Annotated in this window: 107 protein-coding genes and 1 pseudogene; 37 read left to right on the forward strand and 71 right to left on the reverse strand. The window is 61.2% G+C overall.

Features of this window, described 5'->3' with window-relative positions; all coding sequences use genetic code 11:
- Positions 1-96 precede the first annotated feature (96 nt).
- The 3 genes from ACQZ6J_RS18700 to ACQZ6J_RS18710 form a co-directional block, all read right to left on the reverse strand.
- Positions 97-945 (reverse strand): MOSC domain-containing protein, encoded by an 849-nt coding sequence (locus ACQZ6J_RS18700; RefSeq protein WP_449085185.1) that lies wholly within the window; start codon positions 943-945, stop codon positions 97-99.
- Positions 946-954: 9 nt separating this feature from the next.
- Positions 955-1,608: an HD domain-containing protein gene (locus ACQZ6J_RS18705; protein ID WP_449085186.1), complete on the reverse strand. Its 654-nt coding sequence runs from the start codon at positions 1,606-1,608 to the stop codon at positions 955-957.
- A 69-nt stretch (positions 1,609-1,677) separates the two neighbouring features.
- The gene (locus tag ACQZ6J_RS18710) at positions 1,678-4,440 is read right to left on the reverse strand and encodes a DUF2339 domain-containing protein (protein ID WP_449085187.1); all 2,763 of its coding nucleotides are present in this window, start codon (positions 4,438-4,440) and stop codon (positions 1,678-1,680) included.
- Between the two features lie 291 nt (positions 4,441-4,731).
- On the opposite strand from ACQZ6J_RS18710, the gene ACQZ6J_RS18715 reads away from it, so the two are divergent.
- From ACQZ6J_RS18715 to ACQZ6J_RS18725, 3 genes are all read left to right on the forward strand, one after another.
- Entirely contained in the window at positions 4,732-5,073 is a 342-nt protein-coding gene (locus ACQZ6J_RS18715) for a hypothetical protein (protein ID WP_163986293.1), read from the forward strand.
- A gap of 150 nt (positions 5,074-5,223) precedes the next feature.
- A complete protein-coding gene (locus ACQZ6J_RS18720) occupies positions 5,224-5,730 on the forward strand; it encodes a superoxide dismutase family protein (protein WP_449085188.1) in 507 nt (168 codons plus the stop codon).
- A gap of 259 nt (positions 5,731-5,989) precedes the next feature.
- Positions 5,990-6,625 (forward strand): EF-hand domain-containing protein, encoded by a 636-nt coding sequence (locus ACQZ6J_RS18725; RefSeq protein WP_449085189.1) that lies wholly within the window; start codon positions 5,990-5,992, stop codon positions 6,623-6,625.
- Positions 6,626-6,693: 68 nt separating this feature from the next.
- Here the strand turns inward: ACQZ6J_RS18725 and ACQZ6J_RS18730 are convergent, their stop codons facing one another.
- The 7 genes from ACQZ6J_RS18730 to ACQZ6J_RS18760 all read right to left on the reverse strand — a co-directional run bounded on the left by ACQZ6J_RS18730 (position 6,694) and on the right by ACQZ6J_RS18760 (position 10,821).
- Positions 6,694-7,212 carry a tyrosine phosphatase family protein gene (locus ACQZ6J_RS18730; protein WP_449085190.1) on the reverse strand — a complete coding sequence of 173 codons (519 nt, stop codon included), beginning with the start codon at positions 7,210-7,212 and terminating at the stop codon, positions 6,694-6,696.
- Positions 7,209-7,826 (reverse strand): YfbR-like 5'-deoxynucleotidase, encoded by a 618-nt coding sequence (locus ACQZ6J_RS18735; protein ID WP_163986289.1) that lies wholly within the window; start codon positions 7,824-7,826, stop codon positions 7,209-7,211. Before ACQZ6J_RS18735 ends, ACQZ6J_RS18730 begins: the two co-directional genes overlap by 4 nt.
- Positions 7,823-8,662 (reverse strand): CAF17-like 4Fe-4S cluster assembly/insertion protein YgfZ, encoded by an 840-nt coding sequence (ygfZ, locus tag ACQZ6J_RS18740; RefSeq protein ID WP_449085191.1) that lies wholly within the window; start codon positions 8,660-8,662, stop codon positions 7,823-7,825. Before ygfZ ends, ACQZ6J_RS18735 begins: the two co-directional genes overlap by 4 nt.
- Before the next feature lie 73 nt (positions 8,663-8,735).
- Entirely contained in the window at positions 8,736-9,494 is a 759-nt protein-coding gene (locus ACQZ6J_RS18745; RefSeq protein ID WP_449085192.1) for a hypothetical protein, read from the reverse strand.
- 15 nt (positions 9,495-9,509) lie between these two features.
- On the reverse strand, positions 9,510-9,767 hold the full coding sequence (locus tag ACQZ6J_RS18750; RefSeq protein ID WP_034507811.1) for a hypothetical protein: 258 nt from the start codon (positions 9,765-9,767) through the stop codon (positions 9,510-9,512).
- A 104-nt stretch (positions 9,768-9,871) separates the two neighbouring features.
- Positions 9,872-10,306 (reverse strand): TIGR02301 family protein, encoded by a 435-nt coding sequence (locus tag ACQZ6J_RS18755; RefSeq protein ID WP_163986286.1) that lies wholly within the window; start codon positions 10,304-10,306, stop codon positions 9,872-9,874.
- A gap of 95 nt (positions 10,307-10,401) precedes the next feature.
- Positions 10,402-10,821, reverse strand: a complete 420-nt coding sequence (locus tag ACQZ6J_RS18760; protein ID WP_163986285.1) for an NUDIX hydrolase — start codon at positions 10,819-10,821, stop codon at positions 10,402-10,404.
- Between the two features lie 157 nt (positions 10,822-10,978).
- Here ACQZ6J_RS18760 and ACQZ6J_RS18765 point away from each other — a divergent pair, with 157 nt between their 5' ends.
- Positions 10,979-11,299: a YnfA family protein gene (locus ACQZ6J_RS18765; RefSeq protein WP_163986284.1), complete on the forward strand. Its 321-nt coding sequence runs from the start codon at positions 10,979-10,981 to the stop codon at positions 11,297-11,299.
- A 37-nt stretch (positions 11,300-11,336) separates the two neighbouring features.
- Positions 11,337-12,101, forward strand: coding sequence for an SOS response-associated peptidase (locus ACQZ6J_RS18770; protein ID WP_449085193.1), 765 nt, complete (start codon positions 11,337-11,339; stop codon positions 12,099-12,101).
- Positions 12,102-12,176: 75 nt separating this feature from the next.
- Here ACQZ6J_RS18770 and ACQZ6J_RS18775 read toward each other — a convergent pair whose 3' ends face one another.
- The 6 genes from ACQZ6J_RS18775 to ACQZ6J_RS18800 all read right to left on the reverse strand — a co-directional run bounded on the left by ACQZ6J_RS18775 (position 12,177) and on the right by ACQZ6J_RS18800 (position 19,498).
- Complete coding sequence (locus ACQZ6J_RS18775; protein ID WP_204326330.1) at positions 12,177-12,317, reverse strand: hypothetical protein; 141 nt, start codon at positions 12,315-12,317, stop codon at positions 12,177-12,179.
- A gap of 311 nt (positions 12,318-12,628) precedes the next feature.
- Positions 12,629-13,489 carry a CDP-diacylglycerol--serine O-phosphatidyltransferase gene (pssA, locus tag ACQZ6J_RS18780; RefSeq protein ID WP_163986282.1) on the reverse strand — a complete coding sequence of 287 codons (861 nt, stop codon included), beginning with the start codon at positions 13,487-13,489 and terminating at the stop codon, positions 12,629-12,631.
- A 20-nt stretch (positions 13,490-13,509) separates the two neighbouring features.
- On the reverse strand, positions 13,510-14,208 hold the full coding sequence (locus ACQZ6J_RS18785; RefSeq protein ID WP_163986281.1) for a phosphatidylserine decarboxylase: 699 nt from the start codon (positions 14,206-14,208) through the stop codon (positions 13,510-13,512).
- A 299-nt stretch (positions 14,209-14,507) separates the two neighbouring features.
- Positions 14,508-15,206 (reverse strand): acid phosphatase, encoded by a 699-nt coding sequence (locus ACQZ6J_RS18790; RefSeq protein ID WP_449085194.1) that lies wholly within the window; start codon positions 15,204-15,206, stop codon positions 14,508-14,510.
- A gap of 132 nt (positions 15,207-15,338) precedes the next feature.
- Positions 15,339-17,225 (reverse strand): ABCB family ABC transporter ATP-binding protein/permease, encoded by a 1,887-nt coding sequence (locus ACQZ6J_RS18795; RefSeq protein WP_163986279.1) that lies wholly within the window; start codon positions 17,223-17,225, stop codon positions 15,339-15,341.
- A 209-nt stretch (positions 17,226-17,434) separates the two neighbouring features.
- Positions 17,435-19,498, reverse strand: a complete 2,064-nt coding sequence (locus tag ACQZ6J_RS18800; protein ID WP_449085195.1) for a LysM peptidoglycan-binding domain-containing protein — start codon at positions 19,496-19,498, stop codon at positions 17,435-17,437.
- Positions 19,499-19,652: 154 nt separating this feature from the next.
- Between ACQZ6J_RS18800 and ACQZ6J_RS18805 the strand changes: the two genes are divergently transcribed.
- Positions 19,653-20,276 (forward strand): LOG family protein, encoded by a 624-nt coding sequence (locus ACQZ6J_RS18805; protein WP_163986278.1) that lies wholly within the window; start codon positions 19,653-19,655, stop codon positions 20,274-20,276.
- 28 nt (positions 20,277-20,304) lie between these two features.
- Here the strand turns inward: ACQZ6J_RS18805 and rarD are convergent, their stop codons facing one another.
- From rarD to radA, 11 genes are all read right to left on the reverse strand, one after another.
- A complete protein-coding gene (rarD, locus tag ACQZ6J_RS18810; protein WP_449085196.1) occupies positions 20,305-21,216 on the reverse strand; it encodes an EamA family transporter RarD in 912 nt (303 codons plus the stop codon).
- A 108-nt stretch (positions 21,217-21,324) separates the two neighbouring features.
- Positions 21,325-22,941 carry a citramalate synthase gene (gene cimA / locus ACQZ6J_RS18815; RefSeq protein WP_449085197.1) on the reverse strand — a complete coding sequence of 539 codons (1,617 nt, stop codon included), beginning with the start codon at positions 22,939-22,941 and terminating at the stop codon, positions 21,325-21,327.
- A gap of 182 nt (positions 22,942-23,123) precedes the next feature.
- Entirely contained in the window at positions 23,124-24,083 is a 960-nt protein-coding gene (gene pip, locus ACQZ6J_RS18820) for a prolyl aminopeptidase (RefSeq protein WP_449085198.1), read from the reverse strand.
- The gene (locus ACQZ6J_RS18825; RefSeq protein ID WP_163986274.1) at positions 24,080-24,556 is read right to left on the reverse strand and encodes a GFA family protein; all 477 of its coding nucleotides are present in this window, start codon (positions 24,554-24,556) and stop codon (positions 24,080-24,082) included. Before ACQZ6J_RS18825 ends, pip begins: the two co-directional genes overlap by 4 nt.
- Complete coding sequence (locus tag ACQZ6J_RS18830; RefSeq protein ID WP_449085199.1) at positions 24,549-25,034, reverse strand: GFA family protein; 486 nt, start codon at positions 25,032-25,034, stop codon at positions 24,549-24,551. The genes ACQZ6J_RS18825 and ACQZ6J_RS18830 overlap by 8 nt, the downstream gene beginning before the upstream one ends.
- Positions 25,031-25,399 carry an endonuclease domain-containing protein gene (locus ACQZ6J_RS18835; RefSeq protein WP_163986272.1) on the reverse strand — a complete coding sequence of 123 codons (369 nt, stop codon included), beginning with the start codon at positions 25,397-25,399 and terminating at the stop codon, positions 25,031-25,033. The genes ACQZ6J_RS18830 and ACQZ6J_RS18835 overlap by 4 nt, the downstream gene beginning before the upstream one ends.
- Positions 25,400-25,599: 200 nt before the next feature.
- On the reverse strand, positions 25,600-26,991 hold the full coding sequence (gene cysS / locus ACQZ6J_RS18840; RefSeq protein ID WP_449085200.1) for a cysteine--tRNA ligase: 1,392 nt from the start codon (positions 26,989-26,991) through the stop codon (positions 25,600-25,602).
- 224 nt (positions 26,992-27,215) lie between these two features.
- Complete coding sequence (locus ACQZ6J_RS18845) at positions 27,216-27,956, reverse strand: SDR family NAD(P)-dependent oxidoreductase (protein WP_449085201.1); 741 nt, start codon at positions 27,954-27,956, stop codon at positions 27,216-27,218.
- A gap of 72 nt (positions 27,957-28,028) precedes the next feature.
- A complete protein-coding gene (gene purF, locus ACQZ6J_RS18850; protein ID WP_449085202.1) occupies positions 28,029-29,513 on the reverse strand; it encodes an amidophosphoribosyltransferase in 1,485 nt (494 codons plus the stop codon).
- 164 nt (positions 29,514-29,677) lie between these two features.
- Positions 29,678-30,301: a CvpA family protein gene (locus ACQZ6J_RS18855; protein WP_163986268.1), complete on the reverse strand. Its 624-nt coding sequence runs from the start codon at positions 30,299-30,301 to the stop codon at positions 29,678-29,680.
- 91 nt (positions 30,302-30,392) lie between these two features.
- On the reverse strand, positions 30,393-31,796 hold the full coding sequence (gene radA / locus ACQZ6J_RS18860; protein ID WP_163986267.1) for a DNA repair protein RadA: 1,404 nt from the start codon (positions 31,794-31,796) through the stop codon (positions 30,393-30,395).
- Between the two features lie 153 nt (positions 31,797-31,949).
- Here radA and ACQZ6J_RS18865 point away from each other — a divergent pair.
- Positions 31,950-32,582 (forward strand): annotated as a pseudogene (locus tag ACQZ6J_RS18865) (LysE family translocator); the annotation flags it as partial.
- Between the two features lie 27 nt (positions 32,583-32,609).
- Here the strand turns inward: ACQZ6J_RS18865 and alr are convergent.
- Together alr and ACQZ6J_RS18875 are read right to left on the reverse strand one after the other, a co-directional pair.
- Positions 32,610-33,773, reverse strand: a complete 1,164-nt coding sequence (gene alr / locus ACQZ6J_RS18870; RefSeq protein WP_163986265.1) for an alanine racemase — start codon at positions 33,771-33,773, stop codon at positions 32,610-32,612.
- A gap of 113 nt (positions 33,774-33,886) precedes the next feature.
- Positions 33,887-35,383 carry a replicative DNA helicase gene (locus ACQZ6J_RS18875; protein ID WP_163986264.1) on the reverse strand — a complete coding sequence of 499 codons (1,497 nt, stop codon included), beginning with the start codon at positions 35,381-35,383 and terminating at the stop codon, positions 33,887-33,889.
- Positions 35,384-35,731: 348 nt separating this feature from the next.
- Between ACQZ6J_RS18875 and ACQZ6J_RS18880 the strand changes: the two genes are divergently transcribed.
- The 3 genes from ACQZ6J_RS18880 to ACQZ6J_RS18890 are packed head-to-tail and all read left to right on the forward strand — an operon-like array spanning position 35,732 to position 38,906.
- Positions 35,732-36,175: a MarR family winged helix-turn-helix transcriptional regulator gene (locus tag ACQZ6J_RS18880; RefSeq protein WP_163986263.1), complete on the forward strand. Its 444-nt coding sequence runs from the start codon at positions 35,732-35,734 to the stop codon at positions 36,173-36,175.
- Between the two features lie 8 nt (positions 36,176-36,183).
- On the forward strand, positions 36,184-37,821 hold the full coding sequence (locus ACQZ6J_RS18885; protein WP_163986262.1) for an MFS transporter: 1,638 nt from the start codon (positions 36,184-36,186) through the stop codon (positions 37,819-37,821).
- Between the two features lie 17 nt (positions 37,822-37,838).
- On the forward strand, positions 37,839-38,906 hold the full coding sequence (locus ACQZ6J_RS18890; protein ID WP_163986261.1) for an HlyD family secretion protein: 1,068 nt from the start codon (positions 37,839-37,841) through the stop codon (positions 38,904-38,906).
- Between the two features lie 99 nt (positions 38,907-39,005).
- Here ACQZ6J_RS18890 and rplI read toward each other — a convergent pair whose 3' ends face one another.
- The 4 genes from rplI to rpsF all read right to left on the reverse strand — a co-directional run bounded on the left by rplI (position 39,006) and on the right by rpsF (position 41,458).
- Positions 39,006-39,584, reverse strand: a complete 579-nt coding sequence (gene rplI, locus ACQZ6J_RS18895; RefSeq protein WP_163986260.1) for a 50S ribosomal protein L9 — start codon at positions 39,582-39,584, stop codon at positions 39,006-39,008.
- Positions 39,585-39,603: 19 nt separating this feature from the next.
- Positions 39,604-40,584, reverse strand: a complete 981-nt coding sequence (locus tag ACQZ6J_RS18900) for a DUF2232 domain-containing protein (RefSeq protein WP_449085203.1) — start codon at positions 40,582-40,584, stop codon at positions 39,604-39,606.
- Between the two features lie 164 nt (positions 40,585-40,748).
- Entirely contained in the window at positions 40,749-40,997 is a 249-nt protein-coding gene (gene rpsR, locus ACQZ6J_RS18905) for a 30S ribosomal protein S18 (protein ID WP_004122103.1), read from the reverse strand.
- Between the two features lie 14 nt (positions 40,998-41,011).
- Positions 41,012-41,458 carry a 30S ribosomal protein S6 gene (rpsF, locus tag ACQZ6J_RS18910; RefSeq protein WP_028753379.1) on the reverse strand — a complete coding sequence of 149 codons (447 nt, stop codon included), beginning with the start codon at positions 41,456-41,458 and terminating at the stop codon, positions 41,012-41,014.
- A 389-nt stretch (positions 41,459-41,847) separates the two neighbouring features.
- Between rpsF and ACQZ6J_RS18915 the strand changes: the two genes are divergently transcribed.
- Together ACQZ6J_RS18915 and ACQZ6J_RS18920 are read left to right on the forward strand one after the other, a co-directional pair.
- On the forward strand, positions 41,848-42,594 hold the full coding sequence (locus tag ACQZ6J_RS18915) for a histidine phosphatase family protein (RefSeq protein ID WP_449085204.1): 747 nt from the start codon (positions 41,848-41,850) through the stop codon (positions 42,592-42,594).
- 135 nt (positions 42,595-42,729) lie between these two features.
- Positions 42,730-43,944 (forward strand): hypothetical protein, encoded by a 1,215-nt coding sequence (locus tag ACQZ6J_RS18920; protein ID WP_449085205.1) that lies wholly within the window; start codon positions 42,730-42,732, stop codon positions 43,942-43,944.
- A 48-nt stretch (positions 43,945-43,992) separates the two neighbouring features.
- On the opposite strand, the gene ACQZ6J_RS18925 is transcribed toward ACQZ6J_RS18920, so the two are convergent.
- Positions 43,993-45,036 (reverse strand): aldo/keto reductase, encoded by a 1,044-nt coding sequence (locus tag ACQZ6J_RS18925; RefSeq protein ID WP_449085206.1) that lies wholly within the window; start codon positions 45,034-45,036, stop codon positions 43,993-43,995.
- 194 nt (positions 45,037-45,230) lie between these two features.
- On the opposite strand from ACQZ6J_RS18925, the gene fabD reads away from it, so the two are divergent.
- From fabD to gmk, 7 genes are all read left to right on the forward strand, one after another.
- A complete protein-coding gene (gene fabD / locus ACQZ6J_RS18930; protein WP_449085207.1) occupies positions 45,231-46,175 on the forward strand; it encodes an ACP S-malonyltransferase in 945 nt (314 codons plus the stop codon).
- 25 nt (positions 46,176-46,200) lie between these two features.
- Positions 46,201-46,938 carry a 3-oxoacyl-[acyl-carrier-protein] reductase gene (gene fabG / locus ACQZ6J_RS18935; RefSeq protein WP_015339359.1) on the forward strand — a complete coding sequence of 246 codons (738 nt, stop codon included), beginning with the start codon at positions 46,201-46,203 and terminating at the stop codon, positions 46,936-46,938.
- 287 nt (positions 46,939-47,225) lie between these two features.
- Positions 47,226-47,462: an acyl carrier protein gene (locus tag ACQZ6J_RS18940; RefSeq protein WP_004122114.1), complete on the forward strand. Its 237-nt coding sequence runs from the start codon at positions 47,226-47,228 to the stop codon at positions 47,460-47,462.
- Positions 47,463-47,576: 114 nt separating this feature from the next.
- Complete coding sequence (gene fabF / locus ACQZ6J_RS18945; RefSeq protein WP_449085208.1) at positions 47,577-48,839, forward strand: beta-ketoacyl-ACP synthase II; 1,263 nt, start codon at positions 47,577-47,579, stop codon at positions 48,837-48,839.
- Positions 48,840-49,051: 212 nt separating this feature from the next.
- Positions 49,052-50,266, forward strand: a complete 1,215-nt coding sequence (gene mltG, locus ACQZ6J_RS18950; RefSeq protein ID WP_449085209.1) for an endolytic transglycosylase MltG — start codon at positions 49,052-49,054, stop codon at positions 50,264-50,266.
- A 110-nt stretch (positions 50,267-50,376) separates the two neighbouring features.
- Positions 50,377-51,264, forward strand: coding sequence for a YicC/YloC family endoribonuclease (locus ACQZ6J_RS18955; RefSeq protein ID WP_449085210.1), 888 nt, complete (start codon positions 50,377-50,379; stop codon positions 51,262-51,264).
- Positions 51,265-51,267: 3 nt separating this feature from the next.
- Positions 51,268-51,930, forward strand: a complete 663-nt coding sequence (gene gmk / locus ACQZ6J_RS18960; protein WP_449085211.1) for a guanylate kinase — start codon at positions 51,268-51,270, stop codon at positions 51,928-51,930.
- Positions 51,931-51,995: 65 nt separating this feature from the next.
- Here the strand turns inward: gmk and rsmA are convergent, their stop codons facing one another.
- The 7 genes from rsmA to ACQZ6J_RS18995 all read right to left on the reverse strand — a co-directional run bounded on the left by rsmA (position 51,996) and on the right by ACQZ6J_RS18995 (position 60,555).
- Entirely contained in the window at positions 51,996-52,823 is an 828-nt protein-coding gene (rsmA, locus tag ACQZ6J_RS18965) for a 16S rRNA (adenine(1518)-N(6)/adenine(1519)-N(6))-dimethyltransferase RsmA (protein ID WP_449085212.1), read from the reverse strand.
- Positions 52,823-53,848: a 4-hydroxythreonine-4-phosphate dehydrogenase PdxA gene (pdxA, locus tag ACQZ6J_RS18970; RefSeq protein WP_449085213.1), complete on the reverse strand. Its 1,026-nt coding sequence runs from the start codon at positions 53,846-53,848 to the stop codon at positions 52,823-52,825. The genes rsmA and pdxA overlap by 1 nt, the downstream gene beginning before the upstream one ends.
- 6 nt (positions 53,849-53,854) lie before the next feature.
- Positions 53,855-54,799 (reverse strand): SurA N-terminal domain-containing protein, encoded by a 945-nt coding sequence (locus tag ACQZ6J_RS18975; RefSeq protein ID WP_163986249.1) that lies wholly within the window; start codon positions 54,797-54,799, stop codon positions 53,855-53,857.
- Positions 54,800-55,006: 207 nt separating this feature from the next.
- Positions 55,007-57,409 carry an LPS-assembly protein LptD gene (locus ACQZ6J_RS18980; protein ID WP_449085214.1) on the reverse strand — a complete coding sequence of 801 codons (2,403 nt, stop codon included), beginning with the start codon at positions 57,407-57,409 and terminating at the stop codon, positions 55,007-55,009.
- Complete coding sequence (gene lptG / locus ACQZ6J_RS18985; RefSeq protein WP_449085215.1) at positions 57,410-58,495, reverse strand: LPS export ABC transporter permease LptG; 1,086 nt, start codon at positions 58,493-58,495, stop codon at positions 57,410-57,412.
- A complete protein-coding gene (locus ACQZ6J_RS18990) occupies positions 58,492-59,670 on the reverse strand; it encodes an LptF/LptG family permease (RefSeq protein ID WP_163986246.1) in 1,179 nt (392 codons plus the stop codon). The genes lptG and ACQZ6J_RS18990 overlap by 4 nt, the downstream gene beginning before the upstream one ends.
- A gap of 102 nt (positions 59,671-59,772) precedes the next feature.
- The gene (locus ACQZ6J_RS18995) at positions 59,773-60,555 is read right to left on the reverse strand and encodes a phosphatase PAP2 family protein (RefSeq protein WP_163986245.1); all 783 of its coding nucleotides are present in this window, start codon (positions 60,553-60,555) and stop codon (positions 59,773-59,775) included.
- A 206-nt stretch (positions 60,556-60,761) separates the two neighbouring features.
- Between ACQZ6J_RS18995 and ACQZ6J_RS19000 the strand changes: the two genes are divergently transcribed.
- The gene (locus ACQZ6J_RS19000; RefSeq protein ID WP_449085216.1) at positions 60,762-62,258 is read left to right on the forward strand and encodes a leucyl aminopeptidase; all 1,497 of its coding nucleotides are present in this window, start codon (positions 60,762-60,764) and stop codon (positions 62,256-62,258) included.
- Positions 62,259-62,290: 32 nt separating this feature from the next.
- Positions 62,291-62,740 (forward strand): DNA polymerase III subunit chi, encoded by a 450-nt coding sequence (locus tag ACQZ6J_RS19005; RefSeq protein ID WP_449085217.1) that lies wholly within the window; start codon positions 62,291-62,293, stop codon positions 62,738-62,740.
- Between the two features lie 29 nt (positions 62,741-62,769).
- Here ACQZ6J_RS19005 and ACQZ6J_RS19010 read toward each other — a convergent pair whose 3' ends face one another.
- From ACQZ6J_RS19010 to ACQZ6J_RS19040, 7 genes are all read right to left on the reverse strand, one after another.
- Complete coding sequence (locus tag ACQZ6J_RS19010; RefSeq protein ID WP_163986242.1) at positions 62,770-63,315, reverse strand: GrpB family protein; 546 nt, start codon at positions 63,313-63,315, stop codon at positions 62,770-62,772.
- Positions 63,316-63,390: 75 nt separating this feature from the next.
- Entirely contained in the window at positions 63,391-64,314 is a 924-nt protein-coding gene (locus ACQZ6J_RS19015; protein ID WP_449085218.1) for a Gfo/Idh/MocA family protein, read from the reverse strand.
- A 186-nt stretch (positions 64,315-64,500) separates the two neighbouring features.
- Positions 64,501-66,555, reverse strand: a complete 2,055-nt coding sequence (locus tag ACQZ6J_RS19020; protein WP_449085219.1) for a prolyl oligopeptidase family serine peptidase — start codon at positions 66,553-66,555, stop codon at positions 64,501-64,503.
- A gap of 118 nt (positions 66,556-66,673) precedes the next feature.
- Positions 66,674-67,564, reverse strand: a complete 891-nt coding sequence (locus ACQZ6J_RS19025) for a polysaccharide deacetylase family protein (RefSeq protein ID WP_163986239.1) — start codon at positions 67,562-67,564, stop codon at positions 66,674-66,676.
- A gap of 107 nt (positions 67,565-67,671) precedes the next feature.
- On the reverse strand, positions 67,672-69,561 hold the full coding sequence (locus ACQZ6J_RS19030; RefSeq protein ID WP_449085220.1) for an ABC-F family ATP-binding cassette domain-containing protein: 1,890 nt from the start codon (positions 69,559-69,561) through the stop codon (positions 67,672-67,674).
- Positions 69,562-69,610: 49 nt separating this feature from the next.
- The gene (locus ACQZ6J_RS19035) at positions 69,611-70,108 is read right to left on the reverse strand and encodes a hypothetical protein (protein ID WP_449085221.1); all 498 of its coding nucleotides are present in this window, start codon (positions 70,106-70,108) and stop codon (positions 69,611-69,613) included.
- 156 nt (positions 70,109-70,264) lie between these two features.
- Positions 70,265-70,774, reverse strand: coding sequence for a DinB family protein (locus ACQZ6J_RS19040; RefSeq protein WP_449085222.1), 510 nt, complete (start codon positions 70,772-70,774; stop codon positions 70,265-70,267).
- 189 nt (positions 70,775-70,963) lie between these two features.
- Between ACQZ6J_RS19040 and ndk the strand changes: the two genes are divergently transcribed.
- The gene (ndk, locus tag ACQZ6J_RS19045) at positions 70,964-71,386 is read left to right on the forward strand and encodes a nucleoside-diphosphate kinase (RefSeq protein WP_113347435.1); all 423 of its coding nucleotides are present in this window, start codon (positions 70,964-70,966) and stop codon (positions 71,384-71,386) included.
- Between the two features lie 73 nt (positions 71,387-71,459).
- Here the strand turns inward: ndk and ACQZ6J_RS19050 are convergent, their stop codons facing one another.
- Together ACQZ6J_RS19050 and ACQZ6J_RS19055 are read right to left on the reverse strand one after the other, a co-directional pair.
- Positions 71,460-71,969, reverse strand: a complete 510-nt coding sequence (locus ACQZ6J_RS19050; RefSeq protein ID WP_449085223.1) for a hypothetical protein — start codon at positions 71,967-71,969, stop codon at positions 71,460-71,462.
- Positions 71,966-72,514 carry a CGNR zinc finger domain-containing protein gene (locus ACQZ6J_RS19055; protein ID WP_449085224.1) on the reverse strand — a complete coding sequence of 183 codons (549 nt, stop codon included), beginning with the start codon at positions 72,512-72,514 and terminating at the stop codon, positions 71,966-71,968. The genes ACQZ6J_RS19050 and ACQZ6J_RS19055 overlap by 4 nt, the downstream gene beginning before the upstream one ends.
- A 66-nt stretch (positions 72,515-72,580) precedes the next feature.
- Here ACQZ6J_RS19055 and ACQZ6J_RS19060 point away from each other — a divergent pair, with 66 nt between their 5' ends.
- Entirely contained in the window at positions 72,581-73,477 is an 897-nt protein-coding gene (locus tag ACQZ6J_RS19060) for a branched-chain amino acid ABC transporter permease (protein WP_449085225.1), read from the forward strand.
- A 3-nt stretch (positions 73,478-73,480) separates the two neighbouring features.
- Here the strand turns inward: ACQZ6J_RS19060 and ACQZ6J_RS19065 are convergent, their stop codons facing one another.
- From ACQZ6J_RS19065 to ACQZ6J_RS19085, 5 genes are all read right to left on the reverse strand, one after another.
- Positions 73,481-73,948 carry a molybdenum cofactor biosynthesis protein MoaE gene (locus ACQZ6J_RS19065; RefSeq protein ID WP_449085226.1) on the reverse strand — a complete coding sequence of 156 codons (468 nt, stop codon included), beginning with the start codon at positions 73,946-73,948 and terminating at the stop codon, positions 73,481-73,483.
- A 136-nt stretch (positions 73,949-74,084) separates the two neighbouring features.
- On the reverse strand, positions 74,085-74,339 hold the full coding sequence (gene moaD / locus ACQZ6J_RS19070; protein ID WP_449085227.1) for a molybdopterin converting factor subunit 1: 255 nt from the start codon (positions 74,337-74,339) through the stop codon (positions 74,085-74,087).
- A complete protein-coding gene (gene pgsA / locus ACQZ6J_RS19075) occupies positions 74,340-74,927 on the reverse strand; it encodes a CDP-diacylglycerol--glycerol-3-phosphate 3-phosphatidyltransferase (protein WP_163986230.1) in 588 nt (195 codons plus the stop codon).
- Between the two features lie 210 nt (positions 74,928-75,137).
- A complete protein-coding gene (uvrC, locus tag ACQZ6J_RS19080) occupies positions 75,138-77,177 on the reverse strand; it encodes an excinuclease ABC subunit UvrC (RefSeq protein WP_449085228.1) in 2,040 nt (679 codons plus the stop codon).
- Positions 77,174-77,941 (reverse strand): SDR family oxidoreductase, encoded by a 768-nt coding sequence (locus ACQZ6J_RS19085; protein WP_449085229.1) that lies wholly within the window; start codon positions 77,939-77,941, stop codon positions 77,174-77,176. The genes uvrC and ACQZ6J_RS19085 overlap by 4 nt, the downstream gene beginning before the upstream one ends.
- A gap of 363 nt (positions 77,942-78,304) precedes the next feature.
- Here ACQZ6J_RS19085 and ACQZ6J_RS19090 point away from each other — a divergent pair, with 363 nt between their 5' ends.
- A complete protein-coding gene (locus tag ACQZ6J_RS19090; RefSeq protein WP_163986227.1) occupies positions 78,305-78,937 on the forward strand; it encodes an outer membrane protein in 633 nt (210 codons plus the stop codon).
- A 108-nt stretch (positions 78,938-79,045) separates the two neighbouring features.
- Here the strand turns inward: ACQZ6J_RS19090 and ACQZ6J_RS19095 are convergent, their stop codons facing one another.
- Entirely contained in the window at positions 79,046-79,639 is a 594-nt protein-coding gene (locus ACQZ6J_RS19095) for a glutathione S-transferase (RefSeq protein ID WP_449085230.1), read from the reverse strand.
- Positions 79,640-79,672: 33 nt separating this feature from the next.
- Positions 79,673-80,524, reverse strand: coding sequence for a 23S rRNA (adenine(2030)-N(6))-methyltransferase RlmJ (locus tag ACQZ6J_RS19100; protein WP_449085231.1), 852 nt, complete (start codon positions 80,522-80,524; stop codon positions 79,673-79,675).
- An 81-nt stretch (positions 80,525-80,605) separates the two neighbouring features.
- Between ACQZ6J_RS19100 and ACQZ6J_RS19105 the strand changes: the two genes are divergently transcribed.
- From ACQZ6J_RS19105 to ACQZ6J_RS19115, 3 genes are all read left to right on the forward strand, one after another.
- Positions 80,606-82,729 carry a molybdopterin-containing oxidoreductase family protein gene (locus tag ACQZ6J_RS19105; RefSeq protein WP_449085328.1) on the forward strand — a complete coding sequence of 708 codons (2,124 nt, stop codon included), beginning with the start codon at positions 80,606-80,608 and terminating at the stop codon, positions 82,727-82,729.
- Positions 82,726-83,319: an NUDIX domain-containing protein gene (locus ACQZ6J_RS19110; RefSeq protein ID WP_449085232.1), complete on the forward strand. Its 594-nt coding sequence runs from the start codon at positions 82,726-82,728 to the stop codon at positions 83,317-83,319. Before ACQZ6J_RS19105 ends, ACQZ6J_RS19110 begins: the two co-directional genes overlap by 4 nt.
- A 150-nt stretch (positions 83,320-83,469) precedes the next feature.
- Entirely contained in the window at positions 83,470-84,639 is a 1,170-nt protein-coding gene (locus tag ACQZ6J_RS19115) for an alpha-D-ribose 1-methylphosphonate 5-triphosphate diphosphatase (protein WP_449085233.1), read from the forward strand.
- A 66-nt stretch (positions 84,640-84,705) separates the two neighbouring features.
- Here the strand turns inward: ACQZ6J_RS19115 and purN are convergent, their stop codons facing one another.
- On the reverse strand, positions 84,706-85,377 hold the full coding sequence (purN, locus tag ACQZ6J_RS19120; RefSeq protein ID WP_449085234.1) for a phosphoribosylglycinamide formyltransferase: 672 nt from the start codon (positions 85,375-85,377) through the stop codon (positions 84,706-84,708).
- Positions 85,374-86,447, reverse strand: a complete 1,074-nt coding sequence (gene purM, locus ACQZ6J_RS19125) for a phosphoribosylformylglycinamidine cyclo-ligase (protein ID WP_449085235.1) — start codon at positions 86,445-86,447, stop codon at positions 85,374-85,376. Before purM ends, purN begins: the two co-directional genes overlap by 4 nt.
- 222 nt (positions 86,448-86,669) lie before the next feature.
- Between purM and ACQZ6J_RS19130 the strand changes: the two genes are divergently transcribed.
- The 4 genes from ACQZ6J_RS19130 to ppx all read left to right on the forward strand — a co-directional run bounded on the left by ACQZ6J_RS19130 (position 86,670) and on the right by ppx (position 92,325).
- On the forward strand, positions 86,670-87,806 hold the full coding sequence (locus tag ACQZ6J_RS19130) for an AI-2E family transporter (RefSeq protein WP_163986219.1): 1,137 nt from the start codon (positions 86,670-86,672) through the stop codon (positions 87,804-87,806).
- The gene (hdaA, locus tag ACQZ6J_RS19135; protein ID WP_449085236.1) at positions 87,803-88,516 is read left to right on the forward strand and encodes a DnaA regulatory inactivator HdaA; all 714 of its coding nucleotides are present in this window, start codon (positions 87,803-87,805) and stop codon (positions 88,514-88,516) included. Before ACQZ6J_RS19130 ends, hdaA begins: the two co-directional genes overlap by 4 nt.
- A gap of 75 nt (positions 88,517-88,591) precedes the next feature.
- Positions 88,592-90,793: an RNA degradosome polyphosphate kinase gene (locus ACQZ6J_RS19140; RefSeq protein ID WP_163986217.1), complete on the forward strand. Its 2,202-nt coding sequence runs from the start codon at positions 88,592-88,594 to the stop codon at positions 90,791-90,793.
- Between the two features lie 11 nt (positions 90,794-90,804).
- The gene (gene ppx / locus ACQZ6J_RS19145; protein ID WP_163986216.1) at positions 90,805-92,325 is read left to right on the forward strand and encodes an exopolyphosphatase; all 1,521 of its coding nucleotides are present in this window, start codon (positions 90,805-90,807) and stop codon (positions 92,323-92,325) included.
- A 67-nt stretch (positions 92,326-92,392) separates the two neighbouring features.
- On the opposite strand, the gene ACQZ6J_RS19150 is transcribed toward ppx, so the two are convergent.
- The 4 genes from ACQZ6J_RS19150 to ACQZ6J_RS19165 all read right to left on the reverse strand — a co-directional run bounded on the left by ACQZ6J_RS19150 (position 92,393) and on the right by ACQZ6J_RS19165 (position 97,863).
- The gene (locus ACQZ6J_RS19150) at positions 92,393-93,751 is read right to left on the reverse strand and encodes an esterase-like activity of phytase family protein (RefSeq protein ID WP_449085237.1); all 1,359 of its coding nucleotides are present in this window, start codon (positions 93,749-93,751) and stop codon (positions 92,393-92,395) included.
- Positions 93,752-93,914: 163 nt separating this feature from the next.
- On the reverse strand, positions 93,915-94,967 hold the full coding sequence (locus ACQZ6J_RS19155) for an adenylate/guanylate cyclase domain-containing protein (RefSeq protein WP_163986215.1): 1,053 nt from the start codon (positions 94,965-94,967) through the stop codon (positions 93,915-93,917).
- A 192-nt stretch (positions 94,968-95,159) separates the two neighbouring features.
- Positions 95,160-96,305, reverse strand: coding sequence for a ribonuclease D (rnd, locus tag ACQZ6J_RS19160; RefSeq protein WP_449085238.1), 1,146 nt, complete (start codon positions 96,303-96,305; stop codon positions 95,160-95,162).
- A 166-nt stretch (positions 96,306-96,471) separates the two neighbouring features.
- Positions 96,472-97,863, reverse strand: coding sequence for a multicopper oxidase family protein (locus tag ACQZ6J_RS19165; RefSeq protein WP_449085239.1), 1,392 nt, complete (start codon positions 97,861-97,863; stop codon positions 96,472-96,474).
- Between the two features lie 193 nt (positions 97,864-98,056).
- On the opposite strand from ACQZ6J_RS19165, the gene ACQZ6J_RS19170 reads away from it, so the two are divergent.
- The gene (locus ACQZ6J_RS19170; RefSeq protein WP_449085240.1) at positions 98,057-98,413 is read left to right on the forward strand and encodes an endonuclease domain-containing protein; all 357 of its coding nucleotides are present in this window, start codon (positions 98,057-98,059) and stop codon (positions 98,411-98,413) included.
- A gap of 409 nt (positions 98,414-98,822) precedes the next feature.
- On the forward strand, positions 98,823-100,613 hold the full coding sequence (gene aspS, locus ACQZ6J_RS19175) for an aspartate--tRNA ligase (RefSeq protein WP_449085241.1): 1,791 nt from the start codon (positions 98,823-98,825) through the stop codon (positions 100,611-100,613).
- 75 nt (positions 100,614-100,688) lie between these two features.
- On the opposite strand, the gene ACQZ6J_RS19180 is transcribed toward aspS, so the two are convergent.
- The gene (locus tag ACQZ6J_RS19180) at positions 100,689-101,858 is read right to left on the reverse strand and encodes a serine hydrolase domain-containing protein (RefSeq protein ID WP_449085242.1); all 1,170 of its coding nucleotides are present in this window, start codon (positions 101,856-101,858) and stop codon (positions 100,689-100,691) included.
- A 66-nt stretch (positions 101,859-101,924) separates the two neighbouring features.
- On the opposite strand from ACQZ6J_RS19180, the gene ACQZ6J_RS19185 reads away from it, so the two are divergent.
- The gene (locus ACQZ6J_RS19185) at positions 101,925-102,581 is read left to right on the forward strand and encodes a TetR/AcrR family transcriptional regulator (RefSeq protein WP_449085243.1); all 657 of its coding nucleotides are present in this window, start codon (positions 101,925-101,927) and stop codon (positions 102,579-102,581) included.
- A 66-nt stretch (positions 102,582-102,647) separates the two neighbouring features.
- Here the strand turns inward: ACQZ6J_RS19185 and ACQZ6J_RS19190 are convergent, their stop codons facing one another.
- A complete protein-coding gene (locus ACQZ6J_RS19190) occupies positions 102,648-103,835 on the reverse strand; it encodes a hypothetical protein (RefSeq protein WP_163986209.1) in 1,188 nt (395 codons plus the stop codon).
- Positions 103,836-104,065: 230 nt separating this feature from the next.
- Here ACQZ6J_RS19190 and parC point away from each other — a divergent pair, with 230 nt between their 5' ends.
- Complete coding sequence (gene parC / locus ACQZ6J_RS19195) at positions 104,066-106,324, forward strand: DNA topoisomerase IV subunit A (protein ID WP_449085244.1); 2,259 nt, start codon at positions 104,066-104,068, stop codon at positions 106,322-106,324.
- 105 nt (positions 106,325-106,429) lie between these two features.
- Here the strand turns inward: parC and ACQZ6J_RS19200 are convergent, their stop codons facing one another.
- The 6 genes from ACQZ6J_RS19200 to hemB form a co-directional block, all read right to left on the reverse strand.
- Positions 106,430-106,822 carry a type II toxin-antitoxin system death-on-curing family toxin gene (locus ACQZ6J_RS19200; RefSeq protein ID WP_163986207.1) on the reverse strand — a complete coding sequence of 131 codons (393 nt, stop codon included), beginning with the start codon at positions 106,820-106,822 and terminating at the stop codon, positions 106,430-106,432.
- Positions 106,819-107,040 (reverse strand): AbrB/MazE/SpoVT family DNA-binding domain-containing protein, encoded by a 222-nt coding sequence (locus ACQZ6J_RS19205; RefSeq protein WP_163986206.1) that lies wholly within the window; start codon positions 107,038-107,040, stop codon positions 106,819-106,821. Before ACQZ6J_RS19205 ends, ACQZ6J_RS19200 begins: the two co-directional genes overlap by 4 nt.
- 65 nt (positions 107,041-107,105) lie before the next feature.
- Positions 107,106-107,987 (reverse strand): DMT family transporter, encoded by an 882-nt coding sequence (locus ACQZ6J_RS19210; RefSeq protein WP_449085245.1) that lies wholly within the window; start codon positions 107,985-107,987, stop codon positions 107,106-107,108.
- The gene (locus ACQZ6J_RS19215) at positions 107,988-108,767 is read right to left on the reverse strand and encodes an arginyltransferase (RefSeq protein ID WP_163986204.1); all 780 of its coding nucleotides are present in this window, start codon (positions 108,765-108,767) and stop codon (positions 107,988-107,990) included.
- Between the two features lie 181 nt (positions 108,768-108,948).
- The gene (locus tag ACQZ6J_RS19220; RefSeq protein WP_449085246.1) at positions 108,949-109,407 is read right to left on the reverse strand and encodes an RDD family protein; all 459 of its coding nucleotides are present in this window, start codon (positions 109,405-109,407) and stop codon (positions 108,949-108,951) included.
- 174 nt (positions 109,408-109,581) lie between these two features.
- Positions 109,582-110,595: a porphobilinogen synthase gene (gene hemB, locus ACQZ6J_RS19225; protein ID WP_163986202.1), complete on the reverse strand. Its 1,014-nt coding sequence runs from the start codon at positions 110,593-110,595 to the stop codon at positions 109,582-109,584.
- Between the two features lie 144 nt (positions 110,596-110,739).
- Between hemB and ACQZ6J_RS19230 the strand changes: the two genes are divergently transcribed.
- Positions 110,740-111,180: a DUF6163 family protein gene (locus ACQZ6J_RS19230; RefSeq protein ID WP_112797217.1), complete on the forward strand. Its 441-nt coding sequence runs from the start codon at positions 110,740-110,742 to the stop codon at positions 111,178-111,180.
- Between the two features lie 133 nt (positions 111,181-111,313).
- Positions 111,314-111,829, forward strand: a complete 516-nt coding sequence (ldtR, locus tag ACQZ6J_RS19235; RefSeq protein ID WP_069616333.1) for a transcriptional regulator LdtR — start codon at positions 111,314-111,316, stop codon at positions 111,827-111,829.
- The last annotated feature ends 452 nt before the right edge of the window (positions 111,830-112,281 follow it).

The raw sequence follows: 112,281 nt of genomic DNA on the forward strand, positions 1-112,281 counted from the left end.
GTGTCATCCGATGCTGGCCTCCACCTGGACAGCATTTTGAATCACAAAACCGACCGGACGGGAATCCCCTCAGATTCAGTTAAGCAATGAAGCGCTCTAGCGCCGCTTGAACGCCCAGCCTTCCGGCCGCTCTTCGAGCACCGTCACCGCATCGCCGATCTTCACCATGCCTTCGCCGCGCGGCACCGCGTTCCAGCCGAAGAGCGGGCCGGGAACGCGCCGGTCGGCCGACATGCGGATGCGGCCCATTGCGGGCATGGGGTTCGGCACGTCGCGCGAGCCGGTCTGCTGATCCTGCGTCGTCATGATGCAGCGCGCGCAGGGTTTGACGAGATCGAGACGAATGCCGCCGATTTCGATCGCCGCCCAGCGGTCCTCCGGCCATTCCTCGTCGATATCGATGACGATGTTGGGGCGGAAGCGCTCCATGCCGACGGCGCCTTCGCCGTGGCTGGCAAGATCGGCGTTGAGCGCCTTCAGCGACCCGGTCGTGGTGACGAGAATCTGGTATCCGTCGGCAAAGGTGACGGGCGTGTCATCGCCGGCCCATTCCGGGCTGGCGATGCGCTTGGCAAGCCGGTCGAAGAAGACCATCCTGACCTCGCGCCCCAGCCAGCTCGACAGGGCCTTGTTGGTTTCATCGTCGGCGACGGAAGCGTTGACCGCCGACTTCCAGACGACGACATCCATGCGGTTTTCCGGATGTGGCGGCGGGACGATGATGTCAGCCTTACCTTCCATCTTCAGCCGCAGATAGGAGGGGGCCGGCTGGATATCGATCCGGGCCAGGTCCTGCAACTCGCGCTGCGTGAAGAAATGACCGGAAGGATCGACCAGCATGGCACGACGATCGCCGGCAAGGCCGAAAGCGTCGATAGCGGCTGACGGGATGGCGATGCCGCGTGCGCTCTTGAGGGGATAGATGAAGAGATCGCTGACGCGCATGGATGACCCTCAGATTTCGTCGATGAACATTGCCAGCACGGTTTTCAGCCGGTCGTGCCGCGCTTCGGCGCATTTGCGTCCGGTCTCGGTCTGGAATCCGTCCGCGAGTTTGAACAGCTTTGTCTCGAAATGGTCAATGGCGAAACGCTTGTCGTCGAGCGGCCGCTCCGTCGCCAGTGGATCGAACGGGTCGTACAGGCCGGAGCCGAGACGCCCGGCGATGTAAAAGCAGCGCGCAGCTCCGACCATGCCGATGGCATCCAGCCTGTCCGCATCCTGCAGGATTTTCGCCTCCAGCGTCGCGGGCGGCAGGTTGGCGGAGAAGCTATGCGTTGTGATCGCATGTGCCGCAGCCGCGATATCCTCATCCGCCCATCCGAGTTGCCGCAGGATGCCGGAAGCCTTTTCGGCGGCAAGCCGAGAAGCTTGCGCGCGGTGGGGAGAATTCTTCTCCACGGCAACGCAATCATGCAGCAGCACGGCGGCTGCCAGAATGCGTGCGTTGCCGCCTTCCTCGGCCTGAATGGCCATGGCGTTGCGAAAGACGCGCAGGATATGGGCAATGTCGTGCGAGCCATCATCGCCATCGGCGGCATGGGGGATAAGATCCGCGGCCAGTGCTTCGAACGGGGCAAAGGCCCGCGCCATCTTTTCGGTATCCATTGTCGGACTCGCTCCGGATTGATCGGTCGGCAGTTCCTTCGTCCTACCGGGCCAGGGGATTCGCTGCAATCATTCCGTCGCTTTCTTGCCCGTCAGGATCTTCTGGTAGAACAGGCCGATGCCGATCAGCACGGCGCCGAGCCCGATGAAGGAAAGGGCGCGCAGGAAGCCTTCGAGGTTCGCCATGTCGATCAGGAAAGCCTTGACGACGGCAATGGAGACCAGCGCCGCCGAGGCGATGCGCAGGCTCCGCGCCTCGAAGCGGGCGCCGAGCCCGAGAAGAGCGATGCCGATCAGCAGCCAGACGACGGAGTAGGAATAGAGCTCGCCCTGGATGAAGCCGTTCCAGAAGGGAATATATTCGCCCTGCCAGAAACGGCGCACCGACAAGGTCGCCCAAGCGAAAGCCATCACGGCCGCCGCCAAGGCGAGCATGGCGACATAGGGCGGGGGGCGCCGATTGCGCGCATAGAGCGCCAGCCCGCCATAGGCAATGGCCGGCAGGAGATAGGCGAGCAGCAGCAGGTTGAAGAGCGGAATCCGTCCCGTGCTCTCGCCCGTCACGAACGGGTTCAATCCGAGCAGATGCAGGGTAAGGATCATGACGACGGAGGCCGCTCCAAGCGCCATGCCGCCATAGCGGAAGACCGGGCTTGCCGCGCTCAGATCGAGCGCCATCAGCGTTGCGGAGGCGCCGATTGCCAGCAGCGTGTAGATCGATTGCTCGCCGAGTGTTGGAACAGCGTCATTCAGGACGCCGCTGTTCATGGCGTGACGCACGAGGATGGCGATGGTCAGCAGCGTGAGGAAGCAGGCGAGCGCCTGCAACGTGTTGCGCAGCCGCAGGCTCGGCGACTGGCGAGTGATGAACGCCGCGCAAGCGGCGAGGGCAGCCGGTATGCCGTAGCCGGCAAGCAGCATGTTGAAGACCGGTGTCGTGCCGAGATCCGCCGGATCGACGATCGTCGGCTGCCAGGCGATGCGCCCCATGGTGATAATCAGCGCGGCAACCATGGCCCATGGCAGAACGGGCCAGCTGCGCAGACGTCCCGCCAGCAGGTAAGCGATACCCAGAACTGGCAGCAGGATCGTGGCGGCGGCATGGTGTGCAAGCGTGTGGAGCGCGAAGACCGCGGCGGCAAAGGAGCCGGCGGCGAGAATGTTCGTCGGCAGGCTTTCGGCCTCGCCTTCGAGGCGATATTGCCATTCGGCAAGCCCGATCAGCACGATCGCCAACCCTATGCCGTAAAGGCCATGCAGCCAGTCGAGCGTCCAGTTGCCGAAATTGACGAAGCTGATCGTTGCGATCGCTAGCGGCGTGGCCGCCATGACCAGGCTCCAGAGCGCGGCATAAGGCTTCTCTTCCCTGGCGAAGTGCCTGAGGAAGAAGAAGCCGATCAGCACGAAGATCGCGCCGAGACCAAGCACTTCATAGAGCACGGTGCTCTGCAGACTGATGGTGCCATCCGCAGCGCTGGGTCCGACCCCCGCGATCCAGTTCGTCAGGACGCCGGAGGCACCGATGACGGCAATGGCTGCCGACAGGATCGTTGCCCAGGCCGCGTGAAGACGGCCGGCACCGAAGGCTGCGACTGCCGCGACGATGGCCGCGAACATGAATGTCGCGTCAGCGATGGGATATCCGTAATCAAGAGCATAGGTGAGCAGGCAGAGCGACACCGTGAGCGCGCCGACCGATGCCGTCAGCGTCATGCCGAGTGGCGCTCTGGCAAGAAACGCCGCCCATTGACCGACGGCATGCTGTGGCTGGGCGATGTCGTCGACCGGTCCCGCTTCCCTGTTCTCCCTTGCGGGTTCCTGGATCGGGTAGCGTCCCGGCCAGAGGAAAATCGTGCCGCCGATCATCGCAAGCATGGAAAGCGTGACCGGCGTCAGGTCAACGGCCGGGCTGAAGGTGATGTAAAGCAGCGGCCAGAGGCTGAGCAGCCCGTTTGCAAGGGACGGTGCAATCAGCCAGCGGCGCAGGCGCGACGCCAACAGGGTCGCAAGCCAGGTCAGGGTGAGATAGCCGAAGAGAATCCAGGGCTTCGGCGAGGTCGAGGCGATGAGGGCGGGCGTTGCCATCGACGCCAGCAGGCCGAGGCCGGCAAGAGCCTGCCCGTGCCGCAGCGACAGCCCGAGCGTAGCGAGCGAGATCAAGGCCAGCAGCACGAAGGCAGTGGCGGGTCCGATGAAGCCGTAGACGCCATGCGCCGCATAGGTGGAGCCGAACAGGGCGACGACGCCGGCAGCCGTGAGCACGCCGGGGATCATCGCGTTCTGGAAGGCGTTGCCGAGAACCGGCGCGGCGCGGCGGCGGATCACCTCGCCCGCGGCTATCAGCGCAAGACCGAAGAGCGCGGCAAGGATGAGCCGGACGCCAGGGCTGAGGAGGCCGCTCTCGATCGAATATTTGACCATGAAGATGCCGCCGAACGCCAGCGCGATGCCGCCGACCCAGACGGCCCAGCGCGCGCCAATCGTGCTTTCCAGGCTTTCCTTCGCCTGTGACGGTGTCCGGCCCACAGCAGGCGCGCCATCCTCTTCGAATGTCTCCGCGGCATTGCGTGCGGCGGCGGCGGGTTCGTCGATATCGGCAGCTGAACTATCTTCGATCTCAGCTTCCGGCTGATCTTCGATGGGCTGGGCGGTGGCATGAGCCATCGAATCCAGTGCGGGAATCGATTCGCCGGTATCCGCTGTCAGCACCTTGTTGGCGAGCGCGTTCTGCAGCTCCTGAACGCGTGCTTCAAGCTGTTTAATCCTCAGATTGTAGCCTCGTAGTACCAGAATACCAACGATCAGGATGACGAGCGGTAATAATTCCATCATGTCCTCTCCACGGGCGATGCGCCGCACCATATACGAAACGGTTCGCCCGGTAAGGATAGATAGTCAGATTCGCCTATGATTCCAGGGGATTATGCCAAACACCCTGATGAAGTCGCGCAAGGCGAACGTTAGGAAACTCGAATTTACCGCTTGGCAACTATGGTTAATACCCATTAACAATTTGTCTTTACCGGCAGCGCGAAGCAGCTTAATAGGGCTTCGTAGTTTAACTCTGAATGTATTGCGTACAAACGACGTCGCATGAGGCGGCTCCTACCACAGGAGGTTTGTATGTCCCATGTTTCTTCCATATCCGCCAGCTCCTACCCCTATCGCGGCACGCTATCGCGCCTCGATTCGAATGGTGATGGCGTTCTGAGCCGTGAAGAGCGCGAAGCGGACGAGCGCCCCGGCATTCTCGATGCCAATGATGCCGAAGGCAGTGCTGCCGACGGCTCGAACAGCGTATTGGGCAGCCTGATGGCCAAGCTCATGCAGCTGCCGAACGCCGATGCGGCCTCCAGCGCCAAATCGCCGGAAAACAACGTCGCTTTCGACGTGGACCTGCTGTCGCCGATGGATGCCTATAACAGCACCTACGGCCAATATGACGTTGAAAACGTGGCGGCCTGAAAAGCACCGTTGCGTGACGATATTGGCGGCTTGCCGGAACACCGGCAGGCCGCCCTATCATTTTGATGCAGGCCCATTTTCCCCGTTCGCCGGAACACTCCCTCCCGTCATGCGTTGGACATTTGCCACGCAGAAGAGGGAGGGCGTTCCATGAAACGGATGCTGATCGCTACGATTCTCACGCTTGCCGCAGCCATGCCCGTTGCAGCGCAGAGCCAGAGCACCGCCACCGCCGATTTTGTCGGCCTCGACGGCAAGCAGGCAGGGCGTGCGACATTGACCGAGGGCAAGAAGGGCGTGCTGATCGAGATGGAAGTCTCCGGCATGCCCGCCAATCGCTGGGTCGCCTTTCACATTCACGAAAACAGCAGTTGCGACCATACGCACGGGTTCGAGTCGGCCGGCGGCCATTTCAATCCGACCAAGGCAGAGCATGGTTTCCTTGCCGCCAAAGGACCGCATGCCGGTGACATGCCCAACCAATATGTCGATCAGGACGGCAAACTGCGTGCCCAGGTCTTCAACGGCATGGTGTCGCTGAACGGCAAGAACGGCATTCGCGGCCGCACGCTGATGATCCATGCCGAGTCCGATGACTACCGCAGCCAGCCCGTCGGAGGCGCTGGCAAGCGCCTGGCATGCGCGATCATTCAATAAAAACGCGCGGCGGGTGATTCGCACCGTCGCAGCCAGCAGCGCCAAGCTGCGGTTGTCCTGGGCACATGAGCGCCCACCGGCAATATGATTCGATGCCTGTCAATTATGGTTAATGGTGAATTAACAACGATCTTCAATTGGCAGGTCAAACCGGTCTATCCTGCTCGCAGATGACTAAGCGTGCCGGGGTCGATTGAACACGCGATGGCATTTGCCGTAGGAGATTCGGATGAGCGGGGTTTCTTCAATTGGAAGCAGCATGACGGCTGCCTCGTACAGTCCCCTGGATAAAAATCAGGATGGTGTCGTGGATGCTCAGGAACTGCAGGAGGCCGCGCAGTCCGGCCTTCTGTCAGCGAGCATTCTCAGCGACGAGGATAGTGGCAGCAGCAGCGACCCCAGCGCGACGGATGTCTTTTCCGGCAATCTGGCGTCGATGCTTTTGCAGATGCAGCAGGACAGCCAGTCGGGCAGTTCCACGTCCACCGACGGCTCGTCCGACGAGTCGCCCATGGACCAGCTGTTTGCCAGCCTCGACACCGATCAGGATGGCAAGATCACACAGGCCGAGTTCGTCGCCGGGCGTCCGACGGACATGAGCGAAAGCGATGCCGAGGACCTGTTCAAGAGCCTGGATACGCAGAATGCCGGCTCCCTGACCAAGGATCAGTTCGCCGAAGGTCTCGATGTCCTCAAGTCGTCGGATGCTTCGGCAGCCGACATGCTGTCCCTGGAGCCGAGTTCGAGCGACAGCAACCCGGCGGATGCTGCGACGATAGCGCAGGATCAGGCAATGGACGTGTTCTTGAGCGGTATGCAGCAGAACCCGTCTTCGCTCTATCAGAACACCTATGGCCAGTATGATCCTGACCAGACGGATGGTGTCGCGGCCTGATCGCGGCAAGCGATTGTTATAAGAACGGAGATTGCGAAACGTGATCTCCGTTCTTATGCGTTATTGTCTTAGCCGGCCAATGCCAGCGTGAAAGGGGCGTTGCCGTCCGCATCCGCGCCGCGGCCGATTTCCTTGACTGCGGCAACCAGTCGCCCGTGGCGTCCGAGCATGTCGTCACCGATGGCGACCAGCCGTGCATTCGGCGTGGCAAAGGGCGAGCTCGTGCGCAGGCGGCGCACCAGCGTCAGGTCCTCCTCCTCGGGGCGAACGGCCAGGGCCGCGATCAGCGCTGCCGCCGGCGAGCGCGAGACGCCCATCCAGCAATGGATGAGCAAAGGCGCGCTGCGGTCCCAGCCGGTGGCGAAATCGATGATGGCGCGAACATGCGCCTCCTGCGGGGCGATCAGATCGCCGGTTCCGGCAAAGCTGATATCGTTCATGTTGAGCAGCAGGTGCCGCTCTGCCTTGATGACCGCAGGCCGATGAAAGCTCTGCTCCTTGGCCATGAGGCTGATCATCTCACGCGCGCCATGGCGAACGGCCATTTCGGCGATGCGCGCCAGCGGCGATACCACGATTGCGGTCACGCTCCGATCCCCACCGTGGCGCGCTCGGCCTCGATCGCCTCGAAGCGTTTGAGGAACAGCCGCTGCGCCTCGATCGCCGGCATGGGCTCTATCGGCAGCATCTCGCGCGTGACGTCGCGCGGCTGGCCGAAGAATTTGCGCGCCTCTTCCGGCGTGAAGCCCGCAAGCAGCGTCGCCTCGAAATAGGCCGAGATCGTATCGGCCTTCTTGATCTTGTCCTTGAGCTGTGGCGCGCAATGCGGGGGCAGGGCGAAGCGCCGGTAGATTGCCGCCTCTAGCCGCTTCTCCACGACCTTGTAATCGCCGCCGACGACGGACTTGAACGGCGAGATCATGTCGCCGATCACATATTCCGGTGCATCGTGCAGCAACGCCGCAAGCTGCTCGTCAGGCGTCGCCGGATTGAGGTGGCGAAAGATCGCTTCCACGACAAGGCTGTGTTGCGCAACCGAAAAGGCGTGGTCACCGGAAGTCTGTCCGTTCCAGCGCGCGACGCGGGCAAGTCCATGTGCGATGTCGCTGATCTCGACGTCGAGCGGCGAGGGGTCGAGCAGATCGAGCCGCCGCCCGGATAGCATGCGCTGCCAGGCGCGCGCGGTCTTGGCCGATGTCATGCCGACGCCTCGTCGGCGCTCGCCGGGAAGGAGAGGCCGGACCATGAGGGCAGCGACACGGAGACCTCCACATTGTCGGCCTGTATCGCAGTTCCCTCGGTAATGGCTTCGCCCGCCCGGTCGATACGGACGATGGCAAGGCCAATGTCGCCTTCGGTCGAGCCGAGCGTGCCGATCGGCTTGCTGCCGACGGTCAATTCCGTACCGGAAGCGGGCAGCTGGGCGTTGCCCCTCACAATGACGACGCGCCTGCGCGCCGTGCCGCGATGGTGCATGCGGGAAACCACTTCCTGGCCGATGTAGCATCCCTTGCGGAAGCCGAGGCCGCCGTTCAGATCCATCAGCACATCGTGCGGGAAGGCATCCTGCAACGCGAAATCGCGACCGGAGACGGCAATGCCGTTGACGATCCGAAGCTCGTCATAGAGCGCCTCGGGCTCGCTGCCATGCTCGCCGGGCGTGCGCGTCAACGCAACTCCCGCCTTGGCGAAGCAGCTGTCCCTGGGGCCGTCCGTTGCGGCATCTCCCCAAGCGACCGTGACGCCTTCGACACCTTCCACGCCGAAATCGACCTTGGCACGCAGCCGATACATGGTGAGCCGCTTGAGCAGGCTCTCACGCTGCGCCGTATCCGTCTCGATCAGAAAGCCGGGGCCGTCGCGCCAGATCATGAAGTCGAACAGGATCTTGCCCTGCGGCGTCAGCAATGCGCCCGGGCGGGCTTCATCGGCGCCAAGCGAAGCAAGATCGGTGGTGATGAGATTGTGCAGGAACGATTCCGCTTCCGCACCGGCGACACGGATGAAGGAGTGTTCTTTCAGGAAAACGGCTGGCATGATGGATCCGCTGGTTTGGCCTATCACGCAGAGGTAGGGCCTTCGGTGGGGAACCGCAAGTTCCCCCGCCGGATCATTCGCCCGAGGTGAAGAATTTCCAGCGGCCGTCCGGCGTAATGCCGACGCGATAGAAATTGTAGCCGCCGAATTCGAGCATGTCGGCGTAGTCGCCCGCCGTCACGATGCGCATCATGTCGACCTTCTCCGGCGTGGAGAGCGTCTTGATGTCCTTTTCGGCAAAATAGGGCCAGACATAGACCTCGTCAGGGGTTCCCTGGCCGATATGGGCAAAGCCGGTCGACATGATGTCGAGCAGGATGGACAGGATCTCGATGCCGTCGGGATCGCCCGAAAGGTCATGCAGGGTCTTGATCGGATCCTCACCGGGATCGTCGGCAGTGACCTGCGTCTGCTTGAGGCCGGCGCCGATGTTCATCAGCGGGCGCAGGCGCTCGAGATCGCCGGAGGCAGCAGCCTCCACGATCGCCGCGCGGAGCTTCCGCACCGGCTCCGGTGCTTTGTCGATGTCGAAAAGGAATTCGACCGATTTATTCGCATTGGAAGCATCGCCGCCGCTCTGGTCGGCTTGCTTGTTGATCAGCGGATCGGGCATCGGCAGCGTGTTGTTGGAAGGAGCTTCCAGCGCCTGTTCGACCGGCTTGTCATTCTTTTGCTGTGTGGTTTGCGCTGCGTCCTTTGCCTGCGGAGCCGGCGGATTGAGCTGGGAAAAGGCAAGAGCCGGAAGCGGCAGGGCGGTGCCGCCCAAAAGCAGGGTTACGGCGGCAAGCGAGGCAATGGAACAGGAAAGCGCATTGCCTGGAAACATACGCATGGCAATCTCTGATTGTTATTGCAGGGTTCGGTTCGGAGAGAATTCACCCGCGAGCATGCGTTCGCGCAGCGATTCGAGCAAGGCTTCCGCGCCCTGTTCACCCTGAATACGGATCGTCTCGCGAATCGCATGGGCAATGGCGGCGTCCGCGATGATTTCCGGCTCGATACCGTCAGCCATCCCATCGGCCCAAGCTTCGTTCTGGTATTCCAGCGCTGCCTGCATCTTTTCATGGACGATCATGTCGTCGATTTCGTTCAGGCTGGTTTCCATTGTTTCTTTCCTCGAGACGTTCATGTCCTTACCACTTGCTTAACAACTTTATCAGCCTTTTCTCAAAACGACACGGCTCGCTACGAAAAGGGGTTAATAAATCGTCAATTTCCAAAGCGGGCGGTGATTTCTGTCGCCAGTGTTGCACCTTCGTTACGGTATCGCTCTTCCGCGACGAGAGCCTGCGGCGTGCAGTTCGTGTAAACCGATGCGAAGGACCGATACCCACGGTTGAATGCGGCGGTCAGCTTTTCCTTGCGTTCCGGCTCGCTCTTGGTTTCCGTATCGAGCAACTGCTGCATGTCGCCCCGCCATCCGTCTTCCGGCGTCGGGCTGCAAAGATTGCGCAGGTAGTCGATGGAGCCCAGAATTTCGGCAAGCCGGGAAAGCTGGTCGTCGTAGGGAGTGGGCTGTCCCGCATTCCCGCCATCGGGCGCCTGAGCCGGCGGCACGCTTGCTGCCGGCTGCGCCGCAGCGGGAAAGGCTGCGGCAAGCACGATGCAGATCAGAAGCGGTCGGCCAAGGCGGTTATGAATCATGTAACCATGTTGAGCGAACAAGCATGACGGGAACAAGGCGCGTCGGGTGGTTTCCACGCGGATATTGCTCAGCATCGTTAATATCGCGGCCGGAGCTAGGGTCTCGCCGCTGCAAGCCGTTCCACGCATTCGAGAACGCTTGCCGGAACGGGCAGGGTGCGCACCTCTTCCAGCGTGTACCAGCCGATTGCGGCGGCATCGTCGGCCGCTTCGGCGACGGCATCCTCGTCGGCATCCACGAGGAAGACCGAGAGCAGGAAGTGGCTTGTCAGCGTCCCGTCCGCTGCGTGGGAGCGCAGGTCATAGGTCTCGAACAGGCGGGGATTGCGGGCGGTTATTCCGGTCTCTTCCCTGAATTCGCGCAGCGCCGCATCGGCCGGCGTTTCTCCCGCCTCGGCTCGACCGCCCGGAAAGGCATACATATCGGCGGATGGCGGATTGCTGCGCAATACCAGCAGGAAGCGGCCGTTGCGTTCGAGAATGGCGGAAGAGGCAGGGCGGGGAACGGAGGTCATGGATCGCTTTGCATCGGGAAGAGGAGATTTGTGGGCGATGACGCGGCATCACCCGGCCCACCTCTACAGGAAACGACCCTTGCTGTCTTTCATGAAAGACCCTTAACTCGCAGTCGGCGCGTGTCGATTCTGCGCGCGGGATATGGGGCGGAAACGCATGATCTACGGGCTGTATGCTCTGGCCGCCTTGGCTGAAATTGCCGGCTGCTTCGCCTTCTGGGCATGGCTGCGCCTGTCAAAGCCGGTCTGGTGGCTGGCGCCCGGACTTGTCTCGCTCGCGCTCTTTGCCTGGCTGCTTGCCTTGGTGCCGAGCGAAGCCGCAGGGCGTACCTTTGCCGCCTATGGCGGCGTCTATATCGTTGCCTCCATCCTCTGGCTCTGGCTGGTCGAGGGGCGGCTGCCGGACCGATGGGATGTTTCCGGCGCAGCCGTCTGCCTCGCCGGGGCCGCGATCATTCTCCTCGGTCCACGCGGCTGAGCTTGACCCGCCGCTCTCTGGGTGCAAAACAAGTCCCATGTGCGGACGCTTTGCTTTGACATCGACGGCAGACCAGGTTGGGGAAGCACTCGGCGTCCTGCTGAATGAAGGTTTCCCAGCACGCTACAATATCGCGCCGACGCAGCCTATCCTGGTCGTCATTGCCGGTGACAGGCAGTTGCCGGGCAGCAATCTGCCGGATCGCCGCGCGCTGCTGGTGCGCTGGGGCTTTACGCCCGCCTGGGTAAAGGACCCCAAGGAATTTCCCCTGCTGATCAACGCGCGCGCCGAAACGGCAATCGGCAAGGCGTCCTTCCGCGCAGCCATGCGCCATCGCCGCATCCTCGTCCCGGCATCCGGCTTCTACGAATGGCACCGACCTTCGAAGGAAAGCGGCGAGAAGCCGCAGGCCTACTGGATCCGGCCACGCAGCGGCGGCGTCATCGCCTTTGCCGGGCTGATGGAAACCTGGGCGTCGGCCGATGGTTCGGAAGTCGATACCGGCGCGATCCTGACGACGGCGGCAAATAGCGCCATCCGCTCCATCCATGACCGCATGCCTGTCGTCATCAAGCCGGAGGATTTCGCCCGCTGGCTCGATTGCAAGACGCAGGAGCCGCGCGATGTCCTCGATCTGATGAGGCCGGCCCAGGAGGATTTTTTCGAGGCTGTCCCGGTTTCGGATCGCGTCAACAAGGTCGCGAACATGGGGCCGGACGTGCAGACGCCCATAGCGCTCGATCCGGTGAGGAAGCCGCCGAAGAAGCAGGATCCCGAGGATGGCCAGTTGAGCCTTCTCTAAGCGGCCACCCTTCGGCGGCTAGCGACCGGAAACGCCGTCTGCCGACGCCATCTGGCGATCGGCCGGACGATAGTCTTAGGCAATCTTCTTCTTGAGAGGCTTGGTCTTCAGCATCATGTGAGCTGCGAGAACTGCCTTCAGGCCCAGCGGACGATAATGCTTGCTAGGATCGATCTTTGCTTGCGGTTGTGCCGCTTCGTCTTTCTTCTGCGTCATGTTTCACTCCTCACCATGCTCCCCCGGAGCATTTCGCGATTCACTGTCGAGTAGTGCTTTTTGTCGTAAATCATGACAAATCGAAGGCGTTTTCCAATCAGCTTTTATAAACAACGACCATATTTCGAGAGATTAGCGCCGAATCCTCGTGTAGATTCCGCACTGCCGCAATGTTTGAAATCGCTGAAATGCAAGGTCAACGCGGCTCGCGGCTCAGCTCGCGGCCGACCGCAGCGCCCCCGATGGACAAGGGAGGCTTGAAGACTTGTGGTTGCAGTGCGGGAACGCCGCGGAAGACCTATGTGCGGTCGCTAGATATGCCGGCCGATGTCGTCGTTGGAATCGTCGACATTGGGATCGCCAGGTCCATTGATCGTGTAGGTGCCGTATTTCTTGGCCCAGGAGCGCGCGCCCAAGGGCAGCGACAGCAGATAGACAGCAACGGTCACGACCATGACATGCCATGTGTAGCTCATCAGCAGCGCGACATAGACGACGATGCCTAGCATGATCGGAAGGACCAGATCGCGCCTGATGCCGCTGCCTTCCGACTTGCCGGACCAGACCGGCAGGCGGCTGACCAGCAGAAAGCCGATGAGGACAGTGTAGGCGGAACCCCAATAGGCGAAGGCCCGGTCCGGCGTCAGCCCCAGAAAGCCGAGGTAAACGGGCAGGAGCACCAGCATGGCGCCCGCCGGTGCCGGTACGCCGACGAAATATTCGGACTGCCAGGAGGCCTTGTGCTCGCGTTCGGCCATGACGTTGAAGCGGGCGAGCCGAAGGCCGGCGGCGATCGTATAGATCAGCGCGGCAATCCAGCCGAGCGAACGGGCCTGGTCGAGCAGGAAGACATAGACCACGAGCGCCGGCGCAACCCCGAAATTGACGATATCGGCGAGCGAATCCATCTGTGCGCCGAATTTCGAGGTGGCCTTCATCAACCGCGCCACGCGCCCGTCGATGCCGTCGAGGAAGGCCGCGACCAGCACGGCGACGACGGCAAGCTCGTAGCGGCCTTCGAAAGCGAGGCGAATGCCCGTCAGGCCCGCACAGATCGCCAGCACGGTGATCATGTTCGGCACGATCAGCCGAAGCGGGATCTCCCGCAGGCGCGGCCCACGCGCTTCATCGTTGGGCCCATGCGGCTCGAAAGGCGGAAAAGGCGTTTTCATCTCGCTCGTGTTCCTAGGGTTCAGCTGCGGCGGCTAACGGTCGGGCCTTTTGCCGAGCCGAATTCGGCAATGACGGTTTCGCCGGCGATCGCCCGCTGGCCGATGGCGACCCGCGACGAAGCGCCTTCGGGCAGGAAGATATCGAGACGCGAGCCAAAGCGGATCAGCCCGATGCGCTCGCCGGCATCGAGCGGCTCGTTCGGATTGACGAAGCAAAGGATGCGGCGGGCGACGAGGCCGGCGATCTGCACCACGCCGATCTCGCCGTGCTTGGTTTCGATGACGAGGCCGTTGCGCTCGTTCTGTTCGCTGGCCTTGTCGAGTTCCGCATTGAGGAAGCTGCCCTGGCGGTAGGCGATGTTGGTGATGCGGCCGCGCATCGGCGAACGATTCACATGGCAGTCGAACACGTTCATGAAGATCGAGATGCGCAGCATGGGCAGGCTGCCGAGATTGAGCTCCGCCGGCGGCGTCACCATCTGCACGCCGGACACCCGGCCGTCGGCAGGCGACACCGCCAGATCGTCGTCCTGCGGCGTCATGCGCTCGGGGTCGCGGAAGAAATAGGCGCACCACAGCGTCAGGATCAGGCCGATCCAGAACAGCGGCTTGAAGATCCAGCCCAGCACCAGCGACGCGACGAAGAAACCTGCAACGAAGGGATAGCCTTCCTTGTGCACCGGAACGATGACGTTGCGTACGCTGTTCAACAAGCTCATCTATGGCCTACTCCGTTAGGGCGCCTCATCCAAAAACCGTGTTGCGGTCGCCGGGCGAGATCACGCCAGTCAAAAGAATGAGAACAAGATAAGCGGTCTTGCTCTGATTACCAGTCGAGCGTGACTACAGGCAAACTCGGTCATGGGCAATGGTTTCGCACGCTCGCCCCCAGCGCAATCCGCGTCGGGCCAGGATGCCGACGATCCCCCGCGTTGAAAAGTGTTGCCTGCGGGAGATAACGAAAAGGCCGCCGATGGAATTCGGCGGCCTTGCATGTCCTGTGACGATCGAACGAAAATCAGAGGCCGAGAGCGGCGCGCAGCTCGGCCTTGGCGCCTTCATATTCGCTCTTGTAGTCGTCATGCGTCATGATGGTCTCCGCGATGACGGTGCCGGCGATGCGGCCGGCTTCGATGTCGGTCGCGTAATGAATGCCGCCGACGACGCGGTTGTGACCGTATTCCCAGGCGCGAGCCATGATGACGGCGCGCTTTTCCGGCACCATGTTCGACAGCACGATGCCCATCAGCGTGCCGAGCGTGGTGTGGCCGGACGGATAGGAACCGGACTTGGAGAGCGGCACGATCGGCTTCACCAGATCGCTGTAGAGATGCGGACGCGGGCGCTTCCAGACATCCTTGGCCGGATCGACGACAGCGCCTTCGGTCTCGACGATGCGATCGAAGAAGGCCGAGAACTTCGGCAGGTTTTCCTTGGTGAACTTCGGATTGTCGATGACGTCGGAGAAGCGCCAGACGTTCTCTTCCGCATCGGCCACGGCGCGAGCCGCCATCTCCGGCGTGCGGGTTACCTGGATCGTCAGGATTTCGCCGAGTTCGGCCTTCATCTGCGCCGAATCATTGGCAGGCGGCGGCGGCAGCAGATCGAGAAGGTTGACTTCCTTGGCGTCGGTAAACGGCTTGGCATCATCGGCAAAAACCGGCGAGGCGAGGCCGACCACGAGCAGCAGTGTTAAGGCTTTGGCAAAAGTACGCATTTCGGGGCTCCCTTGAAGTTGAGCCCCGTACCTAGCAAGCTGTCATCTCAGGCGCGTGACAACTGCCGGTGCATAACCGGTACGCGCAGAGGCTTTCGAAAGGCTGCAGGACGCGGCGCTTCGCATGGTTACTCAGCTTGCCGGCGCCAGCCGGTTGACCACGCCCAGGTCGTCGTTCTCGCGCACCTGCTTCAGATGCTCCTCGGCCTGCGTTGCCTCGCGCTGGCGGCTCCACATGGAGGCGTAGAGCCCGTTCTGCGCCAGCAGGGCGGCATGCGTGCCGCGCTCGGCGATGACGCCGCTTTTCAGCACGATGATTTCGTCCGCGCCGATCACGGTCGAGAGGCGATGGGCGATGACCAGCGTCGTGCGGTTTTTGGAAACGACGTCGAGGGCGGCCTGTATCTCGCGCTCGGTCGTCGTATCCAGCGCGGAGGTCGCTTCATCGAGGATCAGAACCGGCGGCGACTTGAGAACGGTGCGGGCGATGGCGACGCGCTGCTTCTCGCCGCCCGACAATTTGAGGCCGCGTTCGCCGACCTTGGTGTCGAAGCCTTCGGGCAGATGGCGGATGAATTCGCCGATCTGGGCGATTTCGGCCGCCGTCGTCACCTCGGCCTCGCTCGCGCCCGGCCGGCCGTAGCGAATGTTGTACGCGATGGTGTCGTTGAAGAGCACGGTGTCCTGCGGCACCATGCCGATGACCTTGCGCAGGCTTTTCTGCGTCACGGTGCGCAGGTCCTGGTCGTCGATGGTGATCGTTCCGCTTTGCACGTCGTAGAAGCGGTAGAGGAGGCGCGACAGCGTCGACTTTCCGGCACCCGAGGGGCCGACCACGGCAACCGTCTTGCCCGCGGGCACCTCGAAGGAAATGCCTTTCAGGATCGGCCGCGCCGGGTCATAGGCGAAATGCACGTCCTTGAAGGAAATCGCACCATTGCCGATGACCAGCTCCCTGGCGTCGGGCGCGTCGAGCACCTCGGGCTTGACCTCCAGCAGATCGAACATCTCCTCGATATCGGTCAGGCCCTGGCGTATCTCGCGATAGACGAAGCCGATGAAGTTCAGCGGCACCGAGAGCTGCAGCAGCATGGCGTTGACGAAGACGAAATCGCCGACCGTCTGGTGGCCGTTGAGAACGGACCAGCCGGAAATGACCATCATGACGGTCGTGCCGAGGCCGAAGATCACGCCCTGGCCGAAGTTCAGCCAACCGAGCGACGTCCAGACGCTGGTGGCGGCCTTCTCGTAGCGCGCCATCGATTGGTCGAAGCGCTTGGCCTCCATCTCCTCGTTGCCGAAATATTTGACGGTTTCGAAGTTCAGGAGCGAATCGATCGCCTTGGTATTGGCGTCGGTATCGCTGTCGTTCATCGTCCGGCGGATGGAAATGCGCCAGTCGCTCGCCCTGACGGTGAACCAGATATAGAGCCAGACGGTGACTGCCGTGACGGCGAGATAGGAGAAGCCGTAGCCGCGCCAGAAGATGATGGCGGTCAGCAGGAACTCGATGAAGGTCGGAAACGTGTTGAGAATGGTGAAGCGGACAATGGTCTCGATGCCCTTGGTGCCGCGTTCGATGATGCGCGAGAGGCCGCCGGTCTTTCGCTCCAGATGGAAGCGCAGCGACAGTTCGTGCATGTGCACGAACGTCCTGTAGGCCAGCTGGCGCACCGCATACTGGCCGACGCTGGCAAACAGCGCGTCGCGCAGCTGGTTGAGACCGAGCTGGATGAGGCGCGTCAGGTTCGTGGCGACGATCAACGCGATGGCGCCCACCATGAAGGCCGGCAGGATGCCCTGCATGTCGAGCTTGCCGTTCAGCGCGTCGACCGACCATTTGAAGAAATAGGGGACCAGCAGCAGGACGAATTTCGAGACCAGCAGGAAGACGGTCGCCCAGATCACGCGCATCTTCAGATCCATGCGCCCGGCGGGCCACATATACGGCCAGAGATTGACGAGGGTATTCAATGGATTGCTGGAATCCGCCGATATGGTCTTCTTGCGGTCTGCCATGTCCGTCTCCGGCGAATATCTGAAGCAGCCGGGCGCTGATTGTCATTGCGCGGCCGGCTGAGAAGCCTTCGCTGGCAAGGGCGTGGCCGTTGAGCGAAGGCGATGAGGGTCGCGCGACGCTTATACTATTTTTATCCCGTATAAAAGCAGCGGCCAGGCGTTGGTTGCGCCCGGCCGTTGTTTGTCCTCATGATGGAATGGCAATCAGCCTAGAGATGCTCGCCCGAAAGCCGCTTGCGGTGAAGCTCTTCGGCATTCGGCAGCGCGTCCTTCGGCAGGCCGAAGACTTGTCCGGGCAGGATGCGGTCCGGATTGTTGATCTTGTCCTCGTTGGCCAGATAGATGGTCGTGTAGCGCACCCCGGCGCCATAGACGCGGCGCGAGATCTGCCACAGCGTATCGCCGCGGCGGATGATGACGGCATTGGCGTCCTGCGACAGCGGTGCCTGCTCCAGCGTCTTCGGGCCGCTCTCGTTGGACGAAACCTCGGCATTCGGCTGTGCCGGCGCCGCCTGGGCAGGCGCCGTGATGACGGCGATCATCTGTTCGAGGCCAGGCAATGCCGCGCCGACCGATTTGGGGTCCTTCGGCAGAGCGACCAAAGCGGCAAGCGCCTTGGCGGCCGCGCTGGAGGCATCGGCAGCGGCCTTCTTGAGCTCCGCGCTGGCGGTAATGGTCGGCCGGAATTCCGAAAGCGATTTCAGGGCGATTTCCGTGCCGGAGCGGGCTGCGGCGAGCTGTTCCGCGTTCGGTTGCTTGCCGTCGGTAAACAGGCCCTTGAGCAGCGCGAAGGCCTTGCCGGCGCCTTCCCTGAGCTTGGCAAGCTCGCCCTCGTCGAGGGGGATCATGCTTGCTGCGGCCGATTGGCCCTGACTGCTGCCTGCAGCCGGCGTCTGCGCAGCGACCGTTACCTGATTGCCCTCGGGGCGGGTGAAGTTGACGCTGGCGCGCACGACGACCTTGCCGGCTTCGTCGAGCACATCGACGCGAATCTTGTGATCGCCGACGGCAAGCGGCATCTGGCCGTCGACCACGAAATGCCCGTCGGCGCCCGCTGCGTTCTCGCCGATGAGCTTGTCGTCGGCATAGGCGCGCACCTTGGCGTTCGGCTTGGTCGTGCCGGCAACGAAGATATGATCGTTTTCGATTTCGACGGCGTTGACCATGACGTCCGGGCCGGCGTCCGTCTTCGCTGCCGGCGGCGTTGTTCCGGCCGCGGGGTTGGCGGATGCGACGACCGTGCCGTCCTGCTGCGGCTTGGCATCTGCGGTGGCCGCCGGAGTATCGGTTGCCTTGCCCTGCGCATCGGTTGCCTGCGCATCGGTCTCGGCCGAGGTTACGCGGCCCTGCTTGGCCGAAGGCGCGGTAATGATGCGGCTGGCGGTGCCCGGCTTGGAGACCATGGCGAGAAGCTGGGTCGAATCGTCTTTCGGCACGGAGACCGTGGCCACTTCCTCGGAGGTGGAAACCTTGCCATCCTTGCCGGTCGCGCGCAGCACGAGTTCGTGATCGCCGGGCGGCAGAGGGTTGTCGAGCACGGCGGCAAAATCGCCGCTCGGGCCGACATTGGTCGTCGTGACGACCTTTTCGCCGTCGACGATCTCCAGCTTGGCGTTCGGCTCGGCCGAACCGGCGATAACCGTGGAGCCGTCGGGCTCGACGCGCAGCACGTCGAATGACGGAACGCGAGGCTTGGCGGCCGCATCGGTCTCGGGGGCCGGCTGGCCGGTGAGTTCCGCCAATGCCTTGTCGATCGCGGCGCCGGCATCGGCGGCGTTGTCGGGGAGGGACTGGACGATGGCAAGCGCCTTGCCGGCGCCGTCCTGTGCTTTCTTCACGAGCCCTGTGGTGGTCGCGTCGATACCTTCCGGAAGCGCGAAGCCGACGATCGATTGCAGCGCGGCGATCGCCTTCGTCTTCGCAGCCGCGAAGATATCCTGAGCGGGTGCGTTGCCGTCCTTGAACAGTGCCTTGAGATCAACAAGCGAGGCCGTTGCGGAGCCCGTCAGATCGGTCAGCTTCTTGGCGAGATCAGCGGTATTGACAGCGGTCGCTACGGCATTCTGCGTGGCCTTGGTCGCATTCTGGGCGGTCTCGCCGGCTTTCTGCGTGTTTTCCTCGATCGTATTTTTCACCGCGCTGCTGGCCTGATTGACGGCGTCACCGATAGGGTTCTTGTCCCCGTTGATGCGCGGCATCACGAAAAAGACCATCAACAGGGTCGCCACTACCAACACCAACAGAGCCAGCCAACCGGCACGGTTCTTCATCATCATTCATCTCCACGCGGCGAAGTCGTCGCAACTCTGAAATTGCTAGCGATTTCGCCTGCTTTTACAAGCTTTCTCAGCCATTTTCGCATGTCCCGCCACAAGTTTTCCTTTGAAAAATCTTGACTGAGCATCTGCAGCATAGTTGTTTGCATCCATGACCGACGATTCTGCGCCAATTCGATCCATCTGCGTTTATTGCGGCTCAAGGCCGGGGCGCGATCCTTCCCATATGGCCGCTGGCCGCGAACTGGGCAAAAGCATTGCCGAAAACGGCCTGCGCCTGATCTACGGCGGCGGAACGAAGGGTATCATGGGCGCTGTCGCTAGCGGCGTGCTGTCGCACGGCGGTCAGGTCACCGGCATCATTCCGGAATTCCTCGTCGACATGGAAGCGACGCGCCATTCGCTCGGTCAACTGGATGAGCTCATCATAACGCCGGACATGCATACGCGCAAACACGGCATGTTCGAGCGCTCCGACGCCTTCGTGGCGCTGCCGGGCGGCATCGGCACGCTGGAGGAAATCGTCGAGATCATGACCTGGGGTCAGCTCGGCCGCCACGAGAAGCCGATGGTCTTTGCCAATGTCAACGGTTTCTGGGATCCGATGATGGAACTCATCCGCCATATGACGGAAGAGGGCTTCGTCCATACCGCCCATCGCGTCCAGCCGCTCGTCATCGACAAGGTGGCCGACATCATCCCGGCCATCCGCAAGCATGCCGCCGAGACGCGAGGCGACCGCGCCGGCGAAGAGGCCGTCATCTCCAAACTCTGATTAGCAGTTTGCTAACCATATCGAACGGTTAGCGCTCTCTGCTCTGGCGCAGCATCGACCAGCTGTAGAGAGCGAGTCCGGCCCAGATCAGCGAAAAGGCGATCATCTGCGTCGTGCCGAACGGCTCCTTGAACAGGAAGACGGCGATCAGGAAAACCATCGTCGGCACGATGTACTGCATGATGCCGATGGTCGACATCTTCAAAAGCTTCGCGCCGTTCGCAAAGATCATCAGCGGCAGCGCGGTCACCAGTCCGCAGCCGAGCAGAAGCGCGGTGTCCGAGAAGCCGGTCTGATAGAAGTGACCTTCGCCGCGCGCTTCCAGATAGATGATGTAAAGCGTTGCCGGAATGCAAAGCAGCAGCACTTCGATAAAGAAGCCCTGGTTGGCGCCGACAGGCAGCGTCTTGCGGAAAAAGGCGTAGAAGCCCCAGGAGAAGGTCAGAGATAGTGCGACCCACGGCAGGGTGCCGGCTTCGACGGTCAGGATGATGACGGCAATCGCGGCGAGGCAGATTGCGACGATCTGTGTCGGCGCGAGCTTTTCCTTGAGCAAGATGGCTCCGAGACCGATGCTGAACAGCGGATTGATGAAATAGCCGAGGGCCGCATCGAGCGAATGGCCGGCGCCGATCGCCCAGACATAGGTTCCCCAGTTGATGGTGACGAGCGTCGCCGTCAGCGACGCCATGGCGACCGTGCGCGGATTGCGCAGCGCCACCTTGACGTCGCCCATGCGGCCGAGCGCCAGCAGGACGATGCCGGCCACCGGAACCGACCAGAAGATGCGGTGCGCGATGACCTCGAAAGCCGGAATGTGCGCGAGGGCTTTCATATAGAGCGGCAGAATGCCCCAGAAGAGATAGGCCGTCATCGCAAAGCCGAAGCCGCGGATAGCGTCATTGTTCTTGATTTCAGGCTTGACCGCATCTGTGGCCATGAATTTTCCCGTCATTCCCTGTTATTTGTGACGGAATTACTCCAAAGCGGGACGCGTGGCTAATTCATTTCCTTGACGGCGTCGTCAAGCTTTTTGATAGCCGGCGGATCACTCCGCCGCGATCTTGCCTGCCATATGCCGGTTCTTCATCAGCTTGTAGATGACGGAATCCATCAGCGCCTGGAACGATGCGTCGATGATGTTTTCCGATACGCCGACTGTCCACCAGCGCACGCCGCTGCTGTCGGTGGATTCGATCAGGACCCGGGTGATGGCTTCCGTGCCGCCATTGAGGATACGCACCTTGAAGTCCGCCAGTTCCAGATCGTCGATCTCGTGCTGGTGCTTGCCGAAATTCTTGCGCAGCGCCAGGTCGAGCGCATTGACCGGGCCGTCGCCTTCGGCAACCGACATGATGGTCTCGCCGTCGATGATGATCTTGACCACTGCTTCCGAGACGATCTTGACGCGGCCGTGGGAATCGAAGCGGCGCTCGACCATGACGCGAAAGCCGTCGACTGCGAAGAATTCCGGAATGGTGCCGAGCGTGCGACGGGCCAGCAGCTCGAAGCTCGCATCCGCGCCTTCGTAAGCGTAGCCTGTCGCTTCACGCTCCTTGACGATCTGGATCAGCCGGTCGAGCTTGGGATCGTCCTTGCCCACCTCGATGCCGCGCCGCTTCAGGGCGTTGATGAAGTTCGACTTGCCGCCCTGGTCGGAGACCATGACCTTGCGGAAATTGCCGACGCTTTCCGGCGGCACGTGTTCGTATGTGCGAGGATCCTTCAGCAGCGCCGAGGCGTGAATTCCGGCTTTCGTCGCGAAGGCCGAGGCGCCGACATAGGGGGCCTGATGGTCCGGAGAGCGGTTCAGCAATTCGTCGAAGGCGTGCGAAAGACGGGTGAGTCCGACCAGCCGATCGGCATCGATCGTCGTTTCGAAGCGCTCGCTATAGGCTCTCTTCAGCGCCAGCGTCGGGATCAGCGTCACCAGATTGGCGTTGCCGCAGCGCTCGCCGATGCCGTTCAGCGTCCCCTGGATCTGCCGGACGCCGGCCTCGACCGCGGCGAGCGAATTGGCGACCGCCTGACCGGTATCGTTATGGGCATGGATGCCAAGACAGTGCCCCGGAACGCCGCAGGCGATGACGGCCTCGACGATGGCGCGGACCTCAGGCGGCTGCGTGCCGCCATTGGTGTCGCAGAGCACCACCCAGCGGGCGCCGGAATCATAGGCCGTCTTGGCGCAGGCGAGCGCATAGGTCGGGTTGGCCTTGTAGCCGTCGAAGAAATGCTCGCAATCGACAAGGGCTTCCTTGCCGGCGTTAACGGCGGCCTTGACGCTCTCGGCGATGCTTTCGAGGTTCTCCTCGTTGGAACAGCCGAGCGCGACCTTGACATGATAGTCCCAGCTCTTGGCCACGAAACAGATCGCATCTGACTTCGCCTGCAGCAGGCTGGCAAGGCCGGGGTCGTTGGAGGCGGAGACACCGGCGCGCTTGGTCATGCCGAAGGCGACGAAGGAGGCCGATTTCGTCCGCTTTTCCTCGAAGAAAGCCGTGTCGGTCGGGTTGGCGCCAGGATAGCCGCCCTCGACGTAGTCCAGGCCGAACTCGTCCAGCATGGTCGCAATGGCAATCTTGTCCTCGACGGAGAAATCGATGCCGGGCGTCTGCTGGCCGTCGCGGAGCGTCGTGTCGAAGAGGTGGATTTTTTCGCGTGTCATACTGTGTCCTCCGGCGAACCGGTTTGATAATGGGGTGCCCCTCATCTGTTCTCTCCCGGTTTCGCTTCGCTAAACCGTTCGAGCCCGCCTTCTCCCCGTCTACGCGGGGCGAAGGGGCTTATGAGGTTGTTCCCTCTCCCCGCGGGCGGGGAGAGGGCTAGGGTGAGGGGCCTTGCCCGGCCTTATACTTTCCCTGCAAACTTGTCGGTCGCGCGGATCAATTGGTCCAGGATTCCCGGCTCCGAATAGGCATGACCCGCACCCTCGATCAGATGAAATTCCGCCTTCGGCCAGGCCTTGTGCAGCGCCCATGCATATTTGGCCGGGCAGGGCATGTCGTAACGGCCGTGGACGATTACGCCGGGAATGTCCTTCAGCTTATGGGCGTCGCGCAGCAATTGACCCTCTTCGAGCCAGCCGGCATTGACGAAGAAATGGTTCTCGATGCGGGCGAAGGCATGCGCAAATTCCGCATCCGCGAACTTGTCGCTGGTGGATGGCTCCGGCAGCAGCGTGATGGTCTCGCCCTCCCAGAGCGACCAGGCCTTGGCGGCCTCCAGGCGAGCGGCCTTGTCCGGATGCGTCAGGCGGCGGTGATAGGCGAACATCATCTCATGGCGCTCTTCCGGCGGGATCGGCGCCAGGAATCGCTCCCACTTGTCAGGGAACATTTCGGAGACGCCGAACTGATAATACCAGTCAAGCTCGGCCTTCGTCAGCGTATAGATGCCGCGCACGACCAGCTCAGAGACACGCTCCGGATGCGTTTCGGCATAGGCGAGCGCCAGCGTCGAGCCCCAGGAGCCGCCGAAAACAAGCCACGTCTCGACGCCGGCCATCTCGCGCAGCCGCTCGATATCGGCGACCAGATGCCAGGTCGTGTTGGCCTCGAGATTTGCATGCGGCGTCGATCGCCCGCAGCCGCGCTGGTCGAACAGGGTGACGTCGTAAAGCGCCGGATCGAACTGGCGACGATGGCTCGGGGAGCTGCCGCCGCCCGGACCGCCATGCAGGAAGACCGCCGGCTTGGCGCCGGGCGTGCCCACCCGCTCCCAATAGATCCTGTGGCCGTCGCCGACATCGAGATGGCCGGAAGCGTAGGGTTCGATCTCCGGATAGAGCGTCCGCAGGACTTCGGTCATATTTTCAGCCCTTCCGCCGGCCAGACGTCCGTATCGTGATCGGGATGCTGGAAGGAAATGATCTGCTCCTGACGCGAGTAGAAGTCCGGATCCTGATGGACCGGCTTTTCGAAGATCGTCTCCACCCAGGGCAGGCGCGATGCGTGGTTCACCTGAATCTGCGGCGCGAGATCGTCGCGCTCGTCGAAAGCGCCGATGGCGATTTCGAGGCCGCCTGGATGGCGATAGGTCATCGGCGTGCCGCAGTTCTTGCAGAAGCCGCGCTCGATGTTGACGGAAGACTGGAAATAGGTCGGTGCGCCGCGCGTCCATTCAAGGCCGTCATCCGGCGCCGTCACCAGCGCGGAGAAGAAGCTGCCGAACTGCTTCTGGCACATGCGGCAATGGCAGATCGACGGGCGGCCGAGCTCGCCGCGAATGCGAAACCGCACCGCGCCGCATTGGCATCCTCCGCTTCTGGTGGCTTCACTCATGGCGCTTCTCCTGTGGCCAGGTTGAGGTATCGTGATCGGGATGTTGGTGGGATACGACGGTCAGCACGAAGGGCGCCTGTTCGGCATCGTCTTCCGTCCGATGTCCCGGCAGCAGATGCAGCCGGTCGATGAAATCGATCTTGGCTTCCGTGCCGTACTGCACGACGGGCGGCAACTGCGAGGGGTGGTCGAAGGCGCCGGCCGCCACCGCCACGCCATCCGGTGCCTCATAGGTCAGCGGCGTGCCGCAATCCGCGCAGAAGCCCCGTTTCACATAATTGGACGATTGGAACGTCTTCCGCTCTCCGCGCGTCCATGCAAGCTCGGCGCCGCGCGTCGAGACCAGCGGCGCGTAATAGGCGCCGAAGGCCTTCTGGCACATGCGGCAATGACAGATCGACGCATCCTTCAGCTCGCCCCGCACCCGGAAGCGAACCGCGCCGCACTGACAGCCGCCGGTGTAGGTCGATACGGTCATGCTCTATCCTTTCCGGCGACGATGAGGATATGCATGCAGACATTGTCGATATCCTTGAGGACATCGTCGTTCCAGAAGCGCAAAACAGTCCACCCGTCTGCTTCGAGACGGCGGGTGCGAATCTGGTCATAGGTTTGATCGCGGTCGGTTGCATGTTGAGAGCCGTCGACTTCGACAATCAGCTTCTCGGCTGCGCAGGCGAAATCGACGATATAGCCGGCGATGGGTAGCTGGCGGCGGAAGCCGAGGCCCATGAGGCGGTGGGCGCGCAATTCGTTCCAGAGACGCAATTCAGCGTCCGTCATGACCTTGCGCATGCGGCGGGCATTGTTGCGGACTTTCGGCGGGACTGGAGTGTGCGGCAAGCTACCCCCCTCTGTCACTTTCGTGACATCTCCCCCACAAGGGGGGAGATCGATAACCCGTAGCACTCGCTCGGCCCAAACGGAGATCGAAGCTGCGGAAACTAAGCTTTGTGGTTTTGCGGTGAGATGCCGCAAACTCCACCCAATCTCCCCCCTTGTGGGGGAGATGTCACGAAAGTGACAGAGGGGGGTAACAAAGCTCACCGTTTGATCTCCCAAGTGGTGATGCGCTCGCCCGTCGCCGCATCCTTGCCGTCCTTGAGCTGAACCCCTCTTGCCGTCAGCTCATCGCGAAGCTTGTCGGCTTCCGCGAAGTTCTTGGCTTTCAACAATTCCAGGCGCTTCCGCACCTTGGCATCGATCTCGGCGACGACGGCTTCATCGACCTCCGTCTTCTTCGGCAACAGGCCGAGAAGGTCGGCGCTGGCCGCGAAGACGGGCAGGAGGCTTGCGTCGGCATTGGCGGCCTGCGCCAATGCGTGCAGTGCCTGAATGGCGGCGACGGTGTTGAGATCGTCGGCGAGCGCGGCAAGCACCGTCGGGTCTGGTGCCGCTCCGCCGACATCCGCCGCCGGCCATTTGGCGATCAGCCGCTCCGCCTCTTCGAGGCGTTTCACCGAGAAGTCGATCGGCTCGCGGTAATGCGTCATCAGCATGGCGAGCCTCAGCACTTCGCCCGGCCATGTCCTGCCGCCGAGTTTTTCCGTCTGCAGCAGCTCATGGATGGTGACGAAGTTGCCTTCCGATTTCGACATCTTGCGGCCTTCGACCTGCACGAAACCGTTATGCATCCATAGATTCGCCATGGCATGGGTGCCGTGCGCGCAACGCGACTGGGCGATTTCGTTTTCGTGGTGCGGGAAGATCAGGTCGAGACCGCCGCCATGAATATCGAAGACATCGCCGAGGTAACGCCCGCTCATGGCCGAGCATTCGATATGCCAGCCCGGACGGCCGCGGCCCCAGGGGCTTTCCCAGCCGGGCTCGTTCTCGTCGGAGAGCTTCCACAGCACGAAATCGCCGGGGCTCTTCTTGTGCTCGTCGACCGCGACGCGGGCGCCCGCCTGCTGCTCGTCGAGATTGCGCTTCGAAAGCTGGCCGTAATCGGCCATCGATTTCGTGTCGAACAGCACTTCGCCGGCCGCCCGATAGGCATGGCCCTTGGCGATCAGCGTCTCGATGATTGCGATCATCTGCGCGATATTGTCGGTCGCGCGCGGCTGCACCGTCGGCTCCAGGCAGCCGAGCGCGGTCGTATCCTCGCGATACTGGCGCTCGGTCTTTTCCGTCACCAGGCGGATCGCCTCGTTGAGCGGCAAGCCGGGATGGTCGCGCAGGGCGCGCGCGTTGATCTTGTCGTCGACATCGGTGATGTTGCGGACATAGGTGACATGGCTCTCGCCATAGGCCTGCCGCAGCAGCCGGAACAGCACGTCGAAGACGATGGCCGGGCGGGCATTGCCGATATGGGCGAAGTCATAGACCGTGGGGCCGCAGACATACATGCGGACATTGTTGCGGTCGATCGGCTGGAAGTCGACCTTTTCGCGCGTCAGCGTGTTGTAGAACTTTAGTTGCGGCTCGACGCCCATGTTACTCTCCCAAGGCATAAATCCGAAAAAATACCGTCACCGGCAGGCCGGACGTTTGTCATCTTGGATTTTGGGAGACGAAAACGGCCAGGCCAGCGAAACGCTAGCGAATAATCTTCCGGCAGATAATGCAGATAACCGTTTTCATGGGCGGCTTTATCGCGCGCCGGAAGAATTTGGTCAAGTAGGGAGGGGGCCTCTCCCGTATGGGGAGAAGGTGTTTTTTATTCAGGCATCCGATAGTCGACGAGCCTGTTCTCGCGCACGACGAAGAGCTTGCCGGTTTCGGTGACGTCGGGGCCGACGAGCGGCAGGATCGCCTGGGCGACTTCGCGCGGGTGCGGCAGCGTATCCGGATCCTCGCCGGGCATGGCCTGGGCGCGCATGGCGGTGCGGGTGGCGCCCGGATCGACGCTGGTGATGCGCAGCGGCGTGCTCTGCGTTTCCCCGGCCCAGGTCCGCGCCAGCGCCTCGACGGCGGCCTTGGATGCGGAGTAGGGCCCCCAGAATGGCCGGCAGCGATGGGCAGCCGCCGAAGACAGGATGACGGCACGGCCGGCATCGGAGCGCATCAGCAGCGGCTCGACGGAGCGGATCAGCCGCCATGTGGCGGTGACGTTGATCGTCATCACCTTCTCGAACACCTTCGCCTCGACATGGCCGATCGGCGAAATCACCCCGAGCACGCCGGCATTGGCGACGAGGATGTCGAGCTTACCCCAGCGTTCGAAGATCGAGGCGCCGAGCGCGTCGATGGCGTTCATATCGGCAAGATCGAAGGGAACGAGCGTTGCCGAACCACCGGCCGCCTTGATGGCGTCGTCCAGTTCCTCAAGCCCGCCGACCGTGCGGGCGCAGGCGATCACATGCGCGCCGGCCTTCGCCAGTTCCAATGCCGTAAAGTAGCCGATACCGCGCGATGCGCCGGTGACGAGGGCGATCTTGTCCTTGAGATTGACGCTCATGCTGCCTTGATCCGGATATGTAGGGAAGGGAAAGGGGCAAAGTGCAAAGTGCCCCTGTCAATCGCTCTTAGATCAGCCGTTGCTGGCGAGAACGGAAAGCTTGCGCACGTTGCTGGTGCTTTCCTTGTCGAGCAGACGCGTCGGGTAATCGCCGGTGAAGTAATGGTCGGTGAACTGCGGCTGCGCATTGTCGCGCGGCTCGCCGCCGACGGCCCGATAGAGCCCGTCGATCGACAGGAACTGAAGCGAGTCCGCGCCGATATAGTCGCACATGGCCTTCAGGCTGCTGTATTGGTTGGCGAGCAGTTTGTCGGCATCCGGCGTGTCGATGCCGTAGAAGTCCGGATGAAAGATCATCGGGCTGGCGACGCGGATATGCACTTCGCTGGCGCCGGCCTCGCGGATCATCTGTACGATCTTCACGGAGGTCGTGCCACGCACGATGGAATCGTCCACGAGCACGACGCGCTTGCCGGCGATGATGGCGCGGTTGGCGGAGTGCTTGAGCTTCACGCCGAAGGCGCGGATTTGCTGCGTCGGCTCGATGAAGGTGCGGCCGACATAATGGTTGCGGATGATGCCGAGCTCGAAAGGAATGCCGCTCGCCTGCGCATAGCCGATGGCCGCGGGCGTGCCGCCATCCGGCACCGGCACGACGATGTCGGCTTCGACCGGCGCTTCCTTGGCGAGGTTGATGCCCATGTTCTTGCGGGCAACATAGACGTTGCGGCCGCCGACCACGGAATCGGGACGTGCGAAATAGACATATTCGAACAGGCAGAGGCGCTCTGGCTTGGAGACTTCCGGCTTGCGGGCGTCGATGGTAATCGAGCCGTCGGGCTGGATCTCGCAGATGATCACTTCGCCGTTCTCGACGTCGCGAACATATTTCGCGCCGATGATGTCGAGCGCGCAGGTTTCGGAGCAGAAGATCGGCTTGCCGTCGAGCTCGCCCATGACAAGTGGCCGGATGCCGATCGGGTCGCGGGCGGCGATCAGCTTCGTGCGCGTCATGGCAAGCATCGAGTAGCCGCCTTCCATCTGCCTGATGGCGTCGATGAAGCGATCGGAGGAGGAGGGATGTTTGGAACGGGCGATGAGATGGAGGACGACTTCGGTGTCCGAGGTCGACTGACAGATGGCGCCATCGGCGATCAGCTGCCGGCGCATCGTCAGGCCGTTGGTGAAATTGCCGTTGTGGGCGATGGCGATGCCGCCGACTTCCAGCTCGGCAAACAGCGGCTGGACGTTGCGCAGGATGGTTTCGCCCGTGGTCGAATAGCGCACATGGCCGATCGAGCGGTCGCCGGGCAGCCGAGCCAAGGTGGCGGGATCGGTGTAGTGGTCGCCGACGAGGCCCATCCGCCGCTCCGAATGGAAACGCTGGCCGTCGAAGGAGACGATGCCGGCCGCTTCCTGGCCGCGATGCTGCAGGGCGTGGAGACCGAGAGCCGTCAGCGTCGCCGCGTCCGGATGCCCGAGAATGCCGAAGACGCCGCATTCTTCATGCAGCGTGTCGCCGTCGATATCGTCCTCGATGGAAAGGGAATGATTCATGGCTGCGGGCCTTTGCTCTCAACGTGGGCGGATCGGGGCGGCGTCACGGGTGACCATTAAAATAGCTGAAAATCCGGCCGGAAAAAATATCGGGCCGGATCTTTCAATGTCACGCCGCTCAAATGGCGATTCTCGGGCGGCAGGTCAAGCCTGTAAACGCACCGTTAATTGTTTGTCTGCGGCGCAGGTGCGTCATCCGACGGAGCGGTATCGTTCGGCGTGGCGTTGTCGCCGCCTTCCTGCGGCTGCGTCTGTTGCTGCTGGTTCGGCGCGATCTTGTTGATGATCTCCGGCGGCAGCATGGCCTGAACGTTTTCAGGAAGCGCCGATTTCAGCTTCTCGACCATCGAATCCAGGAAAGGCTTGGACTTGGCGTTGTTCACCCAGTCCGGCCGGGCGGCGGGAGCCACCAGCCAGTTCCAGAAGGCCACGACGACGACCATCAGAAGCAGTCCGCGGGCGGCGCCGAACAGGAAGCCAAGCGTCCGGTCGAGCGCGCCGATGCGGCTGTCGATGATGAAATCGGCAATCCGGATGGTGATGAAGGAGATGATGATGAGCGCCAGCAGGAAGATGACGGCGGCCGAGGCGATCGTGGCGATCTTGGTGTCGGCCTTGTATTGCAGGGCATAGGGAACGAGCAGCGGATAAAGATAGTAGGCAGCGACTGCCGAGCCGCCCCAGCTGACGATCGAGAGAATCTCGCGCGAAAAGCCGCGAACCATGGCCAGTACGGCGGAGAAGAGAAGAACGCCGATAACAATACCGTCGAAAATCGTAATGGGCATTTATAATCCACTTCAAGACTTGCCAGACCTCATGGTCGGCATCGGCCTCAATCATGAGCCTCTTCTTCGCCAAGAGCGGCTGAAGTAAGGCTCAGTCTTCGTCTTCCGCGCGCTTGAGCGCACCCTTCGATCCAGCAATGCGCGCCACCAGATCCGGCAGGCTGTCGATCTCGCTCCAGCGTCCGCCATTGACCTTCGGCAGGTCGGCGGAAGCGGCAGGCAGGACGGCCGCGGAAAATCCCAGCTTCTCGGCTTCCTTGAGACGCTGGGCGGTGTGCGCAACCGGCCGGACGGCGCCCGACAGGCTGACTTCGCCGAAATAGACGCAATCGGCGGGCAGGGCAAGACCGGCCAGGGAGGAAACCAGTGCAGAAGCAACGGCAAGGTCCGCAGCGGGCTCCGAAATGCGATAACCGCCGGCAATATTGAGGTAAACGTCGTGCTGGCCGAGCCGCACGCCGCAATGGGCCTCGAGAACGGCGAGAATCATCGACAGCCGTGCCGAATCCCAGCCGACGATGGCGCGACGCGGCGTGCCGAGCGATGTCGGCGCCACCAGCGCCTGCACTTCCACCAGCACCGGCCGCGTGCCCTCGATGCCGGCAAAAACGGCCGCGCCCGGCGACTTTTCGTTGCGTTCTCCGAGGAAAAGTTCGGATGGATTGGGCACGTCGCGCAGGCCGGCGTCGGACATTTCGAAGACACCGATCTCATCGGTCGGGCCGAAGCGGTTCTTCACCGTGCGCAGGATGCGGTAATGATGGCCGCGATCGCCTTCGAAATAGAGGACGGCGTCGACCATGTGTTCGACGACGCGCGGCCCGGCGATCTGGCCGTCCTTGGTGACGTGGCCGACAAGCACCATCGCGGTGCCCGTCTGCTTGGCGAAGCGGATCATCGCCTGGACGCCGGTGCGCACCTGCGTAACCGTGCCGGGCGCGGATTCGGCAAGCTCGCTCCACAGCGTCTGGATGGAATCGATGATGACGAGATCCGGCCGCTTGCCTTCCGCGAGCGTCGCCAGAATATCCTCAACATTGGTTTCCGCCGCCAGCAGAACTTCCGTGTCGGCCGCCTTCAGCCGCTGGGCCCGCAGGCGAACCTGCGCCACGGCTTCTTCGCCCGAGACGTAGACGATCTTGTGTCCCTTGCGGGCGAGTGCGGCTGCCGCTTGCATCAGCAGGGTCGACTTGCCGATGCCGGGATCGCCGCCGACGAGGACGGCCGAGCCGCGCACGAAACCGCCGCCCGTGGCGCGGTCGAGCTCCGATATGCCGGTATAGATGCGCGGCGCTTCCTCGATCTCGCCCGAAAGCGTCGTCAGCGCGACCGGCTTTCCCTTCTTCGGCGTCTTTGCCGGACCGCCGCCGATCCCGCCCATCGGATCTTCCTCGACGATGGTGTTCCATGCGCCGCAACTGTCGCACTTGCCGACCCAGCGATTGTGGATCGTGCCGCAGTTCTGGCAGATGAATTGTGTGCGGGTTTTGGCCATCGGATGCTGTTCTCAAAGTTCAAATGCTTCGCTTTTCGCAGCGAATCGCGATCGGCTGTCAGATAATGTCTTTCCCCGCCTATCAAAACTAATGATTTCCATATCAATGGCGATCGTGTCAGCCATTATGCCGGGTTTTATGGATGATGATCGATGTTTGACTATTCGCTTGCTCACTGGGTCGGGTTTCTGTCCGCCGCGATTCTTCTCAACCTATCGCCGGGGCCGGACATTGCCTTCATTCTCGGTCATACGATCAGGAGCGGCATGCGGTCCGGCTTTGCGGCGCTGTTCGGAATCTGGAGCGGCGCTTGCCTGCATGTGCTGATGGCCGCCGCCGGCCTTTCGGCGATCCTGGCCGCCTCCGCGCTGGCTTTCTCGACCGTGAAGTGGATCGGTGCTGCCTATCTCATCTGGCTCGGCATACAGGCGCTACGCTCGAAGGGCGAGGGGGCGTGGATCAAGGAGACGGGCAAGGCTTTGTCCCGGGCGCGCATCTACCGGCAGGGCATCATGGTTTCGCTGCTCAACCCGAAGGTCGCGATCTTCTTTCTGGCCTTCCTGCCGCAATTCGTCGTCGAAGGCGCGGGTCCGGTCTGGGCGCAGCTTCTGTTGCACGGCAGCCTGATCATCGTCGTGGCCGCCTTCATCGAGCCGCCGCTTATCCTGCTCGGCGGCCGATTGAGCGAAGCCTTGAGGCGCAATCGCAGCTTCGGCCTGTGGCTCGACCGAGGCCTCGGCACGCTGTTCGTCGCTCTCGGTGTCCGGCTGGCGATCAGCGCGCGCTTAAGCATTGTGTGGAGTGAGCCGCGGCTATTCCTCGGCTTCTTCCGAGATATACCGGCGCTCGTGCCTCAGCCCCATGCTCGTCAGCATTTCGTAGCCGATCGTGCCTGCGGCCTTTGCAGCTTCGTCCACCGAGATGTTGCTGCCGAAGAGCTCGATATAGTCGCCGGCGCGAACGAGATGCTCGGGCATGTCGGTGACGTCGAAGATGGTGAGGTCCATGGTGATGCGGCCGGCAACGGGAACCTTGTGGCCGGCAATAAAGCCATGGCCGCCGGCAATGCCGGTCTGGCGCAGCGGCACGCCGCCGCTCGACTGGCTGCGCATGTAGCCGTCGGCATAGCCGGCAGAGACGATCGCCAGCCGGCTGTCGCGGGTCAATTGCAGCGCGCGGCCGTAGCCCACCGCTTCGCCTGATTTGACGGAGCGGGTCTGGATGATCCGCGCTTCCGCCGTCGCCACCGGGCGCATCGGATTGGCCATGCCGGGAACCGCCTCGGCGCCGTAAGTGGCGATGCCGGGACGGGTAAGGTCGAAATGATACTCCGGCCCGAGAAAGATGCCGGCTGAATTGGCGAGACTTGCTTCGATGCCCTCGAAGGCGGCGCTGACCTTGCGGAAGGCTTCCAGCTGCTGCCGGTTCATCGCATTGGCGGGATCGTCGCCGCAGGCGAGGTGGCTCATGACCAGTACCGGCGCAAAGCTTGCCGGGCGGGAGACATCGTCGGCAAGCGCGATCGCATCGTCCATCGGCAGGCCGAGCCTGTTGAAACCGGTGTCGACCTGCAGGGCGCAGGGATAGTCGCCGTAGTCAGACAGCACCGACATCCAGAACGTGAGCTGCTCTTCCGAGGCGATGACGGGCACGAGGTCGTTCTCGAAGAACCGCCGCTCCATGCCCGGCCAGATGCCGCTGAGCACGAAGATGCGCGCCTCGGGAGCATAGAGGCGCAAGGTCGCGCCTTCGTCCGCCGTGGCGACGAAGAAATCGCGGGCGCCGGCAGCGTAGAGGGTTTCGCCGACATCCTCGATCCCCAGCCCGTAGGCGTCGGCCTTGACGACGGCCGACGTACGCGCCCTTCCGGAGCGGCGGGCCATGTCGCGCCAGTTTTCGACGAGCGCGCCGAGATCCACCGTCAGCCGCAGGCCGGCGCAAGCGAAAGCATCATCGTCATTGAAAGTATCTGTCATGAAACTGCCTGAACAAGAAAACGGCCGGAGATGATTGGGCTCCGGCCAGGATAGTGGTCATCGATGAAAAGAAAAAGTGCCGAGGCGCACATATGCGCCGCAAACCGCCTTTGTCAGTGCTCTTCGTATTGGATGAACGATGAATCGGCGAGATCGGCGAAGCGGGTGAACTCCGACTGGAAGGCGAGCCTCACCGTGCCCGTGGGTCCATGGCGCTGCTTGGCGATGATGACGTCGGCGGTTCCCCTGACACGCTCGAACTGGGCTTCCCATTCCGCATATTTCGGATCGGCCACATCGCGAGGCTCCGCATTTTTGACGTAATACTCCTCGCGGAACACGAAAAGCACCACGTCGGCGTCCTGCTCGATCGAACCGGATTCGCGAAGGTCGGAGAGCTGCGGTCGCTTGTCTTCGCGGCTTTCGACGGCACGCGAGAGCTGGGAGAGCGCGACGATCGGAACGTTCAGCTCCTTGCCGAGGGCCTTCAGGCCGGTGGTGATTTCGGTGATTTCTTGGACGCGATTTTCCCCGGCCTTTTTCGAGCCGGTCATGAGCTGCACGTAGTCGACGACCAGCACGTCAAGGCCGCGCTGGCGCTTCAGGCGGCGGGCGCGGGCGGCGAGCTGGGCGATGGAGATGCCGCCGGTCTGGTCGATGTAGAGTGGCACCTTCTGCATCATCATCGAGCATGCCACCAGCTTTTCGAAATCGGCGTCGTTGATATCGCCGCGGCGGATCTTCGACGAGGAGACTTCCGTCTGCTCGGAAATGATACGGGTGGCGAGCTGTTCCGACGACATTTCCAGCGAGTAGAAGCCGACGACGCCGCCGTTCTTCGCCTTGGTGGAGCCGTCCGCCTGCACCTCGCCTTCGAAGGAGGCGGCGATGTTGTAGGCGATATTGGTGGCAAGCGAGGTCTTGCCCATGCCCGGACGACCGGCAAGGATGATCAAGTCGGATCGCTGCAGGCCGCCCATCTTGCTGTCGAGCGAATGAATGCCTGTCGAGATACCCGAGAGGCCGCCGTCGCGCTCCTTGGCGACGGCCGCCATGTCGATGGCGAGCGCCACGGCATCGTTGAACGACTGGAAGCCGCCGTCATAGCGGCCGTTCTCGGCGAGTTCGAACAGCCGGCGTTCGGTATCCTCGATCTGGGTTTGCGGCGGCATGTCCAGCGGCGCGTCATAGGCGATGTTGACCATGTCCTCGCCGATGGTGATCAGCGCCCGGCGCAGCGCCAGGTCGTAGATGGCGCGGCCATAGTCTTCGGCATTGATGATCGACACGGCTTCGACGGCCAGACGCGCGAGATACTGCGCGACCGTCATGTCGCCGACTTTTTCCTCCGCCGGCAGAAAGCTCTTGATGGTGACAGGGTTGGCCGTCTTGCCCATGCGGATGACGTCGCCGGCCACCTCGAAGATCTTGCGGTGCAGCGGTTCATAGAGATGGACGGGCTTCAGAAAGTCCGAGACGCGATAATAGGCATCGTTGTTGACGAGGATGGCACCGAGCAAAGCCTGCTCCGCCTCGATATTGTTGGGCGCTTCGCGGTAGTGCTGTTCGGCGGGAGCAATGGCGGCGAGCTTGCGCGCAGCTTCGTTCATTTTCCATCTCTTCGTGCTTTAGGGTATCGACTGGTTTGCGACGATCCGATGTCACGGTCAACCGTGCAAGTGGGCGTCCAAGCCGTATGGAGCAAATAGGCTAGGCCTATCAACATTGTTCCACTCGTCCACAGGGGCGGATTTCCGCCACATAAAAAATCTCTTGTGGCCACTTTGCAACGCAAGGATCGACACACGAATCACATAAGCAAGTCTTTCGTGGGGAATATTTTAGCCGGGTCTTTCGCCGTACGCATCAACTGTTGCGGCTATCGTGCTTGAAAAGCTGCTGAAATGCGGTTATTTCCTTAAATTAGGGTAGGATGCTAATAGTATAAAGTTGCAATAATGTCCGGTGCGCCAATAAGACAGGAAATTTTCGACGACCTTGCCGCCTTTAATCGCAAGCTGAGAGCGGCGTTCGACGCCCTCGTTCGCGAGCATGGCATGACTCTCTCTCGCGCCAGGGTTTTTCGCAAACTCTCCCGCCGGGACGGTATCAACCAAAGGGAGCTTGCCGACGAGCTGGAGCTCGAAACGCCGACGCTCGTGCGCATCCTCGATGCCATGGAAGCGCAGAATTTCATCGAGCGCCGCGCCGCGCTGTCGGATCGCCGCGCCAAGCAGATCTTCATGACGGAATCCGGAAAAGTCGTTGCCGCCGACGTCGAGGCTCTTGCCACGGGAGTACGTACGGATATTTTGGAGGGCATTTCGGATGAGGATGTCGGGATGGCGCTGAAGGTGATCCGCGCAATGACCGCCAACCTCCCGAATATCGGCAAATCATGAGGTAATGCATGAGCGGTGATCCGGGCCTGGTCGCCAATGCGGAAGCCAACGCCGTCCCACCGCCTATGCCGGGCTGGAAAGTGCCGCTCTATATTGCGGCATCCGTGATGTTCTTTCTGACCCAGGGTCTCGGTCTCAATCTCGCCTTCGCCAACCTGACCCAGATCCAGGGCACCATCGCTGCGACGACCACCGAGTCCGCCTGGCTGTCGGCCGCCTACATGGCGCCCAATGTCAGCCTTGCGATCGCCCTGGTGAAGATCCGCCTGCAATATGGCGTGCGCAATTTCGCCGAGGTCAGCATTCTCGGTTTCGTGCTTGCGTCACTGCTCAATCTGTTCGTCTCCGACCTGCATTCGGCCATCGTCGTCCGTTTCCTGAGCGGCATCGCCGGCGCGCCGCTCTCGACGCTCGGCTTCCTCTACATGCTGGAGGCCTTCGAGCCGGCGAAGAAGATGACGGTCGGCGTCAGCCTGGCGATGACGAATACGCTGCTTGCCGCCCCCATCACCCGCCTCGTGTCGCCCTCGCTGCTGGACTATGGCGAATGGCGCGGCCTTTACACGCTCGAGATGGCGCTGGCGCTGCTGGTCATGCCGATCATCTATCTTTTGCCGCTGACGCCGCCGCCGCGCGTCAAGGTCATCGTTCTCGGCGATATTTTCAGCTACCTGCTGGTGGCGATCGGTTTCGGCTGTCTGGCGATCGTTCTGTCGGTCGGGCGTCTCTACTGGTGGCTCGAGGTGCCCTGGCTCGGCATCGTGCTGGCGATCGGCATCGCGTCGATCACAGCCGCCATCGTCGTCGATCTGAGGCGGTCGACGCCGCTCATCGACGTTCGCTGGCTGCTGCGCCCCGAAATCCTGCACCTGACGGGCATTCTGCTGATCTTCCGCCTGATTGCGGCCGAGCAGACCTCTGTCGTCATGACCTTCTATCAGAACGCGGTCGGCCTCCTCTACGATCAGCTTGCCATGCTCTATTGGATCATCCTTGCGTTCTCGATCATCGGCGGGCTCATCTGTACGGTGTTCATGAGTTACGGCTTCGGCTGGCAGATCCAGTTCGTCGCGCTCATCCTGATGGGAGTGGGCTCGTTGATGGATTCGCAGGTGACGAACCTTACCCGGCCGGAACAGATGTATCTCAGCCAGGCGCTGGTCGCGGCCGGCGCGGCCCTGTTTCTGCCGCCATCCATGTCGGAGGGCTTCAAGGCGGCGCTGAGCAAGGGGCCGCCTTACCTGGTGACCTTCTTCGTCGTCTTCGCCTTCACCCAGAGCATCGGCGGCCTGATCGGCTCCGCCTTCTACGGCACGCTGATCACCATTCGCGAAAAGTTTCACTCCGCCGTCCTGACCGAGCGCGTGTTGCTGACCGATCCGCATGTGGCCGATCGCGTCAGCCAGCTTTCAGCCTCCTATGGCAGGGTGATCGGGGACAGCGCGCTGCTGAAGGGAGAGGGGCTGTCGCTGCTCGGCGCGCAGATGAGCCGGGAGGCCAATATGCTCGCCTATGGCGATGCGTTTTTCGTCGCCGCCGTGATCGCTTTCATATCGCTCGCCGGTCTCTCAATCCACGTGTTCTACCGCTTCGTCAGAGCCCGTCTGGCCGAAGATCGGGCGCAGGTCGCCGCATCCAACCCATGAGGATATGAAACAGTTCCATGCCGAGGCTCGTTCGCTCACCCATCGAAGTCATTGCGGTTCTGGCAGGCATCGGCGGCGTCATGCTGGTGCTCTATGCTTGGCATCTGCCGCCGTTCAAGACGTCCGTCGAGACGACCGACGATGCTTATGTGAAGGGCTATGTCACGACCATCAGCCCGCAGGTCAGCGGCTATATAACCGACGTGCCGATCAAGGACTACAAGCTCGTCAAGCAGGACGATGTGCTCGCCCAGATCGACGACCGCATCTACAAGCAGAAGGTGGCGCAGGCGCGCGCGACATTGGCCGGGCAGAAGGCGGCGCTTGCCAATTCGCAGCAGCAGGAACAGGCGGCCCGCGCCGGCATCGTCTCCAGCCAGGCCCAGATCGACAGCGCCAATGCCGCGCTCAAGCGCGCGCAGCTTGCCGCCGACCGCGTGACGACGCTGGTTTCCAAGGGCGTGTCGACCACCAGTGATTCCGAGCAGGCGCAGGCAACGTTGCAGCAGGCGCAAGCGTCGCTCAATCAGGCCAAGGCCGGTCTGGACGTATCCCAGCAGAATTTGACGACGATCATCGTCAACCGCGCCTCGCTCGAGGCCGGCGTCAGTGGCGCGGAAGCGGCCGTGCAGCTTGCCGAAATCGATCTGGACAACACGACGATCAAGGCGCCGCGCGATGGTCGGGTCGGCGAGGTCGGCGTGCGCATAGGCCAATATGTGACGCCCGGCACGCAGCTCATGAGCCTGGTGCCGAAAGACGTCTGGGTCATTGCCAATTTCAAGGAGACGCAGCTCGACGGCATGAAGCTCGATCAGCCGGCCACGATATCGGTGGATGCGCTGGGGCATCGCGAGATCAAGGGCCGCATCCAGCGCTTTTCGCCGGCCGCCGGTTCCGAATTCGCCGTCATCAAGGCCGACAACGCCACGGGCAATTTCACCAAGGTCGCCCAGCGCATCGGCGTCCGGATCAAGATCGAGGATGGCCAGCCCCTGGCGGACGACCTGGCGCCCGGCATGTCCGTGCTGGTTTCGATCGACAGGGATTCGGCCCCGCTGCCGGAAGCCGCAGGCGGCGATTGACCGGCAGGCTGCTATCCCCTCCGTTCGCATGACAACAAAAAAGCCTGGGTCGTAAGACCCAGGCTTTCTTTCATTCGCGATCTTGCAAAGACCTGACGATCAAGCGTCGTCTTCGGCGTTGCCGTCAGCTTCCGGATCGAAGAAGTCTTCCGGACGCAGGGCGTCTTCGTCGATGCCGTAGATGGCGTCGGCGGAGGTGAGGGTCTCGCCCTTGGACTGACGCTCGGCTTCTTCAGCGGAACGGGCAACGTTGAGCTCGACGGTGATTTCGACTTCGGCGTGCAGGCCGATGGCAACGTCGTGCAGGCCGATGGCCTTGATCGGGGTGTTCATGTGAACCTGGCTGCGACCGATGTTAAAGCCTTCGGCGGCGAGGATTTCAACGACGTCACGAGCAGCGACCGAACCGTAGAGCTGACCGGTTTCGCCAGCCGAGCGAACGACGATGAAGGACTTGCCGCCGAGAACGTCGGCAACCTTCTGGGCTTCGCTCTTGCGCTCGAGGTTACGAGCTTCGAGCGTCGCGCGCTCGGCTTCGAAACGGGCCTTGTTGGCGGCGTTGGCGCGCAGCGCCTTGCCGAGCGGCAGCAGGTAGTTACGGGCAAAGCCGTCGCGAACCTTGACGGTTTCGCCCATCTGGCCGAGCTTGGAGATGCGTTCGAGAAGAATGACTTCCATTTTCTTGTTCCTTTCGATGTCAGATTTTCGTGTCTGTTGGTTTGGATGTATCGGCATTCTTGTTCGGGGTCAGCGATATCGCCTTGCGGGTATCGTAGAGGCCGAGAACAAGGATGATGACGAGCGGCAGCGTCAGGACGAAGGACAGCACATAGCAGAGGATCAGCACGGGTATGCGCCAGTCCTTGCCGCGCGTCCGGTAGTGCAGCGACGCAAAGCCGGAAACGATGAAGCCCGCGCCGAAAGCGCCGAGCACGGCGGCGGCTATGAGGGCCACGACGCCGCCGAAGAAGATGGCGACGATCGCCACGAGAAAGACGAAGATCGCGTTGCGGTTCATGCGCAGCGAGGAGGGAATATCCTCGCGCGGGCGCAGATTACGGTTCGACGTCGCGACGATGCGGGTCGCCACGTAATACGCGGCCAGCAGCATCATGACCCAGATCATGCCCCAGGCGACGGGGATCGCGTAGAGCATGAGGGTCTTGGTCTTCTGGATTGCGATGGGATCGAGCGGCAACGATGGCTGCTGCTCATTCACGGCCCTGACGTAGAGATCCACGACCTGGCCGACGAGATCGGCATTGTAGCCCATGACCGCGCCGGCGACGACGATGACCACGGCGGCAAGGCCGCACAGGTGCAGCATGATATCGGAGAGTGGATACCAGGCCATCAGGTGATCCGGTCCGCCGAGTTCGGAAGCGGGCCGCGCCAGATTCGCGAGATGGCTGAGCCATGCGGGGATCAGCGTCAGCAAAAGGACGAACAGTCCGAAATAGACCGATTGCGCGACCGTACCGACCACGCCGGCAACGAGGATGGCGACAATGACCGCCATGTTGCCCCAGCCGAGGCCGACGATCAGGATAGGAAGAGCGGAAAGTGCGCCGAAGAGGATGAACAGCAATGGCTGTACCGTCGCGCCATACACGAGTAGGGCGGCGGTCAGACCGGCGAGTGCGCCGATACCAAGCTCTTTTGCGTTCAACTTTTTCACGTCGCTGTCCTGCTTCACGATCGAGCAGTTAGAGGATGCTTCCGGCACTCGGGCCTGAAAGCCGTCCCCAACATGGGGTTTCAAGGTTCCGATTCGCGCCCACCGCGAAAGGGAGAAGGGAAGGCATCGCTGCCTTCCCCTTATTCAGTCTGCGTCGGCTGCTATCAAGCGACGACGTAGGGCAGCAGGCCGAGGAAACGGGCGCGCTTGATCGCCTGGGCGAGTTCGCGCTGCTTCTTCTGGGAAACGGCCGTGATGCGGGAAGGAACGATCTTGCCGCGCTCGGAAATGTAGCGCTGCAGGAGACGGACGTCCTTGTAGTCGATGCGCGGCGCATTGGCGCCCGAGAACGGGCAGGTCTTGCGGCGGCGATGGAACGGACGGCGGACCGGTGCGGAGGAAACTTCAGACATTGTTCAAAATCTCCTTATACGCGGTCTTCGCGCGGACGGCGCGGACGGTCTTCGCGGTCGCCACGATCCGGGCGCGGACCACGATCGCCGAAGCTGCGCTCCGGACGGTCGCCATCACGACGCGGACGGTCGTCACGGTCGCGCTTCTGCATCATGGCAGACGGGCCTTCTTCGTGCTTCTCGACAGCGATCGTCATGTAACGCAGGACGTCTTCGCTGATGCGCATCTGGCGTTCCATTTCCTGGATCGCAGCGGCCGGAGCATCGATGTCCATCAGGGCGTAATGAGCCTTGCGGTTCTTCTTGATGCGGTAGGTGAGGGACTTGAGGCCCCAGTTTTCGATACGCCCGACTTTACCGCCGTTAGCTTCGATAACACCCTTGTACTGTTCTACGAGGGCATCGACCTGCTGCGCGGAAATATCCTGTCGGGCAAGGAATACATGTTCGTAAAGAGCCATGGATAGCTTCGCCTTTCTTGCGTTGGTCTGAACCCGATATTCGGCGGCTAAGCCTCAACGACTGCTCCTGAGAGGGATGACCCCAAGCAAGAAAAGCGTTTCCGAGACGGTCGAGAGCGGAGACACGGGAGGCTGGAACGCTTCCGTTCCGACGATTCTTCTTGCGAAAAACCGGCCCTCCGTTCAGCCACCAGCCAGAAGACCGGGTTGCGAACAGGGCGGCTTATACGGATTTTTCCGGGAAAGGCAAGGGGAGGGACGAAATTGCGTTATTTGCTCGCCCAAGACCACGCTGGGATCCACGCCAAATCGTATGCGTCCGCTTGCCCCGACGTTGCAAGCGCCACGCTCTCCCATATGATGCGATTTGCAGCAATACGGGACCCTTCATGCGCATCCTTCTCGTTCGGCACGGCGAATCCCTCGGCAATATCGATGACCGGGCTTATCGGCAGTTCGGCGATCACAATGTCCCGTTGACGGAGTGGGGATATCGGCAGGTGCTGGAGGCGGGGCAGGCGATCTCTGCTTATCTGAAGGGGCTGCCGAGCGCCGAGTTGCGCAAGCTGAACGTCTGGTATTCGCCGTTCCTGCGGACAAGGCAGAGCAAGGATGCTCTGCTGGAGGTTTTGCCCGCCGATCTGATCGGGGACGTCAGGGAGGATTATCTGCTGCGCGAGCAGGATTTCGGGCTCTTTACCGAAATCTACGATCACGCCGAACAGAAGCGGAAATTCCCCGACGAGTTCGAGAAGTGGGCGCGGTTGCGCAACAACAACGGCAAGTTCTACGCCCGCCCGCCGGACGGCGAAAGCCGCGCCGACGTCGCCCAGCGCGTCCGCCTGTTCCTGCAGACCGTCATGCATGATGCCGAAAACGGAAAGAACAATGTCATCATCGTCGGCCACGGCGTCACCAACCGGGCCTTCGAGATGAACTTCCTGCATCACCCGGTCGATTGGTTCGAGCAATCGAACAATCCGGGAAACGCCGATGTCACCCTGATCGAAGGGCGGAGTTCGCAAGGCTATAGTTCGACCCTGCTTCACAAGGCCGTGGATCGTGTGAAAGGGCAGGGCGAGTTGAAGGAGGCTTATGGTTCCGAGCTGACGACGGCGCCGAAGGCTGGGCAATAACCGCTTGCGGCGACCGGCTGGACATTCCTGGCGGTGTTACAGGCCCGTCCCACGCTAGCCATGGGGCTGAGCGACTCTTGAAATATGCCCTGCAATCATGACTTGTGAAACGATAGGTCCTGTGGAAATCATGACTTGGCGGATATTGGGGGCTTGGTTGTGAAAGTAATGGGAAAGAGCTTTGCTTTAGCAGGTCTTGTTTTGGGCCTTACCCTTGTCGCTCAGGACGCAACAGCGAGATTGAGCTACGAAGTTCAAAGCTTGAAAGATGGTTCTAAGTTTATCATGGTAAGCGGTCAGTTCGAAGCTGACGATGACTTGGGCATATTTCGCAGCAAAGTTCTTTCCAGCCACGCGTATTCCGTTAGTTTTTTTAGTGGCGGCGGAAACGTATACAAGGCGATGGAGTTTGGCCGACTGATCCGATCTCTGGGTCTGCAAACCGTGGCTGCGCGAGGTTCGGAGTGTGCCTCGGCCTGTTCCTTGTCATTTATGGGCGGGGTAACTCGCTATGCAGAGCCGGGTGCAATCGGCGTTCATAAATCCTCGTTCGGCGATACCAGTGGAATGAATGTCGAGGATGCCGTTGCGGCCATTCAACAGCAAACCGCCGACGTGATTGCCTATATGAGCGAAATGGGCGTCGATCCCGCTTTGCTGCAACTTGCCCTCAAATATGACAGCAATGATATCCGCTATTTGTCATCGAGCGAAATGACGAAGTTTCGGGTGACAACCGTGTCGTTCCAAGAGGTTCATGAATCTGACGCCAAATCGTCCGCTGGTGAGGCTCAGGCGCCGACTACCGATGGACGCAAAGCGGCAAAAGCGCCGAGCGAGGAGCCGTCACTTCTGCAAGTTCCTGTCCCGAGAAGCGGCATCCTTCAAGATGGCAGTGGGTCGGCCTTCTTAAAGACCAGTCGGGATATGCGCTCAAAGACGATTGCGGTTTTCGCGAATGGGAGCGAGTTGCTGATTAAGAAGAGTGTCGGTGACTGGTATCGGGTGTCGATTGGCAACAAGACCGGCTATATGCTTCAGACATCGATATGGGTGCGTGAATTTGAAGAAAATCAGTTCGGAAAGCGTTATATCGAAATAACCACCGAAAAGTCTCTAGACTCCGCAATGTCTCTGGCCAAGCGGTCATTTATTCCAATGGCAGTTCATTTAACAGCGCAGGGACGTTATGCCGTCACAATCGTGGGGACATACGGCGGAGACGTTGATTCCCTCGTTTTTCAGCCTTTAATTAAAACGAAAAGTATCCCTCCGACCGCTTTTATTACCTATGGCAACAATTACGTTCGCGAAATCTGCTGCAGCGCTTCCACCTCGACGGCTGAATAAGCGAACAGGTTTGCCCGCTTATTCCATTTGAAGCCAGCTAGCACCGCCTCACATCGGCAGCGGATACTTCCGGTGCACCTGCTCGATTTCCGCCAGTGCCTCCGCCGGCAGCGTCACGTAAGCGCCGGCGATATCCGTCTCAAGTTGAGCCATCGTTGTCGCGCCGATGATGACGGAGGCCATGAAGGGCTTGGTGAGGCAGTAGGCCAGCGCCAGCTTGGAAGGATCGATGCCGTATTTGGCTGCGATTTCCAGATAGGCCTTGACCGGCGGCTCCTGCAGCGGCTGCAGACGGCCGCCGATGTCGAGGTTGATCGAGCCGCGCGAGCCGGCCGGTCGTGCGCCGCCGACATATTTGCCGGTGAGGATGCCGCCGGCGAGCGGCGAATAGGCGAGCAGGCCGACGTCTTCGTGATGAGACAGTTCGGCCAGGTCGAGGTCGAAATGCCGGTAGAGCAGGTTGTATTCGTTCTGAGTGGTGGCGACGCGCGGCAAGCCCTTCTGTTCGGCAATCGTCAGATATTTCTGGATGCCCCAGGTCGTCTCGTTCGACAGGCCGATGGCGCGGATCTTGCCGGCCTTCACCAGCTCGCCCATCGTCTCGAGGATGTCGGTGATGTTGGCGACGACCTTTTCGCGATCCTGTTTGAAAGGATTGTAGTTCCAGTTCTGGCGGAAATGGAAGTGGCCGCGGTTCGGCCAGTGAACCTGGTAGAGGTCGATATAGTCGGTCTTCAGCCGCTTGAGGCTGGCGTCGATCGCTGCACGGATGTTGACGGCGTCGGCGCCCTGTCCGCCGCGCAGATACTCGCGGCCCGGACCGGCGACCTTGGTGGCGAGCACCACGTCCTTGCGCCTGCCGGTGTTCTCGAACCAGCTGCCGATATACTCTTCCGTGCGTCCTTGCGTCTCCGGTCCTACAGGTGTCGTCGGATACATTTCGGCGGTATCGAAGAAATTGATGCCCTTGTGGACGGCATAGTCCATCTGTTCATGGGCTTCGGCTTCGCTGTTCTGCGTGCCCCAGGTCATCGTGCCAAGGCAGATCTGCGAAACGGAAATGTCGGTACGGCCTAAATTCTTATATTTCATGGGGAAACCTTGGGGATGGGAGAAGGTTAAAATGAAGGAGGTCGCGAGAATTTAGGCTTGAACTGAGCAAGCGCAAGAAAAAAATCATTGCGCTTCGCAGGCGCAAAAGCCGGTGGCGACAGGCCCTGTGCTATTGACTCCGGCGCAAACAATGTCATTGGGAAGCAAAACGACCCCCAAAAGGACGCTTTATAATGACAGTTGCTTTCACATTTCCCGGGCAGGGCAGCCAAGCCGTCGGCATGGGCAAGGACCTTGCCGACAATTTCGCCGAGGCGCGTGCCGTCTTCGAGGAAGTCGATGAAGCGCTCGGTGAAAAGCTTTCCGACGTCATCTTCAACGGCCCGGAAGACAAGCTGACGCTGACGGCGAATGCGCAGCCGGCGCTGATGGCCGTATCGCTCGCCGTCATCCGCGTGCTGCAGGCGCGCGGCTTCGATCTGAAGAGCAAGGTCGCCTACGTCGCCGGCCACTCGCTCGGCGAATATTCGGCACTCTGCGCCGCCGGCACCTTCTCGCTTGCCGATACGGCGCGCCTGCTGCGCATCCGCGGCAACGCCATGCAGGCGGCCGTGCCCGTCGGCGTCGGCGCCATGGCCGCGATCATCGGCCTTGAACATGCCGACGTCGCCGCGGTCTGTGCCGAAGCCTCCACGCTCGGCGCCTGCCAGATCGCCAACGACAATGGCGGCGGCCAGATCGTCATTTCCGGCGAGAAAATTCCGGTCGAGAAGGCTGCCGAGCTTGCGACCGCCAAGGGCGCCAAGCGCGCCATCCTTTTGCCGGTCTCCGCGCCCTTCCATTCGGCGCTGATGGCTCCGGCTGCGGAAGCCATGCGCGAAGCGCTCGCCGGCGTCGTCAAGAACAATCCCGTCGTGCCGGTCATCGCCAACGTCAAGGCGGCTCCGGTGACGGATGCCGACGAGATCGCCAGGCTGCTGGTCGAGCAGGTGACCGGTCAGGTGCGCTGGCGCGAGACGGTGGAATGGTTTGCCGCCAACAATGTGACAACATTGTATGAAATTGGCGCCGGCAAGGTGCTGACGGGCTTGGCTCGTCGCATCGACAAGTCGGTCAACGGCATTTCCGTCAACAATGCCGCAGACATCGACACGGCACTCGCTGCATTGCTCGGCTGACAGATTTAGGAACGAGGGGATACACATGCTTGATTTGACCGGCCGCAAGGCCCTGGTAACCGGCGCATCCGGTGGCATCGGCGAAGAGATTGCCCGGCTCCTGCACAAGCAGGGCGCCATCGTCGGCCTGCACGGCACGCGCGTCGAAAAGCTGGAGACGCTGGCATCCGAACTCGGCGATCGCGTCAAGATCTTCCCGGCAAACCTGTCGGATCGCGACGAGGTGAAGGCGCTCGGCGCCAAGGCGGAAGAGGAACTCGGCGGCGTCGATATTCTCGTCAACAACGCCGGCATCACCAAGGACGGCCTGTTCGTTCGCATGAGCGACGAAGACTGGGACGCGGTGCTCGAAGTCAACCTCACGGCGGTCTTCCGCCTGACGCGCGAGCTGACCCATCCGATGATGCGCCGCCGCTATGGCCGCATCATCAACATCACCTCCGTCGTCGGCGTCACCGGCAATCCGGGGCAGGCGAACTACTGCGCCTCCAAGGCCGGCATGATCGGCTTCACCAAGTCGCTGGCCCAGGAAATCGCGACCCGCAACGTCACGGTCAACTGCGTTGCCCCCGGCTTCATCGAAAGCGCGATGACGGGCAAGCTGAACGACAAGCAGAAGGAAGCCATCATGGGCGCCATCCCCATGAAGCGCATGGGCACGGGCGCGGAAGTTGCTTCCGCCGTCGCCTATCTCGCTTCCTCCGAAGCCAGCTACGTCACGGGCCAGACGATCCATGTCAACGGCGGCATGGCGATGATCTGAAGGAATTGCTTATTGGAAGGAACTTTCCCTCCAATAGCATGTTGAGCAACCCGGAGCCGGCTATTTTCTGGCTTTGCGACGGACTTAAACCGTGTTAAGCGGGCCATGACTGTGAACAGTCGTCCGGAAAATGCAGACGGACTGGGCCGCATTCAAGGCGCTGGACCGGATCTTAATGCCGGGTTGAACGAGTTTGCCAGCGGCGTCAGGACAGATGCTGCAGGTTTGAATTAGGGTAGGGATGTCACAAGGCATTCTGATCAGGACATAAGGTCGAGGAAACCGACATGAGCGATATCGCAGAACGCGTAAAGAAAATTGTTGTTGATCATCTTGGCGTTGACGCCGACAAGGTTGTTGAAAGCGCAAGCTTCATCGACGATCTGGGTGCGGACTCGCTCGACACCGTCGAACTGGTCATGGCCTTCGAAGAAGAATTCGGCGTGGAAATCCCGGACGACGCTGCTGACTCGATCCTGACGGTCGGCGATGCGGTAAAGTTCATTGAGAAGGCCCAGGCCTAATCTTTTGTGCTTTTTGACAGGGCGGGCTGAAGAGTCCGCCCTATTTCGTCCGGCAAAGCCGTGCGAAGCATGTTTATACGCATATCATCATAAAAAGACGGGGGTCTGCGGGCGATGAGACGTGTCGTTATCACGGGTACCGGCATGGTATCACCTTTGGGCTGTGGCACGGAGGTGTCTTGGACACGCCTGCTCGCGGGACAGAACGGCGCACGCCTCGTCACCGAATTCGAAGTCGAAGACCTCGCTGCCAAGATTGCCTGCCGCATCCCGGTCGGCGACGGCTCGGACGGCACGTTCAAAGCCGACGACTGGATGGAGCCGAAGGAACAGCGCAAGGTCGACGCCTTCATCATCTATGGCATGGCCGCCGCCGACATGGCGCTGGCGGACGCCAACTGGCACCCGGCAACGGATGAGGATCAGATCGCCACGGGCGTCATGATCGGCTCTGGCATCGGCGGCCTCGAAGGCATTGTCGAAGCCGGCTACACGCTGCGCGACAAGGGTCCGCGCCGCATCTCTCCCTTCTTCATCCCCGGCCGCCTCATCAATCTCGTTTCCGGCCAGGTTTCGATCCGCCACAAGCTGCGCGGTCCGAACCATGCCGTCGTGACCGCATGCTCCACCGGCGCGCATGCGATCGGCGACGCGGCGCGCCTCATCATGCTCGGCGATGCCGATGTCATGGTGGCCGGCGGCGCCGAAGCTCCCGTCTGCCGCATAGCGCTTGCCGGCTTTGCCGCCTGCAAGGCGCTGTCGACGCAGCATAATGAGGATCCGCAAAAGGCTTCCCGCCCCTATGACCGCGATCGTGACGGCTTCGTCATGGGCGAGGGCGCCGGTGTCGTCGTTCTCGAAGAGCTGGAGCACGCCAAGGCCCGCGGCGCCAAGATCTATGCGGAAGTTGTGGGATACGGCCTTTCCGGCGACGCCTATCACATCACCGCGCCGTCCGAGGATGGCGAGGGCGCATTCCGCTGCATGACTTCAGCGCTGAAGCGCGCCGGCCTGACCCCCGCCGACATCGACTACATCAACGCCCATGGCACATCGACCATGGCCGACACCATCGAGCTCGGTGCCGTCGAACGGCTGGTCGGCGATGCTGCGTCGAAGATTTCCATGTCGTCCACCAAGTCGGCAACCGGCCATCTTCTGGGTGCGGCCGGTGCGATCGAGGCGATCTTCGCCACGCTCGCCATTCGCGACAATATTGCGCCGCCGACGCTCAATCTCGACAATCCGGAGCGCGAGACCGCCATCGATCTCGTTCCTCACAAGGCCCGCAAGCGCGAAATCAATGTCGCGCTGTCGAACTCCTTCGGTTTCGGTGGCACCAATGCGTCGCTTGTCCTGCGCCGCTATGAGGCTTAATAACAGCCCGTAACTTTTGGGGCGGGAGTGCTTTTCGGCAATCCTGCCTGTGTCCTTGATTGCTGCTGCGCCTCCATCCCTCCCGGGAATGCGGCGCGGCAATGCCTGATCGGTCGAAGTCGGAGCCTGAGTTCCGCCTTATCTTCTGAACCTGTTTTTTGCCGCATTGCTTGGCCAAAGAGCAGGCAATCACAAAAGGGAAGGGATTGCCGGTGAGCGATACGAACCAGAGCAACGGAACTCCGAACGGGCAGAAAGGGCCGATCATCCCGAAATCGGCCAGTGAAGCCCTGCGTCCGGAGCGTGTTCCGGATCCGCCGAAGCGCTCCCGCAAAGCCCGCAGCCAGATGGTCATCTTCCTGAACTTCCTGATGACGCTGGCGGTTTTTGTCGCCGTTGCCGCGATCGGCGGTGTCTATTACGCATTCTCGATCTATCAGGGGCCCGGTCCGCTGACGACGAATACGAACTTCATCGTCCGCAATGGCGCCGGCCTCGGCGAGATCGCCAATCGCCTCGAGTCCAACAACATCATCACCGATCAGCGTATCTTCCGCTGGCTCACCGCCACCTATCTGCATGACGGCGATACCCTTCGCGCCGGCGAATATGAGATCAAGGCCGGCGCTTCCATGAAAGATATCATGGAGCTGCTGAAATCCGGCAAGTCGATCCTCTACTCGGTCACCCTGCCGGAAGGACTGACCGTGCGGCAGATGTTCAACAAGCTGCAGGCCGATCCCGTGCTGGAGGGCGATCTGCCGTCCGCTTTGCCGGCCGAAGGCAGCCTGAGACCGGACACCTATAAGTTCACGCGCGGCACCAAGCGCACGGAAATCATCGAGCAGATGGCGGCAGCGCAGACCAAGCTGGTCGATCAGGTCTGGGAAAAGCGCGACTCGAGCGTGCAACTGGCGAACAAGCAGGATTTCGTGACGTTGGCCTCTATCGTGGAAAAGGAAACCGGCCTGGCCGACGAGCGTGCTCATGTCGCCTCCGTCTTCCTGAACCGCCTCGGCAAGGGCATGCGCCTGCAGTCGGATCCGACTGTCATCTACGGGCTTTTCGGCGGAGAAGGAAAGCCGTCCGATCGCCCCATCTATCAGTCCGACCTGAAGAAGGAAACGCCTTACAACACCTACATCATCAAGGGCTTGCCGCCGACGCCGATTGCAAATCCGGGCAAGGATGCCCTGGAATCCGTCGCCAATCCCTGGAAGACGCAGGATCTCTATTTCGTTGCTGACGGTACCGGCGGCCATGTCTTTGCTGCGACGCTGGACGAGCACAACGCCAATGTCAGGCGCTGGCGCAAGCTGGTCGCCGAAAAGGGCGAAGATCCCAGCGCGATAGCCGTCGATGGCCAGCCGGACGACGCTGCCACAGCTCCGGGCTCGGGCGCCCAGCAGAAGAAGAAGACCAACTGATCTTTGCCGCGTCGTAGCTTGGACAAGAAGCGCGACGCGGATTCACTTTACATTGATCCATAATCCGGAGATTTTCGGCGGATTGGGGATAGGATTTATCGGAGGCTTGCATGGCATTGCAGTCCATGACCGGCTTTGCCCGGCGTGAGGGAACGAGTGGTCGTGGCCGCTGGGCATGGGAACTGCGTTCGGTGAACGGCAAGGGGCTGGATATCCGCCTGCGCCTGCCGCAGGGCCTGGAGCGCCTGGAGGCGGATACCCGCAAGGCGATTTCGGACCAGCTCGCCCGCGGCAACCTGCAGGTCAGCCTGTCGCTTTCCGTCGAGGAAAGCCGCGTCGAAGTCGTCGTGAACCAGGATGCGCTGGCTGCCGTTTTGGCGCTACGCGACCAGCTGGCCGGCATCGTCGATCCCGCGCCGTTGAGGCTGGAAAGCCTGATGGCCGTGCGCGGTCTGGTGGAGTTCAAGGAGGTCGAGGAGGACGAAGAGGCCCTCGCAGCGCGCGATGCCGATATCGTGGCGGGTCTCGAGGCGGCGCTTGGCGATCTCCGCGACATGCGTCGTCAGGAAGGCGAGGCGCTCGGCAGAGTTCTGCTCGGGCAGGTCGCGACGATCGAGGCGCTGACGACCGCCGTCGAACGCGACCCTTCGCGCTCCCAGCAGGAAATCGCCGCGAGGCTGGCGACACAGGTCGCCATGCTTCTGGAGGGCTCGTCGGGCCTCGATCGCGATAGGCTGCATGCTGAAGCCGCTCTTCTTGCCACCAAGGCCGATCTGCGCGAGGAAATCGACCGTCTGAAGGCGCATGTGGCAGCGGCGCGCGATCTTATTTCCAAGGGCGGTCCTGTCGGCCGCAAGCTCGATTTTCTTGCACAGGAATTTAACCGGGAATCGAATACTATCTGTTCGAAGTCGAATGCAGCGGCGGTAACCGCCGCCGGCATCGAGCTGAAGGTAGTCATCGACCAGTTCCGCGAACAGGTCCAGAATTTGGAGTAGGCCATGAAGCCGGCGACATCCATATCCATTCCGATCGCCCGCCGGGGGCTGATGCTGGCCATTTCCTCGCCGTCCGGCGCGGGCAAGTCGACGATCGCGCGTACCTTGCTGGATACCGACAAGCAGGTCAGCCTGTCGGTCAGCGTTACGACCCGGCAGCGCCGGCCGAGCGAAATCGCCGACGTGCACTATCATTTCGTTTCGCAGCGCGAATTCGAGCGTCTTCGCGATTCTGACTCGCTGCTCGAATGGGCCGAAGTCCACGGCAATTTCTACGGCACGCCACGCGAGCCGGTGGAGACGGCGATGGCGGAAGGCCGGGACATGCTCTTCGACATCGACTGGCAGGGCGCACAGCAACTGCAGGAGAAAATGCCGGCGGATGTCGTATCCATCTTCGTTCTGCCGCCGACGATGACGGAGCTGCAATCGCGCCTGCATCGCCGCGCCGAGGATTCCGAAGAGGTGATTGCCATGCGCCTCGCCAATTCGCGGGCCGAGATCGCCCATTGGCGCGAATACGACTATGTCATCATCAACGATGACCTGAACGCTGCTTTCGATGCTGTCCAGTCGATCGTCAAGGCGGAGCGCCTTCGTCGCGACCGCCGGCATGGCATGTTCGATTTTGTCCGCGGATTGCTGGAGGAAACGCCGAAGCTCTGATCCCGATCAGATGTTCTGATCCCCATCAGATTTTCTGATCCCGATCGGTCGCGCTCCGGTCTTGGTCAGAGGCAGTTCGCCAGCCGGCAAAATTCTTCCACGGACAGCGTTTCGGCGCGGCGCTGCGGGTCGATGTCGGCTTTCAGCAAAAGTGCCTCGCCGCCCAGCGGCTTCAGGCTCTGCCGCAGCATCTTGCGGCGCTGCCCGAAAGCAGCCTGCGTTACCCTCTCCAATTTGTCGACGGCACAGGGAATGGGATTTTCCTTCGGCGTAAGGTGCACCACAGTCGACGTTACCTTTGGCGGCGGCGTGAAGGCCTGCGGAGATATGTCGAAGGCCATGTGCGCCTGCGTACGCCAGCCGCAGAGGACGCCGAGCCGGCCGTAGTGATCGTCATCCTCCTGCGCGACGATCCGCTGGCCGACTTCCTTCTGGAACATCAAGGTCAGGGATTGCCAGAAAGGCGGCCACTGCGGCGGCAGGAGCCAGTTGACCAGGAGCTGCGTCCCGACGTTGTAGGGCAGGTTGGCGATGATCTTGACCGGATCATTGGCAGCAAGCGCCGCAAAATCCGTCTTCAACGCATCGCCTTCGATCACATCAAGCCGGCCGGGATAGTGATCGGCGATTTCCGCCAGCGCCGGCAGGCAGCGCGAATCGCGCTCCACCGCGATGACTTTTTTCGCGCCGAGCGCCAGGATCGCGCGCGTCAGCCCACCGGGTCCGGGACCGACTTCGAAGACTGTCACGCCTTCGAGCGAGCCTGCGGTCCTGGCGACCTTCTGCGTCAGATTGAGGTCGAGAAGAAAGTTCTGGCCGAGCGCCTTGCGCGCGTCGAGACCATGGCGCTGGATCACATCGCGAAGGGGCGGCAAGCCGTCTAGTGCTGCCATCAGCGGTTGCTTCCAGTCTTGCCGCTGATTTCGTTTGCCAGCCTGAGGGCTGCGACAAGGCTATCCTCTTTGGCAATGCCCTTGCCGGCGATACCGAATGCCGTGCCGTGGTCCGGGGAGGTACGCACAAAGGGTAAGCCTAGCGTGACGTTGACGGAGTCGTCGAAGCCGAGCGCCTTGGCCGGGATCAGCGCCTGGTCGTGATACATGCAGATGGCGACGTCATAGCGTCTGCGGGCCTCGTCATGGAACATGGTATCGGCGGGCAGGGGACCGAAGGCGTCGATGCCTTCCGCCCGCAATGTGTCGATGGCGGGACGCACGATCTCATCGTCCTCCTTGCCGAGTGCGCCATTCTCGCCGGCGTGCGGATTGAGGCCGGCGACGGCGAGGCGCGGCTTGGCAATGCCGAAGCGGCTACGCAGGTCGTGATCGGTGATCCGGCAGGTCTCGACGATCAGGTCGGAGGTCAGTGCCTGGGGCACATCTTTCAGTGGAATGTGGATGGTGACCGGGATGGCGCGAAGCTTCGGACCGGCCAGCAGCATGACGGGCATGACCGGCTTTCCGGTCGCGCGCGTTGCGAGATCCGCCAGGAATTCCGTATGGCCGGGAAAGCCGAAACCGGCGTCATAGAGTACCGATTTGGCGATCGGGTTGGTGACGACAGCGGATGTGTGACCGCTCATGCTGAGTGAGACGGCCATTTCTATGGCGGTAATCGTCCCCTTGGCGGTCGCCACCTGCGGCTCGCCGGCGTTGACGCTTATGCCGGCATCGATCTGCAGAACAGGCAGCGCATCCTGAAAGACGTCGCAGGCCGCGGCAGGATCGGCTGCCTGCAAGGGCACGGTCAAGCCCAGTTGCAAGGCACGCGCCGCGAGTATGCGGGCGTCGCCAAGAAACAGGAAAGGGGGTAAATCAAGCTCGCCGCGACGAAGCCAGGCGGCAAGCGTGATGTCGGGGCCTATGCCGGCTGGGTCCCCCTGCGTAAGGGCAAGGGGGAGGGCAGAGCGCGATGGCATCGGCGGTCAGCGGTAGACGATCTGCGCCTTGGAGCGCAGTTCGTCCATGTATTTCTTGTCATTGGCGCTGACGCCATCGGCATTGGTCTTGCCGATATCTTCGGCACGGAACACGGCCGCAGCAGCGACGTCGTCATTCACCTGACGCTGCGAGCAAATGGCGACATACTCGACGCCGCGGTCGGTCACGATAGGCGTGGTCGTGTTGCCGGTGGCCTTCTCCAGCATCGGCTTCCACATTTCCGGAACCTCCGGTGCGAGCACTCGGCCGAGGTCCTGAACGGAGACGTCATGCATGGTCGCCGCGAAAACCTTCGCCTGATCGCAGCCGGGGAATTTGGCACGCGACGCTTCGGCTTCGGCCTTGCGCGCATTGAGGATGGCGTTCCGCTTTGAGCTTGGAACGACGAAGATGATCTGCTTCAGGAAATATTCCGTCGTGACCGGCTTCGTCTTGTTCTCCGTCATGCGCGTCACGAGGTCGTCGTTCGACATGCGGCTTCTTGCGCCGAAGCGCGCATTGACGACGCGCGGCCAGCTCATGGAAATGGCGATGTAGGACTTGAAGTGGTCCACGCCGACGCCCGCCTTTTCGAGAATCTGGCTGAGCTGTGTCGGCGTCATTTTGTTGCTGGTGGCAAAACGGCCAAAGGCGGCATCGACATCCGTCGTCGAAACGGACATGCGCAGGCGGGAAATCTCCGCGCGCTTCAGCGTCTCGTCGACAAGCTGATCCTTGGCGAGCTTGTTGAGGTCGCCTTTCTGGCGTTGCAATTTGAGGAAGGCGACACGCTTGGCGATATCGCCGGAGGTAATCACCTGGCTGTTGACGATGACCTTTACCTCGCTTGCGGCAAAGGCAACATCGCTGCTCGGCACTGCGAAGCTTGCCATAACCAGGGCTGCTGCCCCGAACAGCAGAGCGCGCATCGGTGTCTTTCCAGAAAACATCAACTACCCCTTCCCAAAGGTCTTTTCTGCCGGCGTTGCGCCATAACGGCACGCCAACGGCGCAATACGGCAAATTTGCGCCACATGTCTACATCAAGCGCGATGAATTGCAAAATCCTTGCGGCGAAACAATGACGCTGAGAATTAGCGGCCATTTCAACGCAAAAGAGCCGGCGGTAAAGCCGGCTCCCTGCAATTTCATTTGTGTCAGAACGTCGCGTCCTGAACGCTGCCGAGGTTGACGTCCCCAAGCGTTCGGAAGGTCAGGCGAGCGCCGATCGACCAGTCGCTCGCCGAATTGGCGGTCGTATCCTTCTTGTCGAGGAAGGAGATACTGAAGATCGTGCACTCGTCCTCGTAGGAAAGGCCGACACCCTGGCGCGTGATCTCATTGTTGTTGAGATCGTAGCTGACCGTGCCAAAGACAGACCAGTATTCCTTGAACTTGATCTGGGCGCGCGACTGGATTTCATCCTGATTGCTGGTGAAGCCATATTGTGGCTGAGCGGCAATATGGGTGTAGATCAGCGACGTCTGGAATATATCGTTCGAGAAGCCGACCGACGTATCGCCGCGACGGAAGGCGAAATCCTTTTCGTCGAAGCGATAGGAGGTCGCCAGCGATATCCCCTGCGGCGTCGTCAGGCCGAACATGGTGACATAGTCGGAACGGGTCGTTTCAAGACCCGATTCCGCACCGGCTGCCGCCAGATCGTCGGTTGCGAACGAGTTGCGACCGGCAAGCTGATAGGACTGGCCGAAGATATGCTGCAACTTGTAGCCGCTATCGAAGCTGGCGGTGTAGCGCCAGCCCAGATTGGCCCTCGTACCGCCTTCGATGCGATCAAAGCCGGAGAACTTGTCGCGGTCGAACAGGTTGGTGGCGTCGAAGACGAAGCTTTGGGCATCCTCATTCGGCAACCGGCCAGCAAGCTGCTCATCCGGCCGCACGTAGATCTGCGCGATCGGTTCGAAGACGTGAGTGCTGTTGTCCGTGGTGATCAGGAACGGATACTTGGCTTCGAGACCCGCAGTGACCATGCCGCGTGCCGCATAGTCGCTGGTGTCGTAGTTGCCGGGATAGCTGAAAGCAGTGCCCAGAGAATTGGGCGCGTCCATGTCCAGGCCGTAGACGTCACCGCGCGCGGCGGCCAATGGCGTCAGCACCAAACCCTCATCGGTTGTAAAGGTGCGCTGCCACTGCAGCTCGGTGCTAAGGCGCGTGTAGCTGCCCGAGAGCCCCAGGAAGCGGTCGTTCAGGCTGGAATCGCCGAGGTTGACGGTATTGTCGAGGGCCGATTCCTTGTCGCGCGACAGGTGCGTGAAATTCATGGTCGCCGACAGTTCGCCACCATAAACCGATTTCGGATCGACATAGTGATAGTCGATGCTTGGATAGACGACAGCCTGCTGCTTCTCTGCCAGACTGTTGTCGTCGGCATTCTGCTCGTTATAGTAGAATCCGCGCATATCGAAATAATTGCGCTTACCAATGCCTGTCAGGTAGGCTTGGTTGATGTGCGTGCTCTGGTTGAGCCCTTCCAGGCCGTAGGTGCGCGAGAAGTTGTTGTCGCTCTGCACCATGACGTCCCAGCCGAAAGTCCAGCGGGGATTGATCTTGAAATCCGCCTTGGAGGTAATCATGCCGCGAGCCTTGTGCTCGGCGTCACTGGTGCCGGCAGTGAAGGTGCCGGGATCCATCTGATTGATGCCGGCAATACGCAGAATGTGCGTACCGTTCTCGAAACGCTGGCGGAATTCGCCTTCGAGCAACAGGCCCTGGTTGGTGAAACCGGTGGCAGTGACCGTCGCATCCATGCTGGGCGATATGACGTAGTAGTAAGGAACCCTTACGCCAACGCCGAGCCGTTGAGAAACGGTAACCGACGGAAACAGGAAGCCCGATTTGCGCTTGACCGTATTGTCGGGAACTTCGATCCACGGGACATAGGCGATCGGTTGGCCGAACAGCTCGAAACGAGCGTGCTCGAGGCGGACGGTATGCGTCACGCCGTTCTGGACGACGCGCTGTGCCTTGACCTGCCATAGCGGCGCGCGGCCAGCTTCGGAACAGGCCATGCAGGCCGTGTAGACGCCCTTCGTGAGAATCATCTGCGTGCCGCCCACGCGTTCGCCCTTTTCAGCGGCGAGACGGGTGTTGTCGGGCATTTCGATGCGCAGGGCGTTCACGAAGCCGTCGGAAAAGCTGTCGGTGACATCCATTTTGTCACCGTACATGCGATTGCCGTCCGGGCTGATCAACTCGACATTGCCGATGGCCGTCATCCGCCCGGATTTCTGATTATATTCAACTTTCTGGGCGACCATACGATAGCCGCCATAGTTGATCTGGACCGCACCGCTTGCGGTGACGATCTGCGTATCCTTGTTGTAGACCAGTTCGTTGGACGAAAGGACTAGCTTTGAGCCATCCGGCACCTTCACCTTGATAGGAGAGGCTACTGCGCCGGCACCGCCGTTGTTATTGTTGGCATTATTGTTAGCCTGAGCATAAGCTGCGACCGGGCTCATAATATATGCGCATGCAGCCGTGCCCGTAACCAGGGCAGCCACAATCTTTCTGATACTCTTGCGGTTGCCTGCCGCCACTTAGCCGTCCTCCTGATGAAGCAGGATCGTTGCTCCGAATGCCAATGCGACGATCACGGGTATCCATGTCGCCACGTAGGGAGGAACCACTCCGCTGCTCCCGAATGCCTTTACAAGCACGGTGACAACATAAAGCACGAAGCCAGAGAGGATTCCACCCAGAATCACAGAGCGCGATTGATTGAATCTGCTGAATTTTAACGACACGGTTGCCGCAATCAACGTCATTGCCACAAGCAGGAATGGCTGTGACAACAACGAGTAAAGCTGTGTCTCGAGAGCATTGGTCGAGATCCCGAAGGAGCGTGCGACCTTTATTCGATTAGAAAGATCATAAAAAGCAATGGTTTCAGGCTGCGCCAGGCGCTGGGAGACGAAGTCCTGTTTCAGATTAGTACGAACCTGTGCCGAACTTTTATGATCCGGTATTTCCCCCGGTCGCCGCTCGACGACATTGTTAAGAAGCCAGTAACCATCTTCCAATTTTGCCGACTGGGCGTCCTGCCGGGAGATGATATTTCCCTGTGAATCGAAGTGGATAAAGACAACGCCCATCAACGTCGTTCCATTGTCCAGGATGGCCTTGGCACCGATGATGGTATCGTCTTTTCCGCTCGACTGACGAAGCCACGGAACAGAGAGCTTGTTGTGGTAGGATGGGTCGCCGCGAAGATCGGCTTCCATCGTCTCGGCCTGGCGTTGTCCCCATGCCGCTATCGGATTGAGGGCGAGCATGGTCATCAACCCCACGCAGAAGGCGCCCAATATGAATGGCGTCATGAACTGCCAGACGGAAATGCCGGCTGCGCGCGCAATCACCAGTTCGCGGCGCCGGTTGAGGGCGATCAGCACTGTCATGCCGACGAAAAGCGCAATGAACGGAACCGTCTGCTGCAGGATCAGTGGCAGCCTGACGGCCGTCATGATCAGGCCGAGCGAAACCGTATAACCGGGCAGACCGGCAAGCCGACCCGCAGTTTCGCTGAAGTCGACGAGATAGACAATCGAGATGACGCCCAGGAAGAACCAGAACGTCGTCACGATGTAACGCGTGAAGAAATAACGCCCGAGCGTGCCGAAGATCATGCACCGCTCCCGTTCGAGCCGTCCGGTGCCGTCGGCATGCGATCCACAATTCTCTGTCGCCAGCTGCTGAGACGATTGCGGATCGAGACGGGCATCGTCATCTTCCGGTTGCGCATCAGCAACACGATGGCGATGAGGGCCGAGACGATATTGATGCCGTAGAGAACGCCGACGAATCGGGGCGCATTGTCGATCTGGTTTGCGGCATAGAAGTCCGCCCAGCGTAACGCAAAGGCTATCGTCAGCGCAGACACCATCGGATGCAGCCGTGCTTCGCGATGCGAGCGCGCATCGCCGGCGATCACGAGGGATATGAGGGCAAATATGGCCGGCAGCGCCCATTCGTTGAGACGCCGGTGCAGTTCAGCCCGATAACTTCCTGGTTTCGCCATATAGTCCGGATCGTTCGGATCCGGATTGAGCAGGAAGCCGAGACTGCGGTCGCTGGAGCGCAAGGTCGCCTGTCCGCGGCTCTGCGTCATGTCGGAAAGGTCGAAGGAATAAGAATCGAACTTGATAACGGAGACGTTGCCATCGGCCGTCTTGCGATGCACTTCGCCGTCTTTCATCAACAGGGACGTGCCGCTCGGATCGACGGCGCCTTCCTTCGCATAATAGATGAGATCGAAGGCGGGGTCGCGGGAATCGACGACGAACAACCCCTTGAGGATGCGCCCCGACAAGCGCTGCGAGATCTGGACATAGAGCCCGTCTTCGATGCGCCGGAAATTCTTTTCTTCGATCACCGTCGAAAGAAGGTCGGCATAGGCTTCCGCCACCATCTGACGGGCGGCGACGCGAGCCTTGGGCTCGACCACATTATCGACGAAGAACGAGAAGGCGCTGATCGCGATAGCAAGAATCATGATCGGGCGAATGATGATGCTGCGCTTGGCGCCAGCCGCCTCCATGACGGTCAGCTCCGAATCGCTATTCATCGCCGTCAGCGTCTGCGTGATACCGATGACCAGCGCGAAGGGCAGAACGATGGGAATGATCGTCGGGAGAATGAGCGTCGCAAGCTTCGCGAACGATCCCATCGACTGGCCGCTATCCGTTACGAGATTGATGCGCTGCAGAACCTGGGTGGTCCAGATAATGGCGAGCACCGGCAGCAGCGCTACCAGGAACATCATACCGACACGCCGTACGACATATGTCTCGAATAACTTCATGCCGGCCCTTAAACGCAACAGCTGCCGGGCAAGCCGACAGAGATTCACCCTCATCTACGCTGTTTACGTTTTTTTGGCGACAACCAACTCGAAAAAAAATCGTTAATTTCCCGATATTCTTCTGTCGTGTGTCGTTTGGGATAATGCCAGCAGGGCGGCAAATATGACAAGCGAGGAGAGCCAGCCGAGGACGGCATCTGAGAGGTAATGTCCGCCAAAGGCCACCCGGAGCGCCGGAATCAATATGGAGACGGCGGCAATCGGCAGCGCCGCAGCCGATCGATACGGCTGCGGGATGATGAAGATCAGACAGAAAAGCCAGCCCGCTGCGGCTGCCTCGCCCGAGACGAACGAACAGTTGCTGACACATTTGCCGGCGAAGGATCCGGCATGCACGAAATCCAGCGTGCCGCCGAAGAGATCGGTCTGTCTCGGACGCGGCCGGCCGGAGAAGGCCTTCAGCCAGAGATTGACCATCAGCACCGGTCCGATCAGCAGCGCGCCGAGCGCAATCCGGAGATTGCGTGCCCGCAGCTGGTTGAAGGTGGCTCCGTGATGTTGCCAGCACCGGAATAGCATCCAGATGAGAGCGACGGCTATGATGTAGGGGAGCTGGAAGAAGATTTCGCGCAGCAGCCGCATGTGCGCGTCGTCGTTATAAGGGAAGATGCCGCATATCTGGTCGGGGCGTACGCTTGTCAGACATTGCCGCGGCAGAAAAAACATGTTTGCGACGGCGACATCGATCTGTGGAAAAAGCGAAAAGAGACCAAGCAGCGCCCACCAGAGACAGAAGAGGCCGATGAAGGCATCGCCCGCCGTGCGCGGTCGCAGAATCTCGGGAAAGCGGTCCTCGCGATTGAGGCTGTTGAAATCTATAATCAAGGCGGCTTCCGGCAAAAGATTGGGCCGCCCGGTGGCGGCTAAAACACCATGCCGCATAGCCTAGCCGCGCTAAATGACAGGGATTTGAAGCCGTTGGGCACGCTTCTCCAGGGAATGCTTTGCCAAACGCTTGTATTCCCTAGTCAAACCTTGAATGATGCCTGCACAAATTTATCTTCTTGAGACGCATGTTTATCGGAGCAGAAATGTCTGTGAAATTCGAGATTTCCTTCGCCAAGTCAGCTCGCCTCAGCGGTGGTCTGGCCATTCTCCTGAAAGGCACGGACAGCGAGCTTCCGGCGGGAGCCGAGAGCGCAGATCCGGCCAATGTTTTCGCCAGGGCTGCACCCGTGTCCGGCTTCAAGAGCAAGGTGCTGAGCAGTCTGGATATCATCGCGCCCGAGGCAGCGCCCGTCGACCGGATCATCGTGATCGGCGCGGGCAAGGCCAAAAGCCTGGCAGCGCACGACTGGCTGAGGCTCGGCGGCGCCGCCGCGGCAAAGATCCGCAATGTGGAAAAGGTTGCCATCTTTCTGGACGCGCCGGCAATCGAGGTCGGAGCCAGGGAGGCCGCTGATTTTGCCCTGGGCATGCTTCTGCGCGCCTACAGCTTCGATACCTATAAGACGAAGAAGGGTGATGATGACGAAAAGGGCGGCTCCCGCAAGGCCGTGAAGGTCACGATCGTCACTCAGGAGGCTGCGGCCGCCAAGAAGCTCTACGCGACCTCTGAAGCCGTCGCCGGAGGCGTGATTCTCGCCCGCGATCTGGTCAACGAGCCGCCGAACGTTCTCGGTCCCGTCGAGTTCGCGGCCAAGGCCAAGGAACTGGAAAAGCTCGGCGTCGAGATCGAGATTCTGACCGAGCGCGAGATGCGCCGCTTCGGCATGGCCGCTCTGCTCGGTGTCGCACAGGGCTCCGCCCGGCCGCCGCGCCTGGTGGTCATGCAATGGAAGGGCGGCAAGGCGAAGGAAAAGCCGGTCGCCTTCATCGGCAAGGGTGTCGTGTTCGATACCGGCGGCATCTCCATCAAGCCGGCCGCGGGCATGGAGGAAATGAAGGGTGACATGGGCGGCGCCGCAGCCGTCACCGGCCTCATGCACACCCTTGCCGCGCGCGGCGCCAAGGTCAACGCCATCGGCGTCATCGGTCTGGTCGAGAACATGCCCGACGGCAATGCGCAGCGTCCGGGCGATATCGTCACCTCAATGTCCGGCCAGACGATCGAGATCATCAACACGGATGCCGAAGGCCGGCTCGTTCTATGCGATGCGCTCTGGTACACGAACGATCGCTTCAAGCCGCAATTCATGGTCAACCTCGCGACCTTGACCGGCGCCATTCTCGTCGCGCTCGGCAACCTTCAGGCCGGCCTGTTCAGCAACGACGACAAGCTGGCCGGCGAGCTGACCGAGGCTGGTCTCGTCACCGACGAGCGCCTGTGGCGCATGCCGCTCGGCAAGGAATACGACAAGATGATCGACAGCAAGTTCGCCGACATGAAGAATACCGGCGGCCGCTATGCGGGCTCGATCACAGCCGCCCAGTTCCTGAAACGCTTCGTCGGTGATACGCCGTGGGCGCATCTGGACATTGCCGGCACGGCCATGGGCTCCGTTCAGGACGAGATCAATCAGTCCTGGGGTTCCGGCTTCGGCGTGCGTCTGCTCGATGAGCTGGTCCGCGCCAACTACGAATCGTGACCGGCCGGGTTTTGTGAGGTAGAAGAGGCCGCATGACAGACGTTCTCTTCTATCACCTGACGGAATCGAAGCTCGAAGATGCCCTGCCGCCGCTGATCGACAAGAGTATCGAGCGCGGCTGGCAGGTCGCCGTGCAGATGTGCGAGCCGGCACGGCGGGATCTCCTCGATGCCCATCTCTGGACCTACCGCGAGGACAGCTTCCTGCCGCACGGTACGGACGAAGGCGAAATGGCGGACCGCCAGCCGGTGCTGCTGACGGTCTCATCCGACAATGTGAACAACGCCACGGTGCGCTTTTTCGTCGATGGTGCCGAGGCCACGGATGTCGGAACTTACCAGCGCGTCGTGCTGATGTTCGACGGCTACGATCAGCAGCAGCTGGAAAGCGCGCGCGCCCAATGGAAACGCCTGAAGGGCGAGGGGCATAACCTTACCTATTGGCAGCAGACGCAGGATGGCCGCTGGGAGAAAAAAGCCTAGGGCTTTCCTTCTGCGCCAAGAAAGCGGGCCTAGTCGCTTTCCGCCAGGATCTTTTGAATGAAGTCCTTCTTCGCGGCGGTATAGGATGCCCGGTCATTGGCATATTTCGCCGCAAGCTCGACCTTCAGCGCCTCATAGGCGTGGGCAAGGTCCGGACGTTTGCGCATCCGGTCCCGGAACAGGATGAACTGGCACCAGTTAACGCCGCCATATTCGACCACATGCACCAGATGCGTGCGGGTATCCCCCTCGATATCGTGGCCGAATATGTGATCGTTCGGAACGATATTGCTGCCGGCGTAGACGTAGCCGATCGATGCCATTGGTTCGATGCAGGCGATGCCGTCCTCGAAGCGCCGAACGCCGACGGCGATGTCGATGATGGGCTTGGCCTTGATTTCGGGAATGGAGGTACTTCCGAAATGCTGGACATCGACGGCGAGGTCGCCGAGTGCGCCGCGAATGGCGGCCTCTTCCAGCAGATAGGCCTCGTGCCAGCTCTGGTTCGGCTCGGCGAGCCGGACGGACTTGTTGCCGACGCCGAGCCCAAAGGATTGTTCATGTTGCGATGCCACCGGCAACTCCCCGATGAAGATAATACCCTACGCTAGCATGCTGCGGGGCGTATTGTCTCCACCGGGAAAGGCAGATCAATCGTAAAATGCTTCGACGAATTTGCGCTTGCCGAGCATGAAGGCATCGGCGACGTGGCGCAGCGGCGACACGTCGACATCGGACGTCCCGGCTTTGACGATCTCGGCAAAACGGCGGTAGAGCGAGGGGTATTCAGCCTCCGGTGCGGAGAACTTAAGTTCGCCGTCGACCGAAAGCTTGGAGCCGCCATCGGCGAGAACCATCTGCCCCGCATCCGTCTCGGCGACGATATCCCAGCTCTGCTTGCCCGTCTGGCGCCAGTCGAATTCGGCGTGGACAGGAAGGCCCGCGCCGCTCTTGAAATGCAGATCGGCGGCGATCGGCGAGTCCCGGTTTTCCGGAAACTCCAGCGTCGCGCCGGTCAGGAAGAGCGCCGGCAGGATATGGGTGACGATCGAGAGCGCATTGATGCCGGGGTCGAAGACGCCGAGCCCGCCGGCCTGCCAGATCCATTCCTGGTTCGGATGCCAGTGGCGGACGTCTTCCTTCCAGATCACATGAACACTGTGGACTTTCGTTCCGGCGAGGAAGGCTTTCGCAGCTTCCACGGCCGGCGCATAGCGCGAATGCCAGCTGGCAAAGAGCGAAACGCCCTTGGCCTTGGCGAGGTTTTCGAGATCGGCGACTTCGCTCAGCGTCGCCCCGGGGGGCTTTTCGAGGAAAACATGCTTGCCGGCCATAAGCGCCTTGTAGGCCGCCTCATAGCGATATTGCGGCGGCATGCAGAGCGAAACGGCATTGATCGCCGGCACGGCATCGAGCATGGCCTCGATTGTCGTGAAGGACGGAATGCCTTCGACGGTGCCATGGCGGCTCGCCGTGGCGATCAGTTCGAAATCCGGGTTGTTCGCGATCGATGGAAGATGCTGGTCGCGGACGATCTTGCCGACGCCGACAATAGCGAGGTTGATGGGGGACATGGGTGTCTCTCGATTAGTATGATTATTGATGCGATCTTTAGCAGAATGCCGCATGTGGGCAAGGGCGGCAAATCGCGAATGCGGCTGCGCGATCCCCAGCGCACAAGATCAACCATGCCCCTGCCGCGTTTCGAATGCGGCCGAAGGTGGTGCGATCATCGATATTCTCCGAGCGTCGGGGATAGATCAGGTGCCCTTCGACTTCACGATCGTCTCGCGCAGGAAGCTGTAGCCCAGTGCCGTGCGCGTCGCGAGCTGCATCGATGCGCCGTCGCCTCCATGCCCGCCCGAGGCGAACTCATGGAAGAGCGGATGGTGGCCAAGGGTTTCCAGCTGTGCCGCGAACCGCCGGGCGTGCGAGGGGTGCACCCGGTCGTCGTTGCTCGAGCTTTCGATATAGATCGGCGGATAGGTGACCTCGGAAGCCGGCTTGACATTGTGCAGCGGCGAATAGGTCAGCAAATATTCACAATCCGCCGGATCGTCGGGATCGCCATATTCGTCGATCCAGGCCTTCCCGGCCGGGAAGACATGGAAGCGCGTCATGTCCAGCACCGGCACTTGGCACCAGATCGCGCCGAAATCCTGCGGGTAGCGCGTCGCCATGACCCCGGTCAGCAGCCCGCCGTTGCTGCCGCCATTGGCGGCGATGCGGGAGGGTTTTGTGTAGCCGCGGATGACGAGATCGCGGGCGACGGCGGCAAAATCCGCGAAAGCCCTGTGTCGGCCATGGCCCTTTGCGACGCGATGCCAGTTCGGACCGAATTCGCCGCCGCCGCGGATATAGGCCATCACATAGGCGCCGCCTTGCGCCAGCCAGCGGCCGATGACGCCGGAATAATGCGGGCCGAGCGACACGTCGAAGCCGCCGTAGCCATAGGTCAGCACCGGTAGCTCGCCCTTCGTCCACGTCTTCGGCAGGGCGATGTGATAGGGCACTTTCGTACCGTCTTCGGAGGTCGCTTCGAGCAGGAAGGATGTCATGCCTTCGCTGTCGAAATAGGAAGGCGAGCTCGCGATATGCTTCAGCTCAAGCGGCTGCCGGCGATTGCCGAGCTCCAGCCGATAGCAGGAGGGTGGCTGCAGGAAGCCCGAGCCATAGATTTGCAGCGTGTCGTCGCCGAGATGCAGATCCGAATATAGCGGTTGCACGGATACGGTCTGAATATCCGCCGGCAGCGCAATTTCCCGGATTTCGGCGTCCGGCTTCGTCAGGTCGAGAAGGAAAAGACGAGGCCGCATATTGTCCGAGACGACGAAGACGCACCATTCGCGCATCAGCAGGAATTGCGAGACCGATTGCCGTTCGGCGGGCGAGAACAGGATACGCGCCGTCTCCGCGCCGCCGGGCTCGCGCGGCAAAGGCTGCAGGGCCAGACTGCCGGCCGGTATCCGCTCGTCGGTCTTGGCAAGCCAGATGAGATGGGAATGATTGAATCCGAAATCGATGTCCTCGGGCAGGTCGATCTTGCGCAGCGAGCCGTCCCGGTCCTCGATGAAGTGGCTGGCGCTGCCGATTTCGTGACCGGCGGTGAAGATCCGGATGGGCCTGGCCGTATCCTCATTCGCAAGGCCCGCAAGTGCCGGATCGAAGATCGAACAGGAGCCGTATATGTCGCTGTCGGCGGCGGCATACAGAACCGGCGCGTCTGCCGGCGCCTGACCGCGCTTCAGGCGGCGGCCGACGCGAGGCCATCCCGAGCGCGTCGAAGACTCGCGATCGATCGAGCCGAAATAGGCGATCTCGTCGCGGCTGAGCCAGGTCGCGTGACAGCGAACGGCCGGGGTGTCGAAGCCGCCTTCGACGAGGCTTTTCGTCTCGCAGTCGAATTCGAGCAGCCGCATGGGATCGGAGCCGCCGTCGGAAAGACAGAGCAGCACCCGCGTCGGCTCCCAGGGACAGGTCAGGGCGCCGCGCCACAGCCAGAGCTTGTTCTCCGCCGCACAGAAAGCGTCGAGATCGAAGATCGGCTCCCAAGGGGCATCGGGCAGGGGAGCAAGATCGGCCGGCAGCCGATACCAGCGGCCGAGCGGGTGCTCGGCGCTGCGCCGGAAATCGAACAGCCAGTTGCCGCGCCGGGTCGTGGCGATCAGCCGATCCTCGCGTTCGATCATGTCCTTTATGGCGATGCGGTCCGCCTCGAATTCGGGCGTCATCAGAAGCCGCTCGGATTCGGCATCCTTCTCGGCGACGAATTTCAGGGTGATCGGGTCGTCGTCGCGTTCAAGATGGAGGTGCATGGAAACCTGATATGCTGATTGACGGTGCGGACTGCATGTAACCAAATCAAAATACAGCCGCGGAAGCAACCATGCTTCCGCGGCTGTATGGTTCTATGGCTGTCGATATCGCGCCGCCTCAGCGCACCATCTTGGTGTCTGCCTGGGCAACGAGATTGGTCGCCGGAGCGGGCGTGTGCCTGTATTTCAGCGTCACGACCTTGTAGCCCTCTTTCTCCAGGCGGCTGAGGAGAACAGGCAGCATCCTGACCGTGCGCTGGTGGATGTCGTGCATGAGAACGATGCCGTGGCCGCGCTGATGGAGCTGCTTCATGGTTCGATCCACCACCGAGGCGGGCGTCGAGGTGAAGTAATCCTTGCTGTCGATATCGACGTCCATGACGACCATGTCGCGGGCGGCGATTGCCGTGCGCAGCCGCTTGGAGTCGGCAAGATAGGGGAAGCGGAAGAAGGGTACGTCCGTGCCGATCGCCTTGGTGACGGCATCCTTGCCGCGCGCAATTTCAGCCATCGCGGCGTCGAAGGTCATCTTGTCGAGATCGGGATGACGGAAGGTGTGGCTGCCGATCGCATCGCCGTGCGCGAGAACCTCGCGAGCGGTCGCCGGATGAGCCTGCGCCATTTCCCCGACCATCATGAAGGCTGCCTTGACGCCGAATCTGTCGAGCGTGGCGAGAATGCGATCCGTCTTGCCGGGAGCAGGGCCGTCGTCGAAGGTCAGGATGACTTCCTTGTCGGCAAGCCTGATGTCCTTGAGCGAGGCCACTTCCAGCGTGCGGCCGGCAAGATTGTGCGGTCCGCCGGCGTCTTCCTGGTCTCTGGTCTCGAGATCGGCGACGAGCCATTTCTTCGGCTCCATCTCGACGGGGTCATTGGCCTTCAGCGGCTTGTGACGCGGCTCCTCGGCAGCATAGCCGCTCTTGAGCGATGCATCATTGGCCGGCTTCGTGGCGCACCCTCCCAGAGCCAGGGACACGGCAAGGCCAGCCAGCAAAACACGGTAGTTCATCAGAATCGCTCAACAATTATGTCTATGAAAGTTGAGCGTACTTTCCGCAGTTATGGTTAATGATTGGTTAGGATCGGGCCCAAATTCGTTAAGGGGAGGTAAGCTTTTCAGCCTGCCATGCCGCTTTCATATTCCGATGAAAGTTCGAGCCACTGCTCTTCGGCCGCGGCGAGCTTTTCAGCCGCATCGGAGCGTTGTTTCGCCTTTTCAGCAGCCTTTGCCGGCGCCTTCTCGTAAAGGGCGGGATCCGCAAGTTCCGCATCAAGCGCCTGAATCAGTTTCTCAAGCTTGCCGGTCAAGGATTCGATTTCGTTGATCTTCTTCTTGAGCGGTGCGAGCGAGGCGCGCCGATCGGCGTTGAGCTTGCGCTGATCCGCCTTGGAAACGGAATCGTCGGTTCCGTTCGTCCTTGCCTTGTCATCCCGCGGCTTCGGGCTTGCGACGACGAGGCTGCGATAGTCTTCGAGGTCGCCGTCGAAGCTCGAAACCGTGCCGTCGCGCACCAGCCAAAGCCGGTCGACGGTGGCTTCGATCAGATGGCGGTCGTGCGAAATCAGGATGACCGCGCCGGAATAGTCGTTCAGCGCCTGGATAAGGGCGTTACGGCTGTCAATATCCAGATGGTTCGTCGGTTCGTCGAGGATCAGCAGGTTCGGTGCGTCGAAGGCGGCAAGGCCCATCAGCAAGCGCGCCTTTTCGCCGCCGGAAAGATCCTTGACCTGCGTGTCCATCTTCTCGGTCGCGAGGCCCATCTGCGCGACGCGGGCACGCACCTTCGCCTCGGGCGTTTCGGGCATGCGGCGGCGCACATGTTCGACGGCGGTCTGGTTGGGGATGAGGTCGTCCAGCTGGTGCTGCGCGAAGAAGCCGATCTTCAGGTTCGGCGCCAGCCTGACATCGCCGCTGTCCGCGTCGAGCCGGCCGGAAATGAACTTCGCAAATGTCGATTTGCCGTTGCCGTTCGAGCCGAGCAGGGCAATGCGGTCGTCGGCATCGATACGCAGGTTCAGCCGCTTCAGGATCGGTTTTTCCGGCTCGTAGCCGACCGCGCCGCCGCTGATCGCGATGATGGGCGATGCGGGTTGTTTCTCGGGCTCCGGGAAACTGAAACCCATCACATGGTCTTCGATGACGGCGGCGACAGTCCCCATCCGCTCCAGCGCCTTGACACGCGACTGCGCCTGCCGGGCCTTGGATGCCTTGGCCTTGAAGCGATCGATGAAGCTCTGCAGATGCTTGCGCGCCGCATCGTTCTTCGCTTTGGCTTTCGTCTGCAGCTCGTCGGCCTCGGCCTTCTGCCGCTCGAACTGGTCGTATGAGCCGCGATAGAAGGTGAGCTTTTTCTGATCCAGATGCACGATGGAATTGACCGCCGTATTCAGCAGGTCCCGGTCGTGCGAGATGATGATGACCGTGTGCGGATAGCGGCGGATATAGTCTTCCAGCCAGAGCGTGCCTTCAAGGTCGAGATAGTTTGTGGGTTCGTCGAGCAGAAGCAGGTCCGGCTCGGAAAACAGCACGGCCGCAAGCGCCACGCGCATGCGCCATCCGCCGGAAAAGGAGGAGGCGGGGCGCTTCTGCGCGTCATGATCGAAACCCAGGCCGGCCAGGATGCTGGCGGCACGCGCTTCGGCCGAATGCGCGCCGATATCGGCAAGCCGCGTCTGGATATCGGCGATGCGATGCGGATCGGTGGCGGTCTCCGCTTCCTCGAGCAGGGCGGAGCGTTCCTTGTCGGCCGCGAGCACGATATCGATCAGCGGCTCTTCCGTGCCGGGCGCTTCCTGTGCGACCTGACCGATGCGGGCATTGCGCGGGATCGAGACTGAACCGCTTTCTGGGGCGAAATCGCCGGTAATGATCCTGAACAGCGTGGATTTGCCCGCGCCGTTCTTGCCGACAAGGCCTGCCTTCGTGCCCGCCGGAAGCGTCACGCTGGCATGGTCGATGAGAAGGCGGCCGGCAATGCGGGCGGAAAGGTCTGAAATCGAAATCATGGCGCGGTTTTGGCCGAACTCGGCGCCGAAGGCAAGAGTGCGAAAGCGTTCAGGCGTCCGCGCTGCGCAACGGCTTCGGCAGGCTTGCGCAATTCCTCAGCCTCTCGGTCAACTCAGTTTCGTAGAGCAGGAGATTGCTGAGCGATGCGTTGAGACTGTCCAGCGCATCGGCGGTCTTCGAAGCCTTTTCGATATCGCGGGTGAAATGCTGTTTCTTCATCAGCCCTTTGGCGAGCTGTTCCGCCACTTCGCGCAGCATTTCGGCCGCATCGCTTTCGGATTTGCGGGCGACCAGTCCGCAATGGCTGACGAGGCGGTGCTTGAGGCCGATTTCATCGAGGCCGCTTTGCGGGGGAAGGGGACCAAGCGTTTCGATCTCTTCGGCAAGACGGCGGTCCTGCCCATAGAGTGCCTCGTGAAAGAGCTGATAATTGCGCGGCAGGTTCTTTACCTTCAGCCGCGTCATGAAGCGGCCGATGACCTCAAGCTCGGTTTCCGTCTCATCATCGATGGAATACGCCGAAACGCCTGTCTGCGAGTTCTTCATGCCTGCTCATGACCGTGATCTGATATATCTCGCCAATCTGCAGGTTGCCAGGTTAAGGGAACATGAACAAAATGGCCGATCCACACGGCCGCGCCGCAAATTGAGGCACATGCTCAACGCTTGAGCGAAGCCCGGAAACACCCGCTCGCCTCCTGCTTACATCCAGTGCCGCCCTTCGCCGCGCAGGAAGTGCAGGAGATCCAGCACCAGCGACGGCTTGCCCATGGACGTCAGGATCGTGTGGCTCTGACCACGGTGATGGGTATGGTGGTTGAACATATGGGCCATGGCCAGGTGCAGGGGATGGGTGATGGCGCCCGGTCGAAGGACGGACGTATAGGTGATGTCGGCGGCGAGAGCCTCGGCGTCGAGGGTGTCTATCCAAGAAATGATGCGCCGATCTTCTGCTTCCCGGTCTGCCCGAAGCCCCGCCAGATCCACATGCAGGACGACGCCCAGTGCCGACGGAGCTTCGCCGGTGCCGCTGAAGCGGTGCATCCACAGCCGGTCCGTCACCAGCAGATGGTTCAGCGTTCCGTGGAGCGAGCCGAAGAAGGCGCCGCGATCTTCGTGGAATTCCGCATCGCTGAGTTGGGCGGCGGCATCGTAGACCTGAATATTGGCCCAGCGATTGTAGTCGGCAAGCATTCTGAAATGTCTGAGCATATGGTTTTCCTTCGTAGTCATGATGGTATGCGCGAACTCTGCCCGTGAGCCGCCGCTTCGCTATCGGGCCGATCGCGAATCGCTCGGCCTGACTGTGACAGCGGCGTGAAATTGGGCGATCCCCCTTGTTTTCGGGCTTTGAGGCAGGTAAACACCGCCCACTTTTCTCTGATTACAAGGAATGAACCCATGGCGATTGAACGTACTTTCTCGATGATCAAGCCGGACGCGACGAAGCGCAACCTGACCGGCGCCATCACCAAGGTTTTTGAAGACAACGGCCTGCGCGTCATCGCCTCCAAGCGCGTTTGGATGAGCAAGCGCGAAGCCGAAGGCTTCTACGCTGTTCACAAGGAACGTCCGTTCTTCGGCGAACTCGTCGAAGGCATGACCTCCGGCCCGACCATCGTTCAGGTTCTGGAAGGCGAAGGCGCCATCCTGAAGAACCGCGAAATCATGGGCGCGACCAACCCTGCAAACGCTGACGAAGGCACGATCCGCAAGACCTTCGCTCTTTCGATCGGCGAAAACTCGGTTCACGGCTCGGACGCTCCGGAAACGGCTGCCGTCGAAATCGCCTACTGGTTCTCCGAAACCGAAATCGTCGGCTGAATCGGCCTCTCAGCTTCAGCGCTGAACGATTTGAATTGACTCATCAAAGCCGGGATTTCGATCCCGGCTTTTTTCATGCAGGGCAGGCGGCATCATGCCCGTAATCGGCGCTGCCATCTCCCTTGAAGACATCCGGATTGGCGGTATAGACCGGCCCGACGACAAGCGGCTTCGTCGGCAGCACGGTCTGGTCGAGGTCGGATTTGACTTCGGTCTTGATCGTCTGGATCGTCTTGTCGCTGGCATCCACCAGCTTGATCGAGACGGAATAGGGGCGGTCCTTGCGCACGCAATGCAGATCGGGGCTTTCCAGCGTGATCTTGTCCCAGAAGGAATAGATCTTCTGCTGGACGACGAGCGGATCGCCACCGGCGGGATTTTCGAATTCCGCGACCGCCGTCGTGCCGTCGGGGATCGGGGCGATCTTCTTCAGCGTAATCATGTAGCTCGCGCTCGCCACGCGGTAGTTGAAGATGAAGAGGCGGCCGCTCAGCTGGGTCGGCCCTTCGTCGTCTTTCCTCTGGCAACCGGCCAGCGCCGTGCCGACGATTGCCGCTGTCAGGATGATCGTTCGGATTCTCATGGCGCGGTTTCCTCCTTCTTGCGCCGGTAGTGCCGGCTTGCCTTGGCGCGGTTGCCGCAGACCGCCATGTCGCACCAGGCGCGGCTCTTGTTCTTGCTGCGGTCGATGAACAGCCAGCCGCAGTTGCGGCATATTTTCATCCGCTCGGGATCGGGCATGGCGATGAGGCGCAGCGTCGAATGCACCGTCGCGACATCCAGCCCATCGGCCGAGGCTCGCTTCAGGACATCTGCCAGGGCGGCAAGAAGATCGGCAAGCAGCGCATCGGGGGCCTCGCCGAGAACCCGCGCCCGGAAATAGCGATCGATCGTCTCGCGCAACGAAATGAAGCCGGCCCTGTTTTCCCGCTGTACCGGCAGGATATCGCCGAAAAGCGCCCGTTCGGCACAGAAATTGGCGGCCGCTTTCGGGAAGCTGTCCATCTGTCCCGGCGCCTCGAAACGATCGGTCCGGCGCTCGTCGTCATGGCGCAGGATCACGCTGTTGGCGACATCGAGCGCCAGCGCGCCACCGGAAAAGCGATGTGGGGTCCAGGAAAAGCTCATGCCGAAAATTATAACTGGTAAAATAGATTTTGCCAGTTACTATTTGCTTGTTCTTCGGAGGAGCGCATGGCCTATCTTCTGCAGCAATTGGCGAATGCCGTCCCGCTCGCTGCACTCTATGCGACGCTGGCTTTCGGCTATTCGATTGCGTTCGGGGTGATGAAACGGGCCGACATCACCTATGGCGCGCTGTTCGCCTTCGCCGGCCAGATGCTCGTGCTCTTTACAGATGTCGGCTACACCAGAATGTATCTGATCCTGCCGGCCGCATTTATCTTCGGTGCAGTCATCGCCGTCGGCTACACGCTCGGCACCAGCTTCCTCGTCGGCCGCGCGATCATGCTGCCGCTGTCGCGCAAATCCCCGAACACCATCATCGTCGCCGCGCTCGGCATGATGATTATCCTGATGGAGACCGCGCGACTGGCATCGAATACCCGTGGCATCTGGCTGCCGCCTTTCCTGAACGGCGCGATCGTTTTCTGGGACAGCGGCGATTTCCGGGTGACGCTCACCGAAATCCAGCTGCTCAACACGGCGCTGATGATCCTCGTCATCCTTGCCGGCGCCTATGTGCTGAAATGCACCGGCTGGGGGCGGATCTGGCGGGCGGTGACCGACGATGCGCTCGCCGCCGAACTTTGCGGCGCGAGCGCCGATCGTGTCTTCCTGCTCGCCTATGTCGCCTCCGCGCTGGTCGCCACCATCTGCGGGCTGCTCGCCACCTCCTACTACGGAACGATGGATTTCGGGGCAGGGCTGATGTTCGGGCTCAAGGTGCTGATGATCGCGGCCGTCGGCGGCTATTCCGATCCCCTGAAATCGGCGGGCGGAGCGGCACTTCTTGGCCTGACCGAGACGATGTGGGGTGCTTACGGCCCGTTCCTCTGGCGCGACTTCGTCATCTTCTCGCTGCTCGTGCTACTGCTGGTGCTGAGCCGGCGCGAAAGGGTCGTCCCCTGAGGCCTATTTGTCGCCGGTCCACTTAGCCCGTGCCGCATCGTCGGCATCCCTGGCCGAAATCCAGCCGCCTTCCTTGCCGTCGCTGCCGTGCTCCTTCTTCCAGAAGGGAGCGGAGGTCTTCAGAAAATCCATGACGAGATTGGCGCCGTCGAAGGCGGCCTGCCGATGGGATGCCGCGGCGACGACGAGCACGATATTTTCGCCGGGGGCAATCTTGCCGTAGCGATGGATGGCGGTCAGGCCAAGAAGCTCGAAGCGCTCGATGGCGAGATTGGCGATGCGGGTGATCTCGGCCTCGGCCATGCCGGGGTAGTGTTCGAGTTCGAGCGCACCGAGCGTTCCGCCTTCGTCGCGGCAAAGTCCGGAGAAGGTAACGACCGCGCCGATATCGTGCCGCCCATCGGTCAGCCGGTCGATCTCGCTCTTAAGGTCGAAATCCTCGCGCTGGACTTTGACGAATGGTGAAATCATCGCAATTTCCTTATCGCCCTCTCAAACGGTTTGAGCGGCATCCCGGCCCCTTCGCCTTGGCATACTGAGCCTGCCGAGGGGGCATCGCTGCAATCGATTCACTGGATCGATTGCTCGGGCGTCGCCCACCTGCTTCTCACCCTCCGGTCATCGGCGGGAAGAGCCCGATTTCCCGCGCTCCGGCGATGGGCTCGTCGTGGTCGGCGTGCTCCATGTTGATGGCAACGCGGATCGCCTCGGGGAATTGAAGTGCCGTCTCGTATTCCTCTCCCAAGGTCTTCAAATGACTCAGGAGATCGCCAACGGTAACGACGTCGGCGGGAAGCGAAATCTCCTCTTCCGCTTTGCCGATCCGCTCACGCACCCAGGCGAAATAGACGAGCTTCGTCATTCATTCATCATCCACGATATGCTTCAGCCCGGCGCGGAAATAGTCGTAGCCGGTGTAGATGGTCAGCAGGGCCGCGATCCACAGCAGGAGGATGCCGATTTCCGTCGTGTAGGGTAGCACCTTGTCGCCCGCCGGCCCAGCCAGCAGGAAGGCGATGGCGACGAGCTGCGCCGTTGTCTTCCATTTCGCGATGCGCGTCACGGGAACGCTCACCTTCAAGGCCGCCAGATATTCGCGCAGCCCGGATACCAGGATTTCGCGGCAAAGGATGATGATGGCTGCCCAGAGCGACCAGCCGGCGATGGTGCCGTCGGCCGCGACGAGCAGCAGGATCGCGGAGACCAGCAGCTTGTCGGCGATCGGATCGAGCATCCGGCCGATATTGGAGGTCTGGTTCCAGATACGCGCGAGATAGCCGTCGAGGAAATCGGTGATCGAGGCGATGACGAAGATCCAGAGCGCAACCCATCGCGCGAAATCGGAACCTTCCAGCTTGCCTTCGACAAAGAAGCACAGAACGATCAGCGGCACGCAGAGAATGCGGCCGTAGGTGAGCAGGTTGGGAATGCTGTAAGCGCGCGAAGCCATGAAAATCATTTCGTTTCGTTGTCTCGGCGGATCGCGATGAGGCTCGAATTCGGTCTCATCTTGCTCCGGGCATTTGATTGATCCTGATCTTATCCAAAAACCGCTTCGCACTTTTTGGGATCAAGTCCTAGATGATGGTTTGGCTACCTTATCGTCAATATTGTTTCTGTTTTTTCACCGCTATTGCGTGGAATTTGCGACCAGCTTTTCTTATTTCGCGGCGTCTTCGTGAAAATGGTTGTAGACCTGCCGCGCGACGGCTTCCGAAACGCCCTCCACGGCCATCAGATCCGACAGGGCGGCGCGCGACACGGCTTTCGCCGTACCGAAGTGCTGCAGCAACGCGCGCTTGCGCGAAGGGCCGATGCCGCCGATCTCGTCGAGCGGGTTTTTCACCATCTCCTTCTTGCGCCGGGCCCGATGCGAGCCGATGGCGAAGCGGTGGGCTTCGTCGCGCAGGCGCTGGATGAAATAAAGGACCGGGTCGCGGGGCGGCAGCGTGAAGCTCTCGCGGGATGGGGCAAAGAAACGCTCGCGTCCGGCATCGCGGTCGACGCCCTTGGCGACGCCGATGGCGATGACGCTGTCGGTGATGCCGAGCTCCTCGAGAATGGCCCGTACGGCCGTCATCTGCCCCTGGCCGCCATCGATGAGGATGATATCGGGCCAGGACGGGAAGGGGCGATCGGCCGCTTCCACGGTAGCGTCGGCCGTAGCGCCGCGATCGGGCTTGCCTTCTTCCTTCAGCAGCCGGGAGAAGCGGCGGGTCATGACCTCGCGCATCATGCCGAAGTCGTCGCCCGGGGTGATGTCGGTCGATTTGATGTTGAACTTGCGGTACTGGCTTTTGACGAAGCCTTCCGGCCCGGCCACGACCATGCCGCCCACGGCATTCGTTCCCATGATGTGGGAGTTGTCGTAGATCTCGATGCGCTGCGGCACGTAGGGAAGCTGGAACGTCTCCTTGAAGCCTTCCAGCAGCCGCGATTGCGAGGCGGTCTCCGCGAGTTTGCGGCCATGCGCCTCGCGGGCGTTGGCAACGACGTGATCGACCAGATCGCGCTTCTCGCCGCGCTGCGGCACGAGGATCGCGACCTTGTGGCCGGCCTTTTCGCCGAGGGCCGCCGCCAGAAGATCGATTTCCTCGACCGTCTCCGAAAGCAGGATTTGCCGCGGCACGGGCTTGTCGTCGTAGAACTGCGCCAGGAAGGCGTTCAGCACCTCGGCGCCCGAAAGCGACGGATCGGCTTTCGGGAAATAGGCGCGGTTGCCCCAGTTCTGGCCGGTGCGGAAGAAGAAGACCTGAATGCAGGAAATGCCGCCCTCGTGATAGATGGCGAAGACATCGGCCTCCTCGACACCGGCCGGATTGATGCCCTGATGGCTCTGCACATGCGACAGCGCCGCCAGCCGGTCGCGGAAGATCGCGGCGCGCTCGAAATCCAGATCCTCGGCGGCGGCGTTCATCGCCTCGGCCATGTGCGCCTTGACGTTCTGGCTCTTGCCGGAAAGGAAGTCTTTCGCCTCCTGCACCAGCTCGGCATACCCTGCATCGCTGATCTCATGCGTGCAGGGCCCCGAACAGCGCTTGATCTGGTAGAGCAGACAGGGCCGCGTGCGTGTTTCGAAGACGCTGTCGGTGCAGGTGCGGATCAGGAAGGCGCGCTGCAGCGAATTGATGGTGCGCCCGACGGCGCCCGCCGAAGCGAAGGGGCCGAAATAGTCTCCCTTGCGCGCCCGCGCGCCACGATGCTTGAAGATGGCCGGCGCGCGATGGGCGCCCGTGATCAGGATATACGGAAAGGATTTGTCGTCGCGCAGCAGAACGTTAAAGCGCGGACGCAAGCGCTTGATGAGATTCGCTTCCAGTAGCAGCGCTTCCGTCTCCGTGCGTGTGGTGACGAACTCCATGTTGGCGGTTTCGCGCACCATGCGGGCGATGCGATTGGAATGGACCTTGCCCAGCGCATAGTTGGAGACGCGCTTCTTCAGGTTGCGCGCTTTGCCGACATAGAGCACGTCGCCGCTTTCGTTGAACATGCGGTAGACGCCGGGATTGTTGGGCAGCCGCTTGACGAATTCGGCAATCAGCTCGGCGCCGCGAAGCCCTGTCTCGCTCTTGACGCCCTCGTTCCAGTCGATGGACGCGGCAGGGCTGGCGGCGGCATCGCCTTCCACCTCGATGTCGTCATCGGTATCTTCTGATTCGTCGTAGAGAATGCCGCCATCGGGCAGCTTTCTTCCATTCATTCCGCACTCTCCGACACGTCTGGCGTTTCCCAGGCAAGATGCTGGCCGCCATCGAGCGCTATCATTTGGCCCGTGATCGAGGGCGTGTCAAAAAGAAAGCGGATGGTGCGGCCGAATTCTTCGAGCCCCGGCGCTGCCTTCAATATGAGGCCGTCGATCTGCGCTTGGAAGTCCTCCTCGGTCTGCCGCACGCTGCGCACGGTCGGACCTGGGCCGATGGCATTGACGCGAATGCGCGGCGCAAAACTCTGCGCCATCGTCTGGGTCGCCGTCCACAGCGCCGCCTTGGACAGCGTATAGGAATAGAAGCGCGGGTTCAGGGCCCATACCCGCTGGTCGACCATGTTGACGATCAGGCCCGGATGCGGCTCGGGAAGCTGCCGGACGAAATCCGCCGCCAGAACCGACGGTGCGCGGACATGGACGGCAAAGTGCGCCTCGAAGGCCGCGGCATCGAAACGCTCGGCGGAATCGCCGAGGAAAGCCGACGCATTGTTGACCAGAAGATCGAGCGGGCCGAGCTCGGAAAAAGCTCTTTCGACAAGCGTCGACGTCTCGCCCAAATCCTGCAGATCCGCCTTGATCGCAATTGCCTTCCGGCCCTTTTGCCGCAATTTCGCCGCGATCTCCGAGGCTTCGGCGAAGGATTGGTTGGCATGCACCGCGACTGCGAAGCCGTTGTCCGCCAAATCCTCGGCAATCGCCCGGCCTATTCTTTTGGAAGCGCCGGTGATCAATGCCGTGCGTAGTTTTTCCTGGCTCAAGATGTCGCCTTTTTCTCGTCGTTACCCGATCGACGCTCATATAGTGCGTCGATACACCATATGAAAAGATGTTCGAGCGAATAGCGCCTTTGGTGTTTCTTATGTAAAGCTTGAAATATATTTAGATAAAAATAAGTATACACGCTTTAACCATTGGTTATGGTTAACAATTCGTCTGTTGCGGTGAAGCAACATCGAAATTCAGCCATGCCTGTGCCACAATGATATCATATTTTGGCTCTTCCAATTCCTCATTTGCATTCCAATTTCAGCATCGATCCGGGAGGGATATGTTTTAATTGCTCGTGACGCTTCGAAGTTAAAGACAGTAAGCGAAGCCCACGAGACTGAAAGGAGAAAAGTATGCGTACTCTCGTAACGACCCTCATGGTCTCCGCTCTCGCTCTCGGCGGCTACACCGCAGCTCACGCTGCAGACGCTGTTGAGCAGATCCCGCAGCCGCCCGTCGCGCAGGATGCACCTCCGGCCGTCAACAACTGGAGCGGCTTCTACATCGGTGGCGCTGGCGACTGGAACGCCGGTCACTTCAACCGCAACGGCGATGCCTACGCTTTTGGTGGCCAGGCTTTCACCGGCTACAACTGGCAGCAGGGCCAGATCGTATATGGCGTTGAAGCTGACCTCGGCTACTCCGGCGCCGACAGCACCCGCAACGGCCTGACCGCCAAGAACGGCGTCAACGGCTCGGTTCGCGGCCGCCTCGGTTACGACTTCAATCCGTTCATGCTGTACGGCACGGCCGGCCTGGCACTCGGCCAGAACAAGCTCTCCGACGATACCTCGTCTGAAAGCAAGACGGCTGTCGGCTACACGGTCGGTGCAGGTGCTGAAACCTTCATCACCAACAACATCACGGCTCGCCTCGAGTACCGTTACACCGACTACGGCCGGAAGGACTTCAACCTCGACTCCGGCAGCTTCTCGCGCGGCTACGACGAACAGAGCGTAAAGGTCGGTATCGGCGTAAAGTTCTAATCATCTGAAGGCATCGCCTGAAGAACAAAAAGGCCGGGGTTTTGCCCCGGCCTTTTTGCTTGTCCAATATTGAAAATCTCATCGGCTGCGGGTTACGGCCGCTGGCCATCAGACATGGGGCTTCATCGCCGGATAGTCCAGAAAGTGCTTCTCGAACCTGTGCGCCCAGTCGATGAGCTCCGCATGGTCCGCTTCCCACTGGCCTTCGAAACGAAGCTGCAGATAGCCGATCAGGGCGGCAAGCGCGAAGTGTCCCGCATGCAGCTTCCTGCCGATCTTCGGCGGCTCGGCGTCGAGATGGGCCAGCGCGCGGCTGACTTTCGTCCACTGCCGGTCGATCCATGGCTGATACTGCTTGTCCGCGTCACGGAAGCGCCGCTCGTAGACGATCGACAGCAGGCACTCGTTGGCGCCGTCGCACAGCGCTTCCAGGACCTCGATCTCGGTCCGCTTGCCCTTCTTCGACGGATAGAGCCTGCCTTCCTTTCGATCGAAATAGTGCATGATGGAGCGGCTGTCGAAAATGGCCTCGCCGTCGCCGGTCAGCAATGTCGGGATCTTGCCGAGCGGATTGTTGTCGATGAGAAGCGACGGTCCGGCATTCGTATCGACATGAATCTCCTCCAGCCTGACGCCGAGATGGCGTGCCGCCATGCGCACCTTGCTGGAGAAGGGAGAGGTGGGCGAGCAAAGAAGTCTCATGAAATCACCTGTGGGATATGGGCGGGAAAAATCTCAATGTTCGCCGCGCAGCCAGAATGCACGCTGCGAGGCGAAACGGTCCTGCGCCAGGATATCCTTCAAAACCGGCAGCAGCGCATGCAACTCGTCCTTCAGCGTGAAGGGCGGGTTGACGATGATGAGGCCGGAGCCCGTGAGCCCGGTGAAGCCCCGGTCGCTCTTGATGGTCAGCTCGGCACAGAGCATCTTCGGGATTTCCAGCGCCTGCAGGGCTTCATGGAAAGGCTTGATCGGCGCATCCTTCTTGATCGGATACCAGAGGCAGTAGGTGCCGCCCGGAAAACGGCGCCAGGCCTTTGCCAGGCCGTCCACCAGCCGCTCATATTCGCCGTCTTCCTCGAAGGGCGGATCGACGAGCACGATGCCGCGCTTTTCCTTCGGCGGCAGATGCGCGCCAAGCGCCAGCCAGCCGTCCAGCTCGGTAATGCGCGCGTGGTGATCGCCCTCGAACAGGCGGTGAAGTCGCTGAAAATCGTCCGGATGCAGCTCCATGGCCGACAGCCGGTCCTGCGGGCGAAACAGCATGCGCGCCAGCTTCGGCGAGCCGGGATAAAGCCTGACGCCGCCTTCCGGGTTGATCTCGCGGACGGCGGCAAGATAGGGCTCCAGCAGGCCGGCCACCTGCGGCACCAACTCCGCCTCCAGCAAGCGCCCGATGCCATCGCGCCATTCGCCCGTCTTCTGGGCTTCCTCGGACGAAAGATCGTAAAGCCCGATGCCGGCATGCGTATCGAGGACGCGAAATGCCTTGTCCTTGTTCTGCATGTAGCGGACGAGGCGGGCAAGGATCGCGTGTTTCAAAACATCGGCGAAATTGCCCGCGTGGTAGATGTGCCGATAGTTCATTGTCGGTGAAGTCCGCATGAATTGTTGAGATGGGCCGGATTGTCTCTAGTGGCCGGACATTGCTTGAAATATACAAACATCATGAACATTGCGACCCCTATCCAAGCCAAATCGCGTGTCGGCCACACGGCTTGTCCGCATGACTGTCCCTCCACCTGCGCGCTGGAGGTCGATCTGACTGACGATGGCAGGATCGGGCGTGTGCGTGGCGCGGGCGATCATTCCTATACCTCGGGCGTCATCTGCGCAAAGGTCGCGCGCTATGCCGAGCGGCTTTACCACCCCGATCGCCTGATGAAACCTTTGCGCCGCGCCGGCGCCAAGGGCGAGGGGCGCTGGCAGGAGCTTTCCTGGGACGCCGCGCTGGACGAGATCGCCGAAGCCTTCGTCAAGGCAGAGGCCAAGGATGGCAGCGAGGCGATCTGGCCTTATTTCTACGCCGGAACGATGGGCTGGGTGCAGCGCGATTCCATCGAGCGCCTGCGCCACGCCAAGCGTTATTCCGGCTTCTTCTCCTCCATCTGTACCAATCCGGCCTGGACCGGGTTCACCATGGCGACGGGCGTGCTGCGCGGCCCCGATCCGCGCGAGATGGGCCGTACGGATTGCGTCGTCATCTGGGGCACGAACGCGGTCGCGACGCAGGTCAACGTCATGACGCATGCGATCAAGTCCCGCAAGGAGCGCGGCGCCAAGATCGTCGTCGTCGACATCTACGACAACCCGACGATGAAGCAGGCGGATCTGGCGCTGATCGTCAAGCCGGGCACCGATGCGGCGCTTGCCTGCGCCGTCATGCACATCGCCTTCCGCGACGGCTATGCCGACCGCGCCTATATGGCCAAGTATGCCGACGATCCGGCTGGGCTCGAAGAGCATCTGAAGTCCAAGACCCCGGCATGGGCTGCAGGCATTACCGGCCTTTCGGTGGACGAGATCGAAGCTTTCGCCAGGTTGGTGGGAACGACGAAGAAGACCTATTTCCGCCTCGGCTATGGCTTCACTCGCCAGCGCAACGGCGCGATCGCCATGCATGCGGCCGCGTCGATCGCCACCGTTCTCGGCTCCTGGCAGTATGAAGGCGGCGGCGCTTTTCATTCGAACAGCGATATCTTCCGCATGGACGCGAGCGAACTGACCGGCCGCGCCATGAAGGATCTCGACGTCCGCATGATCGACCAGTCACAGATCGGCCGTGCCTTGACCGGCGATGCCGTGGCGCTTCGCCATCGCGGCCCGGTGACGGCCATGCTGATCCAGAACACCAATCCGATGAACATCGCGCCCGAGCAGCGGCTGGTGAAGCGCGGCTTCGCCCGATCCGACCTCTTCGTCGCCGTGCACGAGCAGTTCATGACGGATACGGCCGAGATGGCTGATATCGTCATTCCCGCCACCATGTTCGTCGAGCACGACGACATTTACCGCGCCGGCGGCCAGAACCACATTCTTCTTGGCCCGAAGCTGGTGGAGCCGCCGCCGACGGTGCGCAGCAATCTCTTCGTCATCGAGGAACTGGCCAAGCGCCTCGGCGTGGCGGATCGTCCCGGCTTCGGCTTCTCCGCCCGCGAGATGATCGACAGGGTTCTGTCGAAAAGCGGCCTGCCGGATTACGATCATTTCCTTGAGCATAAATGGTTCGACCGCCAGCCGGCCTTCGAGGAGGCGCATTTTCTCAACGGTTTCGGCCATCCGGACGGCAAGTTCCGCTTCCGTCCCGATTGGGCCAACCAGCCGGCGCCGAACCGGCCGCCCGCGTCGGTGGGTCTACTCGGCCCCCATGTCGAGCTGCCGGCGTTTCCGGATCAGGTCGATGTCATCGAAGTGGCCGATCCCGAGCATCCGTTCCGGCTTGCGACGTCGCCGTCGCGCAATTTCCTGAATTCGAGCTTCGCGGAAACGAAGACGTCGCGGCAGAAGGAAGGGCGCCCCGAGGTGATGATCAATCCGGTCGATGCCGAACGGCTCGACGTCGACCATGGCGAGCTGGTTCGCATCGGCAATGGACGCGGCGATATCCGCCTGCATGCGCGCGTGACGACGGAAGTGAAGCCTGGTGTGCTGATCGCCGAAGGTCTCTGGCCGAACAAGGCTCATGTCGACGGCGAGGGCATCAATGTGCTCACCGGCGCCGATCCGGTCGCGCCCTATGGCGGCGCAGCCGTCCACGACAACAAGGTATGGCTCCGCAAGGATATGGCATGACTGGATTCGGAAAGGCGAAAGCCGAAATCGCCGGCGAAAAGACGCTGGCGGATCAATGGACGCGGCTGAGCAGCTTTGATGTCGACTACACGGATTCAAAAGGCGAAAAGCATCGCCTGAAGCGCGAGGTCTATCACCGCACGCCAGCCGCATGCATCCTGCTCTACGATTCCGAGCGCGAAACGGTGGTGCTGGTTCGGCAGTTTCGTCTGCCGGCGCAGCTTGTCGGTGAACCGGCCTGGATGATCGAAGTGCCCGCCGGTCTGCTCGACGGCGACGATCCGGAAGCCGCGATCCGCCGCGAAGCCATGGAAGAGACCGGCTTTCGCGTCCGCGACGTCCGCTTCCTTTTCAAGGCACTGACCTCGCCGGGCTCCTCGACCGAGGTCATTCATTTCTTCGCCGCGGTGATCGACACGACAGATCGCGTTGCCGATGGTGGCGGGCTTGCGGAAGAGCATGAGGATATCGAGGTCCTGGAGGTTCGGCTGTCCGAGGCGCTGGCAATGATCGGGAGGGGCGATATCTATGACGCCAAGACGATCATGCTGCTGCAATGGGCGGCGTTGAATTTGGCCGGTCTGAAATAACTCGGCGAACGGTCGGGAGCTTTGTTGAAACTCTGCCTGCCGCAATTCATCACAGTGTCACGAATCGAGCTTACCGGGGCGTGCTGGCCGAAAACATTCGAATGTTTCCGAGCCTCCTTCGATCATTGACGCTGTTTCAGGAGAAAGCCGATGTGGCTCAGCAATTTCACGCTCGTTCTTCCCAATGAAGTCGTCGACCGGGGCGCGGTGCGCATCGAGGACGGCGTGATTGCCGAAATCCGTTCCGAGCCGGTTGAGCGGCCGACCTTCGACGGCGGCGGACGCCTGCTGATGCCGGGTTTCGTCGACCTGCACTGTGACATGGTCGAACGCGAGATCGCGCCGCGGCCGAATGCGATGATGCCGATCGATTTCGGCATTCACGAGCTGGACAAGAAGCTGGCGGCAGCCGGCGTCACCACCGCCTTCGCGGCACTCTCGTTTGCGACCGAAAGCGTCTACGGTCATGTCCGTTCGCTCGAAACCACCTCCGCCGTTATCCGCGGCATCGGCAGCCTGCGCGACGAACTTCTGATCGATCATCGCGTCCATGCGCGTTACGAAATCACCAATCTCGGCGCGGCTCCGACCCTGGAGCGGCTGTTGGAGGAGGGGTCCGTCGACATGGTCTCCCTGACCGACCATACGCCGGGGCAGGGGCAGTATAACGACATCGAAAGCTATATCCGCAGCATGTCGGAGCGCCGCTCCATGTCGCGCGAAGCGGCGGAAGAAGTCGTCGCAAACCGCATCGCCCAGCGCCAGGATCCGGAGATCGAGCGCAAGCTGCATGATGTCGTCGGGCTGTCGCTGAAACATAATCTGTCACTGGCATCGCATGACGACGACAGCGCCGAAAAGGTGGCGGCGATGCACGATCTCGGCGTGACGATCAGCGAGTTTCCGGTCACCGGGCCGGCTGCGGAAGAAGCCTGCCGCCGTGGCCTCTGGACCTTGATGGGCGCGCCGAACGCACTGCGCGGCCAATCGATGTCCGGCAATCTCAGCGCCTTGGATGCTGCCCGCGCCGGCTTGCTCGGCATCATCGCGGCCGATTATCACCCGGCCGCTTTCGTGCCGGCGATCTTCAAGATTGCGGATGTCGTTGCCGGTGGCCTGCCGGCGGCGGTCGCCACGGCAAGCTCCAATGCCGCTCGTGCGGCCGGCCTGATGGATCGCGGCGAAATCGCTGTCGGTCAGCTCGCCGATCTGGTCGCCGTCGAGCCCGGTTCGGTCCACCGCATCCGCGCAACCTTCCGCGGCGGCCGCATCGTCTATAGCGACGGCACGCTGCATCCGCTGATGGCGATGGCGGCCTGAGTGAAAATCGGGTTGTTTGGTCCCCCTCATCCAGATGAGGGGGCAGCCTGGAGCGACAGCCCCTGATTAGCTCACATCACCGAGCAGTGACAAAATCTGTCGTCCCTGGATAGCCGGCGCGCTCGCAAGGCTGACGGCCTTGCCGCCTTCCATCCTGATCTTGCCTTCCGCCAACAGCCGCAGCGATTGCGGATAGAGCTGATGCTCGACCATAAGCACGCGGGCGGCAAGGCTGTCCGCGGTGTCGTCGCTGAGGACGGGCACGGCCGCCTGGCCGACCACTGGGCCTTCATCCATGCCTTCGGTGACGAAATGCACGGTGCAGCCGGCAATGCGCATGCCGGCGTCGATCGCGCGCTGATGCGTGTGCAGGCCGGGGAAAAGTGGCAGCAGCGAAGGGTGGATATTGATGATCCGGCCTTCATAAGCCTGAATGAAGCGGGCGGTGAGCAAGCGCATATAGCCCGCGAGGCAGATGATATCGGGCGAGAGGGCTTTCAGCTGCGCAAGGATCGCCTCTTCATGGGCTTCCTTGCTGGCAAAATCCTTGCGGACGAAAGCAAAGGTGGCGATGCCTTCGGCTGAAGCCTTTGCCAGCCCGCCGGCATCCGCCTTGTCGGAGATGACGCCGACGATTTCGGCCGGGTAGTCGGCTGCCTTCGTGGCTTTCAGAAGAGCCAGCATGTTGGAGCCGCCGCCGGAAATAAAGACGACGACGCGTTTGCGCGGCGTGGTCATAGAGCAAGCGTGCCCTTGTAGACGGTGCCGTGGGCGCCTTCTTCGCGGGCGATCATGCGGCCGAGCGTAACGACTGCCTCGCCCTCGGCCTCAAGCGCGGCCTTCACGGCCTCGACGTTTTCCGGAGCCACGACGACGATCATGCCGATGCCGCAATTGAAGGTGCGCAGCATCTCCTTGGCCTCGACGCCGCCGACCTTGGCAAGCCACGAAAAGACCGCCGGCACCTTGACGGCGGCGAGATCGATTTCGGCGGCGAGATGCTTCGGCAGCACGCGCGGAATATTTTCCGGGAAGCCGCCGCCGGTGATGTGGGCGAGCGCCTTGAGGGCATGCGTTTCGCGAATGGCCTTGAGCAGCGGCTTCACATAGATGCGCGTCGGCGTCAGCAGCGCTTCGCCGAGCGCCTTGCCTTCGGCGAAGGGAGCCGGCGCGTCCCAGCCGAGGCCGGACAGTTCGACGATCTTGCGCACCAGCGAGAAACCGTTGGAATGAACGCCGGAGGAGGCGAGGCCGAGGATGATGTCGCCTTCGGCAATATCGCCCGAGGGCAACAGCTGGCCGCGTTCGGCGGCACCGACGGCAAAGCCCGCCAGATCATAGTCACCGTGGGAGTACATGCCCGGCATTTCCGCGGTTTCGCCGCCGATCAGCGCGCAGCCCGCATCGCGGCAGCCGGCGGCAATGCCGCCGACGATCGCCGCGCCCTGGTCGGGGTCGAGCTTGCCGGTGGCGAAGTAGTCGAGGAAGAACAGCGGCTCGGCGCCCTGGACGACAAGATCGTTCACGCACATGGCGACGAGATCGATGCCGACGGTCTCGTGGTAGTTCGCGTCGATGGCGATCTTCAGCTTGGTGCCGACGCCGTCATTGGCGGCAACGAGCACCGGATCGGTGAAGCCAGCGGCCTTGAGATCGAAGAGGCCGCCAAAGCCGCCAATCTCGCCGTCGGCGCCGGGACGACGCGTCGAACGGACCGCGGGCTTGATCTTTTCGACCAGCAGGTTGCCGGCGTCGATGTCGACGCCCGCGTCGCTATAGGTCAGACCGTTTTTTCCAGACTGGCTCATGCTTCCGCCTCCGATGGCCACCTGTCCGTCGCGACAGGGCTTTGATCGGGTCGCCATTGCATGATAGGGCCCTTTATGCAAGGCGCAAGCGCCGCAAACCCCGCGATTTTCCCCGCTTCCCATCGCCCGAGGGGGATTTCCGGTCTCAGGCTTGACCATAATTGCAGCATCATCCTATGTCCTAAGCGTGCGGCAAACGGGCTGGAAACGACGGGGAAGACGATGGAGCAAAAGGTCAGCGGGGCGAGCCTCAAGCGTCAAGTCACTTTCTGGGTGATCGTGCTCGTTGTGTTCGTCGCCTTTCTTTATGTCTTCAGCACGATCCTGCTGCCGTTCATCGCCGGCATGGCGGTCGCCTATTTCCTCGATCCGGTCGCCGATCGGCTGGAGCGGATCGGCCTCAGCCGCCTGATGGCGACGGTGGTGATCCTCGTATCCTTCATCCTGATCTTCGCGCTGGCGCTGACGATCTTCATTCCGATCATCATCAACCAGTTCAACGACTTCATCCAGCACATACCGGCCTATGTGCAGCAGATGCAGCAGCTGGTCGCCAAGGCGCAGACGATGGTGCTGCCGGACTGGATCCGCAATCAGCTCGGCGCGATCAAGGATAATTTCTCCAGCATAATGTCGGATGGCCTGAGCTTCGTCGGCGGGCTGTTCGCGCAGATCTGGAGTTCCGGCAAGGCGCTGGTCAACATCATCTCGCTGTTGGTCGTCACGCCGGTCGTCGCCTTCTACATCCTGCTCGACTGGGATCGCATGATCGCCAAGGTGGACAACTGGATACCGCGCGACCATGTCGCCACCGTTCGCCAGATCGCAACGGAAATCGATCAGGCGATCGCCGGCTTCATTCGCGGCCAGGGTTCGCTCTGCATCATCCTCGGCGTCTACTACGGCGTCGGCCTGTCGCTGGTCGGGCTGAATTTCGGCCTGCTGATCGGCCTCTTTGCCGGCATGATCAGCTTCATTCCCTATGTCGGCTCGCTGGTCGGCCTCATCCTGGCGGTCGGCGTCGCGCTGGTGCAGTTCTGGCCCGACTATATCTGGGTCGGCCTGACGCTCGCTGTCTTCTTCACCGGCCAGTTCCTTGAAGGCAACGTGCTGCAACCGAAGCTCGTCGGCGAAAGCGTCGGCCTGCATCCGGTCTGGCTGATGTTCGCGCTTTTTGCCTTCGGCGCTCTCTTCGGCTTCGTCGGGCTGCTGATCGCGGTTCCTGCCGCGGCAGCATGCGGCGTCCTTGTCCGCTTCGCCCTTTCGCGTTACCTTCAGAGCGATCTCTATTACGGACGCTCGGAAGCGGGCAAGGCGCGCAGAGCCAAGGCCGGCAAGCCCGAGAATAGCCAGACATGACCGATGCAAAGAACGCTGATGTGAGGCACAGGATCGCCGAACAGCTACCCTTGGCCTTTACGCACGACCCCGCAAGCGGCCGCGATGACCTGCTCGTCGCCGATCCGCTGAGTGCTGCGGTGAAGATCGTCGATTCCTGGCCGCATTGGCCATCGCCCGTGGTCATTTTGGCAGGCCCGGTCGGCTCGGGGAAATCGCATCTCGCCAGCATCTGGAGCGAGCGGTGCGCCGCCGTCCACATCCATCCGGTGGCCGGTTCCGACGCCGCGGTCGCGGCGTCCCACGGCCCGGTTATCTTCGAGGACGTGGATCGTGTCGGTTTTGACGATACGGAGCTCTTCCATGTCATCAACAGCGTTCGCGAAAACGGCACCAGTCTTCTGATGACCAGCCGGCTCTGGCCGATGTCCTGGCCGGTGACGCTGCCCGATCTGCGCTCCCGCCTGAAGGCCGCGACGGTGGTCGAGATCGGCGAGCCCGACGAAGAATTGCTGTCTCAGGTGATCGTCAAGCTCTTCGCCGACCGCCAGCTTTATATCGATGACAAACTCGTCCTTTATATTGTCAATCGCATGGAGCGCTCCCTCAACGCAGCGCAGTTGATCGTCGACAGGCTGGATCGGCTGGCGCTCGGGCGGGGTACAAGGATCACGCGCCTGCTGGCCGCCGAAGTCTTGAACGAACTGGGCAATTCCGCTCAGCCGGATTGAGCTGACATCGACTGTCACAGTTCCGTCGTCAAACTGATATACGTGGCACAGGATTGGAAAGAGGGTAGGTGGAACATGGACTCGGCACTCACGGAACATCAGGACGCCAACCAGCAGGCTCCGGAGGCGGCCCCACCCGTCAGTGAATTGCTGACGAGCCCCGAACGCTTCATCAACCGCGAGTTTTCCTGGCTGCAGTTCAATCGCCGTGTCCTCGAGGAGACGCTGAACACGGCCCATCCGCTGCTGGAGCGGGTCCGGTTCCTTTCCATTTCCGCCGCCAACCTCGATGAATTCTTCATGGTGCGTGTCGCCGGCCTCGAAGGCCAGGTTCGCCAGAAGATCCTGGTGCGCACGCCCGACGGCAAGACGCCTGCCGAACAGCTCGACGATATCCTGCGCGAGATCGACAATCTGCAGATGGAGCAGCAGGCTTCGCTTGCCGTCCTGCAGCAATACCTCGCCAAGGAAGACATTCTCATCGTCCGCCCGGCTGCCCTTTCCGACATGGATCGGCAATGGCTCCATACCGAGTTCGAACAGGCGATCTTCCCTGTCCTGACGCCGCTCTCCATCGACCCAGCCCATCCTTTCCCGTTCATTCCGAACCTCGGCTTCTCCATCGCGCTGCAGCTGAAGAGCATGAACGGCCGCGAGCCGATGACGGCGCTGCTGCGCCTGCCGCCGGCGCTGGACCGCTTCGTTCGCCTGCCGGACGCGAGCAACGTCATTCGCTACATCACGCTTGAAGATGTCGTGAACATCTTCATTCAACGCCTCTATCCCGGCTACGAAGTGCAGGGTTCGGGTACGTTCCGCCTTATCCGCGACAGCGATATCGAAGTCGAGGAAGAGGCCGAGGATCTGGTGCGCTTCTTCGAAACCGCATTGAAGCGCCGCCGCCGCGGCTCGGTGATCCGCATCGAGACGGACTCCGAAATGCCGCTCGAGCTTCGCCAGTTCGTGGTGGAGTCGCTGAACGTGCCGGAAAACCGCATCGCGGTTCTGCCCGGCCTGCTGGCGCTCAACACCCTGTCCGAGATCTGCAAGGCGCCGCGCGACGACCTTCGTTTCGAACCCTACAATGCCCGATTTCCTGAGCGTGTCCGCGAGCATGCCGGCGATTGCTTCGCCGCCATCCGCGAAAAGGACATGGTCGTCCACCACCCCTATGAATCCTTCGACGTGGTGGTCCAGTTCCTTCTCCAGGCTGCGCGCGATCCTGACGTTCTGGCGATAAAGCAGACGCTCTACCGGACTTCGAACGACAGCCCGATCGTCCGTGCGCTGATCGACGCCGCCGACATGGGCAAGTCCGTCACGGCGCTGGTCGAACTCAAGGCCCGCTTCGACGAAGAGGCGAACATCCGCTGGGCCCGCGACCTCGAACGAGCCGGCGTGCAGGTCGTCTTCGGCTTCATCGAGCTCAAGACCCATGCGAAGATGTCGATGGTCGTACGCCGCGAGGACGGCAAGCTGCGCACCTATTGCCATCTCGGCACCGGCAACTATCATCCGGTCACCGCCAAGATCTATACGGACCTGTCCTACTTCACCTGCGATCCGAAGATCGCCCATGACATGGCGAACATCTTCAACTTCATCACCGGTTACGGCGAGCCTGAAGACGGGATGAAGATCGCGGTTTCGCCGCATACGCTGCGCCCACGTATCCTCCAGCATATCGAAGGCGAGATCGAGCACACCCGGAACGGCCGCCCCGGGGCGATCTGGATGAAGATGAACTCCCTGGTCGATCCTGAGATCATCGACGCGCTCTATCGCGCCAGCAATGCCGGCGTCGAGATCGACCTGGTCGTGCGCGGCATCTGCTGCCTGCGCCCGCAGATCCCCGGACTTTCGGAGAGGATCCGCGTCAAATCCATCGTCGGACGCTTCCTGGAGCATAGCCGGATCTTCTGCTTCGGCGATGGTCACGGTCTGCCGTCGGACAAGGCGTTGGTTTATATCGGCTCGGCCGACTTGATGCCCAGAAATCTCGACCGCCGCGTCGAGACGCTTGTGCCGTTGACCAACAAGACCGTGCATGAGCAGGTGCTCTCGCAGATCATGCTGGGCAATATCATTGACAATCAACAGAGCTACGAGATATTGCCGGACGGGACTTCAAGGCGCATCGAGGTGCGCAAGGGAGAAGAGCCGTTCAATGCTCAGCAGTATTTCATGACCAATCCTAGCCTGTCGGGCCGTGGCGAAGCCTTGAAATCCAGCGCACCGAAACTGATTGCTGGGCTGCTGTCGGGCCGTAACATATAAATTGGACCTGCATGGTTGAATCTGAAGCCCAGGGACGCCTTCCGGGTGTTGCCCCTGTCTCCGTCGTCGATATCGGGTCGAATTCGGTCCGTCTCGTCGTCTATGAGGGCCATTCGCGGTCGCCGACCATCCTTTTCAACGAGAAGGTGCTGTGCGGCCTCGGCAAGGGCATAGCGCTGACGGGGAAGATGGATGAGGAGAGCGTGGCGAGGGCTCTTGCTGCGCTGCATCGCTTCAAGGCATTGTCCGATCAGGCGCGCGCATCCACGATCTACGTTCTGGCGACGGCCGCGGCGCGTGAGGCCAGCAATGGTCCCCAATTCATCCATCAGGCCGAATCCATCCTTCAGCGCAAGGTGCGCGTGCTGTCCGGCGAGGAGGAGGCACGTTTCTCCGCGCTCGGCATCGTCAGCGGTTTCTTCCATCCCGATGGCATAGCCGGCGATCTCGGCGGCGGTTCGCTCGAACTGATCGACATAAGGGAGCGGGAAATCGGCAAGGGCATCACGCTGCCGCTCGGTGGTTTGCGGCTGTCCGAATATGCCGGCGGCTCGATCGAAAAGGCGCGCAGCTTCGCGCGCAAGCATGTCAAGACGGCCAAGCTTTTGAGCAAGGGCGAGGGACGAACCTTCTATGCGGTTGGCGGCACCTGGCGAAACATCGCCAAGCTGCACATGGAAATGCGCAAGTATCCGCTGCACATGATGCAGGGCTATGAAGTGTCGCTCGAAGAGATGATCCGCTTCCTGGATCAGATCGTCGAATCGAAGGATTCGAAGGATCCCGCGTTGCAGGCGGTTTCCAAGCATCGCCGTTCGCTGCTGCCTTTCGGCGCCGTCGCCATGCGCGAGGTGCTGGCGGCCATGAAGCCGTCCGTCATCTCCTTTTCCGCGCAGGGTGTGCGCGAGGGCTACCTTTATTCGTTGCTGACGGAAGTCGAGCGTAACAGCGATCCGCTGCTGGTCGCGGCCGGCGAGCTTGCCATCCTGCGCGCCCGCTCGCCGGAACATGCCCGCGAGCTGGCCGAATGGACGGGGCGCATGATGCCGTTCTTCGGCATCACCGAGACGGAAGAGGAGAGCCGCTATCGTCAGGCCGCCTGCCTGCTTGCCGACATCAGCTGGCGCGCGCATCCGGATTATCGCGGCCTGCAGGCGTTGAACATCATCGCCCACACGTCTTTTGTCGGCATTACCCATGCCGGCCGCGCCTTCATCGCGCTTGCCAATTACTTCCGTTTCGAGGGGTTGAGCGACGACGGAGCGACGGGACCGCTGTCGACGATCGCCACGCCGCAATTCGTCGAGCGCGCCAAGCTGCTCGGCGGCCTGCTGCGTGTCGTCTATCTGTTTTCCGCATCTATGCCCGGTGTCGTGCGCAATCTGTCGTTCCGACGCTCGACAAACCCGGACCTGGACCTCGAATTCGTCGTTCCTGCCGAATATCACGACTTTGCCGGCGAAAGGCTCGACGGTCGCCTGCAGCAGCTCGGCAAGCTCACGAACCGCCGGCTGGCTTTCTGCTTCGAATAAGTCTGCCTGTTTCGAACAGGCCGGAAGCCTCTCCCCGTATGGCAGGGAGAGGCAGTTTCGTCGCGGCTTACTTCGCGTTCAGGAAATCACCGACTTCAAGAATGCTGAATTCGTTGTCGTCGGCCTTGTTGACGGCGCGGCCTGCGGAGAAGGGCAGGTTGTTGTCGTTGCCGATGATGATATGCGTGGCATCGATGCGATCGACATTCTCGATGGTGACGAAGGGCATGTCGTAGAAGCCTTCGCCGCCGCCCTGGCGACGCTTGTGGTCCGGATCCTCGATGTGCATCAGGTCGATATAGCCGATCTTGCGGACGGCCTTGCCGACGTTGGCGTCACTGAACTCGATCTTGTAGACGCGCTTGAGTTCGGCCGGGGCCTCGAAGCAATCCGGTGTCGGTTGCTTCGGATCGGCGCAAGCCTTGTCCTTCGTGCCGGCGCCGTTGTCGCGTTCGATGACCAATGCCGTCGTTTCGTCGAGCATGTTGAAATCGCCGATCGAGACGCCCTTGTCCGCGAAGGGATAGAGCCAGCTGCGGCCGGTCCAGCTTTTCGAGGCGACGTCGAATTCGATGACGCGGATGGCCGTTTTGCCATCTACGCTCTCCATCTGGCCGTCATCCTTGTAGATCGGGCCTTCCAGCAGGCCATAGAGCTTGGAGCCGTCCTTCGACATGGCAAGGCCCTCGAAACCGCCGGAGCGCTTGAGGTTGAAGGCGGGCATCTTCTGCGTCGGGTTGCCCGACAGCTGCAGCAGCGGATTGTCGGGAGACATGACCGGCTTGCCGTCGAGCGTCGTGGGGAAAACGTCGGTCAGTTGGCCGTCGGTGTCGAACTTCAGCAGGTAGGGACCGAATTCCTCGCCGATCCAGAAGCCATCGGCAACCGGCTGGATCGATTCGATATCGAAATCGGCGCCGGTCAGATAACGCTTGTCGGCGCCTTCCAGAACGATCGGGAAGGGAGCCTTCTTGTTCGGATCGGACAGGAACAGGTTCTTGACGACTTCGACCTTGCCGCCATCCCAGTCGAACTTGAGCTGGTGCAGGAAAAGCATGGCGTCGGAGGAATTCTGCTTGGAGCCGAAACCATTGTCGGACAGCGTCCAGAAGGTGCCGTCCGGCATGGTCTTGATGCCGGAAAAGCCCTGGATCGGCTGGCCGTCGAAGGGCAGCTTCAGGTCGGTGACGCGGGCGCCGTCCTTGCCCGGCACGGTGCCGAGCGCGTCGGTGCGCTTGCGGTCCGGCGTCGTGAACTTGCCGGAGGTCTTCAGAAAATCGGGTGCGTCGCCAGGGGCGGCAACGATCGTGTTGGCCGGCAGGATTGCCTGTCCGGCGAGCTTTGCCTTGAACTGCTGTTCGTCTGCCTGGGCCGAGGCGGCAAGCAAAATGAAGAGTGCCGTGGAGGCGGAAAGAATTCTTGTCATCATGTCACCTTGTTGGTGGGATTGGCGAAAACAACCCCGCTTAACAGGCGAGCCATGTCGGCGAATTAACGCTTAGGTGAAGATTTGGTGACTGTGGACAACCCATAGGGTGTGAAGCCAGGGCGTGCATCGACATAGAAATGCATCTGATGATTTGTATTGCTTACGATCTGTTGCGGGCAGTCATCAGCACTTGCCGGTCTTGCGTGTGAAGGGCGATGACGCCAAGAGACTGGTCGCGACCGCGAACGGCATGGTCGCCAAGCTCTTCCTTGATGATCGCTTCGGGAAGTTCGAGCCGCCTGGCGAGGTCGCTGGAAATCAGCACCTGGCGTTCGAGTGTCTTGCACAGCGATTCCAGCCTTGCGGTCGTGTTCACCGAGTCGCCGAAATAGGCGATCTTGTGATGGTCGACGCCGATTTCTGCGGTGACGATGCTGCCGCCGTGCAGGGCGGCGCGCAGGCGCGGCACCCTGCCATAGGATTTCAGCCAGGTTTCCGCATTCGCCTCGATGTCGTCGAGGATACTGAAGACGCAGCGCACGCAGTTGGCATTCTTGACGCCACGCTTAAGCGGCCAGGTAATGATGGCGGCGTCGCCGATATAGTCGTCGATCGCGCCGTAATGCCGTCGCACCGGCTCGGCCATGGCGCCGAACACCGCGCCAAGAAACTCCTGTGTCTTGAGGTCGCCGTGTTCCTCCGCAAAGGCAGTGGATCCAACGAGATCGATGAAGAGAAATACGCGCTCCTCCTGTACCGGATTGCGATATCTGCCGGTCAGCAGGCTGAGGAAGACGTCGCGGCCGAGCAGTTCGCGCACGCGGCTGACGAAGATGACGACGGCCGTCACCGCGACGGCATAGATGTAGACATCGACCTTCAATACCGTCAGGTCTTCCCAGGAGGCCTGCACCAGGCCCAGCAGCTTCAGAAGGCTGCCAGCCATGGCATAGCCGACGCTCATCAGAAGAAAGTCGACGACGAGGGCCGAGAGGATGAAGGCCGGCGTCGGCAGGCGGTGCATCCAGACATTCAGCCGCGGCAGGATGATGCGGCGCTCGAAAGCCAGCAACGGCATGCCGCAGAACAGGGCGAAGACCGCGCCGATATACTCCGGCGATTGCGGAAAGAACACCTTGGCGTAGATGACGCCCGTCGAAGCGAGAAACAGCGACGTCAGGATCCAATTGCGTATCGAATGGAGAATACCCATTCACTTTTTCCGCCAAGAACCGACGCCTTTCATCGACGCGGGATTGCGCCGGCAAACCGGAACGTCATCGAATATAACGACTACACAAGACGTTCATTCTACGAGATTTGCGGCGCAATCGTGATGGCGACCAGCGTCTCGATCCGCGAATCATACGCAATCGCGAAGCGCTGGGAAAGAACAATGTCGTGGCTAGAGAGTGACGGTCTCGATTCGCTTGCCGACGAAGCGCAGGGCCACCTGACCCTGGATCAGCTGCAGGGCCGTCTCGCCGAACAGATCGCGCCGCCAGCCGGTCAAGGCGGCGACTTCGGCTTTCTCGCCTTCGGCGGCGATCTTGTCCAGGTCGTCGCTGTTGGCGATGACTTTCGGTGCCACTCCATGTTTTTCGGCGATGAGTTTCAGCAGCACCTTCAGCAGCTCCGAAGCGGCGGCCGTGCCCTCCGGGGCCTGCTGATGACGCGGCGGATGCGGCATATCGGACTTCGGCAATGCCAGCGCCGCATTGATCGCCTCGAGCACCGTCGTACCTGCGGCGGAGCGCTCCCAGCCTTTCGGGATGGTCCGCAGCCGGGCAAGCGCCTCGCTGTCCTTCGGCTGCTGCTGAGCGATTTCGTAAATCGCATCATCCTTCAGCACGCGAGCGCGCGGGACGTTGCGGGCACGCGCCTCGCGTTCGCGCCACGCCGCCACGTACTTCAGCACGGCAAGCTCCTGCGGCTTGCGCAGCCGCATCTTCAGCCGCTGCCAGGCATCGTCGGGGTGAAGATCGTAGGTTTCGCGCGCTTCGAGGATCGCCATCTCTTCCTGCAGCCAGGAGGCGCGGCCTTCCCGCTTCAGCTGCTCGCTGAGCGAGAGATAAACGTCGCGCAGGTGGGTCACGTCGGCAAGCGCATAGTCGAGCTGCTTTTCCGACAGCGGGCGTCGGCTCCAGTCGGTGAAGCGCGAGGACTTGTCGATGTGGACGTTCTTGATTCGGCTGACGAGCTGGTCGTAGGAAACGGAATCGCCGAAACCGCAGACCATCGCCGCGACCTGCGTATCGAAGATCGGATGCGGAATGAGGTTGCCGCGATGGAAAATGATTTCGATATCCTGACGCGCAGCGTGAAACACCTTCAGAACCGATGGATTGGCCATCAGTTCGAAGAAGGGCGCCAGATCCAGCCCCTTGGCCAGTGGGTCTACCAGCACTTCGGTGGTGGGACTGGCCATCTGTATCAAACACAGTTCCGGCCAGAAGGTCGTTTCTCGCAGGAATTCCGTATCGATGGTAATGAATTCCGACTTGGCCAGCTCTTGGCAGGCCGCCTCCAATTGGGCGGTAGTTTCGATCATCTCAACACATTCATCGGTAAAATACTTCTTTAACTTCCTTCTCCTTTCAGGCGGATATGTCAATACTTTCGCGGACAAAGCCTTAGCCGCGTTTCGCTTTTGGCTGAAATTCTCGCAAACCGGGGGCGGGTTCGGGCGCGATCGCTCACATTAGAGCCGTGACAGCTCACGCCACGCGCACGTAACTCGTCATGCCGGTCTTCTGATGCTCGATGATATGGCAATGCAGCAGCCAGTCGCCGGGGTTGTCGGCGACGAAGGCGAGCTGCACCTTTTCGTCCGGCTGGATCAGATAGGTGTCGGACACGAAAGGCTGCACCTGCCGCGTCGAAGAGGAGAGGACGGTGAAGCTCATTCCATGCAGATGAATCGGATGGCTGTGCGGGGTGACGTTTTCCATGTCGATGACATAGCTCCTGCCGAGCTTGAGTTCGGCGAGCGGCGCGGTCGGATCGGGGGTGTCGCCCGGCCACGGCACCTTGTTGATGGCCCAGAAACTGTAGCCGAGCGATCCGCAGATGCTGTTGTCGGCGGTGTTTTCCGCCGTGGCACTGAGAATCAGCGGAATATGGGTTGCCGCGCCGAGATCGGCCTTCCGGACGGGATTGTCTTCCAGCGGCGCCAGGTCGCGGACATCCCGCTTCAGCGAACTGCCGACCGAGCGCAAGGTCGCCAGCACCTTCGGATCGGTGCCCTTGATATCCTCAAGCTTGACGATCGCGCCTTCGCTGTCGGGCATGCGCACGGCCAGCTCCAGCCGCTGTCCGGGGCCGAGCTGCAGGAGGTCGAGCGGGAAACGCTGCGGCACGGGATTGCCGTCGATGGCGATCACCGTCGCCTCGCCGCCATCCACGCGGAAGGAATAGATGCGCGTGACGTCGGTAATCGCAACACGCAGGCGCACCAGACCGCCGGCGGGGGCGTCGTATTGCGGCTGCTGCTGCCAGTTCGCGGTTCGCACCGTGCCGTAGGTGCCGGACTTGGCGGCATCGCGCGGCCGGAACTGGGCGATAAACTGTCCATCGCTGCCGAGCCGCCAGTCGCGCAGATTGAGCACCACTTCCGAATCGAATGCCGGATCCTTGGGATTCTCGACCACGATGACGCCGGTCATGCCGTGGCCCATCTGCTCCAGCGTGTTGCAATGCGGGTGATACCAGAAGGTGCCGGCATCGGGCGGGGTGAAGGCGTAGTCGAAATGATCGCCGGTATAGACGTAAGGTTGGGTCAGGAAGGGCACGCCGTCCATGTTGTTCGGAAGGCGGATGCCGTGCCAGTGGATGGTCGTCGGGTCGTCTATGCCGTTGACGAGCCGGGCCGCGAAGGCTTCGCCCTTTTTCATGCGCACGACCGGCGGCATGCCGGCTTCCCCATAGGTCAGCACGCTCCTGGTCTTGCCGCCGTCCGTGAGGCTGGCTTCGATCTTGGCCGTCTTCAGCGTGAGCGGCTCAGCCGCCGCCGCCTTGCCTGTAAACCTTCCCGCTATGCCGATGCCCACGCCATAGGCACCGGCAACGGCTGAGGCTTTCAGGAGATTGCGTCGGGTGAGGATCGGCATGTCAGGCTCCGGGAGCGAAGATATATCGATGCTTGTTTAAAGTTGACCATCGTGTTCAGCAATAGCATTGAGGTAGCCAAACTGCCGCAGCGGCTACTTGCGGATGTCGATATGGGCCGGGATGTCCGTCATGCCGGATATCGAGGGAGCTGTATGCTCTCTGTGTAACGCCATCTGAAAGGGGAGGCACTATATGCGTCGCGATGTTCCGGATCGGCTACGTCAATTCGCCAAAGCAATGCGTAGCGATGCCACCAGGGCCGAAAATATGCTTTGGCAAGCCGTGCGTCGGAGCCAGCTCGAGGGCTTCAAATTCAAGCGGCAGGTTCCGATCGATGGTTACATTCTCGATTTCGTGTGTTTCGAAGCTCGGTTAATCGTCGAGGTCGATGGCGCGCAACATGCCGAAAGCACAAGGGATGCAACGAGAGATGCCTATTTCTCGCAACAGGGCTTTCGTACTGTGCGGGTCTGGAACCACGAGGTAACGACGAATCTCGAGGGAGTTTGCCCGACGATTCTCGCGGAATTGAAAAATAGCGGAGAATGAACCGGAAGGCGAGGCGTATGCGGACCCTATCTCGCCCTTGGCGGGCGAGAAAGCAATTTCATTGGTTTAGGAATTGCGAAACAGAGCTTGCAGGGCATTCTAAAGCTTGGCGCAATTTCTAAGCCATTGAAATTGCAAGAGCGGGGGTCTGTTTCTTGTTCAATATAATTCAAGGGTTCTGTGCGTCACTGCCCACCCCCTCTCTTGCAAAAACTAAGACTTAGAAAAGGGGCTAGCCCTCATCTAAGCCTAAGTTTTTGCTTTCTCGCCCGCCCAGGGCCAGATAGAAGCGGTGTTCGAGCCTTGACAAATCGGGCTCGCCGTGCGCTTTTCCGCCCGATTTTCTCGTCGGCAGGCGAGGGGCTTGCATGTCCTTTCGCCGCGGCCCGCCAAGTCCAGGATATATACTATGCATCGCTATCGCAGCCACACATGCGCCGCCCTGCGCAAGTCCGACGTCGGTTCGACCGTCCGCATCTCCGGCTGGGTTCATCGCGTCCGAGATCATGGCGGCGTGCTGTTCATCGACCTTCGCGATCACTACGGCATCACCCAGGTCGTCGCCGACCCCGATTCCCCGGCCTTCAAGCTCGCCGAAACCGTTCGCGGCGAATGGGTCATCCGCATCGACGGCCTCGTCAAGGCTCGCACGGACGATACCGTCAACAAGACCATGCCGACCGGCGAGATCGAGCTCTATGCTCAGGAGATCGAAGTGCTCTCCGCGGCCAAGGAATTGCCGCTGCCGGTCTTCGGCGAGCCGGATTATCCGGAAGACGTTCGCCTGAAGTATCGCTTCCTCGACCTGCGCCGCGACACGCTGCACAGAAACATCGTCAAGCGCACGCAGGTCATCTCCTCGATGCGCCGCCACATGGGCGACGTCGGCTTTACCGAATACACGACCCCGATCCTGACGGCCTCGTCGCCGGAAGGCGCGCGCGACTTCCTCGTGCCGAGCCGGATCCATCCCGGCACCTTCTACGCGCTGCCGCAGGCGCCGCAGCAGTACAAGCAGCTGCTGATGGTTGCCGGTTTCGACCGCTACTTCCAGATCGCGCCGTGCTTCCGCGACGAAGACCCGCGTGCCGACCGTCTGCCGGGCGAGTTCTATCAGCTCGACCTCGAAATGAGCTTCGTGACGCAGGAAGACGTCTGGAACACCATGGGCCCGCTGATGACCCAGGTGTTCGAGGAATTTGCCGAAGGCAAGCCTGTCACCAAGGAATGGCCGCGCATCCCCTATGACGTCGCCATCCGCAAGTATGGCTCCGACAAGCCGGACCTGCGCAACCCGATCGTCATGGAAGCCGTCACCGAGCATTTTGCCGGCTCCGGCTTCAAGGTCTTCGCCAACATGATCGCCTCCAACCCGAAGGTCGAAGTCTGGGCCATTCCGGCCAAGACCGGCGGCTCCCGCGCCTTCTGCGACCGCATGAACGCCTGGGCGCAGAGCCAGGGCCAACCCGGCCTCGGATACATCTTCTGGCGCAAGGAAGGTGAAAAGCTCGAAGGCGCCGGCCCGCTCGCCAAGAACATCGGCGAAGAGCGCACGGATGCGATCCGCACCCAGCTCGGCCTCGATGACGGCGACGCCTGCTTCTTCGTCGCCGGCGATCCCTCCAAGTTCTACAAGTTTGCCGGCGAGGCCCGTAACCGCGCCGCCGACGAGCTGAACCTGATCGACCGCGACCGTTTCGAGCTGTGCTGGATCGTCGACTTCCCGTTCTTCGAATGGAGCGAGGAAGAAAAGAAGATCGATTTCGCCCATAACCCGTTCTCGATGCCGCAGGGCGGCCTTGAGGCGCTGCAGAACCAGGATCCCCTCACGATCAAGGCGTTCCAGTACGACGCCGTCTGCAACGGCTTCGAAATCGCCTCGGGTTCGATCCGTAACCAGTCGCCGGAAACCATGGTCGCCGCCTTCGAAAAGGTCGGCCTCAGCCAGGCAGACGTCGAAGAGCGTTTCGGTGGTCTCTACCGTGCCTTCCAGTACGGCGCGCCTCCGCACGGCGGCGCCGCCTTCGGGATCGACCGAATCGTCATGCTGCTCGTCGGCGCCAAGAACCTGCGCGAGATCTCGCTGTTCCCGATGAACCAGCAGGCACAGGACCTGTTGATGGGCGCTCCCTCGGCCGCAACGCCGACGCAGCTGCGGGAACTCGCCATCCGTCCGGTGCCGCCGGTCAAGAAGGACTGAGTTTCTTCAGGCTTGATGAAATGCAAAACCCGGCGACCGAAATCGCCGGGTTTTTGTTTGGAGCCACTGTGTCAGTTAGATCCCGGCGTAAACAGCTTTCGCCAGATCCATCGTAAATTGCCCCCACATGCCTTCCAGTGCCGTGTTGGTCAGGGCGACCACCGTCAAGCCCTTTTCAGCGTCCACGAACCAGCTGTGGCCGTAGACCCCGCCCCATTTGATTGTACCGGCGGAGAAGGGAACCTGGCCCGCAACAGGGTCGGTGACGACGGACCAGCCATAGCCAAAGCCCAAACCGGCCTGCAACGCCTGCATATGGCCGCCTGCCTGATCGGTCATCATCGTTTTCACCGTATCGGGTGAGAGCAGCGGCGCACCGCCCTTGCGGATGGCGTCGAGAATAGCCAGCACATCGCTTGCCGTTCCCGCCATGCCCGCACCGCCGGAGTGGTAAGAGGCGGGATCGAATATCCGGTCGGGCGCAAAGCGGATCACGCCATCGAGTATCGGAACAAGCGTACCGTCTTCCATTCGTTGCGGCTGGGGATCGCCATTCACGTAATTGGCCGAGAGGCGGCTGCGATCCCGAACCGCGAATGCCGTATCGGAAAGGCCGAGAGGCTTCATGACGAGCTCTGCGACCACATCGCCGAGCGCGCGACCGGTTTCCTTTTCGATGATGCCGCCAAGCACGTCCATCGCCAGCGAATAACGCCAGTTCTCACCCGGCGTAAAGAGAAGTGGCGCGTTGGCAAGGCGCTGGAGGTTGTCAGCCACTGATCGGCCCGGTATGTCCAGACCATCGGATACGCCGGCCCGATGATATGGACCGTCCTGCTCCTCCGCGAAGGTATAACCCAGTCCGGACGTGTGCGTGAGGAGATGGCGGATACGGATGACGGCTTCGCTTCCATCCGGCAGTCGCGGCCGGAAATCCGGAAGCCATTTGGTGATCGGGTCTTGGAGCCCGATGCGGCCCTGCTCGACAAGCCGCATGGCGGTGATGGTGACGATCGGCTTGGTGACGGAGGCTAGCCGGAAGATGGCATCTTCCTGCATCGCCACGTCGTTTTCCCGATCCGCCAGCCCGGCGGCGCGGTGATAGGCCAGCTCTCCGTCCTTTGCAATCAGGACTACCGCCCCGACCAGTCTCTTGTCCGCCAGAGCGGAGTCAATCGCAGCATCGACGCCTTCAGCAAGGCTGCCGTCGCTTGGACGCGTGGAATTTTCCAGGGGAAGACTCATGGGGCAAAACCTTCTATAATCACAATGACCATTCCTGAATAAACCAGATCGGGAAATAATTCTAGAGTGACCATTGTGAAAAATATTGAAGAGACGGAAAATTCTTCCCCGCGCAAGCGTGGACGTCCGCCGGCGTTCGATCGCGAAACCGTTCTCGCCTCGGCGCGGGACACTTTCTGGAAACATGGCTACGACGGTTCTTCCATCGCCGATCTGACAGCGGCGATGGGCATCACGCCGCAAAGCCTCTACGCGGCGTTCGGCTCCAAGGCAGAGCTCTATCGCGAGACGCTCGACCAGTATCGCCGCATGCCGCGGCCCGAGCCCGGCAATCCGTTTCTCGACAAGGTGGACACGGTGACGGCCTTCGAACGCTTTCTGATGAATTCCGCCGCGATCTTCACGGCGCCGGAGCATCCGAAAGGCTGCATGATCTCGACGGCGGTGTTGAACTGCGCCGAGGAAAACGAGCCGATCGCCAATCACGTCGCGTCCATGCGCCTCCAGACGCTGGAGATTTTCGTGACGCGGATCGAACGCGGCATTGCAGAGGGCGACATGCGGCCGGATGCCGACGCTCATTCGCTCGCGCGCTTTCTGGGCGCGATCGTGCAGGGGATGTCCGTTCAGGCACGCGACGGCGCGACGACGGAAGAATTGCTCGCCCTGATGGCTCATGCGATCAGCGAGCTGAGGAAGTATCAGGTGCGGCAGGAGCCCTAGTCGCCGGCAAAGAAAAACCCGGCGACCGAAATCGCCGGGTTTCCAAATGCTTCAGGGAACGGCAGCTTAGTCGTTCGAGGAAACCTTGAGGCCGATCACCTGCGGGATCGTCTGCGGTGCGCCCATGGCAGCGCCGATGATCATCGGCACCGGAACCGGCTTGCCGGGAGCAGCCGTAACCGTCAGGCTCTTCGGGTTGTCGAGATAGGCGCTGACGGCAGCCGAAACGGCGTTCTGCAGTTCCGGAACGTTAAGCTGTGCCATCATGATCGGCGTCATTGCCTTCAGCGTGTCGCCGAGCTGCTTGCCGGTAACGCCCTGCTGCTTGCCGGCGAAGTCGAGCGCGCGTGCGGTGATCGACGCATCGTCGAAGCGGACCTGGGCGCTGTTGAAGGTCAGCTGCTGCAGCAGGCCCAGCATGGCGAGGCCGGCCGACTGCTGTGCTTCCTGCTGGTTCGGGTTGGAGCGAACCGTCTTCAGTGCATCCTGCATCGATTTTGCAAATGCCGGGGTATAGCCGGAAATGCTGAAGGCCAGGTTCAGCTTGCCGATATCCTTGAAGTCGAAGGAATATTCGCTGATGTCGATCGTGCCGGGGCCGATTTCCCAGCTGCCCTTCATGGCAACGGTGCCGTCGACCTGCTGCAGCTTGAGCGCTTCGATGGCGTCCTTGGCCTTCGGATCGTCGACCTTGCTGAGGTCGGCCTTGATGCCGTTGATCTTGGCGTCGAAATCGAGACCAGACTTGTCGTCGCGCTTGTTCATCGTGGCGTCGGCGCCCTCGATCGAGAACACTTCGACATCGTCCTTGGTAACGGACACGGCGCCGGCATGGGCGCTCTTGTAGTAGAGAAGCGAGCTCAGGTCGCCCTTGGTCGCATCAGCCGGGATCTCGACGCCGTTCAGCTTCAGATCGGTGGCGGAAACAGCCGCGCCGTCCTTGTTGAAGTCGACATCCGCAAAGTCGATTTCCTCGATCGTATAGCCGCCGTCGTTCTCTTCGACGCCATCCAGGGTGATATCGCCAAGCGGAATGCCGTCTTCCAGACCGGTCGCCTTGAGAGTGGCGCCCTTCAGCGTTACCGTGTCGCCGTCGATGTCGATACCTTCGGCGGCGATGGAACCGCCCTGCTGGCCGTACACGTCGTTGATCTTCTTCAGGAGATCGTTACCGTCAAGTGCGAAGGCGGAGCCGGCGAAAGACAGGATGGCAGCGCTGCAAAGCATCAGCCGCGTGGTCCGATAGAAAGTCATAATGGCGTTTCCTCGTTGAGCCCGTAGTATTGATGGGGACGTACATATTGAGCGTGTACTGCGCTGACTTATATTGATCTTTCTCAAAAAATCCAATGAGATTGAACGTCGAGAGCAAGTGCAGCAAAAATGTATCGATAGCCCGTGTCAAGATCCGTGAAACACCTTCATCCACAGGTGCTTTCCACCGATTTCTTGCCGGGAATCGTCATCTCCGATAGTCAAGGGCCATGGGACAAAATCTTAAACCGCCGTCCGGTGACGGCGACGACAATATCCTTCCGGTCGACCTGAAGGCCGCGCTCGAGGAGCGCTATCTGGCCTATGCATTGTCGACGATCACGCAACGCGCGCTTCCCGACGTTCGCGACGGGTTGAAGCCGGTGCATCGCCGCATCGTCTATGCGATGAGCGAGATGGGACTGCGCCCCAACTCCGCCTTCCGCAAATGCGCGAAGATCGTCGGCGAGGTGATGGGTAACTATCATCCGCACGGCGACCAATCGATCTACGACGCGCTGGCACGCCTCGCGCAGGACTTCTCGCAGCGCTACACGCTGGTCAACGGGCAGGGTAATTTCGGCAATATCGACGGCGACAGCCCGGCCGCGATGCGTTACACCGAATCCAAGATGACGGCGGTTTCCGAGCTGCTGCTCGAAGGCATCGACCAGGACGCGGTCGATTTCCGCGACACCTACGACGAGTCGAACTCCGAGCCGATCGTTCTGCCCGGCGCTTTTCCAAACCTGCTTGCCAACGGTTCCTCCGGCATCGCCGTGGGCATGGCGACCTCCATCCCCTCGCACAACGCGCATGAGCTTTGCGACGCCGCGCTGCACCTGATCAAGGATCGCGACGCCACCGTCGAGAAGCTCGTGGAACTCTATATTCCCGGCCCAGATTTTCCGACCGGCGGCATCATCATCGATGATCGCCGGAGCATCATCGAGAGCTACAAGACCGGCCGCGGCGGCTTCCGTGTTCGCTCCAAATGGGAGATCGAGGATCTGGGCCGTGGCGGCTACCAGATCGTCGTTACGGAAATTCCCTTCCAGGTGCAGAAGTCCCGGCTGATCGAGAAGATCGCCGAGCTGCTGCTGGCCCGCAAGCTGCCGCTGCTCGAGGACATTCGCGACGAGTCCGCCGAAGATATCCGCGTCGTCCTGATACCGAAGAGCCGCACCGTCGATGCGACCATCCTCATGGAGTCCATGTTCAAGCTGACGGAGCTGGAAAGCCGCTTTCCGCTCAACATGAACGTCCTGTCCATGGGCCGCATTCCCAAGGTCATGGCGCTGAACGAAGTGCTGAAGGAGTGGCTGGACCATCGCCGCGAGGTGCTTCTGCGCCGTTCCCGCTTCCGGCTCGCCGCCATCGAGAAACGCCTGGAAATCCTCGGCGGTTTCCTGATCGCCTACCTCAATATCGACGAGGTCATCGCCATCATCCGCGAGGAGGATGAGCCGAAGCCGGTGATGATGGAGCGGTTCGGGCTCACGGACAATCAGGTCGAGGCGATCCTCAACATGCGGCTGCGCTCCTTGCGCAAGCTGGAAGAGTTCGAAATCCGCAAGGAATTCGATGGCCTGACCAATGAGAAGGCCGATATCGAGACTTTGCTGGCCTCGGAAGAAAAGCAGTGGCAGACGGTTGCCTGGGAAATCGGCGAGGTGAAGAAGAAGTTCGCCAAGGCGACAGACATCGGCCGCCGCCGCACGCAGTTCGCCGAGGCGCCCGAGGCAGACGACGCCGCCATCCAGCAGGCGATGATCGAGAAAGAACCGATCACGGTCGTCGTCTCGGAAAAGGGCTGGATCCGCGCCCTGAAGGGCCATATTTCCGATACATCGTCGCTGACCTTCAAGGAAGGCGACGGTCTCAAGGTCGCCTTCCCGGCGCAGACGACGGACAAGATCCTCATCATCACGACGGGCGGCAAGGCCTATACGCTCGGAGGCGACAAGCTTCCCGGCGGCCGTGGTCATGGCGAGCCCCTGCGGATCATGGTGGATATGGAGAACGATCAGGACGTGCTGACCGCTTTCGTCCACGATCCGCAGCGCAAGCAACTGATCGCCTCGACGGTCGGCAACGGCTTCATCGTGGCCGAGGCGGAACTGGTCGCCAACACCCGCAAGGGCAAGCAGATCATGAACGTCTCCTATCCGGACGAGACCAAGCTTCTGGTGCCGGTGTCCGGCGATCACGTCGCCGTCGTCGGCGAGAACCGCAAGATGGCCATCTTCCCGCTTGCGCAGGTGCCCGAAATGTCGCGCGGCAAGGGTGTGCGTCTGCAGCGCTACAAGGATGGCGGCATTTCCGATATCCGGTGCTTCGTGATTGCAGACGGCCTGACATGGGAAGACAGCGCCGGCCGCACCTTCACCAAGACCAAGGACGAACTGGTGGAATGGCTGGGCGATCGCGCCGGCGCCGGCCGCGCCGTGCCCAAGGGCTTCCCCAGAAGCGGACGGTTCTCGGGGTGAGGCTTGGTTGAACTGAGTTTGAGGCAATCGGCCTGTTACGGTCGATTGCCGCAAGAAGCGCCCTGAGCCTTAGCGAAGGGCAGGGGCGGCCGATAGAGCGGGCCGTCACCCGGCTAGCGGGACGCAGTAATCCTTGAAGAAGTGCGTGGCGCCGATCTCGTCGATTTCTCCGGCAGCAACACCTAATACTAACGCAACGACCATCCCATCGTCTGCTTCGATCAAATAGCCATTGATGTAGAGAAATGTGAAAGCTGCGAGGTATCCGGTTCTTTTGTTCCCATCGGAAAAAGGATGGTTTCGCACCAGACCGTAAAGATAGGCCGCAGCTAGAGCGAATAAATCGTTTTCACCATATGCAGCCTTGTTCAGTGGACGGGCCAGTGCCGCTTCCAGGGCATTCTCGTCTTTTAAGGCCGGCAATCCACCATGTTCGACGATCTGCTCCTCATGCATAATCTCCACGGCTTCACGTAATAGCCATTGATACTCGTTCATTTTGCGAGTTCGCGTAGGGCGCTGCGATATTTCTGCATACCAAGCCTTGCCGCACGTAGTTGCTCTGCAATGTCGGCGCGCTCGGGAACCAATTCGATGTTGCCGTTCACTTCCCGTATTTCCAGCGAGTCGCCGTTTTTCAGGCCAAGCCTCTGGAGAACTTCTTTCGGGATAATAACGCCTTCGGAATTGCCGATCTTTCGGATGGTGACGTTCATGTCTCAGCTCCAATGTAATAACCGAGTTATAACATTGGGCGATCATGATTTCAATTTACAAGGTCTTACGCCGCGAGCGCCGCTCTTGCCTTCACCCGCGCCTGCCACAACGAGTGGGCGGCAAGCGCGAGGATCAGGATTGCGCCGCCGGCCAGGGTCAGCGTGGTCGGCGCTTCGGCGAAGATCAGCCAGACCCAGATCGGCGCCAGGATCGTTTCCAGCAGATAGAACATCGCCACTTCCGGCGCCGACAGGAAGCGCGTGCCTGTCGCAAGGCACCAGAAGGAAAGCGGCATCAGCACCGCGCCATCGAAGAGGATCCAGCCGGGATGTTCGATGGAAAAGCCCGAGGGCGCTATATGGTAGAGCCCGACGGCGGCCGGAATGATGGCGGCCAGCAGGGAAGCGAAGCCCATGTCTCGCCCCGAAGCGCGGCCTATGGTGATGGCGCAGGCGATTGAAAACGAGGCGAGCACCGAAAGCGCATCGCCAAGCAGATGACCGCTCTCCATGCCGCCTCCGACGATCAGGCCGACCCCGAGGAGCATCACCGCCATGGTGATGAATGTCGAAAGGGCAGGGCGCTCCTTGAGGAAGATCCAGGAGAGCAGCGCGGTGAACATCGGGTTGAGTGCGATGATGAACACCACATTCGCCGCCGTCGTGTAATAGACGGCGAGAAGAAAGGTAATCGTCGTCAGCCCGTAGAAGAACCCGACCGGAAGCCCGAGCCAGCCCGGCAGCACGCTTTGCAGCGAACCGGTGACGCGGCGGATGACCACAAGGACGGCGAGCGCCACGACAATGGTCGCAAGGCTGCGTGCCGACAGCACCGACCAGACCTCGCCGCTGGACAGCCGGATCAAGGGTATGTCCATCGACAGGGCCAGTCCGCCGAGCGTCGTCAGCAGCAGGCCCTTTTTATGATCCGAAAGATGGGAGAACATTCAGCGGAAGGTATCTTTGCCGCCGTCTGCGGCGGGATCGAAACGTTCCCAGCCGCGCGGCGTGAGATGTTCCTGCGGTTGGAAGCGGGTCTTGTAGTCCATCTTGCGCGAACCCTTGACCCAGTAGCCAAGATAGACATGCGGCAGGCCGAGCGCTTTCGCCCGCCTGATATGGTCAAGGATCATGAAGGTCCCCAGCGACCGCTCGTCGAGATCGGGATTGAAATAGGAATAGACCATCGACAGCCCGTCGCTCATGACGTCGGTCAACGCTGCCGCCAGCAACTCGCCCTTCGGGCGCTGTTCCAGCCCCGAGCCTTCCTCGCGGCGGCGATATTCGATGATGCGGGTATTCACATGCGTATCCTCGACCATGATCGCATAGTCGAGCACGGTCATGTCGGACATGCCGCCTTGCTGGTGACGATAGTCGAGATAGCGGCGGAACAGCGAATATTGCTCGCTTGAAGGCTGCGCCGGAAATTCGGTGGCGATGACGTCGCTATTGGAGGCCAGTACCCGCCGCATCGACCGGGTGGGCTCGAACTCCTGGGCAAGGATGCGTACGGATACGCAGGCGCGGCAGGATTCGCAGGCAGGCCGATAGGCGATGTTCTGCGAACGCCGGAAGCCGCCCTGGGTTAGGATATCGTTCATCTCGGCTGCTCGGGGACCGACGAGATGTGTGAAGACCTTGCGCTCCATCTCGTTCGGCAGGTACGGGCAGGCAGCCGGTGCCGTCAGATAAAACTGCGGAGAAGGCGTCGACTGCGTGTTCATCTGCCGTTGATTGCCCTTTCTTTCGGCACCTGTTTTCTACAAGCATGGCCCAAGTTTAGAAAACGTCAACTACGTCCTTCGTTAAAGATCGAAGTTTCCTAATTGATGATGCGCTCGGGTGCCGCCTCGCGGACCTTTGTCCCGGCGAGGGATCGTGTTGTTTCGGTATCGCGACGTGCTCTCAGGCCGTACGGGCGATGACGGTGCCCAGCAGCAGGTCGTGCAGCAGCCGGCTGCGGTCGGTAAAGAGGCCCACCAGCAGGATCAGCGGCGTCAGGACCGAGTTCAGGATCCAGAACAGCGCCAGATGGACGATCGCCGTCAGGAAATCCATCCGGCGGCCATCGACGCGGACCATGGTGAGGCCCATGGCGCGCATGCCAAGGGAAGCCTGATAAGGTCCGCCGAGCGTCCAGCCGAAATAAAAGCCGGCGACGAGAATGAACAGAACCGGATAGAGGAAGAAACCAAGCCCAAGCGTCACGATCGAAACGAAAAACAGAAGCACGGCTGCGGGAATGCAGAGCAGCGCGACGATGATGTAATCGACGATGAACGCGAAGATGCGCCTGCTCAGCACGCCGCTATAAGCGCGCCAGTCGTCCGGTGCTGCATAGAGCGGGCTGGGGTTCAGGCTCATGACTTTTCTCCTTGGCGCAGGACCTCTTCAATCATTCCGACTGAGGAAGAATTCAAGCACAGGTTACGGATATACTGTTGCATGACGACCGAAATGGGGCGCCCTGCAACAGGGAAACATTTGCCGAACATATGGTATCGGCATCAGCAAATACAATAAGTGGGTGGCAGCAAGCTATTTCTTCGCCAGGTGTCTCGCCACATCCACCGCGAAATAGGTGAGGATGCCGTCGCATCCGGCGCGCTTGAAGGCGAGCAGGGTCTCGAGCATCACCCTCTCTCCGTCGATCCAGCCGTTTGCGGCTGCGGCCTTGATCATCGCGTATTCGCCGGAGACCTGGTAGGCGAAGGTCGGGAGGCCGAACGCCTCCTTCAGCCGCCAACAGATGTCGAGATAGGGCAGGCCGGGCTTGACCATCAGCATGTCGGCGCCTTCCTCGACGTCGAGCGTGGCGTCGCGCACGGCCTCGGTGCCGTTGGCCGGGTCGATATAATAGGTCTTCTTGTCGCCCTTCAGCAGGCCGCCGGTGGAAATGGCTTCGCGGTAGGGGCCGTAGAAGGCCGAGCTGAACTTCGTCGCATAGCTCATGATGCCGACATTCTGGTGGCCGGCTGCATCCAGCGCCTGACGGATCGCGCCGATGCGCCCGTCCATCATTTCCGAAGGCGCGATGATATCGGCGCCCGCATCGGCCTGGTAGACGGCAGCCCGCGCCACCTGCTCGACCGTCTCGTCGTTGACGATTTCGTTGCCGCGCAGGATGCCGTCATGGCCATGGCTGGTGAAGGGATCGAGCGCGACGTCGGTAATGACGCCAATATTCGGCACGGCCTTCTTGATCGCGGCGCTGGCAAGGTTGATGAGATTGTTTCTCTCGAGGCTGTTGGAGCCAGTTTCGTCGCGCAGCTCCATCTCGATGTTCGGGAAGGTGGCGAGGGCGGGAATGCCGAGATCGGCTGCTTCCTTTGCCGCTTCGACGGCCTTGTCCACGGTCATGCGGTTGACGCCGGGCATGGCGGGGATCGGCTCCAGGATGCCGGTGCCGGGAATGAGGAAGATCGGCCAGATCAGATCGTCGACGGTCAGCCTGTTCTCCTGCACGAGGCGGCGCGTCCAGTCGGCCTTGCGGTTGCGTCGCATGCGGCGATGTCCGGTGATCTCGTCGACCAGATGCGTCTTGTTTTCCATGATGCCGCCATCCTTCTTCGTCTATTTGTGGCCTTATTCCATGGGCAGCGTACCTACCACGCTGTCCCCAGGATTCAAAACCAGACGAAAGGCCGCAGCCATTATATTCTGGCGAGGCCGATGCCTCATACGTATTGTTCGCGCATGGAACCTGATTCTTCGACCGTACCCAAGAATACGCTGACGGACATCCTGTTCGTGCTGTTCTTGCGGCTGATCGCGATCGCCTGCTTCTGGCTCGGCCTGCAATATTGGGCCATGCTGGTCGGCTATTCGCTGGAAGGCCATGCGCGGTTCGACCTGCTCGCGCTGCCATGGAAGGTCGCAGCCGCCGGACTGGCCGTCGTCTTCCCGGTTGCCGCGCTCGGATTGTGGCTCACCGTCTCCTGGGGGCCGGTCATGTGGGTGCTGGCCGCAGGCGGGCAGGCATTGATGTATGGGGTCTGGCCGGAGATCTTCGGATCCAATCCCTTGATTATGATCTTGCATGCCTGCGTGGCCGTGATTTATTGCCTTTTCCGTGTCCTGCTCTGGCAGGAAAAGCGGCGCCGCCGCCGGCAGCAGGTAATGGTTGATTTACCCTGAGACACCAAGACTTCACGGTAAGGTGCTGTTAAGCCTGCAGTTTAAGTAGAATTTTATGTGTATTCGATAGGGTCTCACTCAAGGCGGGAAGAAAACGACACCGCCAAACAAAACAGAGTGAGGCCAAGTCATGATGAACACGAAAATCAAGCCGCAGGCAGTTGCGAACGCTCGGGATCAGCAGGTTGACGACATCCGGGCCCTCTACATGGAATCCCTTCACCTGGTCGAGCGTTTGCACCGCCGCCTGCTTGATGTCATCAAGGACGAGTTCGACCGTCAGGGTCGCGACGACGTCAATGCCGTACAGGCACTTCTCCTTTTCAACATCGGCAATTCCGAACTGACGGCCGGCGAACTGCGCTCCCGCGGTTTCTACCTCGGCTCCAACGTTTCCTACAACGTCAAGAAGCTGGTCGATCTCGGCTTCATCAACCATCAGCGCTCGCGCATCGACCGTCGCTCGGTCCGCATCAGCCTGACGGAGACGGGCCAGGACATCGCCGAAACCGTTGCCAAGCTCTATGAGCGTCACATCGGCTCGATCGACAAGGTCGGCGGCATCGGCACCGACGAATTCACCCAGATGAACAAGCTGCTGCAGCGCCTGGACCGCTTCTGGAACGATCAGATCCTCTATCGCCTGTAAGTAACGGCGCGGATCGATCACGCGACCTTCCAGTAAAAGCAAGCTGGACACGTTCCCTGCGTGTCCGGCTTGAACGCGTTGCAAAGCCGGTAGTTGTGCGTTTTTTGCCACGTCCACGCGTCACCTTCCGCTACATGTAACGTGTAGTGCGGCTAAGCCATTGACGGCGGGTGAATACACGCTATGAACCACGCGCAGCTGTGGTATTTTAGCAAATGCAGTTTGGCTTTTCTTTCGCCGTCGCATGGCAGGGCAAGTTTCATGCCGGGCGACACGAATTGGCCATATTGCTATGACAGCGGAAACTGACGGCAGGCAGCGTTCTCAAATTTCGATCTTCCAGCCCCAAGTCTTGGCTTCGCGATATTGTGATAGTTCGTGGCCGGGTTTTTGATGGCGCATTAAGGGAACGGATTGATATTGAGCGGCGTTACTTGGCGCAGGCTGCGCTA

The sequence above is a fragment of the Rhizobium sp. A37_96 genome (genome assembly GCF_053521765.1).

Excerpts from the sequence above, each read along its gene's own strand:
- rnd (WP_449085238.1), bottom strand. The coding sequence starts at position 96,305 with ATGATCGAAACTACCGCCCAATTGGAGGCGGCCTGCCAAGAGCTGGCC.
- ACQZ6J_RS18890 (WP_163986261.1), top strand. The coding sequence starts at position 37,839 with ATGCCGAGGCTCGTTCGCTCACCCATCGAAGTCATTGCGGTTCTGGCA.
- ndk (WP_113347435.1), top strand. The coding sequence starts at position 70,964 with ATGGCGATTGAACGTACTTTCTCGATGATCAAGCCGGACGCGACGAAG.
- lptG (WP_449085215.1), bottom strand. The coding sequence starts at position 58,495 with ATGATCTTCGGCACGCTCGGGCGTTATTTCTTCACGCGTTACATCGTG.
- moaD (WP_449085227.1), bottom strand. The coding sequence starts at position 74,339 with ATGACGAAGCTCGTCTATTTCGCCTGGGTGCGTGAGCGGATCGGCAAA.
- ACQZ6J_RS19000 (WP_449085216.1), top strand. The coding sequence starts at position 60,762 with ATGTCTGTGAAATTCGAGATTTCCTTCGCCAAGTCAGCTCGCCTCAGC.
- purM (WP_449085235.1), bottom strand. The coding sequence starts at position 86,447 with ATGAGCCAGTCTGGAAAAAACGGTCTGACCTATAGCGACGCGGGCGTC.
- ACQZ6J_RS19170 (WP_449085240.1), top strand. The coding sequence starts at position 98,057 with ATGCGTCGCGATGTTCCGGATCGGCTACGTCAATTCGCCAAAGCAATG.
- ACQZ6J_RS19090 (WP_163986227.1), top strand. The coding sequence starts at position 78,305 with ATGCGTACTCTCGTAACGACCCTCATGGTCTCCGCTCTCGCTCTCGGC.
- ACQZ6J_RS18710 (WP_449085187.1), bottom strand. The coding sequence starts at position 4,440 with ATGATGGAATTATTACCGCTCGTCATCCTGATCGTTGGTATTCTGGTA.
- ACQZ6J_RS18725 (WP_449085189.1), top strand. The coding sequence starts at position 5,990 with ATGACGGCTGCCTCGTACAGTCCCCTGGATAAAAATCAGGATGGTGTC.
- ACQZ6J_RS19215 (WP_163986204.1), bottom strand. The coding sequence starts at position 108,767 with ATGAACACGCAGTCGACGCCTTCTCCGCAGTTTTATCTGACGGCACCG.
- ACQZ6J_RS18760 (WP_163986285.1), bottom strand. The coding sequence starts at position 10,821 with ATGACCTCCGTTCCCCGCCCTGCCTCTTCCGCCATTCTCGAACGCAAC.
- ACQZ6J_RS19095 (WP_449085230.1), bottom strand. The coding sequence starts at position 79,639 with ATGAGACTTCTTTGCTCGCCCACCTCTCCCTTCTCCAGCAAGGTGCGC.
- uvrC (WP_449085228.1), bottom strand. The coding sequence starts at position 77,177 with ATGAATGGAAGAAAGCTGCCCGATGGCGGCATTCTCTACGACGAATCA.
- gmk (WP_449085211.1), top strand. The coding sequence starts at position 51,268 with ATGAAGCCGGCGACATCCATATCCATTCCGATCGCCCGCCGGGGGCTG.
- ldtR (WP_069616333.1), top strand. The coding sequence starts at position 111,314 with ATGAACACGAAAATCAAGCCGCAGGCAGTTGCGAACGCTCGGGATCAG.
- ACQZ6J_RS19130 (WP_163986219.1), top strand. The coding sequence starts at position 86,670 with ATGGAGCAAAAGGTCAGCGGGGCGAGCCTCAAGCGTCAAGTCACTTTC.
- ACQZ6J_RS19155 (WP_163986215.1), bottom strand. The coding sequence starts at position 94,967 with ATGGGTATTCTCCATTCGATACGCAATTGGATCCTGACGTCGCTGTTT.
- ACQZ6J_RS18925 (WP_449085206.1), bottom strand. The coding sequence starts at position 45,036 with ATGAAATATAAGAATTTAGGCCGTACCGACATTTCCGTTTCGCAGATC.
- ACQZ6J_RS19035 (WP_449085221.1), bottom strand. The coding sequence starts at position 70,108 with ATGAAGAACTCGCAGACAGGCGTTTCGGCGTATTCCATCGATGATGAG.
- ygfZ (WP_449085191.1), bottom strand. The coding sequence starts at position 8,662 with ATGCCAGCCGTTTTCCTGAAAGAACACTCCTTCATCCGTGTCGCCGGT.
- ACQZ6J_RS18830 (WP_449085199.1), bottom strand. The coding sequence starts at position 25,034 with ATGACCGTATCGACCTACACCGGCGGCTGTCAGTGCGGCGCGGTTCGC.
- ACQZ6J_RS19060 (WP_449085225.1), top strand. The coding sequence starts at position 72,581 with ATGGCCTATCTTCTGCAGCAATTGGCGAATGCCGTCCCGCTCGCTGCA.
- rsmA (WP_449085212.1), bottom strand. The coding sequence starts at position 52,823 with ATGGCAGCACTAGACGGCTTGCCGCCCCTTCGCGATGTGATCCAGCGC.
- ACQZ6J_RS19115 (WP_449085233.1), top strand. The coding sequence starts at position 83,470 with ATGTGGCTCAGCAATTTCACGCTCGTTCTTCCCAATGAAGTCGTCGAC.
- ACQZ6J_RS19150 (WP_449085237.1), bottom strand. The coding sequence starts at position 93,751 with ATGACAAGAATTCTTTCCGCCTCCACGGCACTCTTCATTTTGCTTGCC.
- ACQZ6J_RS18770 (WP_449085193.1), top strand. The coding sequence starts at position 11,337 with ATGTGCGGACGCTTTGCTTTGACATCGACGGCAGACCAGGTTGGGGAA.
- ACQZ6J_RS18785 (WP_163986281.1), bottom strand. The coding sequence starts at position 14,208 with ATGAGCTTGTTGAACAGCGTACGCAACGTCATCGTTCCGGTGCACAAG.
- ACQZ6J_RS18800 (WP_449085195.1), bottom strand. The coding sequence starts at position 19,498 with ATGATGAAGAACCGTGCCGGTTGGCTGGCTCTGTTGGTGTTGGTAGTG.
- ACQZ6J_RS18940 (WP_004122114.1), top strand. The coding sequence starts at position 47,226 with ATGAGCGATATCGCAGAACGCGTAAAGAAAATTGTTGTTGATCATCTT.
- hemB (WP_163986202.1), bottom strand. The coding sequence starts at position 110,595 with ATGGAAAACAAGACGCATCTGGTCGACGAGATCACCGGACATCGCCGC.
- ACQZ6J_RS19210 (WP_449085245.1), bottom strand. The coding sequence starts at position 107,987 with ATGTTCTCCCATCTTTCGGATCATAAAAAGGGCCTGCTGCTGACGACG.
- ACQZ6J_RS18805 (WP_163986278.1), top strand. The coding sequence starts at position 19,653 with ATGACCGACGATTCTGCGCCAATTCGATCCATCTGCGTTTATTGCGGC.
- ACQZ6J_RS18885 (WP_163986262.1), top strand. The coding sequence starts at position 36,184 with ATGAGCGGTGATCCGGGCCTGGTCGCCAATGCGGAAGCCAACGCCGTC.
- purF (WP_449085202.1), bottom strand. The coding sequence starts at position 29,513 with ATGAATCATTCCCTTTCCATCGAGGACGATATCGACGGCGACACGCTG.
- ACQZ6J_RS19230 (WP_112797217.1), top strand. The coding sequence starts at position 110,740 with ATGGAACCTGATTCTTCGACCGTACCCAAGAATACGCTGACGGACATC.
- ACQZ6J_RS18795 (WP_163986279.1), bottom strand. The coding sequence starts at position 17,225 with ATGGCAGACCGCAAGAAGACCATATCGGCGGATTCCAGCAATCCATTG.
- ACQZ6J_RS18790 (WP_449085194.1), bottom strand. The coding sequence starts at position 15,206 with ATGCGTACTTTTGCCAAAGCCTTAACACTGCTGCTCGTGGTCGGCCTC.
- ACQZ6J_RS19025 (WP_163986239.1), bottom strand. The coding sequence starts at position 67,564 with ATGAACTACCGTGTTTTGCTGGCTGGCCTTGCCGTGTCCCTGGCTCTG.
- ACQZ6J_RS18750 (WP_034507811.1), bottom strand. The coding sequence starts at position 9,767 with ATGGAAACCAGCCTGAACGAAATCGACGACATGATCGTCCATGAAAAG.
- alr (WP_163986265.1), bottom strand. The coding sequence starts at position 33,773 with ATGACAGATACTTTCAATGACGATGATGCTTTCGCTTGCGCCGGCCTG.
- pip (WP_449085198.1), bottom strand. The coding sequence starts at position 24,083 with ATGACCGAAGTCCTGCGGACGCTCTATCCGGAGATCGAACCCTACGCT.
- ACQZ6J_RS18765 (WP_163986284.1), top strand. The coding sequence starts at position 10,979 with ATGATCTACGGGCTGTATGCTCTGGCCGCCTTGGCTGAAATTGCCGGC.
- ACQZ6J_RS18990 (WP_163986246.1), bottom strand. The coding sequence starts at position 59,670 with ATGAAGTTATTCGAGACATATGTCGTACGGCGTGTCGGTATGATGTTC.
- ACQZ6J_RS18700 (WP_449085185.1), bottom strand. The coding sequence starts at position 945 with ATGCGCGTCAGCGATCTCTTCATCTATCCCCTCAAGAGCGCACGCGGC.
- ACQZ6J_RS19055 (WP_449085224.1), bottom strand. The coding sequence starts at position 72,514 with ATGAGCTTTTCCTGGACCCCACATCGCTTTTCCGGTGGCGCGCTGGCG.
- parC (WP_449085244.1), top strand. The coding sequence starts at position 104,066 with ATGGGACAAAATCTTAAACCGCCGTCCGGTGACGGCGACGACAATATC.
- ACQZ6J_RS19015 (WP_449085218.1), bottom strand. The coding sequence starts at position 64,314 with ATGTCCCCCATCAACCTCGCTATTGTCGGCGTCGGCAAGATCGTCCGC.
- ACQZ6J_RS18735 (WP_163986289.1), bottom strand. The coding sequence starts at position 7,826 with ATGACATCGGCCAAGACCGCGCGCGCCTGGCAGCGCATGCTATCCGGG.
- ACQZ6J_RS18915 (WP_449085204.1), top strand. The coding sequence starts at position 41,848 with ATGCGCATCCTTCTCGTTCGGCACGGCGAATCCCTCGGCAATATCGAT.
- purN (WP_449085234.1), bottom strand. The coding sequence starts at position 85,377 with ATGACCACGCCGCGCAAACGCGTCGTCGTCTTTATTTCCGGCGGCGGC.
- fabD (WP_449085207.1), top strand. The coding sequence starts at position 45,231 with ATGACAGTTGCTTTCACATTTCCCGGGCAGGGCAGCCAAGCCGTCGGC.
- ACQZ6J_RS19220 (WP_449085246.1), bottom strand. The coding sequence starts at position 109,407 with ATGAGCCTGAACCCCAGCCCGCTCTATGCAGCACCGGACGACTGGCGC.
- aspS (WP_449085241.1), top strand. The coding sequence starts at position 98,823 with ATGCATCGCTATCGCAGCCACACATGCGCCGCCCTGCGCAAGTCCGAC.
- ACQZ6J_RS18875 (WP_163986264.1), bottom strand. The coding sequence starts at position 35,383 with ATGAACGAAGCTGCGCGCAAGCTCGCCGCCATTGCTCCCGCCGAACAG.
- pssA (WP_163986282.1), bottom strand. The coding sequence starts at position 13,489 with ATGAAAACGCCTTTTCCGCCTTTCGAGCCGCATGGGCCCAACGATGAA.
- hdaA (WP_449085236.1), top strand. The coding sequence starts at position 87,803 with ATGACCGATGCAAAGAACGCTGATGTGAGGCACAGGATCGCCGAACAG.
- ACQZ6J_RS19110 (WP_449085232.1), top strand. The coding sequence starts at position 82,726 with ATGACTGGATTCGGAAAGGCGAAAGCCGAAATCGCCGGCGAAAAGACG.
- rarD (WP_449085196.1), bottom strand. The coding sequence starts at position 21,216 with ATGGCCACAGATGCGGTCAAGCCTGAAATCAAGAACAATGACGCTATC.
- ACQZ6J_RS18715 (WP_163986293.1), top strand. The coding sequence starts at position 4,732 with ATGTCCCATGTTTCTTCCATATCCGCCAGCTCCTACCCCTATCGCGGC.
- cimA (WP_449085197.1), bottom strand. The coding sequence starts at position 22,941 with ATGACACGCGAAAAAATCCACCTCTTCGACACGACGCTCCGCGACGGC.
- ACQZ6J_RS19020 (WP_449085219.1), bottom strand. The coding sequence starts at position 66,555 with ATGCACCTCCATCTTGAACGCGACGACGACCCGATCACCCTGAAATTC.
- ACQZ6J_RS18845 (WP_449085201.1), bottom strand. The coding sequence starts at position 27,956 with ATGAGCGTCAATCTCAAGGACAAGATCGCCCTCGTCACCGGCGCATCG.
- fabF (WP_449085208.1), top strand. The coding sequence starts at position 47,577 with ATGAGACGTGTCGTTATCACGGGTACCGGCATGGTATCACCTTTGGGC.
- ACQZ6J_RS18880 (WP_163986263.1), top strand. The coding sequence starts at position 35,732 with ATGTCCGGTGCGCCAATAAGACAGGAAATTTTCGACGACCTTGCCGCC.
- pgsA (WP_163986230.1), bottom strand. The coding sequence starts at position 74,927 with ATGGCTTCGCGCGCTTACAGCATTCCCAACCTGCTCACCTACGGCCGC.
- ACQZ6J_RS19005 (WP_449085217.1), top strand. The coding sequence starts at position 62,291 with ATGACAGACGTTCTCTTCTATCACCTGACGGAATCGAAGCTCGAAGAT.
- ACQZ6J_RS18705 (WP_449085186.1), bottom strand. The coding sequence starts at position 1,608 with ATGGATACCGAAAAGATGGCGCGGGCCTTTGCCCCGTTCGAAGCACTG.
- rplI (WP_163986260.1), bottom strand. The coding sequence starts at position 39,584 with ATGGAAGTCATTCTTCTCGAACGCATCTCCAAGCTCGGCCAGATGGGC.
- pdxA (WP_449085213.1), bottom strand. The coding sequence starts at position 53,848 with ATGCCATCGCGCTCTGCCCTCCCCCTTGCCCTTACGCAGGGGGACCCA.
- ppx (WP_163986216.1), top strand. The coding sequence starts at position 90,805 with ATGGTTGAATCTGAAGCCCAGGGACGCCTTCCGGGTGTTGCCCCTGTC.
- rpsF (WP_028753379.1), bottom strand. The coding sequence starts at position 41,458 with ATGGCTCTTTACGAACATGTATTCCTTGCCCGACAGGATATTTCCGCG.
- ACQZ6J_RS18975 (WP_163986249.1), bottom strand. The coding sequence starts at position 54,799 with ATGTTTTCTGGAAAGACACCGATGCGCGCTCTGCTGTTCGGGGCAGCA.
- ACQZ6J_RS19200 (WP_163986207.1), bottom strand. The coding sequence starts at position 106,822 with ATGAACGAGTATCAATGGCTATTACGTGAAGCCGTGGAGATTATGCAT.
- ACQZ6J_RS18745 (WP_449085192.1), bottom strand. The coding sequence starts at position 9,494 with ATGCGTATGTTTCCAGGCAATGCGCTTTCCTGTTCCATTGCCTCGCTT.
- fabG (WP_015339359.1), top strand. The coding sequence starts at position 46,201 with ATGCTTGATTTGACCGGCCGCAAGGCCCTGGTAACCGGCGCATCCGGT.
- ACQZ6J_RS18720 (WP_449085188.1), top strand. The coding sequence starts at position 5,224 with ATGAAACGGATGCTGATCGCTACGATTCTCACGCTTGCCGCAGCCATG.
- rpsR (WP_004122103.1), bottom strand. The coding sequence starts at position 40,997 with ATGTCTGAAGTTTCCTCCGCACCGGTCCGCCGTCCGTTCCATCGCCGC.
- ACQZ6J_RS18775 (WP_204326330.1), bottom strand. The coding sequence starts at position 12,317 with ATGACGCAGAAGAAAGACGAAGCGGCACAACCGCAAGCAAAGATCGAT.
- ACQZ6J_RS19205 (WP_163986206.1), bottom strand. The coding sequence starts at position 107,040 with ATGAACGTCACCATCCGAAAGATCGGCAATTCCGAAGGCGTTATTATC.
- radA (WP_163986267.1), bottom strand. The coding sequence starts at position 31,796 with ATGGCCAAAACCCGCACACAATTCATCTGCCAGAACTGCGGCACGATC.
- ACQZ6J_RS19165 (WP_449085239.1), bottom strand. The coding sequence starts at position 97,863 with ATGCCGATCCTCACCCGACGCAATCTCCTGAAAGCCTCAGCCGTTGCC.
- ACQZ6J_RS19050 (WP_449085223.1), bottom strand. The coding sequence starts at position 71,969 with ATGAGAATCCGAACGATCATCCTGACAGCGGCAATCGTCGGCACGGCG.
- ACQZ6J_RS18825 (WP_163986274.1), bottom strand. The coding sequence starts at position 24,556 with ATGAGTGAAGCCACCAGAAGCGGAGGATGCCAATGCGGCGCGGTGCGG.
- ACQZ6J_RS19180 (WP_449085242.1), bottom strand. The coding sequence starts at position 101,858 with ATGAGTCTTCCCCTGGAAAATTCCACGCGTCCAAGCGACGGCAGCCTT.
- ACQZ6J_RS19190 (WP_163986209.1), bottom strand. The coding sequence starts at position 103,835 with ATGACTTTCTATCGGACCACGCGGCTGATGCTTTGCAGCGCTGCCATC.
- cysS (WP_449085200.1), bottom strand. The coding sequence starts at position 26,991 with ATGGGCGTCGAGCCGCAACTAAAGTTCTACAACACGCTGACGCGCGAA.
- ACQZ6J_RS19065 (WP_449085226.1), bottom strand. The coding sequence starts at position 73,948 with ATGATTTCACCATTCGTCAAAGTCCAGCGCGAGGATTTCGACCTTAAG.
- ACQZ6J_RS19105 (WP_449085328.1), top strand. The coding sequence starts at position 80,606 with ATGAACATTGCGACCCCTATCCAAGCCAAATCGCGTGTCGGCCACACG.
- ACQZ6J_RS18855 (WP_163986268.1), bottom strand. The coding sequence starts at position 30,301 with ATGCCCATTACGATTTTCGACGGTATTGTTATCGGCGTTCTTCTCTTC.
- ACQZ6J_RS19030 (WP_449085220.1), bottom strand. The coding sequence starts at position 69,561 with ATGATTTCGATTTCAGACCTTTCCGCCCGCATTGCCGGCCGCCTTCTC.
- ACQZ6J_RS19040 (WP_449085222.1), bottom strand. The coding sequence starts at position 70,774 with ATGCTCAGACATTTCAGAATGCTTGCCGACTACAATCGCTGGGCCAAT.
- ACQZ6J_RS18755 (WP_163986286.1), bottom strand. The coding sequence starts at position 10,306 with ATGATTCATAACCGCCTTGGCCGACCGCTTCTGATCTGCATCGTGCTT.
- ACQZ6J_RS19100 (WP_449085231.1), bottom strand. The coding sequence starts at position 80,524 with ATGAACTATCGGCACATCTACCACGCGGGCAATTTCGCCGATGTTTTG.
- ACQZ6J_RS18955 (WP_449085210.1), top strand. The coding sequence starts at position 50,377 with ATGGCATTGCAGTCCATGACCGGCTTTGCCCGGCGTGAGGGAACGAGT.
- ACQZ6J_RS19140 (WP_163986217.1), top strand. The coding sequence starts at position 88,592 with ATGGACTCGGCACTCACGGAACATCAGGACGCCAACCAGCAGGCTCCG.